Annotated in this window: 108 protein-coding genes, 11 tRNA genes and 1 riboswitch (1 of these 120 only partly in view); of the genes, 41 read left to right on the top strand and 78 right to left on the bottom strand. The window is 67.2% G+C overall.

The genetic code is table 11. The annotated features are described in order from the left end of the window. Positions 1–395, bottom strand: the 5' end (the start) of a protein-coding gene (gene ispG, locus AC5P9I_RS14970; protein ID WP_049468766.1) for a flavodoxin-dependent (E)-4-hydroxy-3-methylbut-2-enyl-diphosphate synthase. Its footprint begins 871 nt before the window's first position; the window shows 395 of its 1266 coding nt (coding positions 1–395); the start codon lies at positions 393–395; its stop codon lies off the left edge, out of view. Positions 396–509: 114 nt separating this feature from the next. Between ispG and AC5P9I_RS14965 the strand changes: the two genes are divergently transcribed. Continuing rightward, positions 510–1736: an ATP-binding protein gene (locus AC5P9I_RS14965; protein ID WP_064238171.1), complete on the top strand. Its 1227-nt coding sequence runs from the start codon at positions 510–512 to the stop codon at positions 1734–1736. Next, positions 1733–2302, top strand: coding sequence for a response regulator transcription factor (locus AC5P9I_RS14960; RefSeq protein WP_049468770.1), 570 nt, complete (start codon positions 1733–1735; stop codon positions 2300–2302). The genes AC5P9I_RS14965 and AC5P9I_RS14960 overlap by 4 nt, the downstream gene beginning before the upstream one ends. Positions 2303–2862: 560 nt before the next feature. Here the strand turns inward: AC5P9I_RS14960 and AC5P9I_RS14955 are convergent. The 8 genes from AC5P9I_RS14955 to pcnB all read right to left on the bottom strand — a co-directional run bounded on the left by AC5P9I_RS14955 (position 2863) and on the right by pcnB (position 9130). After that, positions 2863–2991, bottom strand: coding sequence for a hypothetical protein (locus tag AC5P9I_RS14955; RefSeq protein ID WP_262409009.1), 129 nt, complete (start codon positions 2989–2991; stop codon positions 2863–2865). Positions 2992–3029: 38 nt separating this feature from the next. Further along, the gene (pgi, locus tag AC5P9I_RS14950; RefSeq protein ID WP_049466329.1) at positions 3030–4544 is read right to left on the bottom strand and encodes a glucose-6-phosphate isomerase; all 1515 of its coding nucleotides are present in this window, start codon (positions 4542–4544) and stop codon (positions 3030–3032) included. Next, complete coding sequence (gene panD / locus AC5P9I_RS14945; RefSeq protein WP_005409061.1) at positions 4541–4921, bottom strand: aspartate 1-decarboxylase; 381 nt, start codon at positions 4919–4921, stop codon at positions 4541–4543. The genes pgi and panD overlap by 4 nt, the downstream gene beginning before the upstream one ends. Before the next feature lie 87 nt (positions 4922–5008). After that, complete coding sequence (locus AC5P9I_RS14940) at positions 5009–5506, bottom strand: hypothetical protein (RefSeq protein ID WP_049466330.1); 498 nt, start codon at positions 5504–5506, stop codon at positions 5009–5011. Positions 5507–5572: 66 nt separating this feature from the next. After that, positions 5573–6412, bottom strand: coding sequence for a pantoate--beta-alanine ligase (gene panC, locus AC5P9I_RS14935; protein ID WP_049466333.1), 840 nt, complete (start codon positions 6410–6412; stop codon positions 5573–5575). Beyond that, on the bottom strand, positions 6409–7224 hold the full coding sequence (panB, locus tag AC5P9I_RS14930) for a 3-methyl-2-oxobutanoate hydroxymethyltransferase (RefSeq protein ID WP_005416119.1): 816 nt from the start codon (positions 7222–7224) through the stop codon (positions 6409–6411). Before panB ends, panC begins: the two co-directional genes overlap by 4 nt. Before the next feature lie 34 nt (positions 7225–7258). Next, positions 7259–7744, bottom strand: coding sequence for a 2-amino-4-hydroxy-6-hydroxymethyldihydropteridine diphosphokinase (gene folK / locus AC5P9I_RS14925; RefSeq protein ID WP_049466335.1), 486 nt, complete (start codon positions 7742–7744; stop codon positions 7259–7261). Between the two features lie 6 nt (positions 7745–7750). Further along, the gene (gene pcnB / locus AC5P9I_RS14920) at positions 7751–9130 is read right to left on the bottom strand and encodes a polynucleotide adenylyltransferase PcnB (RefSeq protein WP_049466337.1); all 1380 of its coding nucleotides are present in this window, start codon (positions 9128–9130) and stop codon (positions 7751–7753) included. A gap of 52 nt (positions 9131–9182) precedes the next feature. Between pcnB and AC5P9I_RS14915 the strand changes: the two genes are divergently transcribed. Further along, positions 9183–9257: transfer RNA gene (locus AC5P9I_RS14915), tRNA-Glu, on the top strand. 228 nt (positions 9258–9485) lie between these two features. On the opposite strand, the gene AC5P9I_RS14910 is transcribed toward AC5P9I_RS14915, so the two are convergent. Then, positions 9486–10910, bottom strand: coding sequence for a sugar porter family MFS transporter (locus AC5P9I_RS14910; RefSeq protein ID WP_049466339.1), 1425 nt, complete (start codon positions 10908–10910; stop codon positions 9486–9488). A 189-nt stretch (positions 10911–11099) separates the two neighbouring features. Between AC5P9I_RS14910 and fdxA the strand changes: the two genes are divergently transcribed. Next, the gene (fdxA, locus tag AC5P9I_RS14905; RefSeq protein ID WP_049411316.1) at positions 11100–11423 is read left to right on the top strand and encodes a ferredoxin FdxA; all 324 of its coding nucleotides are present in this window, start codon (positions 11100–11102) and stop codon (positions 11421–11423) included. A 175-nt stretch (positions 11424–11598) separates the two neighbouring features. Here the strand turns inward: fdxA and AC5P9I_RS14900 are convergent, their stop codons facing one another. Both AC5P9I_RS14900 and dapA read right to left on the bottom strand, forming a co-directional pair. Further along, positions 11599–12114 (bottom strand): hypothetical protein, encoded by a 516-nt coding sequence (locus tag AC5P9I_RS14900; protein WP_049466341.1) that lies wholly within the window; start codon positions 12112–12114, stop codon positions 11599–11601. Positions 12115–12146: 32 nt separating this feature from the next. Beyond that, positions 12147–13040, bottom strand: coding sequence for a 4-hydroxy-tetrahydrodipicolinate synthase (gene dapA / locus AC5P9I_RS14895; protein ID WP_187756626.1), 894 nt, complete (start codon positions 13038–13040; stop codon positions 12147–12149). 164 nt (positions 13041–13204) lie between these two features. On the opposite strand from dapA, the gene AC5P9I_RS14890 reads away from it, so the two are divergent. The 10 genes from AC5P9I_RS14890 (at position 13205) to AC5P9I_RS14845 (ending at position 19170) form a co-directional block, all read left to right on the top strand. Then, entirely contained in the window at positions 13205–13765 is a 561-nt protein-coding gene (locus tag AC5P9I_RS14890; RefSeq protein ID WP_005409051.1) for a glycine cleavage system transcriptional repressor, read from the top strand. Positions 13766–13856: 91 nt separating this feature from the next. Further along, positions 13857–14336, top strand: coding sequence for a peroxiredoxin (locus tag AC5P9I_RS14885; RefSeq protein ID WP_049466345.1), 480 nt, complete (start codon positions 13857–13859; stop codon positions 14334–14336). Positions 14337–14420: 84 nt separating this feature from the next. Further along, positions 14421–15821 carry a PhoH family protein gene (locus tag AC5P9I_RS14880; RefSeq protein ID WP_049466347.1) on the top strand — a complete coding sequence of 467 codons (1401 nt, stop codon included), beginning with the start codon at positions 14421–14423 and terminating at the stop codon, positions 15819–15821. Then, the gene (locus tag AC5P9I_RS14875; RefSeq protein WP_049466349.1) at positions 15818–16324 is read left to right on the top strand and encodes a hypothetical protein; all 507 of its coding nucleotides are present in this window, start codon (positions 15818–15820) and stop codon (positions 16322–16324) included. The genes AC5P9I_RS14880 and AC5P9I_RS14875 overlap by 4 nt, the downstream gene beginning before the upstream one ends. Positions 16325–16336: 12 nt before the next feature. Beyond that, a complete protein-coding gene (locus AC5P9I_RS14870) occupies positions 16337–17005 on the top strand; it encodes a YoaK family protein (protein ID WP_064238151.1) in 669 nt (222 codons plus the stop codon). 121 nt (positions 17006–17126) lie between these two features. After that, positions 17127–17936 carry a bifunctional hydroxymethylpyrimidine kinase/phosphomethylpyrimidine kinase gene (gene thiD / locus AC5P9I_RS14865; RefSeq protein WP_049466353.1) on the top strand — a complete coding sequence of 270 codons (810 nt, stop codon included), beginning with the start codon at positions 17127–17129 and terminating at the stop codon, positions 17934–17936. Then, positions 17933–18859, top strand: coding sequence for an alpha/beta hydrolase family protein (locus AC5P9I_RS14860; protein WP_049466355.1), 927 nt, complete (start codon positions 17933–17935; stop codon positions 18857–18859). The genes thiD and AC5P9I_RS14860 overlap by 4 nt, the downstream gene beginning before the upstream one ends. Beyond that, positions 18850–18926: transfer RNA gene (locus tag AC5P9I_RS14855), tRNA-Arg, on the top strand. The genes AC5P9I_RS14860 and AC5P9I_RS14855 overlap by 10 nt, the downstream gene beginning before the upstream one ends. 58 nt (positions 18927–18984) lie before the next feature. Then, a tRNA-Arg gene (locus AC5P9I_RS14850) sits at positions 18985–19061 on the top strand. A gap of 32 nt (positions 19062–19093) precedes the next feature. Then, positions 19094–19170: transfer RNA gene (locus AC5P9I_RS14845), tRNA-Arg, on the top strand. A 744-nt stretch (positions 19171–19914) separates the two neighbouring features. On the opposite strand, the gene AC5P9I_RS14840 is transcribed toward AC5P9I_RS14845, so the two are convergent. Then, complete coding sequence (locus tag AC5P9I_RS14840; protein ID WP_049464789.1) at positions 19915–20835, bottom strand: LysR family transcriptional regulator; 921 nt, start codon at positions 20833–20835, stop codon at positions 19915–19917. Between the two features lie 140 nt (positions 20836–20975). Here AC5P9I_RS14840 and AC5P9I_RS14835 point away from each other — a divergent pair, with 140 nt between their 5' ends. Then, complete coding sequence (locus AC5P9I_RS14835) at positions 20976–21677, top strand: pirin family protein (protein WP_049464791.1); 702 nt, start codon at positions 20976–20978, stop codon at positions 21675–21677. Positions 21678–21759: 82 nt separating this feature from the next. On the opposite strand, the gene AC5P9I_RS14830 is transcribed toward AC5P9I_RS14835, so the two are convergent. Next, positions 21760–22455 carry an alpha/beta hydrolase gene (locus tag AC5P9I_RS14830; protein ID WP_049464793.1) on the bottom strand — a complete coding sequence of 232 codons (696 nt, stop codon included), beginning with the start codon at positions 22453–22455 and terminating at the stop codon, positions 21760–21762. 184 nt (positions 22456–22639) lie between these two features. On the opposite strand from AC5P9I_RS14830, the gene AC5P9I_RS14825 reads away from it, so the two are divergent. Continuing rightward, positions 22640–23779, top strand: coding sequence for an MFS transporter (locus AC5P9I_RS14825; RefSeq protein ID WP_049464794.1), 1140 nt, complete (start codon positions 22640–22642; stop codon positions 23777–23779). Positions 23780–23860: 81 nt separating this feature from the next. Here AC5P9I_RS14825 and AC5P9I_RS14820 read toward each other — a convergent pair whose 3' ends face one another. After that, positions 23861–24979 carry an alpha/beta hydrolase gene (locus tag AC5P9I_RS14820; RefSeq protein ID WP_049464797.1) on the bottom strand — a complete coding sequence of 373 codons (1119 nt, stop codon included), beginning with the start codon at positions 24977–24979 and terminating at the stop codon, positions 23861–23863. Positions 24980–25164: 185 nt separating this feature from the next. Here AC5P9I_RS14820 and AC5P9I_RS14815 point away from each other — a divergent pair, with 185 nt between their 5' ends. The 4 genes from AC5P9I_RS14815 (at position 25165) to AC5P9I_RS14800 (ending at position 32045) form a co-directional block, all read left to right on the top strand. Continuing rightward, entirely contained in the window at positions 25165–26511 is a 1347-nt protein-coding gene (locus AC5P9I_RS14815) for a c-type cytochrome (RefSeq protein ID WP_049464799.1), read from the top strand. Beyond that, the gene (locus AC5P9I_RS14810) at positions 26508–27434 is read left to right on the top strand and encodes a c-type cytochrome (RefSeq protein WP_049464801.1); all 927 of its coding nucleotides are present in this window, start codon (positions 26508–26510) and stop codon (positions 27432–27434) included. The genes AC5P9I_RS14815 and AC5P9I_RS14810 overlap by 4 nt, the downstream gene beginning before the upstream one ends. 115 nt (positions 27435–27549) lie before the next feature. Continuing rightward, entirely contained in the window at positions 27550–29928 is a 2379-nt protein-coding gene (locus AC5P9I_RS14805) for a TonB-dependent receptor domain-containing protein (protein WP_049464803.1), read from the top strand. Positions 29929–29936: 8 nt separating this feature from the next. Next, positions 29937–32045, top strand: a complete 2109-nt coding sequence (locus AC5P9I_RS14800; RefSeq protein WP_088475992.1) for a phosphocholine-specific phospholipase C — start codon at positions 29937–29939, stop codon at positions 32043–32045. Between the two features lie 109 nt (positions 32046–32154). Here the strand turns inward: AC5P9I_RS14800 and AC5P9I_RS14795 are convergent, their stop codons facing one another. From AC5P9I_RS14795 to AC5P9I_RS14780, 4 genes are all read right to left on the bottom strand, one after another. Next, positions 32155–33750, bottom strand: coding sequence for an alkaline phosphatase D family protein (locus AC5P9I_RS14795; RefSeq protein WP_049469040.1), 1596 nt, complete (start codon positions 33748–33750; stop codon positions 32155–32157). Between the two features lie 10 nt (positions 33751–33760). Beyond that, entirely contained in the window at positions 33761–36694 is a 2934-nt protein-coding gene (locus tag AC5P9I_RS14790; RefSeq protein WP_049469039.1) for a TonB-dependent receptor, read from the bottom strand. Positions 36695–36834: 140 nt separating this feature from the next. Beyond that, positions 36835–37848: a FecR family protein gene (locus tag AC5P9I_RS14785; protein WP_049469038.1), complete on the bottom strand. Its 1014-nt coding sequence runs from the start codon at positions 37846–37848 to the stop codon at positions 36835–36837. Beyond that, on the bottom strand, positions 37845–38360 hold the full coding sequence (locus AC5P9I_RS14780; RefSeq protein ID WP_049469036.1) for an RNA polymerase sigma factor: 516 nt from the start codon (positions 38358–38360) through the stop codon (positions 37845–37847). The genes AC5P9I_RS14785 and AC5P9I_RS14780 overlap by 4 nt, the downstream gene beginning before the upstream one ends. Before the next feature lie 135 nt (positions 38361–38495). Between AC5P9I_RS14780 and AC5P9I_RS14775 the strand changes: the two genes are divergently transcribed. Together AC5P9I_RS14775 and aceE are read left to right on the top strand one after the other, a co-directional pair. Beyond that, positions 38496–38795 carry a hypothetical protein gene (locus AC5P9I_RS14775; RefSeq protein ID WP_049469034.1) on the top strand — a complete coding sequence of 100 codons (300 nt, stop codon included), beginning with the start codon at positions 38496–38498 and terminating at the stop codon, positions 38793–38795. A 243-nt stretch (positions 38796–39038) separates the two neighbouring features. Then, complete coding sequence (gene aceE / locus AC5P9I_RS14770) at positions 39039–41711, top strand: pyruvate dehydrogenase (acetyl-transferring), homodimeric type (protein WP_130768184.1); 2673 nt, start codon at positions 39039–39041, stop codon at positions 41709–41711. A gap of 49 nt (positions 41712–41760) precedes the next feature. On the opposite strand, the gene AC5P9I_RS14765 is transcribed toward aceE, so the two are convergent. Continuing rightward, positions 41761–42243 (bottom strand): hypothetical protein, encoded by a 483-nt coding sequence (locus AC5P9I_RS14765; protein WP_049469030.1) that lies wholly within the window; start codon positions 42241–42243, stop codon positions 41761–41763. Between the two features lie 176 nt (positions 42244–42419). On the opposite strand from AC5P9I_RS14765, the gene AC5P9I_RS14760 reads away from it, so the two are divergent. Then, complete coding sequence (locus AC5P9I_RS14760; RefSeq protein ID WP_187756678.1) at positions 42420–44750, top strand: TonB-dependent receptor; 2331 nt, start codon at positions 42420–42422, stop codon at positions 44748–44750. Between the two features lie 59 nt (positions 44751–44809). Here AC5P9I_RS14760 and AC5P9I_RS14755 read toward each other — a convergent pair. From AC5P9I_RS14755 to rlmE, 16 genes are all read right to left on the bottom strand, one after another. Then, positions 44810–44902: transfer RNA gene (locus AC5P9I_RS14755), tRNA-Ser, on the bottom strand. A gap of 78 nt (positions 44903–44980) precedes the next feature. Next, positions 44981–45184 carry a carbon storage regulator CsrA gene (gene csrA / locus AC5P9I_RS14750; RefSeq protein ID WP_004152909.1) on the bottom strand — a complete coding sequence of 68 codons (204 nt, stop codon included), beginning with the start codon at positions 45182–45184 and terminating at the stop codon, positions 44981–44983. 147 nt (positions 45185–45331) lie between these two features. After that, complete coding sequence (alaS, locus tag AC5P9I_RS14745; protein WP_049469026.1) at positions 45332–47980, bottom strand: alanine--tRNA ligase; 2649 nt, start codon at positions 47978–47980, stop codon at positions 45332–45334. Positions 47981–48089: 109 nt separating this feature from the next. Beyond that, a complete protein-coding gene (gene recX, locus AC5P9I_RS14740; protein WP_049469023.1) occupies positions 48090–48581 on the bottom strand; it encodes a recombination regulator RecX in 492 nt (163 codons plus the stop codon). Between the two features lie 110 nt (positions 48582–48691). After that, complete coding sequence (gene recA, locus AC5P9I_RS14735) at positions 48692–49729, bottom strand: recombinase RecA (RefSeq protein ID WP_049420399.1); 1038 nt, start codon at positions 49727–49729, stop codon at positions 48692–48694. Between the two features lie 203 nt (positions 49730–49932). Continuing rightward, positions 49933–50568 (bottom strand): transcriptional repressor LexA, encoded by a 636-nt coding sequence (lexA, locus tag AC5P9I_RS14730; RefSeq protein ID WP_046429914.1) that lies wholly within the window; start codon positions 50566–50568, stop codon positions 49933–49935. Between the two features lie 167 nt (positions 50569–50735). Then, positions 50736–52418, bottom strand: coding sequence for a 2-polyprenylphenol 6-hydroxylase (gene ubiB, locus AC5P9I_RS14725; RefSeq protein WP_049469049.1), 1683 nt, complete (start codon positions 52416–52418; stop codon positions 50736–50738). A 34-nt stretch (positions 52419–52452) separates the two neighbouring features. Further along, a complete protein-coding gene (locus tag AC5P9I_RS14720; protein ID WP_049469047.1) occupies positions 52453–52947 on the bottom strand; it encodes a CinA family protein in 495 nt (164 codons plus the stop codon). Positions 52948–53066: 119 nt separating this feature from the next. Further along, positions 53067–54377 carry a ribosome rescue GTPase HflX gene (gene hflX, locus AC5P9I_RS14715; protein ID WP_049469021.1) on the bottom strand — a complete coding sequence of 437 codons (1311 nt, stop codon included), beginning with the start codon at positions 54375–54377 and terminating at the stop codon, positions 53067–53069. Between the two features lie 14 nt (positions 54378–54391). Further along, a complete protein-coding gene (gene hfq / locus AC5P9I_RS14710; RefSeq protein WP_004152891.1) occupies positions 54392–54667 on the bottom strand; it encodes an RNA chaperone Hfq in 276 nt (91 codons plus the stop codon). A 96-nt stretch (positions 54668–54763) separates the two neighbouring features. Then, on the bottom strand, positions 54764–55717 hold the full coding sequence (gene miaA / locus AC5P9I_RS14705; RefSeq protein ID WP_235645269.1) for a tRNA (adenosine(37)-N6)-dimethylallyltransferase MiaA: 954 nt from the start codon (positions 55715–55717) through the stop codon (positions 54764–54766). Then, on the bottom strand, positions 55717–56613 hold the full coding sequence (gene folP, locus AC5P9I_RS14700; RefSeq protein WP_049469017.1) for a dihydropteroate synthase: 897 nt from the start codon (positions 56611–56613) through the stop codon (positions 55717–55719). Before folP ends, miaA begins: the two co-directional genes overlap by 1 nt. Positions 56614–56803: 190 nt before the next feature. Next, complete coding sequence (locus AC5P9I_RS14695) at positions 56804–57307, bottom strand: hypothetical protein (protein ID WP_053091676.1); 504 nt, start codon at positions 57305–57307, stop codon at positions 56804–56806. Positions 57308–57501: 194 nt separating this feature from the next. Continuing rightward, positions 57502–57687, bottom strand: coding sequence for a hypothetical protein (locus AC5P9I_RS14690; protein ID WP_049469015.1), 186 nt, complete (start codon positions 57685–57687; stop codon positions 57502–57504). Between the two features lie 99 nt (positions 57688–57786). Then, positions 57787–59721 carry an ATP-dependent zinc metalloprotease FtsH gene (ftsH, locus tag AC5P9I_RS14685; RefSeq protein ID WP_049469014.1) on the bottom strand — a complete coding sequence of 645 codons (1935 nt, stop codon included), beginning with the start codon at positions 59719–59721 and terminating at the stop codon, positions 57787–57789. Positions 59722–59790: 69 nt separating this feature from the next. Next, positions 59791–60423, bottom strand: a complete 633-nt coding sequence (gene rlmE, locus AC5P9I_RS14680) for a 23S rRNA (uridine(2552)-2'-O)-methyltransferase RlmE (protein ID WP_005409014.1) — start codon at positions 60421–60423, stop codon at positions 59791–59793. 65 nt (positions 60424–60488) lie between these two features. On the opposite strand from rlmE, the gene yhbY reads away from it, so the two are divergent. Next, positions 60489–60794 (top strand): ribosome assembly RNA-binding protein YhbY, encoded by a 306-nt coding sequence (gene yhbY / locus AC5P9I_RS14675; RefSeq protein ID WP_049469012.1) that lies wholly within the window; start codon positions 60489–60491, stop codon positions 60792–60794. Positions 60795–60807: 13 nt separating this feature from the next. Then, the gene (locus AC5P9I_RS14670; protein ID WP_187756681.1) at positions 60808–61182 is read left to right on the top strand and encodes an Mth938-like domain-containing protein; all 375 of its coding nucleotides are present in this window, start codon (positions 60808–60810) and stop codon (positions 61180–61182) included. A 27-nt stretch (positions 61183–61209) separates the two neighbouring features. Here the strand turns inward: AC5P9I_RS14670 and AC5P9I_RS14665 are convergent, their stop codons facing one another. The 5 genes from AC5P9I_RS14665 to surE form a co-directional block, all read right to left on the bottom strand. After that, complete coding sequence (locus AC5P9I_RS14665; RefSeq protein WP_130768200.1) at positions 61210–61698, bottom strand: hypothetical protein; 489 nt, start codon at positions 61696–61698, stop codon at positions 61210–61212. 597 nt (positions 61699–62295) lie between these two features. Then, the gene (locus AC5P9I_RS14660; protein WP_049464679.1) at positions 62296–63081 is read right to left on the bottom strand and encodes a peptidoglycan DD-metalloendopeptidase family protein; all 786 of its coding nucleotides are present in this window, start codon (positions 63079–63081) and stop codon (positions 62296–62298) included. Beyond that, entirely contained in the window at positions 63078–63692 is a 615-nt protein-coding gene (locus tag AC5P9I_RS14655) for a YqaA family protein (RefSeq protein ID WP_014036746.1), read from the bottom strand. The genes AC5P9I_RS14660 and AC5P9I_RS14655 overlap by 4 nt, the downstream gene beginning before the upstream one ends. A gap of 18 nt (positions 63693–63710) precedes the next feature. Then, positions 63711–64388, bottom strand: coding sequence for a protein-L-isoaspartate(D-aspartate) O-methyltransferase (locus AC5P9I_RS14650; protein ID WP_049464681.1), 678 nt, complete (start codon positions 64386–64388; stop codon positions 63711–63713). Continuing rightward, complete coding sequence (gene surE / locus AC5P9I_RS14645; protein ID WP_049464682.1) at positions 64385–65164, bottom strand: 5'/3'-nucleotidase SurE; 780 nt, start codon at positions 65162–65164, stop codon at positions 64385–64387. The genes AC5P9I_RS14650 and surE overlap by 4 nt, the downstream gene beginning before the upstream one ends. A gap of 209 nt (positions 65165–65373) precedes the next feature. Here surE and AC5P9I_RS14640 point away from each other — a divergent pair, with 209 nt between their 5' ends. Next, positions 65374–65913 carry a Smr/MutS family protein gene (locus AC5P9I_RS14640; protein ID WP_049464684.1) on the top strand — a complete coding sequence of 180 codons (540 nt, stop codon included), beginning with the start codon at positions 65374–65376 and terminating at the stop codon, positions 65911–65913. A gap of 123 nt (positions 65914–66036) precedes the next feature. On the opposite strand, the gene truD is transcribed toward AC5P9I_RS14640, so the two are convergent. From truD to AC5P9I_RS14595, 9 genes are all read right to left on the bottom strand, one after another. Further along, positions 66037–67068: a tRNA pseudouridine(13) synthase TruD gene (gene truD / locus AC5P9I_RS14635; protein ID WP_049464685.1), complete on the bottom strand. Its 1032-nt coding sequence runs from the start codon at positions 67066–67068 to the stop codon at positions 66037–66039. Beyond that, the gene (gene ispF / locus AC5P9I_RS14630) at positions 67065–67562 is read right to left on the bottom strand and encodes a 2-C-methyl-D-erythritol 2,4-cyclodiphosphate synthase (RefSeq protein ID WP_049464687.1); all 498 of its coding nucleotides are present in this window, start codon (positions 67560–67562) and stop codon (positions 67065–67067) included. Before ispF ends, truD begins: the two co-directional genes overlap by 4 nt. Positions 67563–67596: 34 nt before the next feature. Continuing rightward, positions 67597–68295 (bottom strand): 2-C-methyl-D-erythritol 4-phosphate cytidylyltransferase, encoded by a 699-nt coding sequence (gene ispD, locus AC5P9I_RS14625; protein WP_049464689.1) that lies wholly within the window; start codon positions 68293–68295, stop codon positions 67597–67599. Continuing rightward, positions 68292–68645 (bottom strand): cell division protein FtsB, encoded by a 354-nt coding sequence (gene ftsB / locus AC5P9I_RS14620; protein ID WP_049464692.1) that lies wholly within the window; start codon positions 68643–68645, stop codon positions 68292–68294. The genes ispD and ftsB overlap by 4 nt, the downstream gene beginning before the upstream one ends. Positions 68646–68649: 4 nt before the next feature. Beyond that, positions 68650–69942: a phosphopyruvate hydratase gene (gene eno / locus AC5P9I_RS14615; protein WP_049464694.1), complete on the bottom strand. Its 1293-nt coding sequence runs from the start codon at positions 69940–69942 to the stop codon at positions 68650–68652. 181 nt (positions 69943–70123) lie between these two features. Continuing rightward, complete coding sequence (locus AC5P9I_RS14610; RefSeq protein ID WP_049464696.1) at positions 70124–70471, bottom strand: hypothetical protein; 348 nt, start codon at positions 70469–70471, stop codon at positions 70124–70126. Beyond that, positions 70468–71298, bottom strand: a complete 831-nt coding sequence (gene kdsA, locus AC5P9I_RS14605; protein WP_049464698.1) for a 3-deoxy-8-phosphooctulonate synthase — start codon at positions 71296–71298, stop codon at positions 70468–70470. The genes AC5P9I_RS14610 and kdsA overlap by 4 nt, the downstream gene beginning before the upstream one ends. Positions 71299–71387: 89 nt before the next feature. Continuing rightward, a complete protein-coding gene (gene pyrG / locus AC5P9I_RS14600; RefSeq protein WP_053506902.1) occupies positions 71388–73052 on the bottom strand; it encodes a CTP synthase in 1665 nt (554 codons plus the stop codon). Between the two features lie 397 nt (positions 73053–73449). After that, positions 73450–73683, bottom strand: coding sequence for a hypothetical protein (locus AC5P9I_RS14595; protein ID WP_005416022.1), 234 nt, complete (start codon positions 73681–73683; stop codon positions 73450–73452). 160 nt (positions 73684–73843) lie between these two features. On the opposite strand from AC5P9I_RS14595, the gene parE reads away from it, so the two are divergent. The 3 genes from parE (at position 73844) to AC5P9I_RS14580 (ending at position 78112) form a co-directional block, all read left to right on the top strand. Beyond that, positions 73844–75733: a DNA topoisomerase IV subunit B gene (gene parE, locus AC5P9I_RS14590; protein ID WP_049464702.1), complete on the top strand. Its 1890-nt coding sequence runs from the start codon at positions 73844–73846 to the stop codon at positions 75731–75733. Positions 75734–75926: 193 nt separating this feature from the next. Continuing rightward, positions 75927–76505, top strand: a complete 579-nt coding sequence (locus tag AC5P9I_RS14585; RefSeq protein ID WP_049464706.1) for a GNAT family N-acetyltransferase — start codon at positions 75927–75929, stop codon at positions 76503–76505. Positions 76506–76615: 110 nt separating this feature from the next. Continuing rightward, a complete protein-coding gene (locus AC5P9I_RS14580; RefSeq protein WP_049464704.1) occupies positions 76616–78112 on the top strand; it encodes a S10 family peptidase in 1497 nt (498 codons plus the stop codon). Positions 78113–78462: 350 nt separating this feature from the next. Here the strand turns inward: AC5P9I_RS14580 and AC5P9I_RS14575 are convergent, their stop codons facing one another. Beyond that, positions 78463–79584, bottom strand: coding sequence for an inorganic phosphate transporter (locus AC5P9I_RS14575; RefSeq protein WP_049464772.1), 1122 nt, complete (start codon positions 79582–79584; stop codon positions 78463–78465). Between the two features lie 13 nt (positions 79585–79597). Continuing rightward, entirely contained in the window at positions 79598–80224 is a 627-nt protein-coding gene (locus tag AC5P9I_RS14570; protein WP_004152833.1) for a DUF47 domain-containing protein, read from the bottom strand. A gap of 292 nt (positions 80225–80516) precedes the next feature. Between AC5P9I_RS14570 and AC5P9I_RS14565 the strand changes: the two genes are divergently transcribed. Then, a complete protein-coding gene (locus tag AC5P9I_RS14565) occupies positions 80517–81821 on the top strand; it encodes a hemolysin family protein (protein WP_032959200.1) in 1305 nt (434 codons plus the stop codon). Further along, the gene (locus AC5P9I_RS14560) at positions 81805–82464 is read left to right on the top strand and encodes an exopolysaccharide biosynthesis protein (RefSeq protein ID WP_049464770.1); all 660 of its coding nucleotides are present in this window, start codon (positions 81805–81807) and stop codon (positions 82462–82464) included. Before AC5P9I_RS14565 ends, AC5P9I_RS14560 begins: the two co-directional genes overlap by 17 nt. 92 nt (positions 82465–82556) lie before the next feature. Here AC5P9I_RS14560 and AC5P9I_RS14555 read toward each other — a convergent pair whose 3' ends face one another. From AC5P9I_RS14555 to AC5P9I_RS14540, 4 genes are all read right to left on the bottom strand, one after another. Then, positions 82557–83054, bottom strand: a complete 498-nt coding sequence (locus tag AC5P9I_RS14555) for a pyridoxamine 5'-phosphate oxidase family protein (RefSeq protein ID WP_014646688.1) — start codon at positions 83052–83054, stop codon at positions 82557–82559. A gap of 67 nt (positions 83055–83121) precedes the next feature. Then, positions 83122–84117, bottom strand: coding sequence for an LLM class flavin-dependent oxidoreductase (locus AC5P9I_RS14550; protein WP_049464766.1), 996 nt, complete (start codon positions 84115–84117; stop codon positions 83122–83124). Positions 84118–84338: 221 nt separating this feature from the next. Then, a complete protein-coding gene (locus tag AC5P9I_RS14545) occupies positions 84339–85106 on the bottom strand; it encodes a sulfurtransferase (protein ID WP_049464764.1) in 768 nt (255 codons plus the stop codon). 354 nt (positions 85107–85460) lie between these two features. After that, positions 85461–85826, bottom strand: coding sequence for a DUF6164 family protein (locus tag AC5P9I_RS14540; protein WP_049468563.1), 366 nt, complete (start codon positions 85824–85826; stop codon positions 85461–85463). Positions 85827–85895: 69 nt separating this feature from the next. On the opposite strand from AC5P9I_RS14540, the gene AC5P9I_RS14535 reads away from it, so the two are divergent. Further along, positions 85896–86330: an FKBP-type peptidyl-prolyl cis-trans isomerase gene (locus tag AC5P9I_RS14535; RefSeq protein WP_049468561.1), complete on the top strand. Its 435-nt coding sequence runs from the start codon at positions 85896–85898 to the stop codon at positions 86328–86330. Further along, entirely contained in the window at positions 86317–87564 is a 1248-nt protein-coding gene (locus tag AC5P9I_RS14530) for a TIGR03862 family flavoprotein (RefSeq protein WP_049468559.1), read from the top strand. The genes AC5P9I_RS14535 and AC5P9I_RS14530 overlap by 14 nt, the downstream gene beginning before the upstream one ends. A 37-nt stretch (positions 87565–87601) precedes the next feature. Here the strand turns inward: AC5P9I_RS14530 and AC5P9I_RS14525 are convergent, their stop codons facing one another. The 4 genes from AC5P9I_RS14525 to AC5P9I_RS14510 form a co-directional block, all read right to left on the bottom strand. Continuing rightward, on the bottom strand, positions 87602–88063 hold the full coding sequence (locus tag AC5P9I_RS14525; RefSeq protein WP_049468557.1) for a GNAT family N-acetyltransferase: 462 nt from the start codon (positions 88061–88063) through the stop codon (positions 87602–87604). Between the two features lie 84 nt (positions 88064–88147). Continuing rightward, a complete protein-coding gene (locus AC5P9I_RS14520) occupies positions 88148–89770 on the bottom strand; it encodes an FMN-binding glutamate synthase family protein (protein ID WP_049468556.1) in 1623 nt (540 codons plus the stop codon). 55 nt (positions 89771–89825) lie between these two features. Then, the gene (locus tag AC5P9I_RS14515) at positions 89826–91112 is read right to left on the bottom strand and encodes a nucleotide sugar dehydrogenase (protein WP_049468554.1); all 1287 of its coding nucleotides are present in this window, start codon (positions 91110–91112) and stop codon (positions 89826–89828) included. Positions 91113–91255: 143 nt separating this feature from the next. Beyond that, positions 91256–91690 carry a BLUF domain-containing protein gene (locus tag AC5P9I_RS14510; protein WP_049468552.1) on the bottom strand — a complete coding sequence of 145 codons (435 nt, stop codon included), beginning with the start codon at positions 91688–91690 and terminating at the stop codon, positions 91256–91258. A 131-nt stretch (positions 91691–91821) separates the two neighbouring features. Between AC5P9I_RS14510 and AC5P9I_RS14505 the strand changes: the two genes are divergently transcribed. Then, positions 91822–91908 (top strand) — tRNA-Leu (locus tag AC5P9I_RS14505). A 21-nt stretch (positions 91909–91929) separates the two neighbouring features. On the opposite strand, the gene hemN is transcribed toward AC5P9I_RS14505, so the two are convergent. Both hemN and AC5P9I_RS14495 read right to left on the bottom strand, forming a co-directional pair. Beyond that, positions 91930–93339, bottom strand: coding sequence for an oxygen-independent coproporphyrinogen III oxidase (gene hemN / locus AC5P9I_RS14500; RefSeq protein ID WP_049468565.1), 1410 nt, complete (start codon positions 93337–93339; stop codon positions 91930–91932). Between the two features lie 44 nt (positions 93340–93383). Continuing rightward, positions 93384–93824 carry a group III truncated hemoglobin gene (locus AC5P9I_RS14495; protein WP_049468550.1) on the bottom strand — a complete coding sequence of 147 codons (441 nt, stop codon included), beginning with the start codon at positions 93822–93824 and terminating at the stop codon, positions 93384–93386. A 179-nt stretch (positions 93825–94003) separates the two neighbouring features. Between AC5P9I_RS14495 and AC5P9I_RS14490 the strand changes: the two genes are divergently transcribed. Then, positions 94004–94291, top strand: coding sequence for a hypothetical protein (locus tag AC5P9I_RS14490; RefSeq protein WP_049468548.1), 288 nt, complete (start codon positions 94004–94006; stop codon positions 94289–94291). Beyond that, complete coding sequence (locus AC5P9I_RS14485; protein ID WP_049468545.1) at positions 94288–95328, top strand: 4Fe-4S dicluster domain-containing protein; 1041 nt, start codon at positions 94288–94290, stop codon at positions 95326–95328. Before AC5P9I_RS14490 ends, AC5P9I_RS14485 begins: the two co-directional genes overlap by 4 nt. 9 nt (positions 95329–95337) lie before the next feature. Here the strand turns inward: AC5P9I_RS14485 and AC5P9I_RS14480 are convergent, their stop codons facing one another. Then, positions 95338–95574, bottom strand: a complete 237-nt coding sequence (locus AC5P9I_RS14480; RefSeq protein ID WP_049468543.1) for a hypothetical protein — start codon at positions 95572–95574, stop codon at positions 95338–95340. Positions 95575–95926: 352 nt separating this feature from the next. Further along, on the bottom strand, positions 95927–96136 hold the full coding sequence (locus tag AC5P9I_RS14475) for a helix-turn-helix domain-containing protein (RefSeq protein WP_080355561.1): 210 nt from the start codon (positions 96134–96136) through the stop codon (positions 95927–95929). A 111-nt stretch (positions 96137–96247) separates the two neighbouring features. On the opposite strand from AC5P9I_RS14475, the gene AC5P9I_RS14470 reads away from it, so the two are divergent. Both AC5P9I_RS14470 and crcB read left to right on the top strand, forming a co-directional pair. Then, positions 96248–96649, top strand: a complete 402-nt coding sequence (locus tag AC5P9I_RS14470) for a hypothetical protein (protein WP_049468541.1) — start codon at positions 96248–96250, stop codon at positions 96647–96649. Between the two features lie 22 nt (positions 96650–96671). Then, positions 96672–96734, top strand: a riboswitch (Fluoride riboswitch). An 81-nt stretch (positions 96735–96815) separates the two neighbouring features. Further along, a complete protein-coding gene (gene crcB / locus AC5P9I_RS14465; protein ID WP_049468539.1) occupies positions 96816–97208 on the top strand; it encodes a fluoride efflux transporter CrcB in 393 nt (130 codons plus the stop codon). 3 nt (positions 97209–97211) lie between these two features. Here crcB and AC5P9I_RS14460 read toward each other — a convergent pair whose 3' ends face one another. Next, complete coding sequence (locus AC5P9I_RS14460; RefSeq protein ID WP_049468537.1) at positions 97212–98045, bottom strand: AraC family transcriptional regulator; 834 nt, start codon at positions 98043–98045, stop codon at positions 97212–97214. A gap of 95 nt (positions 98046–98140) precedes the next feature. After that, entirely contained in the window at positions 98141–98659 is a 519-nt protein-coding gene (locus tag AC5P9I_RS14455; RefSeq protein WP_049468535.1) for a P-loop nucleotide/nucleoside kinase family protein, read from the bottom strand. A 260-nt stretch (positions 98660–98919) separates the two neighbouring features. Here AC5P9I_RS14455 and AC5P9I_RS14450 point away from each other — a divergent pair, with 260 nt between their 5' ends. Beyond that, positions 98920–99993: an alpha/beta hydrolase family protein gene (locus AC5P9I_RS14450; protein WP_049468533.1), complete on the top strand. Its 1074-nt coding sequence runs from the start codon at positions 98920–98922 to the stop codon at positions 99991–99993. A 179-nt stretch (positions 99994–100172) separates the two neighbouring features. Here the strand turns inward: AC5P9I_RS14450 and AC5P9I_RS14445 are convergent, their stop codons facing one another. The 5 genes from AC5P9I_RS14445 to AC5P9I_RS14425 form a co-directional block, all read right to left on the bottom strand. Beyond that, entirely contained in the window at positions 100173–100442 is a 270-nt protein-coding gene (locus tag AC5P9I_RS14445) for a hypothetical protein (RefSeq protein ID WP_005415995.1), read from the bottom strand. A 217-nt stretch (positions 100443–100659) separates the two neighbouring features. Further along, on the bottom strand, positions 100660–101574 hold the full coding sequence (locus AC5P9I_RS14440) for an ADP-ribosylglycohydrolase family protein (protein ID WP_049468530.1): 915 nt from the start codon (positions 101572–101574) through the stop codon (positions 100660–100662). Between the two features lie 121 nt (positions 101575–101695). After that, positions 101696–101769 (bottom strand) — tRNA-Cys (locus AC5P9I_RS14435). 66 nt (positions 101770–101835) lie between these two features. Then, positions 101836–101911, bottom strand: a tRNA-Gly gene (locus tag AC5P9I_RS14430). Positions 101912–102053: 142 nt separating this feature from the next. Then, a tRNA-Gly gene (locus AC5P9I_RS14425) sits at positions 102054–102129 on the bottom strand. A 128-nt stretch (positions 102130–102257) separates the two neighbouring features. On the opposite strand from AC5P9I_RS14425, the gene AC5P9I_RS14420 reads away from it, so the two are divergent. Both AC5P9I_RS14420 and AC5P9I_RS14415 read left to right on the top strand, forming a co-directional pair. Continuing rightward, a complete protein-coding gene (locus tag AC5P9I_RS14420; RefSeq protein ID WP_049470103.1) occupies positions 102258–102659 on the top strand; it encodes a hypothetical protein in 402 nt (133 codons plus the stop codon). Next, a complete protein-coding gene (locus tag AC5P9I_RS14415; RefSeq protein ID WP_049470100.1) occupies positions 102652–103080 on the top strand; it encodes a hypothetical protein in 429 nt (142 codons plus the stop codon). The genes AC5P9I_RS14420 and AC5P9I_RS14415 overlap by 8 nt, the downstream gene beginning before the upstream one ends. Positions 103081–103082: 2 nt before the next feature. Here the strand turns inward: AC5P9I_RS14415 and AC5P9I_RS14410 are convergent, their stop codons facing one another. The 7 genes from AC5P9I_RS14410 to AC5P9I_RS14380 form a co-directional block, all read right to left on the bottom strand. Then, positions 103083–104003, bottom strand: a complete 921-nt coding sequence (locus tag AC5P9I_RS14410) for an HlyD family secretion protein (RefSeq protein WP_049470096.1) — start codon at positions 104001–104003, stop codon at positions 103083–103085. Then, entirely contained in the window at positions 104000–104728 is a 729-nt protein-coding gene (locus tag AC5P9I_RS14405; protein WP_049470093.1) for an ABC transporter ATP-binding protein, read from the bottom strand. Before AC5P9I_RS14405 ends, AC5P9I_RS14410 begins: the two co-directional genes overlap by 4 nt. Before the next feature lie 10 nt (positions 104729–104738). Then, a complete protein-coding gene (locus AC5P9I_RS14400) occupies positions 104739–105878 on the bottom strand; it encodes an ABC transporter permease (RefSeq protein ID WP_049470092.1) in 1140 nt (379 codons plus the stop codon). Further along, positions 105875–107338 carry an efflux transporter outer membrane subunit gene (locus AC5P9I_RS14395; RefSeq protein WP_049470087.1) on the bottom strand — a complete coding sequence of 488 codons (1464 nt, stop codon included), beginning with the start codon at positions 107336–107338 and terminating at the stop codon, positions 105875–105877. The genes AC5P9I_RS14400 and AC5P9I_RS14395 overlap by 4 nt, the downstream gene beginning before the upstream one ends. A gap of 367 nt (positions 107339–107705) precedes the next feature. Continuing rightward, positions 107706–107781, bottom strand: a tRNA-Gly gene (locus AC5P9I_RS14390). 113 nt (positions 107782–107894) lie between these two features. Then, on the bottom strand, positions 107895–109001 hold the full coding sequence (locus AC5P9I_RS14385) for an NAD(P)/FAD-dependent oxidoreductase (protein WP_049466910.1): 1107 nt from the start codon (positions 108999–109001) through the stop codon (positions 107895–107897). Between the two features lie 138 nt (positions 109002–109139). Then, positions 109140–109215: transfer RNA gene (locus AC5P9I_RS14380), tRNA-Gly, on the bottom strand. Positions 109216–109482 lie beyond the last annotated feature (267 nt).

The raw sequence follows: 109482 nt of genomic DNA, 5'->3' as shown, positions 1-109482 counted from the left end.
AAGCCGACGTTGCCCGGGTTGATGCGGTACTTGGCCAGCGCTTCGGCACACGCCGGTTCGGCGGTCAGCAGCTGGTGGCCGTTGTAATGGAAGTCACCGATCAGCGGCACATCGATGCCCATCATCGCCAGCTTGTCGACGATGCGCGGGATCGCCGCAGCCGCTTCCACGGTATTGACGGTCAACCGCACCATCTCCGAGCCGGCACGCCACAACTCGGCCACCTGCTTCACGCTGGAGGCCACGTCGGAGGTATCGGTGTTGGTCATCGACTGCACCACCACCGGCTTGCCTCCGCCTACAGTGACCCCGCCGATCTGGACGGCGTGGGTCTGGCGACGGGGCCAGGCGGTGGCATCGGAAGGGGGAGTCGGGCGGGTGACGGCGTCGTGCATGCGGGCATTCTAGCGCCCGGCCCTGCATTCCGGGTGACTCGCATTCAGCCGGCGGCACGGCTGCGGCCGATTGTCGCAGGCACGTGCACGCCTGAACGCATACGATGGGCATGCATGACCGGTCCCGACGCCCCGTTTCTCCGCACCCTGTGCAGCCTGCGCTGGCTTGCCGTAGGTGGCCAGGCCGCCACCATCCTGGTCGCCACCTGGGTGCTGGGCCTGCCGTTGCCGCAGCAGCCGTTGTGGGCGGGTGTGGCCGTGCTTGCCCTGTTCAACATCTACACCCAGCTGCGCCCGGAAGCGGCCGACACCGCGCCGCTGACCGCATTCGGCCACATCCTGGTGGACGTGATCATCCTGACCTGGATGGTGGGCTGGAGTGGCGGCATGGCCAACCCGTTCAGTTCGCTGTTCCTGATCCTGATCGCGCTGGCGGCGTTCGCCCTGCCCCTGCGCTGGGCACTGGCGGTCGCCCTGGCCTGCCTGCTCGGTTACGCCGCCAGCGGCATCTTCGGCCAGCCGCTGCCGGATGGCTATTTCCGTGCGCAGGACCTCAACCGCTGGGGCGTGGTCGCCAACTTCCTGATCTCCGCTGCGGTGGTGCTGACCTTCTCCACCCGGCTGGCGCTGGCGCTGCGCCAGCGCGAACTGGAACTGTCGGCGCTGCGCGAGCGTTTCGCCCGCAACGAGGGCATCGTCGCCCTGGCCACCCATGCCGCCTCGGTGGCACATGAACTGAACACGCCACTGGCGACCATGACCCTGCTCGCCGATGACGTCGCCGAGCGCAGCGAAGAGCCGGAAGTGCGCGAGGACATGGAAACCCTGCGCGAGCTGCTGGTGCAGTGCCGCGAGCGCGTGCTGGCACTGGCTGCCCCGGCGTCGGCCGATGCACCGGGTCGCAGCCACTCCAGCGCCCAGCAGGTGCTGGAGCAATGGCGCCTGGTGCGGCCCACCATCGACCTGCATCGCAACGACGATGCGCCGCTGCGGCTGCCACTCGACCCGGGCGTGGGCCACCTGCTGATGGTCCTGCTCAACAATGCCGCCGATGCCGGCGAACAGGCCGGCCGGCCACGCGTGGACCTGGACCTGCGCATCGAAGGCGACGACCTGATCGGCGAAGTACGCGATTACGGCCATGGCTTCGACGCCCGTGCCGCCGTGCTGCCGGGCCGGCTGTTCGGCAGCAGCAAGAGTGAGGGCATGGGCGTCGGCCTGGCCCTGTCCCATGCCACCATCGAACGCCTCGACGGCGAGATGTGGATGCGCCCGGCCCAGGGGGCCGGCAGCCGCGTCGGCTTCCGCCTGCCGCTGGCCCCACGCGAGGACACCCCATGAGCCTTCATCCCTCCCCCCAGGGCCTGCTGGTCGACGACGACGAGCTGTACCTGCGCACCCTGCAACGCAGCCTGGCCCGCAAGGGGCTTGAAACGCAGACCGCACAGGATGCGGCCAGCGCGCTGGCGCTCGCGCGCCAGCATCCGCCGGCGTTCGCGCTGATCGACCTGAAACTGGGCAGCGACTCGGGCCTGGCGCTGATCCAGCCGCTGCGCGCCCTGCGAGCCGACATGCGCATCCTGCTGGTGACCGGTTATGCCAGCATCGCCACCGCGGTGGAGGCGATCAAGCTGGGTGCGGATGATTACCTGCCGAAACCGGCCACGGTGCCGATGATCCTGCGCGCGCTGGGCGAAGAGGACGACGGCCCGGCCGACGATGGCGAAATGGAAGTGCCGGACGCGATGACGCCGATCAGCCGCCTGCAGTGGGAACACATCCAGCAGGCGATGCACGAAACCGGCGGCAATGTCTCGGCCGCCGCGCGCCTGCTCGGCATGCACCGGCGTTCGCTGCAGCGCAAGCTGGCCAAGCGGCCCAGTCCGGAACGCGACCCGAGCAGGTGAGGCGGTAGTGCCGGCCGCTGGCCGGCAGCCTCATGAACCATTGAAGCATCACCTGGATGCCGGCCAGCGGCCGGCACTACCAGGGCATCAGCGCTTCAGCTGCGCCAGGATCTCGCGGGTCAGCGCACCCAGCGCCTGCGCGGCAGCGCGTCGAGTGACGCGGTAGTGCCGGCCGCTGGCCGGCAGCCTCATGAACGATTGAAGCATCACCTGGATGCCGGCCAGCGGCCGGCACTACCAGGGCATCAGCGCTTCAGCTGCGCCAGGATCCCGCGGGTCAGCGCACCCAGCGCCTGCGCGGCAGCGCGTCGAGTGACGCGGTAGTGCCGGCCGCTGGCCGGCAACCTCATGAACGATTGAAGCATCACCTGATGCCGGCCAGCGGCCGGCACTACCAGAGCATCACCGCTTCAGCTGCGCCAGGATCTCGCGGGTCAGCGCACCCAGCGCCTGCGCGGCAGCGCGTCGAGTGACGCGGTAGTGCCGGCCGCTGGCCGGCAACCTCATGAACCATTGAAGCATCACCTGGATGCCGGCCAGCGGCCGGCACTACCAGAGCATCACCGCTTCAGCTGCGCCAGGATCTCGCGGGTCAGCGCACCCAGCGCACCCAGCGCCTGCGCGGCAGCGCGTCGAGTGACGCGGTAGTGCCGGCCGCTGGCCGGCAACCTCATGAACGATTGAAGCATCACCTGGATGCCGGCCAGCGGCCGGCACTACCAGGGCATCAGCGCTTCAGCTGCGCCAGGATCTCGCGGGTCATCGGATCGGCAATTGCCACCTCCTCGCCCTGCAGCGCCGGCAGCAGGCCACTGGCCAGCTGCTTGCCCAGCTCGACACCGAACTGGTCGAAGGCGTTGATGTTCCAGATCACCGACTGCACGTACACGGCGTGTTCGTACATGGCGATCAGCGCGCCCAGCGCCTGCGGGGTCAGCGCGTCGAGCAGGATCAACGTGCTCGGGCGGCCGCCCGGGTAATCCCGGTGCGGATCTTCGCTGCCCTGGCCATTGGCCAGCGCCTCGGTCTGCGCCAGCAGGTTGGCCAGCAGGGCCTGGTGATTGACCGTGTACGGATCATCGTTGTGCACGCAGCCGATGAAATCGGCCGGCACGATGCTGGTGCCCTGGTGCAGCGCCTGGAAGAAGCTGTGCTGCACATCGGTACCCGCCCCGCCCCACCACACCGGCACGGTGTCGGTGGTGACCGGCTGGCCGTCACGCTGCACGCGCTTGCCCAGGCTTTCCATCACCAGCTGCTGCAGGTAGGCCGGCAGCAGCGCCAGGCGCTGGTCGTAGGTCATCACCGCATGCGTGGCATGGCCCAGCAGGTTGCGGTTCCAGATGTCGGTCAGACCGTGCAACACCGGCAGGTTGCGCTCCAGCGGCGCATCCAGCGCGTGCGCATCCATCTGCGCCGCGCCTTCCAGCAGCTGTTCGAAACGCTCGAAGCCGATCGCCAGCGCGATCGGGAAACCGACCGCCGACCACAGCGAATAACGGCCACCGACCCAGTCCCACATCGGCAGCACGCGATCGGCGGCGATCGCGAAGGCCTTGGCGGCGCGTTCCGGGTTGGCGCTGACCGCATACAGGCGCTCGCTGCCGCCCAGCCAGTCGTGCAGGATCTGGCCGTTGAGCAGGGTTTCCTGCGTACCGAAGGTCTTGGAAATCAGGATGCCGGCGGTCTTGGCCGGATCCAGCGTGGCCAGCGTGCGCTGCATGGCGGCGCCGTCCACGTTCGAGACGAAATGCACGCGCAGGCGCGCGCCGGTGACCGGGCGCAGCGCGTCGGCGACCAGGCGCGGGCCAAGGTCGGAACCACCGATGCCGACACTGACCACATCGGTCACGCCACTGTCTTCCAGCGCGCGCACCAGCACGCCCATGCGCTGGCGGATCGCGCGCGCGGTGGCATAGGCCTCGGCCGCCACCGGCGCATCGACCACGTCGCCGCGCAGCGCGGTGTGCAGCGCCGCGCGACCTTCGGTCAGGTTGACCTGCTCGCCGCGGAACAGGCGGGTGATGGCACCGCCGACGTCACGGTCGGCCGCCAGCGCCAGCAACGCCTGCAGCGCCGCGGCATCGTATTTCTGCCGGGCAAAGTTGACGTACAACGGACCGACCCGCAGCGCCAGGTCCTGTACGCGGCCGGGTTCGGCGGCGAGCAGGCTGGGAATGCTTGCGCCCTTCAGGCGCTGGGCGTGGGAATGCAGCGAGTCGAATCCGTTGTTCGTTGTCATGCGGCCTGGGTCGGGATCGTGTCGTTGGTGTGGGTGATCTGGTTCTTGCCATCAACGTACACCAGCTTCGGCTTGAAGCTGTCGGCTTCCTGCTCGGTCATGCTGGCGAACGCGGCAATGATGATGATGTCACCGACCTGCACGTGGCGCGCGGCGCCACCGTTGAGCGAGACAACGCCGCTGCCGGCTTCGGCGCGGATGGCATAGGTCGAGAAACGCGCACCGTTGGTCACGTCCCAGATGTGCACCTGCTCGAACTCGCGGATGCCGGTGGCCGCCAGCAGGTTGTCGTCGATGGCGATCGAGCCTTCGTAGTTCAGCTCGGAATGGGTGACGGTGGCGCGGTGGATCTTGGTCTTGAGCAGGGACAGGTGCATGGGGGCGCTGCAACGGCAAAGGAAAGAGCGGATTCTAGCACCCGCTTGGCCGTCGTCAGGGGGCTGCCGCAGGACGCTGAAGGCCGTTCAGGCGCCTTCGCCCCGCGGCGCTGGCGCGGCAGGGACGGCACCGCCCTGCAGTGACAGCCGGAATACCGCATGGAAGGCCAGCCCGGCGGCCAGGCCCAGCCCCCCGGCCAACGACACCGTCAGCCCATAGCTGATCACATCGAAGGTATCCACATAGCGCAGGCGCTGCAGCAGCGGCCCCTGGACCGCACCCGGCCATTCATGGACCGCCATGGCCAGCGCGCCCAGCGCAGCCCCCACAAACGCGAAGCTGATCCGGCGCAAGGGCCGCCGGGACTGCAGGATCAGCGCCATCGGCAGGAACACCGCGATGGCGCTGCAGACGCCCAGCCCGAACATCAGCCCACCGCCGGTGAGCGCGGGCATCGGCGTGCGCCTGAATTCGAGCGCGAACAAGAGGCCGCCAAACAGCTGCGCCGGCAGCATGCCGGCCGCCAGCACGGCTAGGATCGTCGCCCGGGCAAGGCGGCCGGCGTCAGTGGCAGGGGTCTTCATATCCAGTCTCCCGTCCGTGGGATGGTGAGAGGCGCCCGTTGCGGGCGCCCCGGAGCCACGTGCGGCTCAGAACTCCAGGTTGTCGATCAACCGGGTGGTGCCCAGGCGCGCGGCAATCAGCGCCACGCGGCCACCGCCGTCGAAGGTCGGCTCGGCCAGTTCCGGGGTGCGCAGCACCGCGTAGTCGACCTGGAAACCGGCCGCCTGCAGCGCGGCGGTGGCATCCGCCTCGATGCGTTCGCGCGGGTGACCGGCTACGTAGCCCTCGCGCATGCCCAGCAGGGTGCGGTGGATGGTGGTCGCGACGGGGCGCTGTTCGTCGCTCAGGTACTGGTTGCGCGAACTCTTGGCCAGGCCATCCTCGTCGCGCACGATCTCAGCACCGACGATCTGGATCGGGAACGACAGCTCGGTCACCATCTGCCTGATGACCGCCAACTGCTGGTAATCCTTGCGGCCGAACACGGCCACGTCCGGCTGGACCTGCAGGAACAGGCGCGCCACCACGGTGCAGACGCCATCGAAGTGGCCCGGCCGGCTGGCGCCTTCCAGCACTTCACTGACACCCGGCGCATGCATCTGCGTGGTCTTGTCCACGCCCAGCGGGTACATCACCTCGACGCTGGGCAGCCACACCGCGTCGCAGCCGGCCTGCTCCAGCCCGGCCACGTCGGCCTCGGGCGTGCGCGGGTAGCGATTGAAATCCTCGTTGGGGCCGAACTGGGTCGGATTGACGAAAATGCTCGCCACCACCTTGTCGGCGTACTGGCGGGCCAGCGCCACCAGCGAATGGTGGCCGCCATGCAGGTTGCCCATGGTCGGCACCAGCGCTACGCGCAGGCCGTCCTGCTTCCACTGGGCGATCTGCGCGCGCAGTGCGCCGAGTTCGTTGAAGGTCTGGATCATTGGGCGTAGGCGTGCTGTTCGTCGGGGAAGCTGCCGTCGCGCACGGCGTCGGCGTAGGCGCGGGTAGCACCGGCCACCGAACCGCCTTCGGCAAGGAAGTCCTTGACGAACTTGGGACGGCGATGGCCGCTGTCCAGGCCCAGGAAGTCGTGCAGCACCAGCACCTGGCCGTCGCACTGCGGGCCGGCACCGATGCCGATGGTCGGCACATCCACCGCGGCGGTCACTTCTGCGGCGACCGGGGTCGGCACGCATTCGAGCACCATGATGCTGGCACCGGCCGCGGCCACGGCCTTGGCATCCTCGACCAGCTGGCGGGCGGCATCGCCGCGGCCCTGGATCTTGAAGCCGCCCAGGCGCAGCACCGATTGCGGGGTCAGGCCCAGGTGCGCGCAGACCGGAATCTCGCGCTCGACCAGGTAGCGGATGATGTCGACCTTGAAGCCGGCCCCTTCGATCTTGACCATCTCGGCACCGGCCTGCAGCAGCTGCAGCGAAGCATCCAGCGCGCGCTCCGGGGTGGCATCGGCGCCGAACGGCAGGTCGGCCACCAGCAGCGCACGCTGCAGCACGCGGGCCACGGCGCGGGTGTGGTAGACCATGTCGGCCACGGTCACCGGCAGGGTCGAATCATGGCCCTGCACGACCATGCCCAGCGAATCGCCGATCAGGATCAGGTCAACGCCATTTGCGTCGAAGGTGCGGGCGAAGCCGGCGTCGTAGGCGGTCAACATGACCAGCTTCTGGCCATTGCGCTTGGCCTCGGCCAGGGCGGGAACGGTCCAGGGCTTGCTGTCTGCGTGGGTGCTCATGTGCTGATAACCGGGGGAGATAACCCGGGCATTATCACCCTATCGGCGCGATCCCGCAGGCATCCACCCGCATCACTGCATCCCGCACGCGGCCATGGCCGGGAATGGCCAGATCCGGTGCGATTTCGGCCAGCGGCACCAGCACGAAGGCACGCGCGTGCAGGTAAGGGTGTGGCACCTGCAGGCCCGGCTGATCGAGCACCTGCGCGCCGTACAGCAGCAGGTCCAGGTCCAGCGCACGCGGCCCCCAGTGCACCGCCGGATCGCGCACGCGGCCGAAGCGCTGCTCCAGCGCCAGCATCGCCTGCAACAACTCATCGGCCGGCAACGTGGTTTCGACCGAGGCCACCGCATTGACGAACGGCGGCTGGTCTTCCTTGCCCCAGGCCGGCGTCGCGTAAAGCCGCGAGGCCTGGCGCAGGCGGGTCCCAGGCAGGCCGTCCAGCGCGGCGATCGCCGCGCCCACGGTGGCGGCCGCGTCGCCAAGGTTGGCGCCGAGGCCGATCCAGGCAAGGGTCATTGCTGCTTACTCGCCCGCTGCACCGGCCGTGGCGCCCGGACGACGCCGACGACGGCGGCGCTTGCGCGGCGCCCCACTCTCGTCCTCGGTCTCTTCGCTGTGCATCGCATCCAGCGACGATTCCAGCTCGCGTCCGGACTGCGCCTGCGCGTCGCGCCAGAACTCGACATCGGCAGCATGCTCGGACGATGCCACCTGGCGCAGGCTGAGGAAGTCGAACGCCGCACGGAAACGCGGGTGGGTCAGGGTGCGGAACACGCGCTTGCGCTGGCGCGAACCGAAGCGCGACTGCAGCAGCCAGATCTCCTGCATCGGCAGCGAAAAACGCCGCGGCAGCGCAATGGTGCTCAGCTGCTGCACGGTGACGCGGTCGGCGGCACGGCGCTGTGCCTCTTCCGGTGCCACGCCCTGCTTGAGCAGGGTCGCCTGCGCGCGGCAGAACGCCGGCCACAGCAGCAGTGCGAACAGGAACGCCGGCGAGACCGGCTCGTCGTTGGCCACGCGCGCATCGGTGTTGGCCAGGCCCTCGACCAGCATGCGGCGCAGCGCGCCGGTGCGGTTGGACTTCAACGCTTTGGCGCTTTCCGGGAACAGCACGTCGAGCAGGCCGTAACGCTCCAGGCCTTCGAAGCTGGCCACGCCGTGCCCGGACAGGAACAGCTTGAGCACTTCCTCGAACAGGCGCGCCGGTGCGGCTTCGTTGAGCAGGCCGGCCAGCTGCGGGATCGGCGCGGCGGTGCCCTCTTCGATCTGGAAGCCGAGCTTGGCCGCCAGGCGCACCGCACGCAGCATGCGCACCGGGTCTTCCTGGTAGCGCTGCACCGGATCGCCGATCAGCTTCATCAGACGTGCCTGCACGTCCTCGAAACCACCGGTGTAGTCACGCACCGAGAAGTCCTCGATGGCGTAGTACAGCGCGTTGCAGGTGAAGTCGCGGCGGACGGCGTCGTCTTCGATGGTGCCGTACACGTTGTCGCGCACGAGCATGCCGTTTTCCATCTCGCGGTCGCCGCTGCCGTCATCGCTGTTGGCACGGAAGGTGGCGACTTCGATGATCTCGCGGCCGAACACAACGTGGGCGAGGCGGAACCGGCGGCCGATCAGGCGGCAGTTGCGGAACAGCTGTTTGACCTGTTCGGGCGTGGCGTCGGTGGCCACGTCGAAATCCTTGGGTTGGCCATTGACCAGCAGATCGCGCACCGCGCCGCCGACAAGGTAGGCGCCGAAGCCGGCATCGCGCAGGCGGTAAAGCACGCGCAGGGCGTTCGGGCTGATGTCCTTGCGGGAGATCGTGTGCTGGTCGCGCGGGATGACGCGCAGGCTGAACGGTGATGTAGCAGGGGAAATGATGTTGGCGCTTCCGGTTGAAGTTTCGGGATTGCCCAATGGCATCGAGGTGCATATACTAGCGCTCCTGCCTCGGCAGCGACACAGTTACGCTCCCTTCGTCTAGTGGTTAGGACGTGGCCCTCTCAAGGCTAAAACAGGGGTTCGAGTCCCCTAGGGAGCGCCAGTCGCCGCAGCAGGAACCGAAAAAGCCCGCCTCGTGCGGGCTTTTCTGTTTTCCGGGGTACGCATTGGCATCGGTCGGTCTGGTCGCTTTGGCGCCTGCCGGCGATCGGCTTGAGCCGGTGGGGTCCCCCAGGGCAGGACACGCCGTGCGTGTCCTGGAGAGGGCGGTCTGCCCCCTCACACTCTGGACAGGCAGGCGCCAACGGAACGCAACCGAAGCCAGTCGCCGTCAGCCATCCATCTGCTCCAGCTCCTTGCCCTTGGTCTCGCGCACGTAGCGGACCACAAAGAAGATCGAAAGGATCGCCGCGACCGCGTAGATGCCATAGGCCCCGGCCAGGCCGATGCCGGCCAGCAGCATCGGGAAGGTCACGGTGATCGCGAAGTTCGAGGTCCATTGCGCGGCCCCCGCCACCGCCAGCGCCGGGCCACGGATCTGGTTGGGGAACATTTCGCCCAGCATCACCCACATCACCGGGCCCCAGGACATGTTGAAGAACACCACGTAGACATTGGCTGCGACCAGCGCCAGCCGGCCCATGCCATCGGACAGCTGCAGGCGCCCGCCGGCCAGGCTGCCGCTGGCAAAGGCCACCACCATCAGCACCAGTGCCACCGACATGCCGACCGAGCCGACCCACAGCAGCGGCTTGCGCCCGATGCGGTCGATCAGCAGCACGGTGAGCAGGCAGGCGCCGATGCTCAGCGCGCCGGACAGCACATTGATCAGCAGTGCGTCGCTTTCAGAGAAGCCCACCGCCTGCCACAGCACCGCGCCGTAGTAGAACACCACGTTGATGCCGACCAGCTGCTGGAACATGGCCAGGCCGATGCCCACCCAGAGGATCGGGCGCAGCCTGCCGGTAGCCCTGCTGCGCAGGTCGCCGAAGCGCGGCTTGTGCTGGTCCTGTGCCAGGCTGGCCTCGATCTCGGCCTGCTTGGCCCGGGCAGCGGCCTCGCCGTACAGTCGCGACAACACCGCCCTCGCCTGCCCCTGGCGGCCCTTCAGCACCAGGAAGCGCGGGCTTTCCGGAATCACCAGCAGCAGCACCAGGAACAGCGCGGAGGGCAGCGCCTGCATCCAGAACATCCAGCGCCACGCCTCATGGCCCAGCCACAGCGGCTCGGTCGAGGCGCCGGCAGCGCGGGCCAGCAGATAATTGCTGAGGAACGCCGCAAACAATCCGCAGATGATGGCCATCTGCTGCACCGTGGCCAGTCGGCCGCGATACCGCGCCGAAGCGACCTCGGCGATGTAGGCCGGCGACATCACGCTGGCCGCGCCCACCGCGAAACCGCCCAGCACGCGGGCCGCGACAAACAGCCAGGACGCATGGGCCGCGCCGGCGCCCAGCGCCGAAACCAGGAACATCAGCGCCGACACGATCAGGACGCCGCGGCGCCCCAGCCGATCGCCCAGCCAGCCGGCCAGGAAGGCCCCGATCGCGCAGCCCAGCAACATCGAGGCGACCTCGAAGCCCAGCGCGGCCTCGCTGGAATTGAAGGCCTGCCGCAGGCCATCGACCGTGCCATTGATGACACCACTGTCGAAGCCGAACAGGAACCCACCGAGGGTGGCCACGCAGCTGATCAGGACGATGAAGGCCGTGTTTTCACCGCCGTGGGAGGCGACGCCGGGCTGGGCGTGAGACATGGAAGATCCTGTTGGAAAGGGAGCCCGGCCACCACGGCCGGTTGCCGCGCAGCGTCGCACAGGCCCTGCCATGCCGCCAACGGCGGCCACGGCCGCGCCTGCCAGACGCCCGTTTTCGGCTCCGCGCCGACACCGGGGGCCAACCTGTTCTAGAATTGGCGGGTTCAGGAATCGATCCACCCCCAGCCCATGCCCTTTGTCGTCACCGAAAACTGCATCAAGTGCAAACACACCGATTGCGTGGAAGTGTGCCCCGTGGATTGCTTCCACGAAGGCCCGAACTTTCTGGTGATCGACCCGGATGAGTGCATCGACTGCACCCTCTGCGAGCCGGAGTGCCCGGTCAACGCGATCTTCCCGGAGGACGATGTCCCCGCCGGCCAGGAGGGCTTTGTCGCCCTCAATGCCGAGCTGGCGAAGGCGTGGCCGGTGCTGACCGTGCGCAAGGATCCGCCTGCCGACGCCGGCGAGTGGGATGGCAAGCCGGACAAGCTGAAACTGCTGGAGCGCTGAGAAGCGCCCGTTGCAGCAACGAAAAGGGCGCCCTTGGGCGCCCTTTTGCGTTTTCCGGCATACGCCAACCGCAGGATCCGGTAGGTGCCAACCTTGGTTGGCACAGAAGCGCCGACCCAGGTCGGCCTCTACCCGGGCAGCTGCGGACCTGGGCCCGCCCCCGCTCGACCGGCCCTTACGGCGCCAGCTTCGCCTTCAGCGCAGCGATCAGCTTCACCGGTGCTGCGGCCGTGGCCGGCAGGCCACGCGGATCGACCGCGGAGATGTAGGCGCCAGCATCGACGGCGACCACGCGGACCAGGAAGTTGCTGCCTTCATAGGCCACGTCGTACGAACCCAGCAGCTGCGCGCGGCTGGCGATGGTCACGCCCTCCACGCCTTCCAGCGCCGTGCCGACCTTGGCGAAGGCTTCTTCCTTGCCGCCGGCAATGGTGAAGCCCGTGGTGCCCACGGCCGGGGCAGCCGCGGCAGGTGCCGCCGGCTTGGTCGCCGAGGCCAGCGTCGGCACCTTGTTGTCACCGGTGGTGGCCGGCAGGTTCAGGTCCGGCGGCACTTCCAGCGGACGCATTTCCGGGGCCAGGGCGTAGTCGCCCTTGACGCCGCGCTTGAAGCAGCCGGTGGTGCCGGCAGCGACCGCCACAGCAAGCAGGGCATAGGACAGCACGCGGACGGTGGAAACGGATTGACGCATATGAATCTCCTGGGTCAGACCAAGACGGGAGGTCAGTGGCTGGAAAGGGCTTCGAGGGCGGCGATGTCGCCCGCAAGATGATCGGCGGCCGGGTGATGCGCTGCCGACAGCGGCAGCAGTGGCAGGCGCAGGTCGTGGCCGATGCCGATGCGGCGCAGCAGCGCCTTGACCGGGATCGGGTTCGGTTCGACGCCACAGAAATCATGGAACGGCTGCAGGCGCGCATCCCACGACTCGGTGGCTTCATGGTCGTGCGCGGCGGCCAGCTCGCACATCCGGCGGTAGGCGCCGGGAAGCACGTTGGAACCCACCGAGATCAGGCCATCGATACCGACCCGGATGGAACGGGCCGCGGTGCCATCGTCACCACTGAGCACCGCGAACTGCGGGCTGCGCAGTGCCAGCAGCGCGTGTACCCGGCCGGTGTCACCGACCGCTTCCTTGATGCCGACGATGTTGGGGTGGCTGGCCAGCTCGGCGACGGTCTCCGGCTGCATGTCGCAGCCGGTGCGGCCAGGCACGTTGTACAGGACGACGGGCAGCCCGCCCTGGTCGGCAACCGCGCGGTAGTGCGCGATCAGGCCGGCCTGGGTCGGCCGCACGTAGGGCGGAGTGACCACCAGCGCATGGCTGGCGCCCAGTGCGGCGGCACGACGGGTCTGTTCGATGGTCTTGGCGGTGCCGGACAAGCCGGTGCCGGCCATGACGGGAATGCGGCCGCCGATGCGTTCCACCGCACTGGCCAGCAGCTGGTCGTACTCGGCGTCGGTCAGGGTGGCCGCCTCGCCGGTCGAGCCGGCCACGACAACGCCATGGACGCCACCCTCCAGTTGCAGGTGCAGCAGGCGCTGCCAACCATCGGGATCGAGGGCACCGTCGGCCCGGAACGGGGTCGCCAGCGCGGTGATGAGGCCGGAAAGGGACAAGGACGTGCTGCTCTTGGCTGGGAAGGGAAAACGCCCGCCACGACAGGCCGGGGGCGACCTGAATGTTACTTGCGGCGCGAAAGCACGGGCAAGTATGCTGGACACCGGTGGATCCCCGCCTCTGGCGGGCATTCAGACTCACGCATGCATTACCCGGAATCGCCTTGACCGACACCACCCCGCGCCCCGCGCCGAGCGAAAACCACCTCCTGATCAACGCCTATACGACGCATCCGGAGTCCCCCCTGCTGTCCGTCACCCGCCGCATTGCCGACAGCGGCTGCAATCTGGTGGACGCACGCCTGGCCACGGTCGGCCGCGATGTCTCGGTCACCGCCCTGGCCACCGGCTCCTGGGACTCGGTGGCCAAGCTCGAGGCGATGCTGACCCGGCTCGAGCGCGAGGAAGGCCTGAAGCTGGTCTGGTACCGCACCGCCGCCAAGCAGGCGCAGTCCAACCTGCTGCCTTACATCGTCGAAGTGATCGCCGCCGACAAGCCGGGCATCCTGTTCCAGCTGGCCGACTTCTTCGACCGCCAGGGCATCACCATCGAGAACCTGCAGAGCACGCGCTACCGCGCCATGCAGACCGGTGCGGAGATGTTCAGCGCGCAGGTCACCATCGGCGTGCCGGCCAACATGCACATCGCCGCGCTGCGCGACGATTTCCTCGAGTTCTGCGACCACCTGAACCTGGACGCGATCATGGACCCGATGAAGTTCTGAATGAATTCCTGATTTTTCGCGCATCCCTCACGGGCGCGTGGCGTTTCATGCAATTGTCGTAGAAAGAACCCAGGCTCGACAGAAGGACCTCATGAACAACGGCGACACCCTGGACCGCACCACCCTCTCCCTGCCACTGGCGTTGTCCGGTGGCGCCCAGGCCACCCTCGGCGACTACGCCGGCCACTGGCTGGTGCTGTACTTCTATCCCAAGGACAGCACCCCGGGCTGTACCACCGAAGGCCTCGACTTCAACGCGCTGCTGCCGGAATTCAAGAAGGCCGGCGCGGTCGTGCTGGGCGTCTCGCGTGATTCGGTGAAGTCCCACGACAATTTCTGCACCAGGCAGGGCTTCGGCTTCCCGCTGGTCAGCGATGGCGACGAAGCGCTGTGCAACGCCTTCGACGTGATCAAGATGAAGAACATGTACGGCAAGCAGGTACGTGGCATCGAACGCAGCACCTTCCTGATTTCCCCCGACAGCCGCATCGTGCAGTCCTGGCGCAAGGTCAAGGTTGCCGGCCATGCCGATGCGGTTCTCGCCGAACTGAAGGCCTCCCAGTCCAAGTGAGTCCCACTGCCTACTGTGTCTGCCATCACCCTGCCCCGCAGCAGGCCGTGGTGGTTTTTCCCTGTCCGTAACCAGGAATCGACGATGACCCGAGGCAAGCGCATCTACGTGCTGGATACCAACGTGCTGATGCACGATCCCACCGCGCTGTTCAAATTCGAGGAGCACGACGTCTACCTGCCCATGCAGGTGATCGAAGAGCTGGACAACGGCAAGAAGGGCACCTCCGAGGCGAGCCGCAACGCCCGCCAGGTGAGCCGCTTCCTCAACGAGCTGGTGCAGGAATCGGGCCTGGACAACCTGGCCGACGGCATTCCGCTGCAGCGCCCCAACGGCCTGCAGCTGCGCGGCAAGCAGAGCGCCGGCAAGCTGCGCTTCCAGACCAGCCATTTCGATGCGGGCAAGAGCTTCGGCCAGGTCATTCCGGACAACGCCATCCTTGGCGCGATCCTGGCCCTGAAGGAAGAAACCCCGGACCTGCCGGTGGTGTTCGTCTCCAAGGACATCAACCTGCGGATCAAGGCCGCCATCGCCGGCATCGTGTCCGAGGACTACGAGAACGACCGCGCGCTGGACGATTTCAGCCTGCTCTACACCGGCGCCACCGAACTGCCGGAAGACTTCTGGAAGCGCCACGGCGACGACCTGCGCAGCTGGAGCGACAAGGGCCGTACCCATTACGAAATCCAGGCGCAGGACGGCGAGGAGTGGTATCCGAACCAGTATGTCTACCTGCCGGGCGAGGATGAAGTCGAGCTGCGCGTCAGCCGCGTGGTCGGCGACGGCAAGGTGGTGCTGTCGCTGGTCGATGATTTCCGCCACGGCAGCCACGCCGTGTGGGGCATCAGCGCACGCAACCGCGAGCAGAACTTCGCCCTCAACGCACTGATGGACCCGGAGATCGACTTCGTCACGCTGCTGGGTACCGCCGGCACCGGCAAGACCCTGCTGGCACTGGCCGCCGGCCTGGCGCAGACGATGGACCAGCAGCGCTATCGCGAGATCATCATGACCCGCGCCACGGTCAGCGTGGGCGAGGACATCGGCTTCCTGCCCGGCACCGAGGAAGAGAAGATGACGCCGTGGATGGGCGCGTTGACCGACAACCTGGAAGTGCTCACGCACAACCAGGAAGGCGGCACCTGGGGCCGCCAGGCCACCAACGACCTGCTGGCCAGCCGCATCAAGATCCGCTCGATGAACTTCATGCGCGGCCGCACCTTCCTGTCACGCTACCTGATCCTGGACGAGGCGCAGAACCTCACCCCGAAGCAGATGAAGACGCTGATCACCCGCGCCGGCCCCGGTACCAAGATCGTCTGCCTGGGCAACGTCGAGCAGATCGACACGCCGTACCTGACCGAAACCACCTCGGGCCTGACCTACGCGGTGGATCGCTTCAAGAACTGGCCGCACAGCGCGCACATCACGCTGCGCCGTGGCGAGCGTTCGCGCCTGGCCGATTACGCTTCGGAGGTGTTGTGAACCGCTGCACCCGCCTGCTGCTGCCCACGGCGGCGATCGCCCTCGCCGCCGTCCTGGGTGCCTGCACCACCACGCGCGGCCCGGCCAGCGTGCCGACTGCCGCGCGCACCGGCCAGTCCTGGGTGGTCACTCGCCCGATCATCGCCGCGCAGGTGCTCGATACCTGCTCGCGGCCCAGCCCGGGCCGCGAGCCCGGGCGGGTCAGCGGCTACTGGGCACCCAGCCGCCAGCAGGTCGACCAGCTGGAAGCGAAGCTGTCGTCGCTGGAGGCCCAGGTGCCGAAGGTGCTGGACTTCGACCGCCAGTACGTCGGCATCGAAAGCGCTGGCAAGCGGTTGATCTACATCAACGCCTTCCATCTGCCCGACGACAGCGGCATCAACCCGGCGCGGGAAGCGATCCGCGTCTGCGACGGCGGCGCGCAGTTCTGGGGCGCGGTGTTCGACCCGGCCAGCAACACCTTCAGCGAGCTGCAGTTCAACGGCGGCCTCGGCGGGCCCTGAGGGGCCCCGCCGATGGGAATCCGCCTGCCCACCTGGGTCTGGATCGGCGCGGTCGCGCTCTCGTGCGTGGCCGGCATGGTCAACGTGGTCGGCTTCCTCGGCTTCGAGCACCAGGCGGTCAGCCACATGACCGGCAGCACCAGCCAGCTCGGCATGGCGCTGGCGCAGGGCGACTGGCGCGCGGTCGGCCATCTGTGGGGGCTGCTGATCGCGTTCTCGCTGGGCGCGATGCTCAGCGGCCTGCTGATCCAGGACAGTACCCTGCAACTGGGCCGACGCTACGGCGTGGCGCTGGCGCTGGAGTCAGCGCTGCTGCTGGTGGCCATTCCGCTGTTCGAACGCCACCAGATCTGGGGCGCACTGGCCGCCGCGATGGCCTGCGGCCTGCAGAACGCGATGGCCACGACCTTCAGCGGCGCGGTGGTGCGCACCACCCATCTCAGCGGCATGTTCACCGACCTCGGCATCGGCCTGGGCCACCTGCTGCGTGGCCTGCCGCTGCAGGTGCGGCGACTGACCCTCAGCGGCCTGATCATCAGCGGTTTCCTCGGCGGCGGCATCCTCGGCGCCTGGCTGTTCATGCGCTGGCAGTACCACGCCCTGCTCGCCCCCGCCCTGCTGACCGGCCTGACCGGGCTGGGTTATGTGCTGTACCAGCAGTGGGCGCGTTGGCGGCACTGAGGGCCGCGCTCTGGGGGTCAGGTCCCTTTTCCTGCGAAAAAGGGGTCTGACCCCTTCTACCAAGGCATCCACGCATGGCGCGGATCTACTTTCCCCAGCTGGACCACGGCACAATCGCTGGATGAGCCCGACCACGCCCGTTTCCGCCCTGACCATCGCCGGTTCCGACTCCGGCGGCGGCGCGGGCATCCAGGCCGACCTGAAGACCTTCGCTGCCCATCGCGTGCACGGTCTTTCCGCGATCGCCGCGCTGACCGCGCAGAACACCCGCGGCGTCATCGCCGTGCATGTGCCACCGGTCGGTTTCCTGCGCGCGCAGCTGGAGGCCTGCTTCGACGACTTCGACATCCACGCGGTGAAGCTGGGCATGCTGGCCAACGCCGAAGTGATCCACACCGTCGCCGATGCACTGGAGCAGCATCGGCCGCCGCACGTGGTGCTGGACCCGGTGATGGTCGCCACCAGCGGCGCACGCCTGCTGGAAGACAATGCCCTGCAGGCGATGCGCGAACGCCTGATTCCCTTGGCCACGCTGGTGACCCCGAACACACCGGAGGCGGAACTGCTGGTGGGCCGGAAGATCAGCAACGGCGATGATGCCGAACGGGCGGCCTCCGACCTGCTCGACCTCGGTGCCGGTGCCGTACTGCTCAAGGGCGGACACCTGCTGGAAGGCCATCGTGTGATCGACCGTTACTTCGACGGCGTCAGCAGCGAAGAATTCATCCACGCCCGCCTGCCGCTGGATGCACATGGCACCGGCTGCACACTGGCCTCGGCCATCGCCGCGCAGCTGTGCAACGGCCTGAGCCTGGCCAACGCCTGCGAAGCCGGCATCGACTACGTTGCGCGCGGCCTGCAGCAGGGCCATGCCCCCGGCCGCAGCGAGGTCCTGGTCCTCGATCACTTCGGCGCGGCGCCGCACGCATGAACCTGGCGCCGCGCAACCTCGCCGTGCAGTGCGACGACGGCCACCGCTACGAGGTGATTGCCTGCGTGCCTGCGCAGCCGCTCGCGCGCCTGCTGTGGCTGCCGGCGCTGGGCGTGGCTGCACGCCATTACCTGCCGCTGGCATTGGCGCTGGCAGCCAGGGGCGTGGCGGTATACCTGCATGAGTGGCGCGGCAATGGCAGCAGTTCGCTGCGCCCATCGCGCACGCAGGACTGGGGATACCGCGAAGTACTTGAACAGGATCTGCCGGGCAGCCAGGCGATCCTGGCCGCCGCCGATCACGAGGGCGGCGCCCTGCCCTGGATCATCGGCGGCCACAGCCTCGGCGGTCAGCTGGCCTGCGTGCACGCCGGGCGCAATCCGAAGCACTTCCACCGGCTGTGGCTGGCGGCCAGCGGCTCGCCGTTCTGGCGCGGTTTTCCGCCACCACGCGGCTGGCTGCTGCCGCTGGTCTACCGCTTCCTGCCGTGGATCGCACAGCGCCAGGGCGTGCTGCACGGGCGCCGACTTGGCTTTGGTGGCACCGAAGCACGCGGACTGATCGCCGACTGGGCGCGCGTGGGCCTGAACAACCATTACGCCGCGGTCGGCATGGATGAGGATCTCGATGCGCAGATGGCGCGCGTGCACGGCAGCGCGCAGGCGGTGTTGATGGAACACGACTGGCTGGCGCCGACCGGATCGATGCAGGCGTTGCTGGCGAAACTGCCGAACGTGGACGCACAACTGTGCGTGCTGTCGGCGCAGGAGCTGGGCACGCGCGCCGATCATTTCGCGTGGCTGAAAGCCCCGGACGCTGTGGCTGACCGCTTTTTCATTCAGTTGGATGAAAATTTTCACAAAACTGTTGACGGTCCGCGCCGACATCCGCATAATTCCGCTCCTGTCGCAGGGCGCCCGTAGCTCAGTTGGATAGAGTACCTGGCTACGAACCAGGCGGTCGGGAGTTCGAATCTCTCCGGGCGCACCACTCGACAGGTTTTCAGCATCCGCCGCTGGAAATGCTTTAAAATTTGATTGTGTACCGCGCGCCCGTAGCTCAGTTGGATAGAGTACCTGGCTACGAACCAGGCGGTCGGGAGTTCGAATCTCTCCGGGCGCACCATACACAGTCAACACAACAAGTTTATGTAATTGGCGCCCGTAGCTCAGTTGGATAGAGTACCTGGCTACGAACCAGGCGGTCGGGAGTTCGAATCTCTCCGGGCGCACCATTACACCGAAACAGCAGGCCTCGGCCTGCTGTTTTTTTATGTGTGTTCTTCGGCAGGGCTGCGCCCTGCACCCCTGGTAGTGCCGGCCGCTGGCCGGCAACCTCAACAGCAAAAGCTGGCATTCCGTGGGTTGGCAGGGCGGCATGGACAGGCAGGACACGCCGTAAACCCATCCATGGGGGCTCGATGGCGGCATCCATGCCGCCCCACCTCTGACAGATTTCCGCGATCTGATGGATCCACGCCATGCGTGGATGAATCTCCATCGGAATCGAATATTTCGAATCGAGATCGAAGAGCATCCACGCATGGCGTGGATCTACCGTGCCGACCAAGGTCGACACCTACCAGAGCAGTACGCCGTTCCGACAGATCGCGGAAAACTGTCGAAGGCGGGGTGGGTCCGGTTGCGGGAGTGTCCGCGGCATGGGCCCGAGACATGCCTCGGGCGGGTTGGGCAGGACGCCCAACCCCGGTCTTGCCGTGTGCGCAGGAAAGCGCACACGAGCAAGCCGCGGCCAAGCCCCCAGGGGTGAGGGCGCTTTGCTTGCGAAGCACTGCTTCGCAAGCGCCCGAACGCACAGCCGCCAGCGGCTGGGCCGGTCTGGGGGTTTACGGCGTCTCCCGCACCCGGCCCCACCCCGCCATCCCTCAGGAAACCACTTCTGCTGTTGCTGTTGCTTCGAATGTTGCCGGCCAGCGGCCGGCACTACGGCGGGTGCAGGGCGCAGCCCTGCCAAACCCCTACCCCCTGGCCATCGCCTGCCACCACTCCGACAGCAGCGCCGGCCTGCGCAGGCGCTCCCGCCACCAGCGCAGGGCAGCGCCCTCCTCACCGGTGCGCCAGGCCAGCCAGAACGTCTCCTCCGGCTTGTGTTCCTCCACCTCACGGATCACCAGCTGGCCGCGCGCCACTGCGGCGCGTGCACAGGGCTCGGGCAGGAAACCGAAGCCCACGCCTTCGCACTGCAGCTTCAGCTTGCTGGCCATGTCCGGCACCGTCAGCATCTCCTGCCCCATCAACAGTCCAACGGTGCGCGGCAGCAACCTGCGCGCGGAATCGGAAACGGCGATCGCACAGTGCTCAGCCAGCTGTTCGCGACCGAGCACGCCGGGCACCGCGGCCAAGGGATGCTCGGGTGCGACGGCGAACACGAACGCCACCGTGCCCAGGGGCTCCACCACGTAACCGCCGCCACTGGGTCCCTCGCCCGGCGCACCGACCAGCAGGTCGGCACGCCGGTCCAGCAGGGCCTCCCAGGTGCCGGACAGCGCCTCGCCGATCAGTCGCAACCGGGTCGGCGCCTCGGCCTTTCGAAATGCGGCGATATCCGGGCCGAGCAGCCAGGTCGGGAACACCGAATCCACCGCCAGGGTCAGCTCAGTCTCCCAGCCCGACGCGACCCGGCGCACCCGCAGCTCCAGCTCGCGGGCCGCACGCAGCAGGTGCCGGCCTTCATCCAGCAGCGCGCGGCCGGCCTCGGTCGGCTCGGCGCGCGGGCCAACGCGGTCGAACAGCTGGACACCCAGGTCTTCCTCCAGCTTGGCCACGGTATAGGAGATGGTCGAAGGCACCTTGTGCAACGCCTTGCCGGCACCGGCAAACGATCCGCGGCGGTCGATGGCATCCAGTATCTGCAGGGCATCGAGGCTGAGCTTGAGCATTCGAATTTTTCGATGATGGCTGTCAAAACTATCCGTTTTTCAAACCCGGGGCGCAAGCGGATACTTCTCTCCAACGGGGAAACACGCAGGCTTCCGGCCCACCCCGCCCCATCGAAACCATCGAACAAGGAGATTCCATCATGCTGCAGATCCGCAAGAGCGCTACCCGTGGCCTGGCCGAGCATGGCTGGCTGTCGTCGCGCCATACCTTCTCCTTCGCGAACTACTACGACCCCCGCTACGTCAGCTTCGGCCCGCTGCGTGTCATCAACGAAGACAAGGTGATCGGCGGCCAGGGCTTCGGTACCCACGGTCACAGCAACATGGAGATCATTTCCTACGTGCTGGGCGGTGCGCTGGAACACAAGGACTCGATGGGCACCGGCTCGGTGCTGCGCTACGGCGACGTGCAGCGCATGAGCGCCGGCAGCGGCGTCACCCACAGCGAGTTCAACCACTCGGCCGACGAGACGGTGCACTTCCTGCAGATCTGGATCTTCCCGGACAGCGAGAACATCACCCCGTCGTACGAGGAGACCCACTTCCCGCCGGACAGCAAGCGTGGACAACTGCGACTGATCGCTTCGCCGGACGGTGCCGACGGTTCGCTGCGCATCCACCAGGACGCCCGCATCTTCGCCACCATCCTCGATGGCGGCCAGAAGCTGCACCATGCGCTCGGCAACGGGCGTGGCGCCTATGTGCAGGTGGCGCGTGGCCAGCTGCAGGTCAACGGCATCACCCTGGAAGCCGGTGATGCGCTGCAGGTCAGCGACGAAGCCCAGCTGACCCTGGAAAACGGCAACGACGCCGAAGTGCTGGTGTTCGACCTGCCGCTGTAACCACAACGCCCGCGGTGCCTCCGTGCATCGCGGGCGCTTACGTGCTGCACCGGCGCTCGCTCGGCGCTGTGCAGAAGCAGCCTCAGCCAGCGATGGCAGCGCTGGCTTCCAGGATCAGCGCGGTCACTTCCTTCGGCTGCGAGGCCAGCGAGGCATGGCTGGCATCCAGCTCGAGCAGGCGCCTGGGCTGCATCCGCGCGGCCATCGCCTTCTGGTTCTGCGGTGCGATCATGCGGTCCTGGCGGGACAGCTGGTACCAGCTGGGCTTGTGCTTCCAGGCCGGATTGCTGACCGCATCGCCGAACGTGCTGGCCAGCGGCGCCTTCTGGGTCACCGCCATCACCCGGCCTTCGTCGTCACTCAGGTCCTGGCAGAAGCTCTCGTGGAACCTGTCTGCACGCAGCCACAGATAGCCATCGCTGTCCGGCGCCAGGTTCTGTGCCGCCTCCGGCAGGTGCTGCTGGGTGATGCCACCCGGGCTCTCGCCGGCATCAGGCGCGAAGGCCGCGATGTAGACCAATCCCTTGACGTTGTCCTCGTTGCCGGCCTGGCTGATCACCGCGCCACCATAGGAGTGGCCGACCAGCAGCACCGGTCCATCGACCTGCCGGATCATCTTCTGCGTGCGCCCCGCGTCGTCGGCCAGCGAAGTAAGCGGCAGTTCCACCGCCTGCACGCGGTCGTGGCCGTTGCGATGCAGTTCCAGGATCACTTTGGCCCAGTGTGCCGCCCCGCCCCAGAATCCATGGGCGAGGAGGATGGTCGGTGTCGTGCTCATGTACAGGTCTCCGGCAGCGGCCGGCGGGATGCCGGCCGTGCGGCCACTGTGCGTGCGCGAGGTTAATCACCAGTGACGCTGCGGGCCCACTGCAATCGTATGCGTCGCCGGATGTCACCCATGGCACTTGCCGAGGCTATCTGAAAACGTTTTCATTAAGGCTCCCTGGTGCTTCGCACCGCGCATGACGCCTTCATCCCCACGTGCCCAGCAGCACGCCACCCGCGCCGCCTTCTTCATTCCCGGATTCGCCACCGCTGCCTGGGCGCCGATGGTGCCCTATGCCAAGGCCAAGGCCGGGCTGAGCGATGCCAGCCTGGGCGCGGTGCTGCTCTGCCTCGGTCTGGGCTCGTTGCTGGCAATGCCGCTGGCCGGTGCGCTGACCGGGCGACTGGGCTGCCGGCGCCTGCTGGTGGCCAGCTGCGCAGCGGTGCTGCTGGCACTGCCATTGCTGGCACTGGCGCCCTCGCCGCTTGCGCTGGGCGCAGCCCTGTTCCTGTTCGGCGCCGGTGTGGGCGCGATGGACTGCACGGTGAACATGCAGGCCGTGGCGGTCGAGCGCGATGCAGCGCGCGCGATGATGTCCGGTTTCCACGCCTTCTACAGCATCGGCGGATTCGTCGGCGCCGGGTGCATGACCGGCCTGCTGATCCTGGGCACGCCGCTGTGGCTGGCCGCGCTGCTTTCGGTGGCGGCGCTGTTGCTGGTCGCGGTGCTGTCGGCGCCGCACTGGCGTCCGCAACGCATCCTGCACGAGGGACCTCTGCTGGCGCTGCCGCACGGCGTGGTGTTGTTCATCGGCGTGCTGGCCTTCGTGGTGTTCCTTGCCGAGGGCTCGATGCTGGACTGGAGCGCGGTGTTCCTGGCCGAGGTACGCCAGGTGCCGCGCGATCAGGCCGGCGCTGGCTTCGCACTGTTCACCCTGGCGATGACGGCGATGCGCCTGTTCGGCGATGGCATCGTCGAACGCCTTGGCCGGACCCGCACGATGGTCTTCGGCGGCATCACGGCGGCGGCGGGGTTCACGCTGGCGACGCTGGTCCCGTCGTACGCGGTGGCGCTGGGGGGCTACGTGCTGGTCGGCCTGGGCTGTGCCAACATCGTGCCGGCCCTGTTCTCGATGGCGGGCCAGCAGCGGGTGATGCCGGAGAGCATTGCCATCACCGCAGTCACCACACTGGGTTACGCCGGCATCCTCGCCGGCCCGGCCGCAATCGGTGCCCTGGCACATGCGACCAGCCTGGGCTTCGCCTTCCTGTGCGTAGCAGCACTCCTGCTCGGCGTAGCCGCCTCCGCGCGTTCCCTGGCACACCGACTGCCCTGACAGAAAAAGGGGACGGAGGGGATTAAGTCGTTTGCAGCACACCTGTGGCAGATGCGACTTAATCCCCTCCGTCCCCTTTTTTCAGCTTCGCGTCAGCCACTCGCCCTGGGCCGGCAGTTGTGGGGCCGGGCAGGCACTGTGCGGAGGGTGCGCGTCGCGCGCCATCCAGTCATCCACCACTCCGGCCAGCAGGTCCAGCCGCAGCGGCAGGGTGATGTGGTCCTCGCCGCGCATCTCGATGTAGTGCGCGCGCGGGTTGGCCTGGGCGAGCGCGCGGCCCTGGCTGACCGGAATGTGCTGGTCGCCCTGTCCATGCAGCAGCAGCACGCAGGCGCGGGTATCGGCCAGCGCACGCGCGACGTCCACGCGGTCCAGATCGACGTCGATGCGGCGGCTGGCCGCAGCAATCACCTGGTTGATGTCCTGACCGCCATAGCGCCAGCGCGCGTACGACGCCATCGCCTGCGCTTTCAGTCCGTCCGGCTGCAACCCCATCAGGTGCGGGATCATCGTGCGGATCGCCACGCCGGCATTGGCGAATGACTCCATCGCCACCACGCCGGCCACCTGGTCGCCGAGCTTGTCGGCGGTGAACACGGCCGTGGCGGCGCCGTAGGACACGCCGAACAGGTACAGCGGCCCGGTCACTTCGCCGCGCCTACGCAGCGCGCCGATCACATCGACGACGTCATCCGATTCGTAGGTGCCATAGCCGGACGGTCCCGCACCGGACTGGCCGTGGTTGCGCAGGTCGAGGGTGACCACGCGATAGCCGGATTCCGCCAGCTGCAGCGACCATGGGAGCATCGAATCGCCGTTCATCATCCACCCGTGCAGCAGCACTACGGTGCCACGCGGCGCCTGCGCGCGGAAGGGCTTCGGCACGGCCAGGCTCAGCCCGGTATCCAATGGCAGGCCGTTCTCGTGGCGCTGCGGCAGGTAGTGGTAGCGCGCGCCGTAATCGCCGGGATCGAACACGCGCCAGAAGATCGGCACGCCATCACGGCCCGCTGCGAATCCGTGGCGGTTGGGCAATGCGGCGATGGCCGCAGCGATGCGCGGGCGATCAAGCAGGGTCGAGACACCACCTGGCGCAATCAGCCGATCGGCGAGCGAGGTGGACGAGGCATTGATCGAGGAGGAGCATGCAGCCAGCCACAGGCCGGCGCACGCCAGCAACAGCAGCAGCAGGCGCTTCATGGCACGTCATAGGGGGGAATCCGACAGACTCGGACAGTAACGCCCCAATACGCCCCCGATCTATCGCACGCGGATGACGGCTTGATGACAGCGCAGCAATGATTCAGCTTCGCGCGCAAGCTGTACACGTTCAGTCATTGATCGGAATCAATGAGCGCGCGCACGTGCTTGCCCAGAGTGCACCCATGCGCACCTCGATCAAGCTTGCCCTCGCTCTGGCCGCGACGTTGGCCGCCGCCTATGGCATCGCCCGCAGCATGCCGCACTGGTTCGCACCGCGGCAGACCGCGCAGGTCGACATCCACGATCCGGCGCTGATCGCGCAGGGGCGGTATCTGTCGCGCGCCGCCGACTGCGCGGCGTGCCACACCGCGCCGGGGGGCAGGCCGTTCGCCGGTGGCCTCGGCATGCAGACGCCGATGGGCACGATCTACTCGACCAACATCACCCCCGATCCGGATACCGGCATCGGTGCCTACGACTACGCCGACTTCGAACGTGCGGTTCGCCGCGGCATCCGCCACGACGGCCAGCCCCTGTATCCGGCGATGCCGTACGCCTCATACGTGATCGCCCGCGATACCGAAATCGAGGCGCTCTATGCCTATTTCATGGCCGAGGTGCAGCCCGTGAGGCAGGACAACGCCGCCAGCACGATTCCGTGGCCGGCCAACATGCGCTGGCCGCTGGCCTGGTGGCAGCTGTTGTTCGCACGCCCGCGCAGCTTCAGCCCGGATCCGGCGCTGGATGCCGGCCAGCAGCGTGGTGCCGAACTGGTGGAAGGCCTGGCCCATTGCGGCGCCTGCCACACGCCACGCGGTCTGGCCTTCCAGGAAAAGGCAATGGCCGATGATGGCAGCCGCCAGTTCCTGTCCGGTTCGGTGCTGGAAGGCTGGTACGCGAAGAACCTGCGTAACGAATCGACCGGCCTGGCCAGCTGGAGCGAGGGCGAGATCGTCGAGTTCCTGCGCACCGGCCGCACTGATCGCGCTGCGGCTTTCGGTGGCATGGCCGACGTAGTCGAGCACAGCACGCAGTACCTGTCCGATGCCGACCTGCTGGCGATGGCGCGCTACCTCAAGCAGCTGCCGGCGCGTGAGGGACGCAGTGCGCAGTGGTCGCCCGGTACCGACACCACCACCGCCGCGCTGCGCAGTGGCGACTACCGTACTGCCGGTTCGCTGGCCTACGCCGAGCACTGCCAGGCCTGCCACCGCGCCGATGGTCGCGGCATGCCCCGCGTCTATCCGGCGCTGGCTGGCAACTCGATCGTGTTCGCCGATGATCCCAGCTCGCTGGTGCAGGTGACCCTGACCGGCGGACGCACGCCGCACACCCCGCACGATCGCATGGCCTTCAGCATGCCGGGCTTCGAGCACCTGCCGAACGCGCAGCTGGCGCAGATCCTGACCTTCATCCGCAGCAGCTGGGGCAACCACGCCAGCGCGGTGAGCGAGGTCGACGTGGCGCGCATGCGCCGGGTGGTGCGCGACAAGCCGGTGCACTACGTTCCGCAGGAGGCCGCACAATGAAGCGTTCGCGCACGCGTTCCCGCCTGCTGGCCGGCATTGCGATCACCCTGGTGATGCTGGCCGGCGCCGGTACCCTCGCCTACCGTCATCTGTATCCGGACCTGGATGCTGCCGTGGCCGCCACGATCGATATCCTCGATGCGCAAGGCAGATGGGTCGGCCACTACGCCGCGCCCAGCGCCGACGAGATTGCCGGCCTGGACAATGCCGGATCGGTGATGCTCGGCCGGCGCATCCTCAACGAGACCGCGCGGCTGCTGCCGGACAACGTCGGCAACGATCTGAACTGCAACTCATGCCATATGGCCGAGGGCAAGCGGCCTTTCGGCAATCACTACTTCAATACCGGCGGCGGCGCCTATCCGCGCTACATGCCGCGTCCGGGCAAGGTGATCGGGCTGGCCGAGCGCATCAACGGCTGCCTGCAGCGTTCGATGAACGGCAAGCCGCTGCCGGAGGACGCGCCGCAGATGCGCGCGATGCTCGACTACATGGCGTGGTTGAGCAGTCCGGTGCCAGAAGGTGCAACGGTGGCCGCGCCCAGTGAGGGGCCCATCGACAGCACGCTGACCCCGGACCCGATCCGTGGCCAGGCGCTGTACGCCGTGCAGTGCGCTGCCTGCCACGGCGACAACGGCGAAGGACGGCGCGACGCCAGCGGGGACATCGCCTTCCCGCCGCTGTGGGGCGACCACAGCTTCAACATCGGCGCCGGCATGGCGCGCCTGTACAAGGCCGCCGGCTTCATCAAGCACAATATGCCACCGGCGGTGACCCGCGAGCCGCCACTGGGCCAGCAGGTGATGCCCGACCAGGATGCGGTGGACATCGCCGGCTATTTCATCAACCAGCCGCGGCCGGACTTCGCCAACAAGGGCAAGGATTGGCCACGCGACCCGAAACCCAAGGACGCGCGGTACTGAAGCAGGCCGCAGGTGCCGGCCGTCGCACAACACGATTCCTGCATCGTCACGTCATGCCGATGTCATTGGCGCTGCCGACACTCCGGGGCTTCCCTCCCCTGAAGGTCCGGTCTCGATGCGAACGTCTGCGCGCTTTCCCCGTGTCTCGCTGCTTGCCCTGCTGATCGCCCCCGCACTGGACGCCCTGGCCGAAGCACCGCAGGGCGATGCCGCTGACGCGCGCAGCAGTGAGGCCCGCACCCTCGACCAGGTGCAGGTGATCGGCCAGGCCACCAGCTACGCCAAGACTTCGGTACGTGCAGAAACGCTGAACCGGCAGACCGTGATGAGCAGCGTCAACGACGCGCTCAATGAAGTCCCCGGCGTGGTGGTCAGCGAAGCCGACGCCACCGGCTCGTCGGTGTGGGGCACGCAGATCAGCATGCGTGGCTTCGTCACCAACCGCGACACCCAGCAGATCGGCACCACCATCGACGGCCTGCCCAACGGCGGCTCGGGCTATGGCGGCGGCTCGCTGGCCAACCGCTACATCGACACCCTCGACCTGGAAACGGTGGAGGTCAGCCAGGGCACCGCCGATATCTCCTCGCGCTCGAACGAGGCCCTCGGCGGCACGCTCAACTTCCTCACCAGCGACCCGCTGCAGGACAGCCGCCTGCGCTTCGTGGTCGGTGCCGGTGACAACGAGGCGCGCAAGTACTACGTGCGCTACGACACCGGCCTGCTCGGCGGCCACACCCGCGCCTGGGTCAGCGCCTCGTCGGCGCGCGTGCAGGACTGGATCGACGGCAGCGGCAAGGCCAGCAACGACCACATTGCCGGCAAGTTCATCACCGAACTCGATCGTTGGACGCTGACCGGCTACCTGTCCTACAACGACGCCGACGAGCCGGAATACACCAGTGTGTCGCCGAACGGCTTCGCCACCAATCCCGATCGCGACAACCTGGTCGGCACCCTCACCGGCATTCCCTACCTGGACCAGAACTACCGCTCCGGCTCGCGCGCCCTGCGCGAGAACACCTTCGGCTACCTGCGCGCGGCCTTCGATGCCGGCAACGGCTTCAAGGCTTCGGTGGCGGCTTACGGACACCGCATGCAAGGTCGTGGCGACTGGCTGCCACCGTACCTGGCGCAGGTCAGCGATGACGGTGCGGGCCGTCCCGAGTCAGAGTACCTCGGTGGCAAGACCGTGTACGGCGGCAGCAACCGTGGCCAGATCTTCTTCGTCAATCCCGACGGCAGCGCCGCGCAGCGCCTGGCCAACTGCACGCCGCGGCTGGGCTTCACCGCCGAATACGATCCGGACTGCTATGCCGGCAACGTGCTGGGCGCGCAGTCCTACCGCCACACCCACTACGACAATGACCGCATGGGCGTGACCGCCGACGTCGAGTGGCGGCAGACCTTCGGTGCGATCGACAACACCCTCCGCGGTGGCCTGTGGGTGGAGAAGCTGGATCGCTCGGCACGCCGCGACTGGCACCGCCTGCTCAACGTCGGCCAGGACATCGCCTTCGACCACCAGCCGTACTGGGTGCAGTTCGAAGACAAGTACAAGGTCGACGAGCAGATGTACTACGTCGAGGACGTCGCCCGCTTCGGGCCGTTCAGCGCGCGCCTGGGCGTGAAGCAGTTCTTCGTCGACCAGTCGCGCCGCCGGGTGATCGGCGCCAGCGAACACGTGACGTCCGATTCCAGGTCCGATCCGCTGCTCTCCACCGGCTTCACCTGGGCGCCGGGCGTGGAAGGCATGGAGCTGTTCGCGGGCTTCTCGCAGAACTTCGCCGCCATTCCCTCCGGCGTGCTCGGCGAGACCGACCCGCAGCGCTTCCGCAACGTCGAGCCGGAGACCGCCGACAACATCGAAGTGGGCATGCGCATCAGCCGCTGGCCGCTGACCGCCTCGGTCACGCTGTACAACATCAAGTTCGACAACCGCATCGTCTACCTGCCGGCCGGCTTCGTCAGCGGCATCGACTACCTGGGCGAGACCGACGGCGTCTACGAGAACTTCGGCGGCGTGGAAAGCAACGGCCTGGAAGCGGCGTTCGGCTATGGCTGGGACAACGGCTGGCGCCTCAACGCCGCCTATACCTACAACCGCTCCAAGTACCTGGGCAGTGGCGATGCCGCGCGTGATACCCAGTTGGGCATCGTCGACGGCGCCAAGGTGATCGGCCAGCCCGAACAGACCCTCGTCCTGTCGGCGGACTGGCAGGGCGAGAACTGGAACTTCGGCCTGTCCGGCCGTTACCTGGGCAAGCGCTATCTCGACGCCGCCAACGTCAACACGCTGCCCTCGGCCACCGTGTTCAACGCCAACATCGGCTTCGACCTGCAGGGCCTGTCGCCGCGGCTGAAGGGCATGGGAGCCAACCTGGTGGTGAGCAATCTGACCGACAAGCGGTATCTTGCTGGGGTGGACGGCCGCGACAACGCCTTCATCGGCGCCCCGCGCACCGTCGGCATCTCCTTCCGTGTGGACCTGTGAGTGAGCCCGTGACCGATATCGGCCGACGCCGGTTGTTGCAGGCCGGCGTTGCCGCCGGCCTTTCCCCGCTGCTGCCCAGTATCGCCCGGGCCGCAGCGATCGCGCCTGCGGCGCGGACCCGCAGTCTGGAAGACCTGCAGCACATCGTGGTGTTCATGCAGGAGAACCGTTCGTTCGACCACTACTTCGGCACGCTGCCGGGGGTACGTGGTTTCGGCGATCGCTTCGTGGCCCCGGCGCCGGCACTGCAGGCCGGCGGTCGCACCCGCAGCCTGTGGCTGCAGCCCGACGCGAGCGGCACGCGCGCGATCGCACCCTTCCCGCTGGATACCGCCGCGCACTTCGGCTACATGCGGGTGGAAGGCACGCCGCACACCTGGCCCGACGCGCAGCGTGCCTGGGACCACGGCCGCATGGGGCAATGGCCGAAGGCCAAGCAGAACCACGCGATGGGCTACTTCCAGCGCGGCGACCTGCCGTTCCAGTTCGCGCTGGCCGATGCCTTCACGATCTGCGACGCCTACCACTGCGCGATGCAGGCCGGGACCAACCCGAACCGGGTGTTCCTGTGGACTGGCCACAATGACGCGCACGCGCGTGCTGGTGGCCCGGTGATCGCCAACTCGCACGACAACTTTCCCGAACAGGGTGGGCACCCGGCGTCATACCGCTGGACCAGCTATGTCGAGCGTCTGCAGAACGCCGGCGTGTCCTGGCAGATCTACCAGGACATGGCCGACAACTTCACCGACAACCCGCTGGCCGGCTTCGAGGCGTTCCGCCAGGCCCACCGCGCTGCGCCGGGGCATGACCCGCAGCTGCGCGCACGCGGGGTCAGCACGCGTGGCCTGGCGCAGCTGCGCCAGGATGTCATCGACGGGCGCCTGCCGCAGGTCAGCTTCATCATCGCCGACGCGGCCGGCAGCGAGCATCCCGGCCCCTCCAGCCCCGCCCAGGGTGCGGCCTATACCGCGCGGGTGCTGGATGCGCTGACCGCCGATCCGCAGGTGTGGAGCCGCACCGCCCTGCTGCTGATGTTCGACGAGAACGACGGCTTCTTCGACCACATGCCGCCGCCAGCCCCGCCTTCGCCGGTGGACGGTGGCTGGGCGGGTACGTCTACGGTCAGCACCGAGGGCGAGTACCACCGCCATCCGGCACCGGGAGACGAGAAGTACGATGCCGCCGAGCTGCGCGGCCGCCCGTATGGGCTGGGTCCGCGCGTGCCGCTGTACGTGATCTCGCCCTGGAGCCGCGGCGGCTGGGTCGATTCGCAGGTCTACGACCACACCTCGGTCATTCGACTGATCGAACGCCGCTTTGGTGTGGCGGCACCGGATATCTCGCCGTGGCGCCGCGCCGTCTGCGGCGACCTCAGCAACGCCTTCGACTTTGCCCAGCGCGATACCCGCCCGTTCGTCCGCGGCCTGCCGGACGTCAGCGCAGTGGCCGCGCGTGCCGCTGCTTTGCCGGGGCGTACCGTGCCCTCACTGCCGGAGGGGTTGGTGGCGGCGAAACAGGAAAGCGGTGTACGCCCGGCGCGTGCCCTGCCCTATCGCCCACAGGCGTCGTTGGCGGCGGTCGACGCCTCGGGCGTGGATCTGGCGCTGTCCTGCGATGGTGCGGCGGCCGTACTGCATGTCTACGACCGGCTGCGGCTGGAGGCGGTGCCCCGCCGCTACACGCTGGTCCCGGGCGTGCCGCTGCGCGAGCGCTGGCCGCTGGACGCCCAGGGTCGCTATGACCTGTGGCTGCTTGGGCCGAACGGCTTCCATCGTCACTTCCAGGGTGGGGCAAGGACGCCTGCCGTGCAGGCTTCGATTGATCACGCGGATGGCCAACTGCGACTGCACCTGCGCAACCTGGAGGACAGCGCACAGCCGCTGCGCGTGCGGGCTGGCGCCTATGCCGGGCACATGCCGGAGCAGATGCTGGCGCTGCCGGCGCGCGCGGAAACGACGGTGGCCTGGGACGCGGCACCCACGGCAGGCTGGTACGACCTGCGCGTCAGCGCGGGTGAGAGTGCGCTGCGTCTGGCGGGCCGCGCCGAGGATGGTCGCCCCGGCACCAGTGACCCGGCGATGGGCACCGAGCCGCTGCGGTTCGAGCACGATTGAGGAATCCCCTGTAGAGCCGAGCCCACGCTCGGCTGCTTCTCGCCCCGGTCGCATTGCCCCGAAAAAGCAGCCGAGCGTGGGCTCGGCTCTACAGCACAGACCGGTAGATTCAAGCCTCCTGCAGCCCCGGCCGGCCGTGCTCCACCGCGTAGCGCTTCCAGCTCTGCACGGTACCGTTCGGGCGCATCACCGTATCCAGGGTCTTCATGTCGCCGATCCACGCATCACGGGTGACATCGCACAGCACATAGCCACGCTTGTCGGTGGTCGCCTTCAGATTTGGGCTGTGCGCAAGCTGGTTGCGGGCGTAAGCGTCCACGCCCTGGCCATCGGCCCCCGACGTGATCGAAGTGGCAAGGAACTCGCTGGAGACCACGCCCGAATCACGATGGTCCTGCACCAGGTCGCTGGCGTAATGCCGGTGCGCGTCGCCACAGGCGGTCACCACGTTGCCGAAGCCGACCTTCTGGATGTGGTCGAGCAGGCGCCGGCGGCTGTCCAGGTAGCCCGACCACTGGTCATCGGACGACTGCACCACCCCGTCCTTCTCGCGCATGTAGTTGCCCAGCGCCACCTGGTGGGCGATGGTGTGCCAGCGCGGCGCGGCATCGGCCAGCCCATCGAACAGCCAGCGCTCCTGCTTCGCACCGACGATGCTGCGCTCCGGTGATTCCACGTCCTCACGCAGCGCCATGTTCACCTGCTTGCTGCGGTACTGGCGGGTGTCGAGCAGGTGCAGGTCCATCAGCGTGCCGTAGCGTGCGCGCCGGTACAGCTGCATGTGGCCGTCGCGCGGGAAGGCCGAACGGCGCAGCGGCATGTTCTCGTAGTACGCCTGGAACGCCTGCGCACGGCGCAGCAGGAACACCTCGCTGGGCGTGTCGTCCTGGTCCTCGGCGCCGGCCCAGTTGTTGTCCACTTCATGGTCATCGAAGGTGACGAACCAGGGGGCCGACGCGTGCGCGGCCTGCAGGTCGCCGTCGCTCTTGTACTGGGCGTAGCGTCGACGGTAATCGTCGAGCGTGTAGGTCTGCGGCCCGACATGATTGCGCAGGTTGGTGAACGGCTGGCCGTTCATCTTCCGCAGGCCTGGCTGGCTTTCGCCCTCGTAGATGTAATCACCGTAGTGGAAGACGAAGTCCAGCGGTTCCTCGGCGATGCGCCGCCACGCGGTGTAGTGGCCCTCTTCGTAGTGCTGGCAGCCGGCCACCACAAAGCGCACGCGATCCACCACCGCCGTGGCCGCAGGCAGCGTGCGGGTACAACCGACTGCACTGGCGTGGCCTCCAGCGGTGAAGCGGTACCAGTAGGGCCGTCCGGGCGCCAACCCGTGCAGTTCCACGTGCACCGCGTGGCCGAGTTCGGGATGCGCGAGCGCCGAACCCTGGCGTACCACCTTGCGCATGCCTTCATCCGCTGCCAGTTGCCATTCGACCACCATCGGCCGGGCCGGCATGCCACCGCCGAACACCAGCGGCTCGGTCGCCAGCCGCGTCCACAGCACCATGCCATCGGCGGACGGATCACCCGAGGCCACGCCCAGGGTGAACGGTGTGCTGGCAAAGCGTGGCGAAGCCAGCAGGTTGCGCGGGTTCAGCGCGGTGGCATCAACCTGCGCGGCCAGCGCGCGTGCGGTGCCCATCCAGGCGCCGGCGGCGGACAGGCCGGCCAGGGCCAGGAATCGCCTGCGATTGATCGTGTCCACGGCTGCGCCCTCAGTTGTAGATGATGTGGAAGTAGAAGAAGCGGCCGTAGTCGTCGATCTCGGTGCGGAAGCGCCCGTTCGGACCGGTGCTGTAGGTCGGCTGGGTGTTGAACAGGTTCTTGGCTTCGTACTTCAGCGTCACGTGCCTGCTGACCTTGTGGCTGAAGGCCATGTTGAAGGTCATGTACGGGTCGTAGTACGAGTCCAGCCACTGGGTATCGCCGAAATCGACCAGCATCCGGCTGCGATAGGTTCCGGACAGGCGCAGTTGCGAGCTCTTCCACGGCATGCGCCAGATCACCGAGCCATTGAGCGACCAGTCCGGCTGGTACAGCAGGCGGTCCAGGCGCCGCTCGGTGCCATCGGTGATGCGGTAGTTGGTGCGGCCTTCCAGCCGCGTGGCGTTGAAATACATGTCGAAGCGCTGGCGGCCCCACCGCAGGTTGCGGTTGGCCACCGCGAACTCGACGCCATGCAGCGTGGACTCATCGGTGTTCATCGGCTGGGTCACCCGGTAACGGGTGTCTCCCACGTTCTCGAAGGTGGTCAGGGTGTAGATGTCGTCCTTGATCACCTTGTCGAACAGCGCCACCGAAACCAGGCCGTTGTTGCCGTTGAAGTACAGATCCCAGGCCAGGTCGAGGTTGGTGGAACGGCGCGGCTGCAGGTCCGCATTGCCCTGCTTGATGGTGCAGAAGCCCCTGCCTTCCTCGTCGTCGCCACAACTGGTGCTGGTGGCCTGGGCGATGTTGCTCGGCGTCGGCCGGCCCAGCGTGCGGCTTGCAGAGAAGCGCAGGCGCTGGTCCTCGCTCAGCTTGAAGGTCGCGTTCAACGAAGGAAGCAGGTTGTTGTAGCCGCCACTGGTCGTGCGGAACGCCGGACTGTAGGTGGTGCCACCGTCATCGCTGAACGGGCTGTACGCATCGAAGCGGGTGTGGTCGTAGCGCAGGCCGCCGATCAGCAGCAGCCGGTCCCACGCGTAGTGCGCGGACACATAGGCGTTGGTGATGTCCTCCACGTACTTGTAGTCGCTGGTGAAGTTGGCATTGGGATACGCCGCATTGTTGTTGCCCAGTTTCGGCAGCAGTTGCTCGTTCCACTTGCGGTTGTCGATCAGCGGGAAGCCCGGCACGCTGCCCAGCAGCGTCGAACCCGGATACAGGTAATCGTTGAGCGTGGCACTGCTCTTGAAGTAGTCGAAGTCGATGTCCTGCCAGATCTTCAGATGGCGGTATTCGGCGCCGGCGGCCAAGCCGAAGCCCCGCGCATCGGCGTCGATGTTGTAGCTGACGTCGGCGCGCAGGTTGTCGATGCTCTCCCTGGCGTTGCGGGGGGAGACGTAGGCCTGCGCAGGATTGAGCTTGAACGCGGAGCTGGTCAGCAGGCTGGAATCGGATACCGCCACCGCGTTGGGGAACCCGTGGCTGTCGTTCTCGTAGTCGACGAACAGATTGCTGGGGTAGGCGCGCACGCCCCAGTAGACCTGGTTGTTGTGGAAGGTCTCTTCGGTATGGCCGCCACGCAGGGTCAGCCGCGAACGCTCGCCGATGTCCCAGTTGAAGCTGGCGATCGCGCCCCGGTTGCTGCGGTCCCAACGGTCGTGGCGGTTTTTGATGTAAATGCTGTTGATCTGGGTGGTGCCGCTGTCCTCGGTCTGGTTGCGGATCGGGAACTTGGCATTGCCATACAGATCGGTCTTGTTCATCGTCGAGTTCTCGTAGAACCGGTACGAGTACAGCAGCAGCGATGCGTAGAACGGGTCATCCGAGGGCTTCCACTCAAGCTTGGCGGAGCCGCCGAAATTGGTGATGAAGTTGGTATAGGTGCCGGTGCTGAAGTTGCCAGGCGCGCGCAGCCCGTTCCAGCCCTTGGCTTCGTCCGGCCCGGTGGTGCCGTCGGTGAGGTACTTGCCAGCGTCGTTGTAGTAGTAGTTCGACTCCACCCAGCGCTTGACGCTGTTGCGCGAGCGTTGCTCGTAGCGGGCCACCGCAACGATGCCGAATTCCTGGTCGGCGCCGAACGGGCTGGAGAACACCATCTTGGCGCTCTTGCCGAAGTGACCGAGGGTCTCGTGGTTGCCGCCAGCGCTGCGCTCGACGTTGGTCTCGGCGGTCGAATAGATGCCTGCCACATCGGCAAACACGTACTTGCCGGACCGGTCGAAGGCACTGCGGCTGATGATGTCGATCACACCGCCGATCGCGTCCGGTGCCTGCTCCGCACTGAAGCTCTTGTAGATGTCGGTGCGGGTACCGATGTCGCTGGGAATCAGCTGCAGGTTGTTCATGCGCTCACCCGACCCGCTGCCCCCCACGCTCGCAATGGCGATGCCATCGATGGTGGTGTAGTTGAGATTGGCCTGCACGCCGCGCACGGTCACGTAGCGTGGCTCGCCGGCATCTTCCACCGCACTCAGGCCGGGCGCGGCCATCAGGCTTTCGGCCAGGGTTTCGTCGCCGTAGCTGTCCATTTCATCGTAGACCACCGAATCCTTGATCACCGGTGAGGTCTTCTTCTGGTCGATCACCTCATGCGCGGCAATCACCTTCACCGTGTCCAGCGTCGGCGCCACCACCGCCTCGGCCTCGCGCGGCTTCGGTGCGGCGGGCTTGGGCGCGTCGTGCACGGGGGCCGGGTCGATGGCGATGACATTGCCATCCACCACGGTGTAGCCCAGGCCGGTACCGGCCAGCAGTGCATCCAGCGCCTGCCTGACGGTGGCACCGCGCGGCACCGCACCGGCGATGCGGGCATCGCCACCGGCCGAGTACAGGAACTGGACGCCGGAACTGCGCGACAGCTGCTCCAGCGCGCGCGCCAGCGGCTGTGCCGCGATCGGCGTGGACACGCGCGCCTGCAGGCCATCGGGCGCGGCAGCGAAGGCCGGTGCCACGCTACAGGGAGACAGGGCTAGGATGATCGACAGGTAGAGCGTGTTGCGCATCACGGGTCCTTGCAGGAGAGAAGACAGCAGGCGCCGCTGCGTGACTCGGCAGCGGCTTCTCCCATGTAAGAGCCCGCATCCGCCGAAGTGGAGAACGCGGATTCGATGAATTTTTTCTGACAGCCCGCGCCCACACGGGTTCAGCGGCTGCCGACCCGCACCGTATCGCCCTCGCGCCGCACCACGAAACGCGGGTCGCGTTCGAGGAAGGCCTGCAGCGCACCGATGCGATGCGCATCGAGACTGCCGGACAACCGCGCCGATGCCGCGCCTTCATCCAGCACGCGTACCTGCACCTGGTTGTGCCGATTGAAGGCAGCAGCCACTTCGTCCAGGCGCTCGTCAAGGAAGGACACTTTGCGCTGCTGCCAGTCCAGCAGCATCGACAGTGGCATGTCCAATGACTCCACCGCATGGCTGCGCGCGTCGACCTGCACCACCCGGCCCTGCCCCAACTGGGCCAGGCGGCGGGCGCCCGCGCCCTGGCTCCAGACCTCGACCTCGCCGGAAACCACACCGATGCGCGTGCTCTGCAGCCGTCGCGACACGTCGAAGACGGTGCCGATGTCTCGGATCTCCAGGCCGTTCACTTCCACCTCGAACGGACGGCGGTCGCGGGCGATGTCGAACGTGGCCTCACCCTGCAGCAGCTCCACCTGGCGACCGAACCAGCCCATGCGCACCCGCAGGCGACTGTCCGCGTTCAGTCGCACCTGGGTCTGGTCAGGCAGCATCAGGTCGCGCAGTTCGGCGTGACCGGTGCCATGGATCTGCTCGCTCGGCATCATCCAGGGCAGCAGGCCTGCGGCCAGAACGCCGATGCAGGCCGCCGCCATCCTCCAGCGCGCGCGGCCGTAGCGTGGCGTGGCGCCCGTCGGCGCTGGTGCAGTGCCGAACAAGGGCACGACCTTCGCCGACACCGGCGATGCCACCGGCAACGCTCCGGGCACCTGCGACTGCAGCGCCTCGCCCACCTGCCGGTGCAACGCGAGAGCACGCAGGTAGGCGCGCACATGCTCGGGCGAGCGCTTCATCCATTCCAGCAACGCAGCGCGTCCCGCTGCATCCAGCGTTCCCTCGCGATTGCACAGGAACCAGTGCGCCGCCTCACGGGCGACCTCGTCGTCCAGCCACCGCGATGGATCCCGGTTCATGCGCGCTCCCTGGCGCGCAGCGCCTTCCTGCAGGCTTCCAGCCCCTTGCCGATGTGCTTGCGCACCATGTGCACCGACACCTGCAGCTGCTGGCTGATTCCGGGGCAGTCCAGTCCGTCGCGGTAGTGCAGTTCCATCACCCGCCGGGTGGTCGCCGGCAGCTGCTCGATGGTGCTGCGGATGTCGTTCCAGCGCTGTGCGCGTTCGAACTCGCCTTCGATGTCTTCTTCGCTCTTCAATACTTCGGCCAGCAGATCGACGTCTTCCAGTGGCGGCAGCGACGAGCGTGCGCGTGCATGCTCGCGCGCCAGGTTGGCGGCCACGGTGAACAGGTAGGCTTCCGGATTCTCGACCGCATCGGCGTGCTCGCCGGTGCTGCGCAGCAGGCGCAGGTAGACCTCCTGTGCCAGGTCTTCGGCATCCTCGCGGGCCGAGCCGCGGCGCAGGAAGAAGCCACGCAGCAGCCGGCGCCGCAGTTCGTAGCGCTGCTCCCAGATCCTCACGCTGTTCACGGCCGGCCAACCCTCCGCAGGCTGGAAAGCCCCGCAGGGTGACGGTCGTCGATGACAGGGGCGTTTCAGCGAGCGGCGGGCAACCGCTAGACTGCCGCCCCCGCCACCGCGGCGACCCGCACAAGGAGTGCTCCAATGAACGCACGCACCGCCATCAATACCCTCAGCAGCCTGCTGTTCCTGCTGCTGGTTGCGCACACCACGGCCTACCAGCAGCAGATGTGGCCGCCCAGCCGGGTCGTCCACGTGCATCCGGTCGTCGTCGCCCTCGCCTACGCGCTTGGGCTGCTGACGCTGCTGCTGTGGATCGCCGGCCCGCGTGCGCCGGAGACCGCCCAGCGGCTGGCGCGCTGGCTGCCCATCGTTGCCTGGTGCCTGCTGGCCATCGGCGTGGCGATCATTCCGGTGTTCTTTCCCGGCCTGCTCCCGGGCTGACCGGTTGGCACGACCGGCGCACTGCCGATGATACGGCGCGCGGCGCCAACCCCGGCTTTGCAGAGACCCAAGCCCGCGCCGCCTATCGACGCCGGCCGCGCGGGCCTAGGCTGGCGCTCTCGGTGACCGCCACGGTCGCCCTTCGCGTCACGGCCCCGCCGTTGCGACCCCACTCCAGTGCTGTGCGCCCTGCCGGTGTTGTCGCCCCGGTGGATGTCCGACCGGCGCCCTCTGGAGACAGCCATGAACCCAACCCCGATCCCCTTCGATACCGACCCGCTGGAAACACGCGAGTGGCGTGAATCGCTGGAGGCGGTGATGCAGGCCGGCGGGCGACCGCGCGCGCACTACCTCATCGACCAGCTGAGCGAGCTGGACGCCCAGCAGCACGGCGACCTGCATACCCGTGCCTGGACCGCCTACGTCAACACCATCCCGCCCGAGCGCCAGCCGGCCTACCCCGGTGACCTGGCCATCGAGCGCCGCCTGAACGCGATGATCCGCTGGAACGCGATGGTAATGGTGCTGCGTGCCGGCAAGCACTCGAACGTCGGCGGCCACATCGCCACCTACCAGTCGGCAGCGGTGCTGTACGACGTGGGCTTCGACCACTTCTTCCGTGGCCGCACCGATACCTTCGACGGCGACCTGATCTACATCCAGGGCCATTCGGCACCCGGCATCTATGGCCGCGCCTACGTGGAAGGCCGCATCGACGCGGCAACGATGGACAATTTCCGCCGCGAAGCCGGTCGCGAGGGCCTGTCTTCATACCCACATCCGCGCCTGATGCCGGAGTTCTGGCAGTTCCCCACCGTATCGATGGGACTGGGCCCACTCACCGCCGCCTACCAGGCGCGCTACATGCGTTACCTGGAATACCGCGGCCTGAAAGAACAGCAGGGGCGCAAGGTCTGGGCCTTCCTCGGCGACGGCGAGATGGACCAGCCCGAGTCGCTTGCGGCGATCTCGCTGGCCGGCCGCGAGCGGCTGGACAACATCGTGTTCGTGGTCAACTGCAACCTGCAGCGCCTGGACGGGCCGGTACGCGGCAATGCCAAGGTCATCCAGGAACTGGAAGGCACCTTCCGCGCGGCCGGCTGGAACGTGATCAAACTGATCTGGGGCAGTGGCTGGGACGACCTGCTGGCCCGGGACCACGACGGCCTGCTGCGCCGGCGCATGATGGAATGCGTGGACGGCGACTACCAGACCTTCAAGTCGCAGAATGGCGCCTACGTGCGCGAGCATTTCTTCGGCCGCTATCCCGAGCTGCTGGAGCGGGTCGCACACATGAGCGACGACGACATCTGGGCGCTGGCACGTGGCGGCCACGATCCGCAGAAGGTGTTCGCCGCCTACCAGCAGGCAGTGGACACCCGTGGCCGCCCGACCGTGATCCTGGCCAAGACGGTCAAGGGTTTCGGCATGGGTGAAGCCGGCGAAGGCCAGAACATCAACCACCAGCTGAAGAAGATGAGCGCCGACGCGGTGCGCGCCTTCCGCGACCGCTTCAACCTGCCGGTCAGCGACGACCAGCTGGAGGAAATGCCGTACCTGCGCCCGGAGCCGGGCAGCGCCGAGGCCGCCTACTTCGCCGGGCGCCGCCGCATCCAGGGCGGCCAGCTGCCGGCGCGCCTGGCCAAGGTCGATCCGCTGCCGCTGCCGCCGCTGTCGATCTTCAACACCCAGCTGCAGGGCAGCGGCGATCGCGGCCAGTCCACCACCATGGGCTTCGTGCGCATCCTTACCAGCCTGCTGAAGGACCCGGAACTGGGCAAGCGGGTGATTCCGATCGTGCCCGATGAATCGCGCACCTTCGGCATGGAAGGCCTGTTCCGCCAGATCGGCATCCACTCCTACCTGGGCCAGCTGTACACGCCGCAGGATGCCGGCCAGCTGAGCTATTACAGGGAAGCCAAGGACGGCCAGATCCTGCAGGAAGGCATCAACGAATCCGGAGCGATCTGCTCGTGGATTGCCGCCGGCACCGCCTACAGCAACCATGGCCTGGCCACGATCCCGTTCTACATCTTCTATTCGATGTTCGGCCTGCAGCGCGTCGGCGACCTGGCCTGGGCCGCTGCCGACGCGCGTACGCGTGGCTTCCTGCTCGGCGCCACCTCGGGCCGTACCACGCTGATGGGCGAAGGCCTGCAGCACGACGACGGCCACAGCCACGTGCTGTCGTCGGTGATCCCCAGCTGCGTGTCCTACGACCCGACCTACAACTACGAGCTGGCGGTGATCATCCACGACGGCCTGCGCCGCATGTATGTCGAGCAGGAAGACATCTACTACTACATCACCGTGCTCAACGAGAACTACCCGCAGCCGGCACTGCCCGAAGGCGCCGAGGCCGGCATCCTGAAGGGCCTGTACCTGCTGCATCCGGCAGCCGCCGACAACGCTTCGCAGCCGCGCGTGCAGCTGATGGGCAGCGGCGCGATCCTGCGCGAGGTGGAAGCGGCGGCCGACCTGCTGCAGCAGGACTTCGGCATCGCCAGCGATGTGTGGAGCGCGACCAGCCTGACCGAACTGCGCCGCGACGGGCTGGCCGCTGAGCGCTGGAACCTGCTGCATCCGGCCGAAGAACCGCGCGTACCCTACGTGCAGCAGTGCCTGCAGGGCCATGAGGGCCCGGTGGTGGTGGCCACCGACTACATGAAGATCGTCGTCGACCAGATCCGCCCCTTCATCAACGACCGGCGCTTCATCGCGCTGGGTACCGATGGCTTCGGCCGCTCGGATACACGGGAAGCGCTGCGCACGTTCTTCGAAGTGGATCGCCACTTCATCGTGCTGGCCGCCCTGAAGGCCCTGGCCGACGAAGGCCGCATCGAGCGCTCGCGGATGCAGGACGCCATCGACAGGTACCGCATCGACACCGGCAAGCGCGACCCGGCCGCAGTGTAAGACAGCCGTGTTCACCACGCCCGTCGCGGGCGTGGTGAACACCGCAACGCTACGGCATGCGCTTGAACAGGTTGGTCTGCAGGATCGGTGTACCGTCGTGGGCGTAGAACGCCTTGGTCTCGGTCATCGTCGCGTGGTCATCGGCCACCGTGTAGATGCGGGTGGAGGCCGGCGTGCCGTGGTCCACCAGCTGCATCACCAGCGTATTCGGCGCCGGCAGTTTCAGGTTGGCCCTGTCCGCGCCGTAGGTGCCGGACAAGGCACCCGGCGTGCCATCCAGCGCCAACGTGCCGTCGGACTTCATGGTCTTGCCGTCGTGCAGGACGATGTCCACGTGCGAGCTCCAGCGGCCACCCCCGGCATCCCTGAACTCCAGCACCACCCGCTTCGGGCGCTGCGCTTCGGGTAATGCCGAGGTCGCTGTATCCAGCGACCAGCGCCCCAGCAGTGGCGAGGGGGATGCCTCCCCGGCCAGTGCCGACGCGATCGGCAGCGAGCACGCACACAACAACACCGCGGACAACAGCTTCATACGTTGCTCCGTTCCAGTGGAGAAGGCACTGCATTGACGGGTGGCGGGGGCACCGCCTGGGATCGTGCACGGCATCGGCGGGCCGCGCAAGGCGCGGGCGACACGCGCCGCCCCCTCTTCTTGTCCACCCAAATAGTTACGTTATAACATTTCATTTTATCTTCACGGATCGCATCATGCGTCGCCACCTGCTTGCCTCAGCCATTCTGTTCGCCGTCCACACCGCCCACGCTGCGGACGCGCCCACCCTCCCCACCCTCCAGGTCCAGGCCGCCCCGCCCTCGCGCATCGACAGCCGGGTCACGGTCGACAATCCGCAGGCCCAGAACCGCACGCTCGGCGGCCTGCTCGAACACGTCTCCGGCGTGCAGAACAGTGCCTTCGGGCCGAACGCGGGCGCCCCGGTCATCCGCAGCCTCAGCGGCAATCGCGTGCAGATCCTGCAGGACGGCCAGTCCATCCTCGGCATGAACGCGATCAGCGGCGACATCAACATTCCATTCGATCCCCTGTTCGTGCGCAGCGTCACCGTCAACAAATCCTCGGACACCGTGCGCTATGGCGGCAATGCGATCGGCGGCAGCGTGGACATCGATTCGGGCCTGATCCCGCGCAGCATGGAAGACAAGGACCAGTCGATGGAACTGGTTTTGCGCAAGGGCTTCAATGCCGCCGACGCGCAGGGCTTCCGCATGAACTTCAACAACCAGCGCAACCTCTCGACCAACCTGCAGGTCTCGCGCCAGCGCATCTCGCACTACGACATCCCCGGCAACAGCAAGGCCGCCGTCTGCAACACCCGCCTGTTCCCGCCGACCGGCGGCGTCAACTCGGCGCTGGCCGACAGCTGCCAGAAGGAGGCACGCGTCCAGCAGATCTACAACAAGGCCTCGCAGCCCTACATCGACCAGTTCATGACCGAAAACCCGGACTGGGCCGATGGTGATTTCTCGTTCTACACCAACAGCCCGACCTCGGTCTGGCAGCGCCGCACCTATATCAACCCGGTCAACCCGGCCTATGTCGCCGGCACGCCGTCATACGTACAGAAGCAGATCAACAATGACGTGACCCCCGACTATCACCGCCGGTTGGGCAACAGCTATGCGCGCAACTCGCAGGTGGCCTTCGGCTCGACCCTGTTCTTCGATCGCGGCTACGTCGGTGTCAGCATCGATGCCAAGGACAGCGAGTATGGCGTGCCGGGCTTTTCGATGCAGAACCTGTCATTCGGTTCGAACTACGCCGACGGCCTGCCGGTGGGCGTGGTGATCAGGCAGGAGCGCTACGCGCTGGAAGCCCTGCTGCGCGATCCGCTGCCGTGGTTCGAGCGTGCGGAACTCCGGGTTTCCAGGCTGGACAACACCTCGGGCGAGCGGCTGGGCGCCACCAGGGCCAACGACTACGATTTCGAGAGCACCCAGGCCGAAATGCTGCTCAGCCATCAACGCATCGGCCCGCTCAGCGGCCTGCTCGGCTTCAGCCACCAGTCGCGTGACGTCACCGGCAGCGGCTCGCAGCGCTACCTGCCTGACGTCGACACCCGCAGCAATGCGGTGTTCATGAAGGAAACGCTGGACTTCGGCTGGGTCGCGTTCGATGCCGGCGTACGCCATGAGCGGACCGATCACACGCTTCAGCCCAGCCGCTTCAGGACCGCGCGCAATGCCGCCAACACGAAACTGCAGGATCGCGCCTACCGGCTCAACAGCTACAGCCTGGGTTCCTATGTGGAGCTTGGCCCCTTGTTCGCCGCCAAGCTGCGCTACGCGTCCTCGCAGCGCGCACCGGAGATCAACGAACTGTATGCCAGCAACGCGCACTATTCGGTGATGACCCAGGAAGAAGGCAACCAGAACCTGGAGCCGGAACGCGCGAAGAACCTCGAACTGACCGGCCTGTTCCACATTGGAGGTTTCGAGCTGTCGGCCACCGCCTACCGGATGAAGTACGAGAACTATCTCTACCTTGGCTACTCCGGCCTGCAGACCGCCAACCGCCTTCCGTTGAAGTACTGGAAGCAGACCGACACCACGGTGAAGGGGTTCGAGATCGACGCATCGCAGGCACTGGATCTGGGTCGATACGGCACATTGAACGTCTCCGCCTTCGCCGACCTGGTGAAGAACAAGGCCGATCACCCTGATTCGCTGCGCGCCCACAACGATGGCGAGTACCTGCCGAACATGCCGACCAACCGCTACGGTGCCAGCCTGCAGTGGCAGCGCCAGGGCTGGAGGGCGCAGCTGTCCAGCACGTACTACGGCACGCAGAAATACCTCGGCCGCAACGTCAGCGAAGAAGTGCCGCTGGATGCATTCAACCTGGTCGACCTGCAGGTCAGCCGTGAACTTCCGGTGCGCAACAGTTACGTCGCCGGCATGGAGGTGTTCGTCAACGGCAGCAACCTGCTCAATGAGGAAGCGCGTCCACACAACTCGCCGCTGAAATACATCGCGCCGTTGCCGGGGCGTGGTTTCCAGGTCGGTGTGACGGTACGGCTCTGAAGACCGGCCATAAAGAAAAACGCCTGCAGATCGAGGATCTGCAGGCGCTTCTTTGTATCTGGCGGAGTGAGAGGGATTCGAACCCTCGATAGAGCTTTTGACCCTATACTCCCTTAGCAGGGGAGCCCCTTCGGCCACTCGGGCATCACTCCGGGGTTTTCTCCGCGTCTGGTGCGGTGCACCTCAGCGGGGCGTGAATCATAACGTTAATCGAGTGCGAAGGTAAAGCGTTATTCGGCAGAATTTTCGCTGCCGGTGCCACCGGCTTCGTCACCGCGCTGGATGCGCTGATAGATCTCTTCGCGGTGCACAGCGACGTCCTTCGGTGCAGTGATGCCGATACGCACCTGGTTACCCTTGACGCCAAGCACGGTGACGCTCACCGAGTCACCGATCATCAGGGTTTCGCCGACGCGGCGAGTCAGGATCAACATTTTTGTAAGTCTCCATGGAACCGTGTGGAAGGGTATCCCCCACCGGCTTGACGCTCCGTCAAGAAGCGCTACCACGACAAAGGGAAAAGATTCGCAATGGTACCGTCAGCCGTCCCGCTCCTACAAGGAGGGGGACGGCCGGGTTCATCACAGGCGGGGGCTGACCCATTCGACGACTGCAGCCAGCGCAGTGGCAAGGGCGGGCCCGTCCTCACCACCACCCTGGGCGAGGTCCGGGCGTCCGCCGCCCTTGCCCCCGATCTGACTGGCAATGTGGGACAACAGTTCCCCGGCCTTGACCTTGCCCATTGCGCTGCCGTTCACGCCGGCCACCAGGGCCGCCTTGCCGTCCTGGGCGCCGGCCAGCACGATCACCGCGTCGCCCAGCTGCTGCTTCAGGCGGTCCATGGCATCGCGCAGGGCCTTGGCGTCAAAGCCTTCCAGGCGGGCGGCCAGCACCTTCACACCGGCAACCTCGACCGCCTGGCCGGACAGGTCGGCGGTAGCGCCGGCGGCGACCTTGGCCTTCACCGCCTCCAGTTCGCGCTCCAACTGCTTCTGGCGCTGGCCGAGGGCACGGATCTTCTCGACCACGTCGGCGGCGCTGCCACCGAGCAGTTCGGCGGCTTCGGCCAGGCGGGCCTCCTCGGCGTCCACGTAATCCAGGGCGCCCTGGCCGGTGACCGCCTCGATACGGCGCACGCCGGCCGAGACACCGCCCTCGGAGGTGATCTTGAACAGGCCGATGTCGCCGGTACGGTTGACGTGGGTACCACCGCACAGCTCGGTGGAGTAGTCACCCATCTTCAGCACGCGCACGTGCTCGCCATACTTCTCGCCGAACAGGGCCATCGCGCCGAAGTCCAGCGCTTCCTGCATGCCCATGGTGTGGACTTCGGCCGCGTTGTTGGCGCGTACCTGCTGGTTGACCTTGCGCTCGATCAGTGCCAGTTCTTCCGCGCTGATCGGCTGGAAGTGCGAGAAGTCGAAACGCAGGCGGTCCGGAGCGACCAGCGAGCCCTTCTGCTGCACGTGCGTGCCCAGCACTTCGCGCAGGGCGGCATGCAGCAGGTGCGTTGCCGAGTGGTTGAGGATGGTGGCGCCGCGGCGCTCGCCATCGACCTGGCCGGCGAGCACGTCGCCGACCTTCAGGCCGCCTTCGGACAGGGTGCCGACATGGCCATGGAACTGGCCGGCGAATTTCTGGGTGTCTTCCACTGCCAGGCGCACGCCGTTGCCAGCAAGCACGCCCGTGTCGCCGACCTGGCCGCCGGACTCGGCATAGAACGGCGTCTGGTCGGTGATCACGATGACCGCGTCCCCGGCTGCGGCCGACTGCACCGGACGGCCGTCCTTGAGCAGGGCCAGTACGGTCAGGCCATCGGCCTGCAGGCGGTCATAGCCGAGGAAGCGGGTCGGGCTGAGCGTCGCCACCAGCTCGGCAGGCAGGGTCACGCCGCCGCCGAACTTGCCGGCCGCACGGGCGGTTTCGCGCTGCTGCTCCATCGCGGCATCGAAGCCGGCGATGTCGACGGTCAGGTCGCGCTCGCGGGCGATGTCCTGGGTCAGGTCGAGCGGGAAACCGTAGGTGTCGTACAGGCGGAAGGCGTCAACGCCCGGGATCACGCCGTTGCTGGCCTTGCCGGCCACGTCCTCGAAGATCTTCATGCCGGCATCGAGGGTTTCGGCAAAACGTTCTTCCTCGGCCTGCAGCGCACGGGTGACGGTGTCCACCGCCGCCGGCAGTTCCGGATAGGCCTCGCCCATCTGCTCGACCAGGGTCGGCACCAGCTTGCTGAAGAACGGCTGGCGCACGCCCAGCATCCAGCCGTGACGCAGGGCGCGGCGGATGATACGGCGCAGCACGTAGCCACGGCCGTCGTTGGACGGCAGCACGCCGTCGACGATCAGGAACGAGCAGGCGCGGATGTGATCGGCGATCACGCGCAGCGACTTGTTCTCCAGGTCGGCGGTGCCGGTCAGCTCGGCGGCCTTGCGGATCAGCGCCTGGAACAGGTCGATCTCGTAGTTGGTGTGCACGTGCTGCAGGATCGCCGCCAGGCGCTCCAGGCCCATGCCGGTGTCCACGCACGGCGCCGGCAGCGGCACCAGGGAGCCGTCCGGCTGGCGGTCGAACTGCATGAACACGAGGTTCCAGATCTCGATGAAGCGATCGCCGTCTTCATCCGGGGAGCCCGGAGGACCGCCGGCGATGTGGTCGCCGTGGTCGTAGAAGATCTCGGTGCACGGGCCGCACGGGCCGGTGTCGGCCATCTGCCAGAAGTTGTCCGAGGCGAACGGTGCGCCCTTGTTGTCGCCGATGCGCACGATGCGCTCTTCCGGCACACCGACCATGTCGCGCCACAGCGCGTAGGCTTCGTCGTCGGTCTGGTACACGGTGACCAGCAGGCGCTCGGCCGGCAGCTTCCAGACCTGGGTCAGCAGCTCCCAGGCCCAGGCGATCGCGTCCTTCTTGAAGTAGTCGCCGAACGACCAGTTGCCCAGCATCTCGAAGAAGGTGTGGTGGCGGGCGGTGTAGCCGACCTGGTCGAGGTCGTTGTGCTTACCGCCCGCGCGCAGGCAGCGCTGGACGTCGGCCGCACGCACGTAGCTGCGCTTTTCCGCGCCCAGGAACACGTCCTTGAACTGCACCATGCCGGAGTTGGTGAACAGCAGGGTCGGATCGTTGCCCGGCACCAGCGGCGCCGACGGCACGATGGTGTGGCCTTTGCCCTTGAAGAATTCAAGGAAGTCGCTGCGGATCTGGGAGGTCGTGAATTTGGCGGATGCGTTCATTGGGGGCTGGCAGTCTGCGGGCCGGCGGGCCCGGACCACCGGCCGCGTTGGCCAGGGTCGCGAGGGACCGCCGAAAACCTAAAGGGTATCAGGCCCGGCGCCGCCAGTCTCAGTCATCCGGGTCATAGCGGGTCGCGCGGCGGATGCTGTCGCCGTCGAAGCCCCGCCGGGCCAGCAGATCAGCGGCCTTGCGCCGCTGCGCCAGGTCCTGCGGACCCGCCTCGCCGAAGCGCCGACGCACCAGGTCGCGGGCGTTTTCCTGCCAGTCGCCCTCATAGCTGTCCATCGCTGCGGCAATCGCGCCACTGTCCAGGCCGTGGGTGCCCAGCTCGGCACGGATATGGATCGGCCCATAACCGGTGTTGGCGCGCATCCTCACCAGGTTCTCGGCGAAACGGGTGTCGTCCTGCCAACCGGCTTCGGTCAGTTTGGCGACAGCGGCCTGCGCGGCTTCGTCTTCAATGCCGCGGGCGGTCAGCTTGCGGGTGAGTTCCTTGCGCGAATGCTCGCGGCGGACCAGCAGGCCCAGCGCGCGTTGCACGGGCGTCTGCTCGCGCGGCCGGCGCTTGCGGCCGGTGGGAATGTCATCGGCGTCGGACATCGGTACTCCAAGGGTGGCGCCGTCCGTGGCGCCCTGCCCGTCCCTGGGCGATTCGAACCTGCGGGACAGGGCGACGTCACTGACGGCGCCGCCCTGCCCCACAGCAAGCCTTACTCGTCGTCGCCTTCGTCGTCGCCTTCCTCGCGGGCCGCTTCGGCCGGCTGGAACTTCTCGCGAAGCTCGGCCTCGAGCTTTGCAGCAACGGTCGGGTTGTCGCGCAGGTAGCCACGGGCATTATCCTTGCCCTGGCCGATGCGCTCTTCACCGTAGCTGTACCAGGCACCGGCCTTCTCGACCAGCTTGGCATCCACGCCCATGTCGATCAGCTCGCCTTCGCGGCTGATGCCTTCGCCATACAGGATCTCGGTGATGACCTGCTTGAACGGGGGCGCCAGCTTGTTCTTGACGACCTTGATCTTGGTCTGGTTGCCGATGATCTCGTCACCCTTCTTGATCGCGCCGATGCGGCGGATGTCCAGGCGGACCGAGGCGTAGAACTTCAGCGCGTTGCCGCCGGTGGTGGTTTCCGGGCTCTGGCCCGGCATCATCACACCGATCTTCATGCGCAACTGGTTGATGAAGATCACCAGCGTGTTGGAGCGCTTGATGTTGCCGGTCAGCTTGCGCAGCGCCTGGCTCATCAGACGGGCCTGAAGGCCCGGCAGCTGGTCGCCCATCTCGCCTTCGATTTCGGCCTTCGGCGTCAGCGCGGCAACCGAGTCGATCACCAGGATGTCGACCGAACCCGAACGCACCAGCATGTCAGCGATTTCCAGCGCCTGCTCACCGGTATCCGGCTGCGACAGCAGCAGGTCGTCCACGTTCACGCCCAGCTTGGCGGCGTAGATCGGGTCCAGCGCGTGCTCGGCATCGATGAAGGCCGCAGTGCCGCCCATCTTCTGGCATTCGGCGATGGCCTGCAGGGTCAGGGTGGTCTTGCCCGAGGATTCCGGCCCGTAGATTTCGACGACACGGCCCTTCGGCAGACCGCCAATGCCCAGTGCGATGTCGAGCATCAGCGAACCGGTCGGGATGGCCTCGACGGGCTCGACCACGCGGTCGCCCATGCGCATCACCGAGCCTTTGCCGAACTGCTTCTCGATCTGGCCCAGAGCAGCAGCCAAGGCGCGCTTCTTGTTCTCGTCCATCGTATTGGTCCTTGCAGAGGTCATGTCGTTGGGGGTGCTGTCTTTTGGGGTCTTCTTTGCCATGGGTTCACTTTAAGTCGGACGTATCGCACAGGCTGAGATTCTGCCCGGCGCTCTGAAAAGAATTATCGGACATCCGTACCAACCTCAGTGGAACCAGAGAATCGCCACAAAAGACCGCGGGTAATGCGCTATGGAACAGGTCAACGGTTGGGCCGAAGCAGGCCGCAATAGAGGCCCTCGATTGCGAAGTCCTGGTCGGGCAGCACCTCGATCGGCTTGTAGTCGGGGTTGCGCGGCAGCAGGCGGATGCGGTCCTTGGCGATCTTCAGCAGCTTGACGGTGATCTCGTCATCGATGCGGGCCACCACGATCTGCCCGGAATGGGCGTCGCGGGTGCGGTGCACGCCGATCAGGTCGCCGTCGAAGATGCCCTCGTCGATCATCGAATCGCCCTGCACCTTCAGCAGGTAGTCCGGCGCCGGCGAGAAGAACACCCGGTCCAGCACCACGAAATCGTCCGAACCGATATCCGCGCCGATCGGCAGGCCGGCCGCGACCCGGCCCAGCACCGGCAGGCGCAGCACACTGTCGGGCAGGCCCGGCTCGGCCAGCGTCTCCACCGGCGGTGCCTGCACCAGGCGGATGCCGCGGGCCTGGCCGGGGATGCGACGGATCGCACCGGCCTGCTCCAGGGCTTCCAGGTGGTACTGGGCCGCGCGCACGCCCTTGAAGCCGAACGCACGTGCGATTTCAGTCTGCGACGGCGGTGCGCCATCGCTCTCGATACGCTCGGCGATCAACTGCAGGATCGCCTGCTGGGTGTCGGTCAGGTCCATGGTTAGTAGTATTACTACTAACGTTCGGATCTGCAAGTGCCGGGGCATGCCCGGCGAGCGCGCGAACGCCCGGCCGGGCGGCAAAAGCAAAAGCAAAAGCAAAGGCAAAGGCAGCCGACCAGCGGTCGGCTCTACGGGAATCGCTGCGCGATTCCGCGGCAAGCACGCTAGCCGTGCTTGCCGCTTCTCCAGATCGAGAACAGGATCCATACGCCGCAGAAGCCGGCGCCGATGAATCCGCATACGCCCAGCGCCAGCAGCCAGCGGCTGGAAACCCCGCCGACGCTGTGCATCACGATCGACGAGCCGATGATCAGCGCGGCCGTGATCACGCCCACCACCAGCCGGTTCGCGGCTCGGTTCACCTGCTCGCCGAAGCCCTGCAGCGCGGTGGTCTCCACCTTCAGCTGGAGGCGACCACGGCGCGCCGCCTGGACCAGCTTGCGCAGGTCACGCGGCAGTTCACCGGCGAAGTCGACCAGTCCCAACAGGCTGCGGCGGCCGCGCTTGAGCAGCGCCCTGGGGGCATAACGCTGCAGCACGACCCGCTCCAGGAACGGACGCGCGGCGCTGGCCATGTCGAAATCCGGATCCAGCTGCCGGCCCATGCCTTCCAGGGTCAGGAAGGCCTTGATCATCAGGGCCAGGTCCGCCGGCAGGGTCAGGCTGTAGCTGCGCAGCAACTGGGTGATGTCGCCCAGCATCAGGCCGATGCGCAGGTCCTTCAGCGGCACGCCCCGGTACTGGTCGACGAACTGGCTGATGTCATGCTGCAGGCGGTTCTCGTCCACTTCCACGCCGCCGGCCCAGTCCAGCAGTACGTCCGCCACGCCCTGCGGGTCCTGCTCGACCAGACCGTGCAGCAGTTGCGCGACCTGGAAGCGGCGCACTTCGGACAGCGCGCCGACCATGCCGAAGTCGATCACGCCGATGCGGCCGTCCCGCAGGTAGATGATGTTGCCGGGGTGCGGATCGGCGTGGAAGCTGCCGTCCTCCAGCACCATCTTCAGCACGATGCCGGCGCCACGCCGGGCCAGTTCGCGCCGGTCCAGGCCCGCCGCATCGACGCCGGCCAGATCGCGGCCGGGAATGCCCTCGACGAAGTCCTGCACGTTCAGGCTCTCGCAGGTCCACTGCCAGTGCACCTTCGGAATCAGTATGTCGTCACGGCCGCTGAAGTTGCGCGCGATGCGTTCGGCATTGCGGCATTCAGCAGCGAAATCCAGCTCGCGGCGCAGCGATACGGTGAACTGCTGCACGACCTCGGCCGGGCGATAGCGACGCAGGTCCGGCAACCGGGCCTCGACGATCTCGGCCAGCCGCGCCAGCAGCCGCAGGTCGGCCTCGACCACGTCGCGGATGCCGGGACGCCGCACCTTCAGCACCACCTCGCGACCATCATGCAGCCGGGCGCGATGGGCCTGCGCCAGCGAGGCGGCGGCCATCGGGGTTTCATCAAGGAAGGCGAATACCTCCGCCGGCGACGCGCCCAGGTCGGCTTCGAGCTGCCCGCGGATCTCGGCGTACGGCAGGGCCGGCACCGCGTTCTGCAGTTCGGACAGCTCGGCGATCCACTCCGGCGGCAACAGGTCGACGCGCGTTGCCAGCACCTGGCCAAGCTTGACGAAGGTCGGGCCAAGATCCTGCATCGCGCTGCGCACGCGCACCGGTGCGGTCATCCGCAGCAGTTCCTGGCGGTCCTCGTTCCAGTGCAGCAGGCGCCCTGCCCGCTCCAGCGTGGTGGCCAGGCCGATGCGCCGCACCACGTCGCCGAAGCCGTAGCGGATCAGGACAACGGCGATTTCCTGCAGTCGGCCCAGGTCACGGACCGTGCCCAGCGTTTCCCACATCATGCGTGCTCCGGACGGTTACCGGGGCAGCATGTCACAGCTGGGCGTCGATACCGCGCAATGCCGCCGCTACGGTTTGCCGGCGGACGGCTTCGCGGTCGCCGTCGAACTGGAACAACTCGGCGCGGGCGTCGCCGCCCCGGCGCTTCCAGCCGATCCAGACGCTGCCGACCGGCTTGTCCGGGCTGCCACCGCCAGGGCCGGCGATGCCGGTCACCGCGACGGCGATGCCGGCGCCGGAGTTGACCAGTGCGCCGGACACCATCTCCAGCACGGCTTCGCGACTGACCGCGCCGAACTGCTCCAGCGTCTGCGCGCGCACGCCCAGCAGGCGCTGCTTGGCCTCGTAGCTGTAGACCACCATGCCGCAGTCGAAGAACGCCGAAGAACCGGCGATGTCGGTCATGCACTTGGCGATCCAGCCGCCACTGCAGCTCTCGGCGGTCACCAGCTGCAGCGAAGCCTGCTGCAGGCGCTGCCCGAGCGCGGCGGACTGGGCATTGAGATCGGCGTCGGTGGGGATGGACATCGGCATGACGGTGGGGTGAAGAACCCCCTTGTACCGCAGATGACAGGCGGATGTCGCGCCCCTCCGGCACGGCTGCGTTGCCGGCCAGCGGCCGGCACTCCCCGGCATCGGCCGCTACCTCACCACTCCGGCAGTTTTTCCGGCAGCAGCGCCCGGATCGGGCCGCCATCGGCACTGGCGGCCAGCTTTTCGGCTTCGGCGACCGGCAGGTCAACCTGCAGCAGCCAGCCGTCCTCGTCGGCCTGCTCGCTGCGGATCACTTCCAGCTGATGCAGGCGCGCACGCAGGCGGCCGGCATCCGGCGGCAGGCGTAGTTCGCCGGTGACATGCTGCAGGCCCAGCCGCTTGCCCAGCACCGCCTGCAGCAGCTCCAGGCCCTGCCCGTCACGCGCGGAGATCCACACCCGTTCACGGCGCGACTCGTCCGGAATTCCGTCCTGGCCATCGTGGCGGACATCGGCGCCCTCGATGCGGTCGATCTTGTTGAACACCAGCAGCTGCGGCAGATCGCCGGCACCGACCGCGGTCAGCACCTCGTCCACCTGGGCGATGCGCTCCTCGCGGTGCGGATCGGCGGCGTCGACCACGTGCAGCAGGAAATCGGCCTCGCGTGCCTCGGACAGCGTCGAGCGGAACGCGGCGACCAGATCATGCGGCAGGTCGCGGACGAAGCCGACGGTATCGGCCAGCACTACGTTGCCGCCCGGCACCGCGATGCGGCGCACGGTCGGATCCAGCGTGGCGAACAGCTGGTCGGCCGCATAGGCCTCGGCGCCGGTCATGGCGTTGAACAGGGTCGACTTGCCGGCGTTGGTGTAGCCCACCAGGGCCACGCGCGGCAGCTCGCTGCGCACACGCGCACGGCGCATCTGGGTACGCTGCACTTCGACCTTTTCCAGGCGCTTCTGCAGCTGCTCGACCCGCTTCTGCAGCAGGCGGCGGTCGGTTTCCAGCTGGGTTTCACCCGGGCCGCGCAGGCCGATCGAACCGCCGCGCTGGCGCTCCAGGTGCGTCCAGCCGCGCACCAGCCGCGTGGCCAGGTGGCGCAGCTGCGCCAACTCGACCTGCAGCTTGCCTTCGTGGCTGTGCGCACGCTGGGCGAAAATGTCCAGGATCAGGCCGGTACGGTCGATCACCCGGCGCTCGAGGAAGCGCTCAAGGTTGCGCTCCTGGCCCGGGCTCAACGCGTGGTTGACCAGGATCAGGTCGGCACCGCTGGCATCGGCCGCGGCCTTGATCTCGTCCAGCTTGCCGCTGCCGATCAGGGTTGACGGATTCGGACGGTCCAGGCGCGCAGTGATCGTCGCGGCGATGCTGGCCCCAGCGGAGCGGGCCAGATCACCGAATTCTTCCAGCACATCGTCTTCCAGCTTGCCGAAATGGGGCTGGATCAACAGGGCGTGCTCGCCCTTTTTCGAGCGGTCAAACATTCACCGCTCCGGTATTACTCGTCTGCTTCATCACCTGCCTGACCACCTTCACCGGACTGCACGTAACCACCACCCGGGCCGACCTTCACATTGCGTGCCGGGACCACCGTGGAAATGGCGTGCTTGTAGACCATCTGACTGACCGTGTTGCGCAGCAGGACCACGAACTGGTCGAACGACTCGATCGTGCCCTGCAGCTTGATGCCGTTCACCAGGTACACCGAAACCGGCACGCGTTCGCGCCGCAGTGCGTTCAAGAAAGGATCCTGCAGCGATTGCCCCTTGGACATTGCACACTCCTGATTATTGTTCTTATTGGGTTGCCGACGGTTGCCACGGCCCCCGAGCCGCCCGCCGACCGACGATGTTACACGGCTGGCGTCGGTTCAGCGTGCGACGAAGGTCGACACCGCGCCAGCCAGGCGCTCGTGTTCGATATGGGGGTCGAACCAGCGTGCATCAAGCTCCCCGCGCAGCCAGGTCAGCTGGCGCTTGGCCAGCTGGCGGGTGGCGAAGATCGCTTTGTCACGGAAACGGGCGGCATCGCCCTCCCCGTCCAGGTACTCCCACGCCTGGCGATAGCCGACCGCGCGCACGGCCGGCAGGTCCAGCGGCGCCTCCACTGCAGCCATTTCCGGCATCGCGCGCAACGCCCGCACCTCGTCGAGAAAGCCCTGCGCCAGCATGGCGTCGAAGCGCGCCTCGATGCGCTGGTGCAGCACCGCGCGGTCACGCGGGGCCAGGATCAGCTTGAGGGTGCGCACCGGCAGCGGCGCCACGCCAGGCCGGCGCTGCCATTCAGTGATGGGGACGCCGGTCAGGCGAAAGACCTCCAGCGCGCGCTGGATGCGTTGCGGGTCGGTGGCATGGATGCGCGCGGCCGCGGCGGGATCGACCCTGGCCAGCTCTGCATGCAGTGCCGCCCAGCCGCGCTCGGCGGCTTCGGCGGCCAGCGCCGCTCGCACCCCCGGATCGGCCTCCGGCATCGGTGACAGGCCCTGCAGCAGTGCACGGAAGTACAGCCCGGTGCCACCGGCCAGGATCGGCAGCTTGCCGCGCGCCACGATGTCGGCCACGGCCCGGCCGGCATCGGCGGCGAATTCGGCCGCCGAATACGCCTGCCAGGGGTCGCGCACGTCCAGCAGATGGTGCGGCGCCTGCGCGCGCTCGGCCGCACCGGGCTTGGCCGAGCCGATGTCCAGGTGGCGGTACACCAGCGCCGAATCGACGCTCACGATCTCGCCATCCAGCTGCTGCGCCAGGGCGATCGCCGTGGCGGTCTTGCCGCTGGCGGTGGGGCCCATGACGGCGATCGCCAACGGACGCCGGTCGATGGCCATCAGTCTTCGTCCGGCCAGCGGATCGTCGGCGCGGCATCGGCACGCGGCGTCGGCACGGCCTCGACCGCCTGCCAGATCTTCAGCGCGTCGACGGTGGCCGCCACGTCATGCACGCGCACGATGCGCGCGCCGCGCTGGACCGCGATCAGGTGCGCGGCCACCGACGCCGCCACCCGCTCGGAGGGCATGTCGCGACCAGTGAGTTCGCCCAGGCTGCGTTTGCGCGACAGGCCGGCCAGCACCGGCACGCCCAGTTCCAGGAAGCGCTCCGAGCGCGCCAGCAGGGTCATGTTGTGGGCGGTGGTCTTGCCGAAGCCGAAACCGAGGTCGATCAGCAGGTTGTTCTTCGCGATGCCAGCCATTTCCGCGGCGAACAGGCGCTGCACCAGGAAACCGTGCACCTCGGCGACCACGTCGTGGTAGTGCGGATCGGCCTGCATGTGGCCAGGCTCGCCTTGCATGTGCATCAGCACCACCGGCACACCGGCTTCGGCGGCCGCCTCCAGCGCGCCGTCCTGGCGCAGGGCGAAGATGTCGTTGATCATGCCGGCGCCAGCGGCCACGGCCGCGCGCATCACCTCCGGCTTGAAGGTGTCGATGCTGATCGGCACCCGCGTGCGCGCAGCCAACTGCTCGATCACCGGAATCACCCGACGCAGCTCTTCCTCGATCGAGACCGGCGCGGCGCCCGGGCGGGTGGATTCGCCGCCGATATCAAGCAGGTCCGCACCCTCCTCGACCAGCTTCAGTCCATGCGCGACCGCAGCCTCGGTGGTGTCGTGCGCGCCACCATCGGAGAACGAATCGGGGGTGACGTTGACGATGCCCATGACCCGGGCACGGTCCAGGCGCAGGATGCGGCCGGCGCAATCGAGCTGGGGCGAAATATCGAACATGGGCAATCCTGCTGGGGCAACGAGGCGTAGTTTAAGCCGCGGCCCGGACCCTCGCATGCGCGCCGTTGTTCCCGCCCCGCATCGCCGCTTGGCCGCAGGCGCTGCGGCACGCCCGTCCGGGCAATGACACACGGTGGGGATGTCCGCGCCACCGAAGCGGGCACGGACATCCGAGGTAACGACAGCGCCCTCAGAAATCGCCGAGGCGCGCGTTGTCCGTCGGCGCCGCCAACCAGCCCGCAAGGTCTTCGCCAATGGCGCTGACGGTGCGATCGAGCACGGCACAGGACCCCTTGAAACCGCCGAACGCCCCGCCGCGGGACACGCGGCGTGCGGTCACCGTCGCGACCTGGTGGCCATCCTCGAACAGCACGCCACGCACGGCGGCGGACTTGAAGTGGCCGACGAAGGCGTTGCCTGCGCTCTGCGCTTCAACCAGCTCAAGCTTCAGTGAACGTCCGTTGCCGCTCTCGGCACCCACCGGGCCGGGCACGACGGTATTGCCGTGACGGGTGGCATGGGTGGACAGCGACTGCGCCAGCGTGGTGCCGATGCTGCACTCGTTCCTGATGGCGTCGGCGATGATCGCCGAGTCCGCGAAAGGAACCGGCTGTGCGGTGCGGATGTCTGCGGCAGCGGCGGGTACGGCGATGGTTGCCAGCCCTGCGAGGGCCAGCGGAAGCAGCAGTTTCATGGTGTTCCCCTGTAATCCCGGCCTCCCCCTATGGCGGCCGTGGCCGCGCATCGTGCCGCGCGAACGGGCTGTCGTGCAAGGCCCAACCCGTGCAGGGGGCGGTCGTGCTGCGCAGCGGAGATCATGCGCACGCGGCGGGAATCACCGCCCACCGCGCTACGGTGCTGACGGGAACGCGCCCTGCCGCGGCGCCGTCAACGCCGCCGGCGCCTGCGATCCACGTACAGGGTCCTGGCGATGCTCAGCACGACGCCGACGGCGATGCCCACCACGCAGCCCAGCAGCAGGTTGTCGGCGCCCAGCCCTACGCCCACGCCGACCACGGTGGCGATGATCATTTCGGCGGTGTGGGAAATCGGTTCGGGCTTCGGGGCGGACATGCAGGCTCCAGCATCAGTTCGGTTCGGGACGGGCCGAAGGCCCGGAAACGACAAGGCCGGGTTGCCCCGGCCTCGTCTGGTGTTACGTGCAACGGGCCGTCAATGCGATTCGGCCGGGCCTGCGATCGGCGGCAGCGGGCGGGCGTCGCCGCCCTTGTCGTTGCCACCGTCCTTGTTCGACTTGCTCCAGCCCGCCGGCGGCGGCGGATCGCGGCCTTCCATGATGGCGTCGATCTGCGGCGCGTCGATGGTCTCGTACTGCAGCAGCAGCTGCGACATCGCATGCAGCTTGTCGATGTTCTCGGTCAGCAGCTGGGTGGTGCGGGCATAGGCCTTGTCGAGGATGTTGCGCACTTCCTCGTCGATCCGGCGCGCCGTGTCGTTGGACACGCTCTTGTGCTGGGTGACCGAACGGCCCAGGAACACCTCGTCATCCTCTTCGCCATAGGCGATCGGGCCGAGCTGCTCCGACAGGCCCCACTTGGTGACCATGTTGCGGGCCATCTTGGTGGCGCGCTCGATGTCGTTGGAGGCACCGGTGGTGACCTTGTCCTCGCCGAAGATCAGCTCTTCGGCGACACGGCCGCCGTACAGGGAGCACAGCTGCGACTGGATCGCCACGCGGTTCATCGAGTACTTGTCGCCTTCCGGCAGGTACATCGTCACGCCCAGCGCACGGCCGCGCGGAATGATGGTGACCTTGTAGACCGGATCGTGCTCGGGCACCAGGCGGCCGACGATGGCGTGACCCGCTTCGTGGTACGCGGTCAGGGTCTTCTCGTCCTCGCTCATGGCCATCGAGCGGCGCTCGGCACCCATCAGGATCTTGTCGCGGGCACGGTCGAAGTGGTCCATGCGGACTTCCTTCTCGTTGCCGCGCGCGGCGAACAGGGCCGCCTCGTTGCAGAGGTTGGCCAGGTCGGCGCCGGAGAAGCCCGGAGTACCCCGCGCGATCACCATCGGCTCGACGTCGTCGGCCAGCGGCAGCTTGCGCATGTGGACCTTCAGGATGTGCTCGCGGCCCTTCACGTCCGGCAGGCCGACCACGACCTGGCGGTCGAAACGGCCCGGGCGCAGCAGCGCCGGGTCCAGCACGTCCGGACGGTTGGTCGCGGCAATCACGATCACGCCTTCACCGCCCTCGAAACCGTCCATTTCGACCAGCAGCTGGTTCAGGGTCTGCTCGCGCTCGTCATGGCCACCGCCCAGGCCGGCGCCACGATGGCGACCGACGGCGTCGATTTCGTCGATGAAGATGATGCACGGGGCATGCTTCTTGGCCTGCTCGAACATGTCGCGCACGCGGCTGGCGCCGACGCCGACGAACATTTCCACGAAGTCCGAACCGGAGATCGAGAAGAACGGCACCTTGGCTTCGCCGGCAATGGCCTTGGCCAGCAGCGTCTTGCCGGTACCCGGCGGCCCGACCATCAGCACGCCGCGCGGAATCTTGCCGCCCAGCTTGGTGAACTTCGACGGGTCGCGCAGGAAGTCGACCAGCTCGCCCACTTCTTCCTTGGCCTCGTCGCAGCCGGCGACGTCGGCGAAGGTGACCTTGATCTGGTCCTCGCCCTGCAGCTTGGCGCGCGACTTGCCGAAGGACATCGCGCCCTTGGCACCGCCACCGCCGCCCTGCATCTGGCGCATGATGAACAACCAGAAGCCGATGATCAGGATGACCGGCAGGAAATTCATCAGGATCGCGCCGAGGGAAATGCCGCTGGACGGCTCCTCCTGCACGATTTCCACGTTCTTGGTACGCAGCACGTTGATCAGGTCCCGATCGAACGGCGCGGTGATGGTGGACGACTGCCCACCACGGGTGGTGTAGGTCAGCTGGCTGGTGCCGCCACGCATGTCGCCGCCGAAGGCGACCTTCTGCACGTTGCCACTGTCCACCTGGTCCAGGAACTGCGAGTAGGACGCACCCTGCGCGCCCGCCCCCGAGGTCTTGGGCGAGAAGCTCTGGAAGACCACCATCAGCACGACGGCGACGACCACCCATAGCAGGAGGTTCTTGGTCAAGTCGTTCATCCTCATTGGCTCCGGTGTTCCTCTCAGTGCTGGCGTTGCGTGGGGGTCGAACTTGCGTACAGTGCGAGCTTACTTCATGTGGGCGCGTTTTCCCTGACCCAAGGCATACACCTCGGGGGAGCGCTTGCGCGAGGCTTCCGGCTTGCGGATGGAGACCTTGTCGTACCGGCGGCGCATGTCGCGCACGTAGTCGTCAAAGCCCTCACCCTGGAACAGCTTGATCAGGAATGCCCCACCGGTCTTGAGGTGGTTGTCGGCAAAATCCAGGGCCAGCTCCGCCAGGTGCATCATCCGCGGCTGGTCGACCGCGCCCACACCACTCTTATTGGGGGCCATGTCCGACAGCACAAGGTCTACCGGCTGGTCCCCGAGCATGGCTTCAAACTGTGATAGGACGGCTTCTTCCCTGAAGTCACCATGAAGGAACTCCACGCCGGCCAGCGGCGGCATGTCCAGGATGTCCAGTGCCAGCACGCGACCGGTGTCGCCGATCTGTCTCCGAACCTGCTGAGACCAGCCACCGGGGGCCGCGCCAAGGTCGACCACCACCATGTGCGGCTTCAGCAGGCGGTCACGTTCGAGCAGCTCCTCGAGCTTGTAGGCGGCGCGCGAGCGCATGCCCTCGGCCTGCGCCTTCTTCACGAAGGGGTCGGAGAAGTGTTCCTTGAGCCAGCGCTGGCTGCTTTTGCTGCGGGTAGCCATTGAAAATAGGGGCTGATGGGGTCCTCATGATACCCTGATCGCCCCATTCAACCGTGTTTTCCTGCATGTCCATCGCCCTGACCGCCTCCCAGACCCGTTTCCTGCGCGGCCAAGCCCACGACCTGAAGGCCCTGCTGCAGACCGGCGGCAAGGGTGTGACCCCGGCCTTCATCGCGGAGCTGAACGAAGTGCTGGAGCGCCACGAACTGGTCAAGGTGAAGGTCGCCGCAGAGGATCGCGACGCCCGTGACGCGATGATCGGCGAGATCGTCGAAGCTACCGGGAGTGCACTGGTGCAGCGCATCGGCCACGTCGCGGTGCTGTACCGCCCGAGCAAGGAACAGCGTCAGATCGTGCTGCCGCGCGGCTGATCGTCCCACCGTCATGCAGCTGAACCACGAACCGCCGGATTACGCCTACAGCCTGCGCGCCGCCGATGGCCGCTCGGCCAAGGTGAATGACCAGGTGCTGGGCGGCAGTTTCTTCCTCACCCCGGACCAACTGGTCACGCACTGGCCGGTGGCAAGTGCCGCCGCGCTGCAGCTGGCGGACCTGGAGCCGATCCTGGCGCTGAACCCGGCGCTGATCGTGCTGGGCACGGGTGACCGTCAGGTGTTCCCGCCTGCGGTGGCGATGGCCGCCTGCCTGTCGCGTGGCATCGGCCTGGAGGTGATGAACAATCCGGCCGCCGCGCGCACCTTCAACATCCTGGCCGGCGAAGGCCGCAAGGTCGCCGCCGCCTTCATCCTGGAAGGCTGAATTCGAGGCGCCGGGTGCCGCCCGGCGCTAGCTGCGCGAAGGCGTGCAGCGGAACGCGGAGAACGCCTGCAGCCGACCGATCAGGTTGCCGCCCTGCCCCCAGCGGATTTCCATGACCTGCCAGTCCTGGCCCTGCCGCTGCAGCAGGATCCGGTCGGTCCAGCGATAGTCACCCACCGCCAGATCGACCGGGACCCACGTGGCGTTGCCGGTGGATCCGGGCATTCCCACGCTCACCGTCTGCGGTCGATCCGGCGCCATCAGGTAGGGACTCTGGTCGAGCATGTGCGGCTTCTCGTCAGGCGCAGCCAGTGTGGTACATGCCCGCTCGTAAGCGCGCTGCGCCTCGACCGCTGAGCGCAGGGCATCGCCCAGCAGCGGCGCAATGGCCGCGTCGTCCGACGCCGGCGCCTGGACGACAGCGTACAGGCGGGTAACCACCTCGCGCGGATCGGTGCTGGCGGCGGCCAGCGGCGCGACGATGAGCAGCGGCAGGAAGACGGCGAAGCGGCTCATACGGCACCGGGTTGGCTGGGTGCGCAGCAGCATGCCGCGTTCCGCGCCCGTCGGGAAGGTTGAGATACGTCTCTCAAACGCGCGCCTCGCCCGGCCCGACGCCACCAGGCGAGGACGCCGGGCGCGGCTCGGCGCTTGCGCATCCGGCGATCAACGCGCCGGGAGGTATTGCTGCGGGTCGACCGGCTTGCCGTTCAAGCGGGTGAGCTGACGGCGCTTGCGGCCCATGGGCCGTGCCGTCGGTGAACGCCCGGCGCGCTGCGCCGGGCCGGGGATCCGCCCAGATGGCGAACCCGCGATCAACGCGCCGGGAGGTATTGCTGCGGGTCGACCGGCTTGCCGTTGTAGCGGGTGAGCTGACGGCGCTTGCGGCCCATGGGCCGTGCCGTCGGTGAACGCCCGGCGCGCTGCGCCGGGCCGGGGATCCGCCCAGATGGCGAACCTGCGATCAACGCGCCGGCAGGTATTGCTGCGGGTCGACCGGCTTGCCGTTGTAGCGGGTGAGCTGACGGCGCTTGCGGCCCATGGGCCGTGCCGTCAGTGAACGCCCGGCGCGCTGCGCCGGGCCGGGGATCCGCCCAGATGGCGAACCCGCAATCAACGCGCCGGGAGGTACTGCTGCGGGTCGACCGGCTTGCCGTTGTAGCGGATCTCGAAGTGGACCATGTCGCGGTTCGCACCGGTGCGGCCCATCTCGGCGATCTGCTCGCCTGCCTTCACGCTCTGCCCTTCGTTCACCAGGCGCTTGCGGTTGTGGCCATAGGCCGACAGCCACTGGTCGCTGTGCTTGATGATGATCAGCTCACCGTAGCCGACCAGGCCGGCGCCGGAGTACACCACCACACCGTTGGCGGCGGCCTTGACCGGCTGGCCGCTGGTACCGGCGATGTCCACGCCCTGCTTGGTCGCATCGCCGGCAACGTAGCGGCCGACGATGGCGCCATCGGCCGGCCAGCGCCAGGCGATATTGCTCTTCACCGGACCGGCCGGTGCCGGGGTCGGCGCAGTACTGCCAGCGCTGCTGCCACCCGGGCGCGGCGCAGTGACCACCGTGGTCGGCGCACGACCACCGCCCGCACCCGGCGGATACAGGCGGATCACCTGGCCCGGGTAGATGGTCGAAGGATTGTCCAGGCTGTTCCACGCGATCAGGTCGGCCGGCGTGATGTCATGGATGCGGGCCAGCGCATAGATGGTGTCGCCTTTGCGCACCACCACGGTCTGCCCGGGCTTGGGCACCGAGGTCTTCGGCGTGGTCACCGCACCACCGGCACTGCCGCCGCCCGGGCGGACCACGGTGGCGGTGCCGCAGGCGGCCAGGGTGGAAACCAGCAACGCCAGCGCGCCGATGCGCACTCCCTTGCTCAGACGATCAGGACTCATGCGAACTTCGACCTCCATACAAGCCAGGCGATCAGCACCACCACCAGCGCGGTGGCGATCCAGCCCAGCGGTTCAATCCAGCGACGCAATGCCGCTTCGGCACGCGCACCACCGATACGGATCACCGCAGCCAGCACGAACACGCGCTTGCCGCGACCGATCAGCATGCTCAACAGATACTGCGGCATCGGTACGCCGACGATACCCGATGCCCACGTGAAGACCTTCATCGGGATCGGCATGAAGCCGCCCAGCACCAGGAAGGTGAACACCGCCCACGGCGATTCGGCCATCTTCGCCTGCACGGTGGTAATGCCCTGTTCGATCGCAGGCAACATGCCCAGCGCTTCGAACAGTGGCTTGATCGCCTCGAAGGCGTAATGCCCCAGCGCGTAGCCGACCAGTGCGCCGACCATAGAGCCCGCCAGGCTGAGGGTGGCGAACCACCAGCCCCGCTTGGGCTGGGCCACGCACATCGGCGCCAGCATCACCTCCGGCATCACCGGGAAGATGATGGCTTCGAAGAAGCTCAACACCGTCAGGTAGGTCGGCGCGCGTTCGTGCGCCGCCCACTTCATCGCCCGCTCGTACAGCGGCCCGAAAATCTTCATGCAACCCTGCTCCGTGGATTAGTCGAGCATGCCAGACAGCAGCGGCACGAACGTGACCGGCGCCAGCACGCGTTGTTCGATGCTGCCATCGGGTCTGCGGTCCAGCTGCACCAGCGACTGCCCGCCCGGGCCACCGACCGGTGCGACCAGACGCCCGCCTTCGGCCAGCTGCCCGACCAGTTCGTCGACCAGCGCCGGCGCCGCGGCAGTGACCACGATGGCATCGAACGGACCGTGCTCGGCCCAGCCAGCGCGGCCGTCGTCATGCTTGGTGCGGATGTTCATGCCCAACGCACGGAAGCGCTTGCGCGCCTGGCGCAGCAGGTCGCCGATCCGTTCCACGGTGTAGACCTCCAGGCCCAGCGCGCCGAGGATGGCGGCCTGGTAGCCGGAACCGGTGCCGACTTCCAGCACCCGCTTCGGCGCGACCTGGAGGACCGCCTCGGTCATCCGCGCAACCACCCAGGGCTGCGAGATCGTCTGCCCGTGGCCGATCGGCAGCGCGGTGTCCTCATAGGCACGCGACGCCAGCGCTTCATCAATGAACAGATGGCGCGGCACCACGCGGATCGCATTCAAGGTGGACTCGTCGGCGATGCCGGCCTCGCGCAGGCGGTCGACCAGGCGGTCACGCACGCGCTGCGAGGTCATGCCGATACCCACGGCCTCCGGCTGCAGTCGCAGGCGCGGACTCATGCCGGCTGGTCCAGCGCGGCGCTGAGGCCGCCGACCCAGCTGGCCACCTTTTCCAGGGCCTGGTAGCGGGTCAGGTCCACCTGGATCGGCGTGATCGAGATATGGCCGGTGCGCACGGCGTGGAAGTCGGTACCGGGGCCGGAGTCCTGCTCGCGGCCGGCCGGGCCGATCCAGTACACCTCGTTGCCGCGCGGATCCTTCTGCGCGATGCAGCCCTCGGCGCGGTGCCGGTTGCCGAGACGGGTGACCTCGAAGCCCTTGACCTCGCTCCACGGCAGGTCCGGCACGTTGACATTGAGGATGGTGTCGGCCGGCAGCGGATCGGCCTTGAGCCGGGTGACGATCTCCACCGCCGCGCGCGCCGCGGTTTCGTAGTGCTTCGGATCGTGGTTGCGGCTGACCAGCGACACCGCCACGGCGGGCAGTCCAAGGAAGCGACCTTCCATCGCTGCCGAGACGGTGCCGGAATAGATCACGTCGTCGCCGAGATTGGCGACATTGTTGATGCCGGACACGACAATGTCGGGCTCGAACTCAAGCAGGCCGGTCAACGCCAGATGCACGCAGTCGGTGGGTGTACCTGCCACCGAAACGGTGTAATGGTCGATGCGCTTGAGCCGGATCGGCAGGTCCAGGGTCAGCGAATTGCTGGCACCGGAGCGGTCGCGGTCGGGCGCGACCACCGTGACTTCGTGTCCAGCCTCGCGCAGCACCGAGGCAAGCATCCGGATGCCTGCGGCGTCGACGCCATCGTCATTGCTGACCAGGATTCGCATCTTCGATTTAACCGCTTGATTTTCCAAGAATTCGATTCCGTCACCGTGCAGTGTGGGCGGGACCGTCGCGCTCCCCTGCGGAAGCCGTCGACCCTGCAAGGGCATCGTCTATTGTGCCGCATGCGGGCCGCCGGTCCTACCCTGCCGGCGGTCACGACCGACATCGAACCGTCATAGGCAGACCTGCGCCGGCGGTTTACCCTGTGCGCATGTCGCACCCTGAAGACGAAGATCCCGCCGCGCTGTTCCGTGCGGCCATCGGCGCAGTGACGCCGCTGCGCAAGGATGCCGAGCCGGCGCCTGCCGCGCCCCGGCCGAAACCACGCGCGCGGATGGCCGAACGTGACGAGGCCGAGGCAGCCGGCGAGTTCGCCCGGCTGCTGCGCGACAGTACTCCGCTGGAAGCTGGCGACGTGGCCAGCTATCGCCGCGACAACCTGCCGCCGCGCCTGTTCCAGCGCCTCAAGCGCGGCCAGTACTCGGTGCAGGACGAGCTGGACCTGCACGGTGCCACCGCCGCGCAGGCCGAAGCCCTGCTGCGCCAGTTCCTGCTCGAAGCGCATGCCCATGAGTATGGCTGCGTGCGCATCATCCATGGGAAGGGACTGCAGTCCGACGGCGGCGCGCCGGTGCTGAAGAACCTGGTTGACCGCCTGCTGCGGCTGCGCAATGACGTGCTGGCGTTCCATTCGGCGCCGACCGGCCAAGGCGGGACCGGCGCGGTACTGGTGCTGCTGGCACGGCGCTGAAAAAAGGGGACGCCGTGTGTCCAGGTAGAGTCAACTGTCAGTCGACTGCTCTTCCAGCGGCAAGCGAATACCCCGCGCTGCGCGCGCAAGTCGACTGACAGTCGACTCTACCGCGCGCCCTGCTCAGGCCTGCGAGGCGTCTTCGACGGGGCCGAGTTCGTGCAGTACGGCAGTGGCGTAGCAGCCCGGCGGCAGCGCGAACGAGAGTTCCAGTACATCACTGGCCAGCCACTGATGCTGCAGCAATGCCGGGCGCAGGCGCAGCGCGCGCCGTTCCTGCTTCAACCGCGCCTCTTCCAGGCCGGCCCGCAGCGCCTTCGATTCGTCGTCGTCCAGCGCGGCCAGCTCCAGCGCGCGTGCGGCATCGGCGCTGCGCAGCTCGCCTTCGCCCCACAACGGCGCGCTGGGATGGATGTCGAAACGCGCCAGGCGCTCGGCCAGCACGTCGGTGTACGGCTCGGGACCGAACACGCTGCGGCTACCGTCGAGCATCCACACTTCACCCTGCAGCGGCTGATCCCAGTTGCCCTGTTCCACGCGCGCGGCGAGCACGCGGTTGAACAGCGCCGAACGGGCAGCCGACAGCAACAGCGAACGCTGGTCCTTGCGCATGCGGCGACCACCGAACATCGCCAGTGCCGCTGGCACGTTGCCGCCATCGCGCCCGAAGCGCTGTTCGCCGAACCAGTTCGGCAGGCCGCGTTCGGCAATCTGCTGCAGGCGTTCGCTGATTGCGGCGGCATCACCCCGCACTTCGCGCAGCACCAGCCTGAAGCGGTTGCCGGCCAGTGCGCCGCGCTGCAGCTTGCGGTTGTGCCAGGTCGCGTCGAGCACCTCGATCTCGTCGCTGGCCAAACCGGCCAGGTCCGGTGCGATGCGCTTGGGCAGGTGCACGCTGAAGCGCTGGGTGGTGACCGCGTTGCGATCCTTCATGCCGGCATAGCTCACTGCCATCTCCGGCAGGCCCGCCCACGTGGCCAGCCGCTTGGCCACATGCACGGTGTTGGCACCGCGCTTGCGGATGTGCAGCAGCAGGTGTTCGCCTTCGCCGGTAGCCTCGAACGCCGGCAACTCGTCCACCTGGAAATCCTCCGGCGTGGTGCGGATGCGAGCCGACAGCAACGGCGCACCAAATGCCAACGGCAGCGGGATCATGCCGCCACCAGCAACACGACCGCCTGTGCGGCGATGCCTTCGCCACGGCCGGTGAAACCGAGCTTCTCCGACGTGGTGGCCTTGACGCTGACCGCATCCAGCGGCAGCTGCAGCAGGCCGCCGATGCGCTCGCGCATGGCCAGCGCATGCGGGCCGACCTTCGGACGCTCGCAGATCACCGTGATGTCGGTGTTGCCGACGCGCCAGCCCCGCTCGCGCAGCAGGCCGTCGCAGTGGCGCACGAAGTCACTGCTGTCGGCACCCTTCCAGCGGTCGTCACTCGGCGGGAAGTGCTGGCCGATGTCACCCAGCGCCAGCGCACCGAGCATCGCGTCGCACAGGGCATGCAGGATCACGTCGCCGTCGCTATGCGCGAGCACGCCGCAGCTGTGCGGCACGTTCACCCCGCCGAGCATGATGTGATCGCCCTCACCGAAGGCATGGACGTCGTAGCCCTGGCCGATGCGGACGGGCGGGAACGGTGCGGTGCTCATGGATGCAACCCTTGCAGCAGGGCCGCGCGGGCAGTCAGCCGGCGCGGCGGGAAAGTACGAATTCGAACCGGTCGAGATCGGCCGGAGTGGTGACCTTGAAGTTGTCCTCGCTGCCTTCCACCAGCAGCGGGCGCTGGCCCTGGCGCTCCATGGCCATGGCCTCGTCGGTGACTTCGACACCGGCGGCAGCGGCTTCGGACAGCGCGCGGCTGAGCTGGTGGCGGCGGAACAGCTGCGGCGTCAATGCACGCCACAGGCGCTCGCGCGGCTCGGTGCCATCGATGCCACCGTCGTCGCCGGCGCGCTTGAGCGTGTCGCGCACCGGTGCGGCCAGGATCGCCCCGACCGGGTCGGCACGACCGACTTCAAGCAGGCGGCCAAGGTCGGCCAGCGACAGGTTGGGCCGGGCCGCATCGTGGACCAGCACGAACTCATCGGCGCGCACCGAATCCGGCAGCGCCTGCAGCCCGGCCAGCACCGAGGCGGCACGGGTTGCGCCACCGATGCAGGTCCGTACCGGCTTGCCGGCCCAGTCATTCCAGCCGGGCCAGTCCGCATCGTCCTGGCCGATCACCACCATCGCCCCGGCCACGGCCGGGTGCGCCAGCAGGGCGTCCAGAGTATGGGCAAGCAGGATCTGCCCGCCCGCCTGCAGGTACTGCTTGGGCAGCGGCGCGCCGAAGCGGGTGCCGCGGCCTGCGGCCGGAACCACCACCCAGATCGCCGCGCTCATGGCACATCCGCCGGGTGTTCGCCCGCCGGCGCGTTGGCCCCTGCAGCAGGCTGCACCGGAGCTACCGGCGCATCCTCGACCACGCGGTAGAACTTCTCGCCGGGCTTGATCATGCCCAGCTCGCTGCGCGCGCGCTCCTCGATGGCGGACTGGCCTTCCTTGAGGTCCTTCACTTCGGCAGCCAGCGCGTCGTTGCGCTGCTGCAGGCCCTCATTGTCCCGCTCCTGGTTGGCGACCTGGGCTTCGAGCATCATCACTTCGCCCGAATTGCCCGGACCGAACCAGAAGCGGTACTGCAGCCAGCCCAGCAACAGGGCCAGCACCAGCAGCATCCAGCGCCAGTCGCGCATCGGCTCAGCGCTTCAGCGAAACGAACGCGTCACGACCGGCGTAACGCGCGCCGGCGCCGAGGGCTTCCTCGATGCGCAGCAGCTGGTTGTACTTGGCCACGCGATCGCTGCGGCACAGCGAACCGGTCTTGATCTGGGTGGCGGTGGTGGCCACGGCGATGTCGGCGATGGTGGTGTCTTCGGTTTCGCCCGAGCGGTGCGAGACCACGGCGGCATAGCCGGCGCGGTCGGCCATGGCGATCGCTTCCAGGGTTTCGCTGAGCGTGCCGATCTGGTTGACCTTGATCAGGATCGCGTTGGCGGTGCCCGAATCGATGCCTTCCTGGAAGATCTTCGGGTTGGTCACGAACAGGTCGTCACCGACCAGCTGCACCTTCTTGCCGATGCGGTCGGTCAGCAGCTTCCAGCCGGCCCAGTCATTCTCGGCCAGGCCATCTTCGATCGTGATGATCGGGTACTGCGCGGCCCAGTCGGCGAGGAAGTCGACGAACTGTTCGGAGGTCAGGCGCTTGTTCTCGCCGACCAGGTTGTACTTGCCGTTCTCGAAGAACTCGCTGGAGGCCACGTCCAGGCCCAGCAGCACGTCTTCACCGGCGGTGTAGCCGGCCTTGCCGATCGCTTCGAGGATGGTGTCGAGTGCTTCGACGTTGCTGCGGAAGTCCGGCGCGAAACCGCCCTCGTCGCCCACCGCCGTGCTCAGGCCGTGGCCCTTCAGCACCGACTTCAGCGAATGGAAGATTTCGGTACCGGCACGCAGCGCTTCGGAGAACGAGGTGAAGCCGACCGGCAGCACCATGAACTCCTGGAAGTCGACGTTGTTGTCGGCATGCGCGCCGCCGTTGATGATGTTCATCATCGGCACCGGCAGCGACGGGGCCACCCCGGTCTTGGCCGCCAGGTACTGCCACAGCGCCTGCTTGTTCGACGCGGCAGCAGCGTGCGCGGCGGCCATCGAAACACCCAGCAGTGCGTTGGCGCCCAGCCGACCTTTGTTCTCGGTGCCGTCCAGATCGATCAGGCGACGGTCGAGGCCGGCCTGGTCGGTGGCTTCGAAGCCCTTCAGCGCGGCGGCAATCGTGGTGTTGACGTTGTCGACGGCCTTGCGCACGCCCTTGCCCAGGTAACGGGTCTTGTCGCCGTCACGCAGCTCGACCGCTTCCTTGGTGCCGGTCGAGGCGCCGGAGGGAACCGCGGCGCGACCGAACGAACCGTCCTCCAGGATGACTTCGGCTTCCAGCGTGGGGTTGCCACGGCTGTCGAGGATTTCACGGGCGTGGATGCTGCGGATCGTACTCATGGTCGGGCCGGTTACCTGTCTGGAGAGGGGGCGACAAAACGAATGCCGCGTGATTATCCCCGGCTGCCCGCCACTTGCCAAATGGCGCGGGCGCCGTCAGGCCAGACTGGCCCAGCAACGCGCCGCCAGCGCCAGCGCGATCAGACCCCGGGCCGATCACGCCTTGCCCGGGTCTCATTCATCAGAGCAGCCCGTAGAACAGGGCGCCGAGCCACAGCGAGAGCAGGATGATCGCCAGGCCGGCCGCCACCTTGCCACGGTTCAGGCGCCACGCCAGTCCGGCGGCAGCGATGCAGCCCACGGCCGCCACCAACTCCCCGATCAGCAGCGCGATGAAGCAGGCGCGCAGGTTGAAGCCGCTGCCACCATCACCCGGCGGGCGCACGGACGCGGCGCCGATCAGCACCAGCCCGAACATGCCCGCGGTGAACAGCACGGCCAGGCCCAGCGCGATCAGGCCCCATGGCCACTGCCTCCAGTGCCGGCGCTGACGCTGGCTTTCCAGCGCCAGCCACAGTTCACGGCTCACGCAAAGCGCGAGAAGCCGTGCTTCTTGGTGACCGCGTCGAGCTCCATCAGGGTCTCGAGCAGTGCTTCCATCTGGTCCAGCGGCCACGCATTGGGGCCATCGGACAGGGCCTTGGACGGATCCGGATGGGTCTCGGCGAACAGGCCGGAGATGCCCACTGCCACTGCAGCGCGCGCCAGCACCGGCACGTGCTCGCGCTGGCCACCGGAACTGGTGCCCTGCCCGCCCGGCAGCTGCACCGAATGGGTGGCATCGAACACCACCGGGCAACCGGTATCGCGCATCACCGCCAGCGAGCGCATGTCGCTGACCAGGTTGTTGTAGCCGAAGCTGGCACCGCGCTCGCAGACCATGATCTGCTCGTTGCCGGTGGCCTTGGCCTTCTCCACGACCGGCTTCATGTCCCACGGCGCCAGGAACTGGCCCTTCTTGATGTTGACCGGCTTGCCGGCCGAGCACACCTTGCGGATGAAGTCGGTCTGGCGGACCAGGAACGCCGGGGTCTGCAGCACATCCACCACCGAGGCCACTTCGTCCATCGGGGTGTATTCGTGGACGTCGGTCAGCACCGGCACGCCGATCTGCTTCCTGACCTCGCCCAGGACCTTCAGGCCCTGTTCCATGCCCGGGCCGCGGAACGCGGTGCCCGAAGTGCGGTTGGCCTTGTCGAAGCTGGACTTGAAGATGAAGTTGACGCCGAGCTTGTCGGTGATTTCCTTCAGCTTGCCGGCGGTATCGAGCTGCAGCTGCATCGACTCGATCACGCAGGGTCCGGCGATCAGGAACAGGGGCTGGTCCAGCCCGACCTCGAATCCACACAGTTTCATGGCGTTTCCTTGTTGTCCGCGGCACCGGACAGGCCGGTGCGCTGGGGGTTTAAGCATGCAGGATGGGGGCCGAAGCCCCCATTCACAAGTCAGGCGCGCGCTTCGGAAAGCAGCTTGCCGCCCGCCTTGCGCTCGCGCGCGGCACGGATGAAACCGATGAACAGCGGATGGCCGTCACGCGGCGTGGACAGGAATTCCGGGTGCGCCTGGCAGGCCAGGAACCACGGATGGGTATCGCGCGGCAATTCGACCACTTCCACCAGCGTGTCATCCATCGACTTGCCAGCGATCACCAGCCCCGCATCTTCCAGCTGGGTGCGGTAGCGGTTGTTGAACTCGTAGCGGTGGCGATGGCGCTCGGCGACCACGTCCTTGCCGTACAGCTCGCGGGCCAAAGTGCCCGGCTTCAGGCGCTGCTCCTGCAGGCCGAGGCGCATGGTGCCGCCGAGATCGCTCTTGTCGTCACGCTTTTCGACATCGCCGCTGGCGGTGCGCCATTCGGTGATCAGGCCGATCACCGGGTTCGGCGACTGGCGGTCGTTCTCGGTGCTGTTGGCGCCTTCCAGGCCAACCACGTTGCGGGCGTAGTCGACCACGGCCGCCTGCATGCCGTAGCAGATGCCGAAGTACGGCACGTGCTGCTCGCGGGCGAACTTGGAGGTCAGCACCTTGCCTTCGAAACCACGGTCACCGAAGCCACCCGGCACCAGGATGCCGTCGACATCGGCCAGTGCGGCCATGTCGGTGCCCTCCAGGTCCTGCGCTTCCAGCCACTTCAGGTTGACCTTGGTGCGCTGGCGCAGGCCACCGTGCTTCAGCGCCTCGCCCACCGACTTGTAGGCATCCTGGTGATCGACGTACTTGCCGACCACGGCGATGGTCACTTCATCCAGCGGATGCAGGGTCGCATCGACTGCGTCCTCCCACATCGACAGATCGACCGGACCGGCCTTGTCAGCCAGCTTCAGCTGGTTGACCACGATCTCGTCCAGGCCCTGCGCGTGCAGGCCCGACGGAATGCGGTACAGCACGTCGACGTCCGGCACGCTGATCACCGCGCGCTCGGAGACGTTGGTGAACTGGGCGATCTTGCGGCGCTCCGAGTCCGGCACGGTCTGTTCGGAGCGGCACAGCAGCACGTCCGGCTGGATGCCGATCGAGCGCAGTTCCTTCACCGAATGCTGGGTCGGCTTGGTCTTCAGCTCTCCCGCGGCGCCGATGTACGGCACCAGGGTGAGGTGCATGAACAGCGCCTTCTCCGGCCCGCGCTCGGTGCGCACCTGGCGGATCGCTTCCAGGAACGGCAGCGACTCGATGTCGCCGACGGTACCGCCGATCTCGACCAGCGCGACGTCGTAGCCCTCGGTGGCCTCGTCGATGCAGCGGCGGATCTCGTCGGTGATGTGCGGAATGACCTGCACGGTCGCGCCGAGGTAATCACCACGACGCTCCTTGCGGATCACGTTCTCGTAGATGCGACCGGTGGTGACCGAGTTCTTGCGGCTCAGGCGGGTACGCACGAAGCGCTCGTAGTGGCCCAGGTCAAGGTCGGTCTCGGCACCGTCGTCGGTGACATAGACCTCGCCATGCTGGAACGGACTCATCGTGCCCGGGTCCACGTTGATGTACGGGTCGAGCTTCATCATCGTGACCTTCAGGCCACGGGCTTCGAGAATGGCGGCCAGCGACGCGGCGGCAATGCCTTTGCCGAGCGAGGACACCACGCCGCCGGTTACGAAAATCAAGGGAGTCATGGCTGCAAGCATCCTGTCTGGAAATGGAAAACGGCAGCGCCACGCGCACCCGGAGGGCGGGCATGGTGCTCAGAGGGGGTTTTCCGGTTCGCTGGAACAGCGAGGGAGGTGCGGATCCGCGCGGCAGGCGCCGGACGGGGACCACCGTGCGAGGTCGGGGCGGCCGTGCCGGCCACATCGACCGTCACCTGCGACCCGCATTGCTGGCGGCCACGCTTGGCCGTGCCAGCCCATTCGCAAAGGGTGGACACGCACTTACTCCCGGAAAGCCATAGTTTACAGATTGATGGCCGCCAACCCAAGGGGCAGACGCCACGTTCCTCAAAAGAAACGCCCCGCTGGGCGGGGCGTTCCGGAGCGCAGCCCTTGTCGCAAGGGCGTCTGGCAGGCTGCGGGATCAGCGCTTCTTGCGCGCTTCCTCTTCCTCTTCCTGCTGCGGGGCCGGCTGGCCCTGCGCCTTCATTTCGGCATTGGCCTGGGCACGGCGCTTGGCCTTGGCGTCGGCCTCGGCCTGCGCCTTGTCGGCCTGGTCACCCTGCTGGGGGGCCGGCTGGCCGGCGTTCTGCGCCACCACCAGCGGCACTGCAACGGCGGCAGCGGCCAGGATCGCAATGGTCAGCAACTTCTTCATGGAGTCCTCCTCGCGGTATGGCTGGGATGTGCGGGCGCCGGCGTTCAGAATCCAGCGGCTGTCATTTTACCCCCTCCCCGCCATCGAGGCTGAACCGCAGGCGTGCAAAATCGCCGTCCAGACCGCACACTTGCGCGTCGCTCCGCGCTTTAGAACATAGATGAACGCCCGCTATAACGCCGCCGATATTGAAGTCCTGTCCGGCCTTGACCCGGTCAAGCGCCGTCCCGGCATGTACACCGACACCGCGCGCCCGAACCACCTGGCGCAGGAAGTGATCGACAACTCGGTGGACGAGGCCCTCGCCGGCCACGCCCGCTCGATCGAGATCACCCTGTACAAGGACGGCAGCGTGGAGGTCAGCGATGACGGCCGCGGCATGCCGGTGGACATCCATCCGGAAGAGAAGATCCCCGGCGTCGAGCTGATCCTCACCCGCCTGCATGCCGGCGGCAAGTTCAGCAACAACAACTACACCTTCTCCGGCGGCCTGCACGGCGTCGGCGTCAGCGTGGTCAACGCGCTGTCGACCCTGGTGGAGGTGCACATCAAGCGCGAAGGCGCCGAGCACCGCATCACCTTCCGCAACGGCGACCGCGCCACGCCGCTGGAAGTGGTCGGCAGCGTCGGCAAGAAGAACACCGGTACCCGCGTGCGCTTCTGGCCGGACCCGAAGTACTTCGATACGCCGAAGTTCGCGGTGCGCGCGCTGAAGCACCTGCTGCGCGCCAAAGCCGTGCTGTGCCCGGGCCTGACCGTGAAGCTGACCGACGAAGCCACCGGTGAAGTCGATACCTGGTACTACGAGGACGGCCTGCGCGATTACCTGAAGCTGGAACTGGGCGAGCGCGAATCGCTGCCGGCCGACCTGTTTGTCGGCAACCTCAAGAAGGACACCGAGGTGGTGGACTGGGCCGTGGCGTGGCTGCCGGAAGGCGAGCTGGTGCAGGAAAGCTACGTCAACCTGATCCCCACCGCCCAGCACGGCACCCATGTCAACGGCCTGCGTACCGGCCTGACCGAGGCGCTGCGCGAGTTCTGCGACTTCCGCAACCTGCTGCCGCGCGGCGTCAAGCTGGCCCCGGAGGACGTGTGGGACCGCGTGTCGTTCGTGCTGTCGCTGAAGATGACCGACCCGCAGTTCAGCGGCCAGACCAAGGAACGCCTGTCCTCGCGCCAGGCGGCCGGCTTTGTCGAGGGCGCCGCCCACGACGCCTTCAGCCTGCTGCTGAACCAGAACGTGGAACTGGGCGAGAAGATCGCGCAGATCGCCATCGAGCGCGCCAGTGCACGCCTGAAGACCGAGAAGCTGGTCGTCCGCAAGAAGGTCACCCAGGGCCCGGCCCTGCCCGGCAAGCTGGCTGACTGCATCAGCCAGGACCTGTCCCGCACCGAGCTGTTCCTGGTCGAGGGTGACTCGGCAGGTGGCAGTGCCAAGCAGGCGCGCGACAAGGACTTCCAGGCGATCCTGCCGCTGCGCGGCAAGATCCTCAATACCTGGGAAGTCTCGTCCAACAGCGTGCTGGCCTCGGAGGAAGTGCACAACCTGGCCGTGGCCATCGGCTGCGACCCGGGCAAGGACGACATCACCGGCCTGCGCTACGGCAAGGTGGTGATCCTGGCCGACGCGGACTCCGACGGCCTGCACATCGCAACCCTGCTGACCGCGCTGTTCCTGAAGCACTTCCCGGCGCTGGTCGATGCCGGCCACGTGTTCGTGGCGATGCCGCCGCTGTTCCGCATCGATGTGGGCAAGCAGGTGTTCTACGCCCTGGACGAAGAAGAAAAGCGTTCGATGCTGGACAAGATCGAGCGCGAGAAGATCAAGGGCGCGGTCAACGTCACCCGCTTCAAGGGCCTGGGCGAGATGAACCCGAACCAGCTGCGCGAGTCGACCATCCACCCGGATACGCGCCGCCTGGTGCAGCTGACCGTGGACGATGGCGAACAGACCCGCTCGCTGATGGACATGCTGCTGGCCAAGAAGCGCGCCTCCGACCGCAAGGGCTGGCTGGAGTCGAAGGGCGACCTCGCCTCCCTGGAAGTCTGATACCGGCGCGGGGTCGGAGCCCTTTGCCTGGCAAAGGGCTCTGACCCGGTTGCCCGGTAGTGCCGGGCGCTGGCCGGCAACCTCGACTGCCGGCCAGCGGCCGGCACTACCGGTTCATGCGCCCTTGGCATTACGCCCCCATCGGCAAACCCGGCAGCGCCATAATGCGCGTCCACCCGTGTGGACCATCGTATTGGCCAGCCACTCGCTGCTGTTCCCCGGCCTGCCGCTGCACAGTGCACGGCTGGTCCTGAGCCCGATCCGCCGTGACGACGCCGCCGCGCTGTTCACGCTGCAGTCCAACCCCGATGTGATGCGCTGGTGGAACCATCCGGCCTGGACACGCCAGGCCGAAGCACGCGCGCAGATCGACGATGATCTGGCCGCCCAAGCCATCGGCAGCCAGCTGAAGCTGGCGGTGCGTGAATCGCTGGAGGGCCCGCTGCTGGGCATCTGCGTGGTGTTCGCGGTGGACCGCGATGCAGCGCGCGCCGAGATCGGCTACCTGCTGTCGCCTGATCGGCAGGGACAGGGCTACATGCACGAGGCCCTGCAACAGGTACTGGCCTACCTGTTCCGCACCCTGCACCTGCATCGGGTGGAAGCCGAGATCGATCCGCGCAATGCGCCATCCGCGCACGTGCTCGAACGCCTCGGCTTCCATCGCGAAGGCGTGCTGCGCCAGCGCTGGCGGATCCAAGGGGAACTGGCCGACTCGGCCGTCTATGGCCTGCTGGCCGATGACGAAGCGGCCGCCACCCTGCCGGCTTGACCCAATCTGGCCAGTCGTGGCCACAACGCCACGCCATGCCTTTGGACACATACGGCATGGGCTGCCACCGGCCTAGCATCGGAATCCCCTTCCGCTGCCGATCCGGTGCCATGAAGTCCCTGCTGCACACTGCCGCGCTCTGCGTCGGCCTGCTCGTCGCTCCTGCCAGCGTGCTGGCGGCGCCCGACGCCGACCCCAAGCCCGACCCGAAAGACGACAAGACCGAAGCGCCTGCGCTGCCCGCCGATGCCTCGGCGCGCCAGAGCATTCGCCTGGCAGGTCGCACGCTCGACTACACCGCCACCGTCGGCACCCTGCCGGTGCGCGACGCCAAGGGCAAGGTGATCGCCGATGTGGTGTTCACCGCCTATACGATGCCGGGCAAGGACCGGCCGGTGACCTTCGCGCTCAACGGCGGTCCCGGCGCGTCGTCGGTGTACCTCAACATGGGCGCGATCGGACCCAAGGTGGTGACCTTCGGCTCCGAGGGCGACAGCGCGTCGGCGCCGGCGACCCTGCACGACAACCCGGGTACCTGGCTGGACTTCACCGACCTGGTGTTCATCGATCCGGTCGGCACCGGCTTCAGCCGCGCGCGCATTGGCGACGAGGAAGCGAAAAAGCAGCTGTACAACCCTGCCGCCGACATCGAATACCTGTCGCGCTCGATCTACGACTGGCTGCTGCGCAACCAGCGCATGGCATCGCGCAAGTACCTGACCGGCGAGAGCTACGGTGGCTACCGTGGCCCGCGCATCACCCACTTCCTGCAGACCCGGCTGGGCGTGGCGATGAACGGCCTGGTGCTGGTTTCGCCCTACCTGAGCCCGACCCTGGAAGACAACGCCGACGTCTCGCCGATGGCGTGGATGCAGACGCTGCCGTCGATCGCTGCCGCGCACCTGGAGCGCCAGGGCAGGTTGACCGATGCGGCGATGCGTGAGGTGGTGGAGTACACCCGTGGCGACTACGCCACCGCATTGATGAAGGGCCGCAGCGATCCGCAGGCGACCGAGGCGATGCTGCGCCGGGTGACCGAGCTGACCGGACTGGACCCGCAGTTCGTGCGCCGTGCCGGTGGCCGCCTGGAAACCCAGGCCTACCTGCGCGAAGTGTTCCGCGACAAGGGCACGCTGGGCAGCCGCTACGACTCCAACGTGACCGCGTTCGACCCATTCCCGAATGATCCGGAACAGCGCGCCAACGATCCGCTACTGGACAGCATCATCGCGCCGACCACCACGGCGATGGTCGACTTCGTGACACGCGTGGTCGGCTGGAAAGTAGATGCGCGCTACCAGGCGCTGAACTACGACGTGAACCGGCTGTGGGACCGCAATGGCGAACTGCGCCAGGGCGCGGTGACCCAGCTGCGCCAGGCAGTGGCGATCGACCCGCACCTGCAGGTGCTGATCGTGCATGGCTGGAACGACCTGTCGTGCCCGTTCATGGGATCGATCCTGACCGTGGACCAGATGCCGACGATGGGCAGCAATCCGGACCGGGTGCAGGTGCGCAGCTATCCGGGCGGGCACATGTTCTACAGCCGTGCCGACAGCCAGGCGGCGTTCCGCAAGGATGTGCAGGCCCTGTTCCAACGGAATTGAGGGGTTCGGCCGGGCCTGCGGCCCGGCACCCGCTGACAGCAACGGCAAGATCAACGGCAAAGCTGGCTTCGTGAGGGCTTGCGAGGCGGGGTGGATAGGCAGGGCACGCCGTAAACCCATCCATGGGGGCTCGATGGCGCCATCCATGGCGCCAACGGTCCTGCCTATCCACCCCACCCCGCCGCTGACAGGTTCCTGCTGCTGTTGGTGCCGACCGTTGGTCGGCACGCTGGATACCGAGGAATGATCGACCATGAAAAAAGCCCGCCGGAATCCGGCGGGCTTTTTTCGATTGTCGGGGTCAGATCCCTTTCCTCAGGGGAAGGGCTCTGACCCCAGGGCTGCGGGCATCAGGTCCAGCCGAACAGCTCGAACAGCTTCAGGATCAGGTAGGCGCACCCGCCGGCCGCCGGGATGGTCAGGATCCAGGCCCAGACGATGCGCTCGATCACGCCGAACTTCAGCGAACGCGGGTTCTTGGCGAAACCGACGCCCATGATCGCGGTGGAGATGCTGTGCGTGGTCGAGACCGGCATGCCGAAGTGGGCCGCCAGGGTCAGGATGGTGGCCGAGCTGGTCTCCGCGGCGAAACCGTGGATCGGGTGCAGCTTGACCATCTTGTGGCCCAGGGTCTTGATGATCTTCCAGCCGCCCGAAGCGGTACCGGCCGCCATCACCACCGCACAGGTCAGCACGATCCACATCGCGATGCCGTCACCGGCATGCGCATCCGGGTGCATGAAGGCCAGCCAGGACGGCAGGTCATCCAGTGCGCCGGTGGCTTCGGCACCGATCAGGGTCATGGCGATGATGCCCATCGTCTTCTGGGCGTCATTGTGGCCGTGGGCAAAGCCCATGTAGGCCGCCGACGCGATCTGCGCCTTGCCGAAGAACGCGTTGACGATGCGCGGACGGGCCAGGCGACCGATGGCGCCACCGACCTTGGCCAGGCCGGCAATCAGCGCCCACAGCAGCACCATCACCACGATGCCAAGCAGGAAACCGGCGATCGGCGAGGTGATCATCGGCACGAACACCTTCCACAGCAGGCCCTTGTTCTGCGCCCAGCTGCCCAGGCGCTCGGACCAGATCAGCGCGTCCCAGTTGTTGTGGGCCGCGGCCAGGCCGGCGCCGCAGAGGCCACCGATCAGCGCGTGCGAGGACGAGGACGGCAGGCCCTTCCACCAGGTGATCAGGTTCCAGATGATGCCGCCCAGCAGGGCGCATAGGATCACCTGCGGGGTGACCTCGACCACGTTGGTGTTGAGCAGGCCCGAGGCGATGGTCAGCGCCACCGCGGTGCCGGTCAGCGCACCGATGAGGTTCATGAAGGCGGCCAGCATCACCGCCCAGCCGGGCGAGAGCACCTTGGTCGCCACCACCGTGGCAATGGAGTTGGCAGTGTCGTGGAAGCCGTTGATGAACTCGAAGACGAGCGCGGCCAGGATCACCACCAGGACAAGGGTCAACATGCGGCGGCGTCCGTCAGCTGTTCTTCAACACGATCTGGTACGCCACCACGCCGGCCTCGCGGCAGCGGTCGATGGCCTTTTCCAGGATCTCGAAGAATTCCTTCAGCAGGAACATCTGCAGGTTGTCCAGGCGGCCCGAATAGATGTCGCGGTACAGCTCGAGCATCAGGCGGTCGGCCTCGTTCTCCAGCGAGCGCAGCTTCTCGTTGAGCGCGGTCATCCGGTCCAGGTTCATGTGGCGCAGGTCGGCCACCATCTCCACCACCACGCCGGCGGCCTGTTCCAGCATCGCCGCGCGCGGCGCGAAGTCGATGTGCTCCAGGTGCGTCGTGGCCAGCGAATAGCGATCGGCGAACTTCTCGATCTGCTTCGGAATCTTGTACAGCGCCGAGCCCAGCGCTTCGATGTCTTCGCGCTCGATCGGGGTCATGAAGCTGTCCACCAGCGCCTGGCTGATCTTGTCCGAGGCGGCGCGTTCGCGCAGGCGGGCCAGCTTGAAGGCGTCCAGCGCGGGCTGGCGATCGGCCTCGCGCAGCATGGAATGCAGTGCCTTGGCGGCGTCGGACGCCGCGACGGCAGCCTCATCGAGCAGGGTGTAGAACTGTTTGCCGGAACCGAAAATGGTCTGCAGAGAGAACATTGAGAAACCTGTCAGCCGTCGCGGGAAGGACGGCACCAGACGGAATTATGACGGCTAGATGACCATCACGGGTATCCCCGCCGCCTTTCGGGGCGCCGGAACCCCCAACCTGAACAGGCGGTTGCCACCCTGCCACGCCCCTTTGCTAAGATGCCAGCGCGCCTTCGGGCGCACCTTATGGACGACGACCCTTATCCCCCTGCGCCGCGCCGGACCCCGTTCCTGAGCGCCTGCCGCCATCGCAAGCACCCGCCCTCCCTGCCACCAACCGGGGACGACGCCCGTGTTTGAAATGATCCTGATTGTCTTCGCGCTTGTTCTGCTGAACGGCTTCTTCGCCATGTCCGAGATGTCGGTCATGACCTCGCGCAAGAGTCGCCTGAAGCAGATGGCTGCCACCTCCAAGCGCGCGGCCAAGGCGCTGGAGCTGTCGGAGAAGCCGGAGAGCTTCCTGTCCACCGTGCAGATCGGCATCACCGTGATCGGCGTGCTGACCGGCTACCTCGGCGGTGAGGCGCTGGGCGAGGCCTTCGCCGGCTGGATCCAGGGGCTGATGCCGGGGTTTGCGTACGCGGGCAACATCGGTACCGCACTGGCCGTCAGCCTGATCACCTTCATCACGCTGATCTTCGGCGAACTGGTGCCCAAGCGCCTGGCGCTGACCCGCTCAGAGGCGATTGCCGGCCTGGTCGCGATGCCGATGAGCTGGTTGGCCAAGCTGGCCCTGCCCTTCGTCTGGCTGCTGTCCAAGACCACCCAGCTGGTGCTGCGCCTGTTCGGCCTGGGCAAGGATGAAGTCGCCTCGGTGACTGAAGAAGAGATCCGCATGCTCGTGGCCGAGAGCCATGAAGCCGGCGTGATCGACGCCCACGAGCGCGACATGATGAACCGTGTGATGCGCCTGGGTGACCGCACCGCCGACAGCCTGATGACCCCGCGCAACCGCATCGCCTGGCTGGATACCCAGGCCGGGCTGGAGCGCAACCTGGAAATCATGGCCGAGCACGAGTTCTCGCGGTACCCGGTGTACCGCGACAACGACATGGACGTGGTCGGCGTGCTTGAACTGAAGTCGCTGGCCACGCGCATGGCGCGCGGCGACAACGCGCTGTTCCAGACCCTGCGCGAACCGCTGTACGTCTCCGAATCGACCCATGCGATGAAGCTGCTGGAGATCTTCCGCGAGGAACAGCAGTCGATGGCGCTGGTGGTGGACGAGTACGGCGAGATCCAGGGCCTGGTGACCATCAGCGACCTGATGGGCGCCGTCGTCGGCCGCCTGCAGGCGGTGGAGAATGCCGATGAAGACGCGCTGGTGGTGACCCGCGAGGACGGTTCGCTGCTGGTGGATGGCTCGCTGCCGATCGAAGACCTGCGCGAGCTGATCGGCAGCAACGAGCTGCCCGATGCCGAGGACGGCGATTACTACACCCTGGCCGGCATGTGCATCCACTACTTCGGCCGCATCCCGCACGCAGGCGAGTACTTCGACTGGGCCGGCTGGCGCTTCGAAGTGGTCGACCTGGACGGTGCGCGGGTGGACAAGCTGCTGCTGCGCACGCTGTCCGACGAGCAGGCCGATGAGCTCACCGCCTGAGGCCGGCCAGGGTCCAGGCGGCGAGCGCCCGGCCTACCGCAACGAGGGCATCCGCACCCTGCTGGAGATGTTTGCCTCCGGCGACCCGGCCGAGCACATGCCGCTGGGCCAGATTCTCGGCAACCTGCAGCAGAGCGCGTTCGGCGTGTTCCTGTTCGTGGCGATCCTGCCGTCCTTCATCCCGATCCCGGGCATGGGCGGCGCGGTCAGTGGCCCGCTGGTGATCCTGATCGGCCTGCAGATGCTGTTCTGCCTGCGACGGCCCTGGCTGCCCGGTTTCGTCGCCCGCCGCGGGCCCAAGCGCGGCACCATGCACCGTTTCCTGGACCGCATCGACCGGCCGCTGCGGCGCCTGGACAGGATGCTGAGGCCACGCCTGCCGCAGCTGCTGACGCCTCTCCCCACCCACGCCTTCAGCGGCCTGCTGCTGGTGCTGCTGGGCCTGCTGCTGTCGTTGCCGATTCCCTTCACCAACTTCCTGTTCGGCTTCCAGCTGCTGCTGTTTTCGCTGGCGCTGCTGGAACGCGATGGCGCGCTGATGCTGTTCAACTGGATCGCCGCGTTGGCGGCGATCGCCTTCTTCGGTTTCAGTTCGGGGCAGCTGGTGGGCTACACGGTGGACCTGTTCCAGCGTTGGTTCTGAGCCGGAACCCGGTAGAGCCGGCCGCTGGCCGGCTGCCACGTTTCCAGGTCTGCCGGCCAGCGACCGGCACTACCCGTACCGGACGTCGGTCGTCACCGAAGATCGATGAAGCCGTTGTCGGCCAGTTGCGCCGGCTCGTCCTGCACCGCCGACAGCACGAAATTCAACGCCTTGCCCAGCAGCGTGCCCGGACCATCCCAATACTCGGCCGAATCGGCCCGCACGTGGATCAGGCGCAGGTTCGGGTCGTCTTTGCCGCCGGGGAAGAACAGCTTCATCGCCGGCGACCACAGTTCCTCGATCTTCGCCCGGTCGTCAACGATGCGCGCGCGCCCTGCCACCGAGACGTAGGTGTTCTTCGAAGGCGAGGCATAGGCCACGTTGACGTGCGGATCAAGCGCGATCTCGGCAACCTTCGGGCTGTCGGCGGTGATGACGAACCAAAGGTCACCGTCGAAGGTGACCTGCTGGGTGGCCAGCGGCCGGCTGTAGAGCCGCCCGTCGACGCCGGTGGTGGTGAACATCGCCACCTCCACGTCCTTGATCAGTTCGGCCAGCTGGGCGATGTGTTCGGCGCGGGTATCCGCCATGGGAGGCTCCAATGGGTAGAGCCCCCATCAGACCCGTCGCGGCTGCAACGGGCCGTGACGCCATTGTTCAGCCCGCGTGGCGGGCGTGCCAGGCCTGCATCGCCAGTTCGAACGAACGCAGGCGCGCGCGGTGGTCGTACAGGTTGGCGGTGAGCATCAGCTCGTCCGGCGAGTGCCGCTCAACGAACGCGGCGATGCCATCGGCCACCTGCTGCGGATCGCCGAGCACGGTGCAGGCCAGGGCCCGCTCCACGCCGAGCTTTTCGTGCGGCTCCCAGAACGCTTCGATGTCGTCGATCGGCGCCGGAATCTTGCCCGGCCGGCCGCGGCGCAGGTTGACGAAACTCTGCTGCTGGCTGGTGAACAGGCGGCGCGATTCAGCCTCGCTGTCACTGGCGACGACATTCAGGGCCAGCATCGCGTGCGGCTGCTTCCACGTGGCCGAGGGGCGGAACTCGCGGCGGTACACCGCCAGCGCCTCGTCCATGGCGTCGGGCGCGAAGTGCGAAGCGAACGCATAGGGCAGGCCCATCGCGGCGGCCATGCGCGCGCCGAACAGGCTGGACCCCAGGATCCAGGTCGGCACCCACAGGCCACCGCCCGGAACCGCCTGCACTGCCTGCCCGGGCTGTACCGGCTCGAAGTAGTGCAGCAGCTCGCGCACGTCCTGCGGGAACTGGTCGGCGCTGTCAAAGTAGCGGCGCAGTGCACGCGCAGTCGGCTGATCGGTGCCTGGCGCACGGCCGAGGCCGAGATCGATGCGGTCCGGATACAGCGACGCCAGCGTGCCGAACTGCTCGGCCACCTGCAGCGGCGCATGGTTGGGCAGCATGATGCCGCCGGCACCGACGCGGATGCGCCGGGTGCCGCCCGCGACGTGGCCGATCAGCACGGCCGTGGCCGCGCTGGCGATGCCCGGCATGTTGTGGTGTTCGGCCAGCCAGTAGCGGCGGTAGCCCAGCGCATCGGCATGCTGGGCCAGTTCCAGCATGTTGGCGAAGGCGGCGGTGGTGTCACTGCCCTCGCAGACCGGGGCCAGGTCAAGGATCGACAACGGGATCATCAGCGGTTTTCCGTCACAGGATCCCCCCTGCATGGGGTCGGCCGGGCGCAGCGGCCAGTGCCGGTGGCAGGATGCTGATTCCCGCGGCGCGGGTTCGGCGCTGACCGGGCCGATCCGGGTGCCCTGATCCGCGCCAAGCGCGATTGGTAGTGCCGGCCGCTGGCCGGCATTCAGGTAGAGGGCTTCGCGGCCGGCCAGCGGCCGGCTCTACCGGAGCGCGGTCAGAACGCGCTCGGGCGCGGCTCCGGCAACGGCTGGTCGACCATCGGCTTCAGTTCCGCATCCAGCGCAATGCGCTCGTCGAACACGAAGCAGCGGCCTTCGTAACCCTCGCCGCCCACCTCCTCGAAGTACCCCAGGATGCCGCCGTCGAGCTGCAGGACGTTGTCCATGCCGTCGTTGACCATCCACAGCGCTGCTTTCTCGCAGCGGATGCCACCGGTGCAGAAGCTGACCACCGTGCTGTCCTTCAACGCTTCGCGGTGCGGCGCCAGCGCCTCGGGCAGCTCGGTGAACTTGTGGATGGGCAGCACCAGCGCATCCTTGAACGTGCCGTACTCCACTTCCTGCAGGTTGCGGGTATCGAGCATCACCACCGGCTTGCCGGCGTCGTCATGCCCCTGCCGCAGCCAGCGCTGCACGGTGGCCGGGTCGACCGCCGGTGCGCGCGGATAGTCCAGCGGTTGGCCGTCATCGCGACGGAAGCTGATGATCTCGTCCTTCACCTTGGCCTTCAGCCTTGCGAACGGCTGGTGCTCACTCAGGCTGGTCTTGACCCGCATAGAGGCGAAACGCACATCGGCGCGCAGCGCCGCGTAGAAGTCCTCGACCGCGTCCGCTGCACCGGCCAGGAACAGGTTCAGTCCCTCGCCCGCCACCAGGATCGTGCCCCGCAACCCGCCCGCCTGGGCACGCGCCAGCAGCTGGTCGCACAGGGCCTGGGGGTGTTCGATGACGGCGAAATGGTAGGCAGCGGTGTTGGCGATCATCCCGCCATTTTAGCGCCTCCCGCCCGCACAGACAGATTCAGGGGTCAGAGCCCTCTGCACGGCAGAGGGATCCGGCCCCGGCAGGCACCCGAAACCTGTCAGGGGCAGGGCGGTGTGGGCAGGCGGGACCGTTGGCGCCATGGATGGCGCCATCGAGCCCCCAAGGGTGAGGGCGCTTTGCTTGCGAAGCACTGCTTCGCAAGCGCCCGAACGCACAGTCGCCAGCGGCTGGGCCGGACCGCGGAGCGGGGTTTACGGCGTGTCCCGCCTGCCCACACCGCCCTGCCCGCCACGGATTGCCTGCTGCTGTTGCCGTTGCATCGGCGGGTGCCGGGTGCAACCCGGCCGAACGCTCTACCCCCGCAACAGCACGAACGGCAGCAGCACCAGCGCCGCCGCAGCCACCATCCCCAGCAGTACCAGCACCACGTAGACCGGCCGCCGCCGGAACAGGCTGCCGAAGGTCTCCGCCGTGCCATCCCGCAACGCCTGCTCGCGCTCGGCGCGCACGCGCACGCCGCGCGCCGCCTGGTACTCGGCCATCAGCGCCTTCGCGCGCGGATGATCGGCGTCCTCGCGCAGCCACAGGCCACCGTTGGAAATGCCCCAGGGGCTGGGTTCGGTGCGATACCAGGCGATGCCGTGCTGGTCGAGCAGCGTGCAGACATCGGCATATTCGTCGTCACCGACATTGCGCAGATTGAGCAGGAGTTTTGCCATGCCGCCATGATACCCGGCGCCGATGCGCTACCCTTGCCGCCCTCGACCTGCGCCTACCGGAGACGCCCGATGCGCCGCCTGCTGCTTCCCCTGCTGCTGTCCCTCGCCGCCGCTGGCTGCTCGACCGAACCGTCCGGCCCGCCGCCGGGGGGCACCCTGACCACCTTCGAGCGCATCGATACCGTCGCTGGCACCGGCACCGAAGCCGTTCCCGGCAGCAAGGTCACCGTGCACTACACCGGCTGGATCTACGACAACCGCACCGAGACCAAGCACGGCAAGACCTTCGACAGTTCCTTCAAGCACGGCCAGCCGTTCACCTTCGCGCTCGGCGCCGGCCAGGTCATCCGCGGCTGGGATGAGGGCGTGGCCGGCATGAAGGTCGGCGGCAAGCGCACGCTGATGATCCCGCCGGACTACGGTTACGGCGACCGCGGGGTCGGCCCGATTCCGGCCGGTTCGTCGCTGGTGTTCGACGTCGAGCTGCTTGATGTCAAACCGTAATTCCGCCGATGCGCGTCGGGTTGCCGTGATCGGTGGTGGCCCGGCCGGCCTGTTCGCTGCCGAGCGCCTGCGCGCCGCCGGGCTGGACGTCGACCTGTACGAGGCGAAGGGGTCGCCTGGCCGCAAGTTCCTGATCGCCGGCAAGGGCGGGCTCAACCTCACCCACTCCGATCCGCGTCCGCTGTTCGACCGCCGTTACCGCGAACAGGCCGCTGCCGTGGGCCGCTGGCTGGACGGCTTCGACGCGCAGGCACTGCGCGACTGGGCCGCCGGCCTGGGCGTGGAGACCTATGTGGGCAGCTCGGGCCGCGTGTTCCCGGTCGACCGCAAGGCCGCGCCGCTGCTGCGCGGCTGGGTGCGCCGCCTGAAGGAACAGGGCGTGCGCCTGCATGCCAACCATCGCTGGATCGGCTGGAGTGACGACGGCGCGCTTCGCTTCGCCACTGAAGCGGGCGAAATCGAGGTTCACGCCGATGCCACCGTGCTGGCCATGGGGGGCGGCAGCTGGCCACAGCTGGGCAGTGATGGCGCCTGGGTCGCTGCCCTGCAGGCGCGTGGCGTCGATGTCGCGCCGCTGCAGTCGGCCAATTGCGGTTTCGACGTGGACTGGACGCCGTTCTTCGCCCAGCGCAACGCCGGCGCGCCGTTGAAGCCGGTAGTCGCGCACTGGATCGACCCGGACGGACAACCACAGTCGCTGCAGGGCGAATGCGTGGTCAGCGGATACGGCATCGAAGGCAGCCTGGTGTACGCACTGGCGGCGGATCTGCGCGAGACCGTCAACCGTGATGGCCACGCCATGCTGTGGTTGGACCTGGTGCCGGGCCGCGACGAGGCGCGCCTGCAGGCCGAACTGTCGCGCCCGCGCAAGGGCCGCAGCTTCGGTGAGCACCTGCGCCGCCAGGCCGGCCTGGACGCGGTGAAGGCCGCGCTGGTGTTCGAGTTGCTCGGCAAGGACGCGGGCAACGACCTAGCGTCGGTCGCTGCCACGCTCAAGCGCCTGCCGCTGCGGCTGCTGCGGCCGCGACCCATGGCCGAAGTGATCAGCACTGCCGGCGGCGTGCGCCTGGATGCGATGGACGACGGCCTGATGCTGCGGGCAGTGCCCGGCGTGTTCTGCGCCGGCGAGATGCTGGACTGGGAAGCGCCGACGGGTGGCTACCTGCTGACTGCGTGTTACGCCAGTGGCCTGCGCGCGGCCGAGGGCGTGATCGCGTGGTTGGCCGGGCGGTGATGCCTGCGTTGTAGCGTCGAGCAAGCTCGACGCTACATCACCACGGCCGGCGCATGCTCACCGAGGCCAGCGCCACGCCGCTGGGATGCGGGTAAGTCTCTTCGCGCACGCTGAAAAAGCCCTGACGTTGATAGAACGGCACGGCATTGAGCGAGGCCGACAGCACCACCTCACGCCCGCGGTCTGCCATCGCCAGCAACCGCTGCATCAGGGCCTGGCCGATGCCCTGCCCACCGCGGTCCGGATCAACGAACAATGCATCGACTTCGTTGGCGTCGATATCGAACACGCCGAAGCCGAGCAGGCCGCCCTGCCCGTCCTCGGCCACCACGCAACCGCCCTGCCCCAGCAACCGCGCGTACTGCGAAGGTGGCGGCGATGCCGACCACGGTGCAATGACCTCGGGAGGGTAGTGACTGCTGCAGGTTTCACGTACACAACGCGTGCGCAGCGCCCACAGCGTGGCGACATCATCGATGGTGCCGGTCCTGAACTGCATCACGTCTCCTTGTAGCGTCGAGCCCTGCTCGACTGTTCTTCGTTCCAGACAAGCAGTCGAGCATGGCTCGACGCTACAGGGACATTAGCGCGACTTGCTGGCGCGCAGCGCCTGGATCTTCGGCGGCGGCTGGAACGAGTCGCTGCGCGCATCGGCCCAGAACGCATGGAACACCGCATGGTCGGGCACCTTGTGCAGCAGCTCACCGGGTTCCAGATAGCGGTACAGCGACGCCAGCGAGCGGATCTCCACGGGCGAAACACGACGCAGGATGTGCTCCGGCCCCAGCTCGGCCGGATCGTTCAGGCCCGCGGCACACAACAACTCCTTCAACGCATGCAGCGTGTGCTCGTGATAGCTGTACACCCGGGTGGCCTTGTCCGGTGCATCCAGGTGCTTCCAGCGCGCCGGGTCCTGGGTGGCGATGCCGGTCGGGCACTTGTCGGTGTGGCAGCTCAGCGACTGGATGCATCCCAGTGCGAACATGAAGCCACGACCGGCGTTGCACCAGTCGGCACCGAGGGCGATGGTGCGCGCGATGTCGAATGCACTGGTGATCTTGCCGGCCGCGCCGATGCGGATGCGCTCGCGCAGGTCCAGGCCGACCAGGGTGTTGTGCACCAGCAGCAGTGCTTCGTGCATCGGTACGCCGACATGGTCGACAAATTCGGCCGGTGCCGCGCCGGTGCCGCCCTCGGCACCATCGACGACGATGAAGTCCGGCAGCAGCCCGGTTTCCTGCATCGCCTTGGCGATGCCGAACCATTCCCACGGGTGGCCGATGGCCAGCTTGAAACCAACCGGCTTGCCACCGGACAGCTCGCGCAGCCGGGCCACGAACTGCAGCAGCTCGACCGGCGTGGAGAAGGCCGAGTGACGCGACGGCGAGACGCAGTCCACGCCCATTGGCACGCCACGGGTGGCCGAGATCTCGGCGGTCACCTTCGGTGCCGGCAGCACGCCGCCGTGGCCGGGCTTGGCGCCCTGCGACAGCTTGATCTCGATCATCCTGACCTGGTCGTGGGTGGCATTGGCGATGAAGCGCTCTTCGCTGAAGCCGCCCTTCTCGTCACGGCAACCGAAATAGCCCGAGCCGATCTCCCACACCAGGTCGCCGCCCATCTCGCGGTGGTACGGCGAAATCGAACCTTCGCCGGTGTCGTGGTAGAAACCACCGCGCCGCGCGCCTTCGTTCAATGCGCGGATCGCATTGGCCGACAGGGAACCAAAGCTCATCGCCGAAATATTGAACACGCTCGCCGAATACGGCTTTGCACAGTTGGCACCGATCAGCACGCGGAAATCGTGCTTGGCGATGGCGGTCGGCGCCAGCGAGTGGTTGATCCACTCATAATCCACCGCATAGGTGCTGCGCAGGGTGCCGAACGGCACCGTGTCCATCTCGTTCTTGGCGCGCTGGTAGATCAGCGCACGCTGCTGGCGCGAGAACGGCACGTCCTCCAGGTCGCTCTGCACGAAGTACTGGCGGATCTCCGGGCCGATCGATTCCAGGCCGTAGCGGAAATGCGCCATCACCGGATAGTTGCGGCGCAGCGTGCTGCGCTTCTGCAGCAGGTCCCAGGTCCCCAGCGCCACCATCGCGGCAGTCAGGCCGACGCCCCAGTACCAGGCTGGCCAGATCGTGGCCAGCCACAGGCAGATGGGAAACATCAGGATGGCGAGCAGGTAGACGATATACCGGTGCATGGCGTTCCTTGGTTGCAACTGCCTGCGAGTCTACCGCGCCGGCCAGCACCGGCGTTTACAGGCGAGCGTCAACCACATTGCGCGGCCAGGCCGATTTCACGTCGTAGACCAGGCCATCAGGTGCCAGCAACGCCTGGATCTGCGCCTCGTCCATCGCCTTGAAACGGGCGTGGGCCACCGCCAGCACCACCGCGTCGTAACGCCCCGCCTGCGGCTCGGGCCGCCAGTCCAGGCCCGCATCGGCCAATGCCGCCGGGCCGACCCACGGGTCGCTGACCTCGACCTCGGCGCCGGCATCACGCAGGCGCTGCGCCAGCTCGAGCGCGCGGCTGTTGCGCAGGTCCGGGCAATCCTCCTTGAAGGTCACGCCCAGCACCAGGATGCGCGACTGTGCGGGTGCGCGGCCGCGTTCGGCCAGCATCGCCAGCACCCGCGACGCCACATGTTCACCGACGCGGTTGTTGACCTGCCGCGCGGTGTGGATCAGGTCGGGGTGGTAGCCCACGCTCTCGGACTTGTGCAGCAGGTAGTACGGGTCCACGCCGATGCAGTGGCCGCCGACAAGCCCCGGCCGGAAAGGCAGGAAGTTCCATTTGCTGCCGGCGGCATCGAGTACATCCTGGGTATCGATGCCGAGCCGGTCAAAGATCAGCGCCAGCTCATTGACCAGCGCGATGTTGACGTCACGCTGGATGTTCTCGACCACCTTGGCCGCTTCGGCCACGCGCATCGATGGCGCCGGGAAGGTCCCGGCGGCGATGATGCGCTGGTACAGGCCATCGATCACCGCCGCCACTTCCGGCGTCGAGCCGGAAGTGATCTTGCGGATGTCGGCCAGGCGCCGATGGCGGTCGCCGGGACTGACCCGTTCCGGGCTGTAACCGCAGTAGAAGTCCACGTTGAAGCGCAGCCCGGAGACCTGCTCCAGCAGCGGCACGCAGACTTCTTCGGTGGTGCCGGGATACACCGTGGATTCGTAGATCACCAGGTCGCCCGCGCGAAGATGGCTGGCGATCAGGCGCGTGGCCGAACGCAGCGGCTCCAGGTCGGGCTGCTCGTACGCATCGATCGGCGTCGGCACGGTGACGATGTAGACGTTGCAGGCATCCAGCAGGTCCGGCTCGCTGCCGTACTGCAGCAGTTGCGCACTGGCCAGCTCGTCGGCCTCCATTTCCAGCGTATGGTCCCGGCCATCGCGCAGCTCGGCGATGCGATCGGCATCGATGTCAAAGCCGAGGGTCGGCCAGTGCCGGCCGAAGGCCACGGCCAGCGGCAACCCCACGTAGCCCAGCCCGATCACCGCGAAACGCGGCGACTCCGCCGCCGACAGCGGCGCGCTCACTGGCGCATCCCGCGCAACCGATGAAATCGCATGCGCGCTGGCATGGCTTCGGCCGACCTGCTCATTCGCTGTACCACCCCGGGATGATTCACACCAGAAAGGCCCCAGCGTAACGGTCCGCGGGCCTCGCCGCCAAGGCGGGTTCAGGACCCCAGCGCGACCGCCGCCGGTTCCAGTTCACCGTCGGCGCCGGTCCAGGCCTGCAGCAGCCGTTCGAAACCCCCGCTGCCGAGCAGGAAGCCCGGCCACGCGGCGTCGACGATCTGTGCCAGCAGCTCCGCCTCGATGCGGCGGGTGCCCATCGACCAGCGCGGAAACGCCCGCTGCGCCACCGGTGCCCGGCACAGCACCTTCAGCTGGCCATGGCTGCGCGCGTTGACGATGCGCTGGTACACCGAATCGATGCCATCCTCCGGCCCTTCCAGGTACTGCAGGAAACGGCTGCCATCGAACATCAGCACACCGGTGACACCGGCTACCCGGTTGAATGCCGTGGCGTCGGCCAGCACGCGGTCAAGATCGGTTGTCCGCAGATCGGCGCGGGCCTCACTGGCATAGGCAATCGCGTGCAGCGACATCGGGCAGCTCCCCCCCTGGGAACAATGGCTTGGACTATGACATGAACGGGAGCGACAGTTAAGCATGCCGCCGCCGTTCCGCAATCCGGCCGGAAATGCGCAGCTGGGCTACAATCGGCGCCGCGCTGCAGGCCCGGATGGCGAAACTGGTAGACGCATCGGACTTAAAATCCGCCGGGGGCAACCCCATGCCGGTTCGATTCCGGCTCCGGGCACCACGCCTTTCGCACCCCGCAGCGTCAGATCGCACGCGAGTAGCGCGGCTGCTCATGCGCCGCACGCAGGTACGGATCGAAGCACATCGCCAGCAGCCGCAGCAGCGGCCGCCCCGGCTCGCTGGCGCGCACCACACCGTCGCGGTATTCGGCCAGCCCGTCTTCCTGCAGCCGCTGCACCGAACGCAGGTCTTCGGCGAAGTACTGCTCGAATGCGATGCCATGGCGCTGCCCCAGCATGGCGCCGTCCACCTCGCCCTGGCACATCAGCTGCTGGATCAGTTCGGCGCGCAGCTGGTCGTCGGCACTCAACGCTACGCCACGCCAGACCGGCAACTGGCCCTGGTCCACCGCGTCCTCCCACGACGGCAGGTCGCGCGGATTCTGGCTGTAGGTGGCACCAATGTGGCTGATCGCACTCACGCCCAGGCCCAGCAGATCGGTGTCGGCATGGGTGGTATAGCCCATGAAGTTGCGATGCAGCTGGCCGGCACGCTGCGCGCGAGAGAGATCTTCTTCCGGCAGCGCAAAATGATCCATGCCGATGTACTGGTAGCCTGCGGCAGAGAGCTTCTCCACCGCCAAGCCCAGCAGCGCCAGCTTGTCTTCCGGTGAAGGCAACCGGCGTTCATCGATCTGCTTCTGCGCGCGGAACAGATGCGGCAGATGCGCGTAGCCATACACCGCCAGGCGATCCGGGCGCAGCGCCAGCACCTGTTCGAGGGTGCGGCCGAATCCCTGCAGGCTCTGCCCCGGCAACCCATAGATCAGGTCGACGTTGACCGAACGCATACCGCTGTCACGGCACGCACGCAGGATGTCCAGCGTCTGCTGCACGCCCTGCATGCGGTTGATCGATTCCTGCACCTGCGGATCGAAATCCTGCACGCCCAGGCTGGCCCGGTTGAAGCCCAGCCGTGCCAGCATCGCCACGTCATGGGTATCGATGAAGCGCGGATCGAGTTCGATCGAAAAATCGCGCTGCGGCGAATCGCTGAAGTCGAAGCGCCGGCGCAGGCCTTCCACCAGCGTGGTCATCGCCCCGGCATCGAGGAAGTTCGGCGTACCGCCGCCCAGATGCAGCTGGATGACCTCACGGCCATCCTCGAACTGCGGTGCCAGCAGATCGGCCTCGGCCAGCACGCGCGATACATAGCTGTGGCCACGACCGCGGTCGCGGGTGATCACCCGGTTGCAGCCGCAGTAGAAGCAGGGACTGGAACAGAACGGCACGTGCACGTACAGCGACAACGCGCGGGCCAGCCGGTTGCTGTCGGCGATTGCCTGGCGCAGCGCCGGTGCGTCGAAGCCATCGTGGAAGTGCGGTGCGGTCGGATACGAGGTGTAGCGCGGCCCTGGCCGGTCGTGCCGGCGCAGCAGGTCGGGGTCGAAGGTCCAGGCCAGGCCACCGGCGGCGGGAGAGAACGTGTCCATGCGGCCAGCATCGCGCGGCCTGGCCGCAACCGCCTTGACCCAGATCAATCCCGGGCGGGGATCCCCAGCACCGGCAGGCCAACCTGTGGCCAGCGCAGCATCTGGTAGCGCTTCCAGAAGGTGTCACCGATGCGCGCGGCCACGTCGTTGGCCAGTTCCTGCATCGGCGCATTGCCGCACTCGGCAGTGGTGATGCGGAACAGCGCCAGCCAGCGATCAAACAGATCCTTGTCCAGCTCGATGGCCATGTGCTTGGACATCGGCGAGCCCTTGAAACGGCGCGTACCGCGCAGCATCGCAGACCAGAAATCGACCAGCTGCGCCAGGTGTTCCGGCCAGTCGCGCACATGCGCGTCGAACACCGGCCCCAACCGTTCTTCCCCGCGCACGCGCGCATAGAAATCGTGGACCAGGCGGGTCACTTCCTGCTCGCTGCAAAGCTCGGCCGAAGCGACGGGAAGGACAGGCGGCGGTGTTGCGTTCATCGGGGCACCCAGGGCTTGCCGGCAGTGTGCCGCGACAGGCCGGCACCACCGTTGATCCAGATCAATGTCGGCGCGGTCCACTGCACCTAGGCTGGCACGCCTGCAGGAAACATGCCCTGCGGATGCTGCGCCGGCCTCGGCGGAGTATACGCGCCGCCCTCATTCCGATCCGGGAAAGCATGAACAGACCCTCTCCCAGCCGTCGCCAGCAGCTGATCCAGCACTGGGGTGCCATTCTCTGGCCAAGCTTCATCGCGGCCGGCGTGGCCAGCGTGGTGTTCTTCGCCTTCGTCGACCCGCTCCGGCTGCAGGCGATCAGCTTTCCGGCTACGCCGATCAGCCGCGAACTGGGCTACACGGCAGGCTTCTTCATGTTCTGGACGGTGACGGCACTGTCCAGCGCGGTCACCTGGTACCTGCAACGGCCCATGCCCGGCGACGACGACGACGAGCTGCCACTGGGATGACCACGAAGCCCACCCGCCCCTGGCGTTGGCGCGGCATGCTCAGCGTGCTCGTGCTGGCCCTGTTCTATGCGCTGCCGTGGCTGCGTTGGGAGGGCCACCAGGCCGTGCTGCTGGACATCAACGCACGGCGCTTCGACCTGCTTGGCTGGACGCTGTGGCCAGGCGACGTCGGCGTGCTGATCGGGATGCTGGCCGTGATGGCGGTGGGGCTTGCACTGCTGACCCACCTGGCCGGACGCGTCTGGTGTGGCCATGCCTGCCCGCAGACGCTGTGGCGCCGTGCCTTCGACGGGATCGCACGCGGCATGGCCCGGGTGCTGCCGGTGCCGGCCGTAGGCCCCGCCACCCAGGTAGCCTGGGCGGTGCTCTCGCTGTGGACCGGCATCACCTTCGTCGGCCTGTTCAGCCCGATCAGCGAGCTGGTGGCAGCGGCACCGCGCATCGGCTGGAGCGGCTGGGAAACGTTCTGGGTGCTGTTCTATGCCGCAGCCACCTGGGGCAATGCCGGCGTGCTGCGCGAACAGGTCTGCCGATCGCTGTGCCCGTTTGCACGCATGCAGCCGTTGCTCACCGATCCGCATACACCGCGGATGCTGTACGACGCACGCCGGGGCGAACCGCGCGGCGCACGCCCGTCCGGCCTCGGCGGCGTGCTGGGCCGCGGCCGCGGCCTGCTCGACCCGGTGACCGCCCAGGACTACGTGTTCCGCGCGGCACATCCGCTGCTGGCCGGACCCATGCCGACCTTCAGCGCAGACCGCCTGGGCGATTGCACCGATTGTGCCGCCTGTGTCCGCGCCTGCCCGATGCAGCTGGACATCCGCCAGGGACCGCAGGCCGATTGCCTGGCCTGCGGCGCCTGCCTGGACGCCTGTGCGCAGGAACAGCACCAGGCCGGTTTCGGGCCGGGCCTGGTGCGCTACTGCAGTCCGCAGGCAATGGCCGGGCAACCGCGGCAGTGGTGGCGAGCGCGGACCCTGGCACTGCTGTCGACGCTGCTGGCGCTGCTGGCCTGCGGCGCCTGGCGCCTGCTGTGAATCAACCGGTCAACGCGGCCCGCTGGCGTGCGGCGGAACCAGCTGCGCACGCCGTACGATGCCGAGCTGCTCGATGATGAGCGCCATTTCATTGGTGAATTCGGTGCGCTCGGTCCCCTGCGGAACCAGGCGGTCAAGCACCTGCTGGTAGGTATCCCAGAACGCCGGACCGCATCCGTGTTTGTGATAACTGGCTTCCAGTTCGCGGCGTACCCGTTCAGCCAAGCCATGCATGCCGTATTCCATACGACCTCCGTTGGACTTGTTCTGCATCGTTGACGGTCTACCGACTCACTTGCGAGCTACTGAAAGACTCCCGGGCTTCACGTCCGGTTGATCCCAATTAGTCACAGATTTCACGACAGGTCAATTACATACGGCGACTTTTGTGATTTAAATTATTAATCGTTCACGAAAGTACATACGGGGAGGCAGGTTCCCCGGATGGGCTGGACCCGACACAGCCTTCCATCCTCCATCCGCCGCTCCGTTAGGCATCGTCGATGGTCAATCCCGTGCCCATCGAACTTTCCTATGTTGCTAAGCGTACTTTGCAAATGGCCCATGCGGTGTTGCATGCGACAAAAGGCGGCGTAACTCACGCCTGTTCGGACTGTGTTGCCTGAGTTGCCGGGAACAGGTTGGGGTATCGCTGATGCAGGATGTATTGACGTAGCGCAGGAATCGGGAAATCCCGAGGCCATTGCGACACTGCGGATCGGCTTATGCCAAAGAAGCGCGCCAGTTCGGCGTCGGTCCGGAAACCCAGCCGGGTGCGCACCTGCCGCTTGCTCCAGAAATCGGTCACGGTCGGTCCTTCTGTTAACCAGACTTATTCTTGGAACAAGGGTTCTTTGCGATCCACGCGTTAAGCTGGCTTGCATAGATGAATACTCTCGGCCAACGACTCGCCATTGCCATGAAGAAAGCCGGCCACCCGCGCCCGGCCGATCTGGCCCGCGCCGCCGCTTCGACGACGGCAACCATCAGCAACTGGCTCAACGACCATGTCAGCCCCGCCCACGTGAAGGCCGAACAGCTGTTCCGCATCGCCGATGCTGCCAAGCTGGACGCGCGCGAACTGCTGTACGGCGTGGGCGGGCTTGGCGTCGGTGAGCGGGGCAACACCTATATCCCCAGCCAGGCCCACCTGGATGTCTGGCAGGACGCCTACGAACTGGTCAGCCACCTAGTGGAGGAGAAAGGGCTGGAGATCGACCATCGCCGCCACGCGGCCCTGGACCTGCTGGCCTTCGAGCTGCTGATGGACGGCTTCAGCCGCAGCAAGGTCATCCGGGTGCTGACGACCTCCATGACGTGAATGCACCGACGCTGGTAGCATGGTCGGCGATGGGGATGGGGCTCCCCCGATAACCGCCTGAACGGCTGATGGCTCCTGCCAGGACGAACCGGCGTTCGTCGACGGCAGGCGGTGCCTGCCCTCGGCGTTCGCCATCGAATCAGCGAACCCGCACCCGAGGCACGTGATGCACGCTCTGAACAACTACCTCCTGGTTTTCATCGGCGGCGGGCTCGGCGCCTGCGTTCGCCACGCCTGCAACCTGATGGGTGCGCGGGTGGCCGCTGGCAGTCCGTGGCCCTGGTCGACCTTCCTGATCAACATCAGCGGTGCGCTGCTGATGGGCGTGCTGGTCGAGGCCTTCGCCCTGCGCAACGGCGCGTCACCGCAGCTGCGCCTGCTGTTGGCCACCGGCATCCTCGGCGGCTACACCACGTTCTCCACCTACGCGCTGGAAATCGGCGTGCTGCTGCAGCGCGGGCAGCTCGGCCTGGCCGCGCTGTATGCCGGCGGCTCGGTGGCACTGGGCCTGGTCGGCCTGTTCGCTGGCATGAAGCTGGCCCGGCTGGTGCTGGGCTGAGGCTCAGGCCGCGCCCGCGCGCGCCTGCCCCCGCCACTCCCGCGGCGACTGCCCGGTGTGCGCCTTGAACGCGCGCGACAGTGCCGCCTCGCTGCCATAGCCCACCTCGTCGGCAATCCGCTTCAACGGACGCCCCTGACGCAGTGCCTGCTGCGCCAGGCCCACCCGCCAGCCCTGCAGGTACTGGCCCGGCGTGGTGCCCATGGCTTCGCGGAAGCTGGAGGCGAACACGCTGCGTGACATGCCGGCGACCTCGGCCAGGTCTTCCAGGGTCCACGACTGCGCCGGCGCCTCATGCATTGCCACCAATGCCAGCCGCAGCCGCGGATGACCCAGCCCGGCGAACAGGCCACCTCGCATCTCGCCCCCTTCCATCAGCTGGCGCAGCACCTGGATCATCACCACCTCGAACAACCGGTTGACCATCGCCGCACGCCCACAGCGCTGCTCGAAGGCTTCTTCGAACAGCAGCTCCAGCGCGGCATTGCCGCCATGCAGATCCGTCAGGGGCATGCAGATGAAATCGGGCAACGCCGCGCTGATCGGGTTGAGCCGGCCGCCCTCGAAATGCAGGCTTGCGCAGGCCATGTCGGCGCCGTGCTGCGGATCGGTAACGAAGCGGTGCGGCAGCGGCCGCGGATACAGCAGCAGGCTCGGCACCTCGACCTGCACGGTGTGCGGCCCATGCGTGACCTGGAGCGGGCCTCGCCTTACCAGGTGCAGTTGGCCGGCCTCATCCTCGCCGTCCAGCGTGTTGATGCCGCACAGCGCGCCGGCATGGAACACCGAGGCGGTGACCGCGAAACGTTCCAGCAGAATGGCAAGGCGGTCGACCATGACGGGACTCCGGGTCAAGCGAGGCGAACTCAATGCGAGAGATCGTATCGAAATCGGCGATTGAGTGGGCGGCAGCGGCTGAGTGACCGGCCGCGCTACGCCGGGCCTGCCTCGGTATAGCGCATCACCGCGAAGCCCTCTTCCGCGGCCGGTGCAGCGAAGTGGCGGGTGATCCGTTCGAACTCCTCGTCGCTGGCCTGGAACGGATGCTCGCCGAGAGCATTGCGCGCGCGCAGCCGCGCCTTGCAGACCTCATCGGCAATGTCGAGGAAATGCAATTGATGTGCAGCGCCAACCGGCGAGAACACTTCACGTGCCCACGCGCGGCTGGCTGGCGTATTGAATGGAAAATCGAGCACCACCGAAACACCGGCCTGCAGCAATGCGCGCAGATGATCGGCCAGCACATTGCGCAACGCGGCGGCGCGCTGCAGATAGTCGGCAATGGAATGGATTTCGCCCGGATACAGCGCCGCCAGCCATGCGTCTTCGCTGATCAATACATGGCGCGGCTTCAACGCCAACTGCTGCGACAGGATGGATTTTCCAGCACCGATCTTGCCGCACACCAGGTGCAGGGTCGGCGCAGGGCCGTTCGATGAAAGGTCGTGCATCTGCGTTCTCCTTGGTGGATTCCACTATCCGGGAGAGCGCCGTATGCAACCCGCCTTCCCGGGCGGGTTGCCTGGCCGTGATGACCGCGCGCTACCCCGCCTTCCCGAAAGGAATGCGGATAATCGATGCGATGCTGTGCAGGGCCATGCCGCCAGCATAGAGCGCAGTACGCCCGACCGGCAATGCCTGCGGCAGTGCAGCGCGCGCAAGGTAGTGCGGGGATCTATGCTCGGCGCCATTCCCGCATGGAATGGCCCCGATGCACCCCTTGCTTCGATGTGCTCTTGCCCTCTGCCTGCTGCCTTGGATGACATCGCTGGCTGCACCACCGCCAGCAACACGCACGCTCAGCGGCGAGCTGCAGGGCGCACCGTGGCGGCTGGATGTACCGGCCAATTGGAACGGCGACCTGGTGATGCTGGCCCATGGCTACGAACCGGTCGGCGTGCCGCGCACCGCACCCATGGCGGCCAATGACAGCACCGCGCCACTGTTGGCAGCAGGTTACGCCGTCGCGCAGAGCGCCTATGCCAGCCAGGGCTGGGCAGTGGCCGATGCGATCACCGATACGGAACGCCTGCGCCAGCAGGCAGTGGGTGAACTCAAGCATGTCCGCCACACCTGGATGCTGGGATTCTCGATGGGCGGTGCCGTGACCATCGGCAGCCTCGAGCGCTTCCCACAACACTACGCAGGCGGTGTGTCGCTGTGCGGCGCCAATCTCAGTGGCGAACAGATCGCGACCGATCTGCTGACCACGCTGGTCGCGTTCGACTACTTCTTCCCCAAGGCCGATGGGCTGCCGCCCGCCGGCCTGGCATCGCGCGAAGCCGCCGCGCTGCCACAGGGCGAGTTGTACCGGGGCATCGCCAATGCGCTGCAGCGCGATCCGCCGCACGCCGCAGTACTGGCGCGGCGGCTGCAGGTCTCGCCTGATGCACTGGCCGGCACGGTCAGCCTGCACGCGCTGGTCCTGCACCAACTGGCTACACGGAGCGGCGGCATGCCGATCGGCAACATCGGCATGATCTACAGCGGATTCGGTGATGACGCCGCGTTCAATGCCGGCGTGCAGCGCATCGATCCCGTGCCTGCGGCGCAGGCGCAAGTGCGCAGCACGCTGGCAATGACCGGCGCACTGAAGCGACCGCTGGTGATCCAGTTCAACCACAACGACCCGACCATCGTGCCGCACATGCAGACGGTGTATCCGCAATTGGCCGCACGGGCTGGCGCACGCCCGCGGCCACGCGTGCTGCCGCCGGTGGGCGAAGGTCACTGCGGTTTTTCTGGAGCGCAGGTGGTCGACGCCTTGAAGGCAGTGCAACGCTGAGTACAGCGCGTGCCGCAACGCATCGCATCAAGTACCTGCCGGAAGGGGCTGCTCTGGTGGCAGGGGGCGTTCAGCCGCCGGGGCCTCGGCCTTACCCGCGGGGTGCTGCACGATGCACGCGGCCCGATCGGCGTCCAGGGCCAGGCGCTGACCGCGTGAGCGCAACGTTGACGGCCCAATCAGCCGCCGAGCGTGCCCATCGTGAAGGTGTAGCCCGAGCTCATCAGGAATTCGCGCATGCGCATTTCCGCGCGCCGCGGTGAGGCCAGGTTGGCCGGCGCATACAGGGCATACACCAGGCCCGACCCTTCGATATGCTCGCGGCGCACCCCGCAGCGGGCGGTTTCCGAGGCGATGACCCATCCGTCCTTCAGCCGATCCGGGCCAATGGATTGCCCGTTCTTCAAGCGGAAGGTCAACCAGCGCACATCTGCCGTGACTTTGCTCATTTCCGTATCGCTCCCTGGCTGGAGCGATACCTGGTGCCCTTGCTCGCCATTGCAGCTCCCTGAGACGTGGAACCCGACCATAGCGCCTTCCCATGTCGTGGGCGGCTGAGACTGGCCGCCACGGCGCGGCCAACTGCCGCAGGGGACGCCCGTCGCGTCGGAAAGGGTGGCAGCCAGGAGCGCCGTGCCTGCGCAGTTCGCAGGCACTGGATGGGCCTTATGCGGTGCGGGCGATGCCTTGGTTGAGGGCGTGCAGCGCATCGGCCAGCGCCTGGATTTCGGTGCGCAAGGCCAGCCGCTGCAGCCATCTCTCAGGAATTCCGCGCGCGCCATGGAATGCGCCCGCCAGCTGCCCGGCGATGGCGGCCGTGGTGTCGGCATCCTCGCCAAGGTTGGCCGCCTCGAGTACGACGGCTTCAAAGGTATCGTGGCGATCAAAGCACCAGAGTGCAGCTTCCAGACTGTCGACAACATAGCCATTGCCACGGATCTGCTCACGCGCCGCATCACGATAGCCGCCCGCTGCGATCTGCTGCAGCCGCGCGCTCTCGAGGGGAACATCGCTGAGATCCAGCACTCCGTCGCGGGTGCTCCCCGCCAGCGCACGCTCCAGCGCGACGGCCAGCAGGCGGCACGCCTCCAGGCACTCCTGCGCAGCGTGCGTGGTTCGCGAACTCAACGCGGCCATGGCCTGCAGATCGGGGGTCCCGGCGTAGCGCAACGCGACCGGCGCCAAACGCATGATCGAGCCATTGCCAGCGCTGCGCGGATCGTCACTTCCCGCCAGCGGATGGCCATCCTGCAGGAACCGGTCGATGGCAGCCCGTGTCGCCATGCCGATATCGAAACACTCCCCGGTCGCACTCCAGTAACCATGCCGGTACCAGTTGGCGTAGCGGTTCATCTGATCGCGCGCGTCGAAGGTTTCGCAACGCACCAGGCTCTCGGCCAGGCACATCGCCATGGAGGTATCGTCGGTCCACTGCCCCGGCTGCAGCTGGAACGGCCCGCCACCCACCATGTCGGTGATCGGGGTGAAGCTGCCACGAGGCTTGAACTCCAGCGTGGTACCGACGGCATCGCCGCACGCGAGGCCGAGCAACGCACCCCGGAAGTGATCAATCTGGTTCATCAGGCAAGTGTAGCGCCGCCGTCGCCGCCATGACTGGCCGCCAGGCCGCGCAACGATCGCGCGAGCGGGAAAGCGATCGCAGCCAAGAAAAAAGCCCTGACCGGAGTCAGGGCTTTTCAATTGGAGGCCTCAAGCGGAATCGAACCGCTGTAAACGGATTTGCAATCCGGTGCATAGCCACTCTGCCATGAGGCCAACGTACTGCACGCCAGGAACACCGCCCTGACAAGACAAAACCCCAAGATGGGGCCTGTCGGAACATGGAGCGGGAAACGAGACTCGAACTCGCGACCTCAACCTTGGCAAGGTTGCGCTCTACCAACTGAGCTATTCCCGCGTAAGCCGACATGGTACCGGAAATCCGGGACACACACCAGCGATTTCACCTTTCTGACTGCGCGCAGAGCCTTGTGGCCCAACGTGCCCCGCCTTGCCGTGGCGGGAGAAAAACAAGGCCCCTGTCGGGGCCCTGTAGAATCTGGAGCGGGAAACGAGACTCGAACTCGCGACCTCAACCTTGGCAAGGTTGCGCTCTACCAACTGAGCTATTCCCGCAGATTCTTCGACCTGCGTCGAAGGAGCGCCATTGTGTCCAAATTCCTTCACGCCGTCAACAGTCTTCACATCATGCGGTCACGGGCGTCCGCAGTGGGGTACGCTGCCCCGCCCGGTCCCGTTCGCCCATGCTCCTTCGCGGCACGCCCCTGTTGATCGCCCTGCTGCTGCATCTGCTGGTGGCCCTGCTGTACTGGGCACTGATGCCGATGGGAATGAACTGGTATCGCAACCATTTCGGCTTTGCTTCACATCGTGACATCGGTTTGGGCATCGCCCAGTTCCATCTGTTCTGGATGTTCATTGGCGCCCAGCCGCTGATCGCGGTGCTGCGGCCGCTGTTTGCCAAGCTGCTGGTGCTGGCGATTCCCCTGGGGTTCGCGAGCTGGACACTGATGCACAACCATCCGCTGCGCCTGCTGTACTTCACCCTCGGGCCCGGCCTGCTGGCATTGGCCGCGATTGCCATTTCCGCGTGGTATGCGTCACACAACCGCCTGCCTGCCACCACGGACACCACCAATGCCTAGACGCTACGTCCGCCTGTTCTGGCTGCTGGTTTCATTGACCTGGCTGGCGCTGATCGCGGCCTTGGTCAACGCCGGTTTCACCCCGGACTACTGGCTGCTGCACCACCTGGAAGGTGCCGAGTCGCCCTACCCGACCAGCACTGTCATCGTGTTCGCGTTGCTGGGTACGGTCGAACTGGTGGTGGCCGCCTTGATCGTGCGGCCGTGGAGACTGAAACGCCTGTGGCTGCGCCTGCTGATCGCCTTCGCCCTGCTGCTGCTGTGGTCGGTGCCGTGGATGCTGTCGGCGATGCACCAGCCGCCGGTACAAGGCATGCACCTGCTGTGGCTGCTGCTGTTGGACGTAGGCCTGCTGCTGGCGCTGTGCGGGGTGTCGGCGGTGAGCGCATGGCGGGCGTTCAGGCGTCCGCCACAACGCTAGGCCTACTTCCGGAACTCCACCCGCACATGCTGGCCGAAGCGTGCCTTGGCCTCGCCGTCGAACTCCAGCACGCACTCCACCACCTTGGCCACGCCACGCCCCGCGTCTTCAGGCAGGCGGGCCTGCGCGAACACCGGGCTGATGCGTACCACGCGTGCGGTCGGCAGCGTGCCGGTGTTCTCGGCACCATCGCTGTCCGTTACCACCGTCGCTTTCATGCCTACCTGCACCGCGTCGGCATAGGCGGCACTGAGTTCGGCACGCACCTGCAGCGGGCGTGCCGGCAGCAGCGAGATCGCCGGCTTGCCGCCCTGCACGAAGGCGCCCAGGCCCGGCACCTGGCCGACCACGGTGCCGGCTTCCGGTGCACTCAACGACATCTGCTGCAGTTTCAACCTGGCGTGCTCCAGCTTGTGCTGGGCCATGTCGACCTGCGCACCCGCCACGTCGACGTCGGCGCGAACAACCGCCAGCTGCTGCCTCGCCGCATCGGCCTGCTGGTTGGATGACACCCCTTCGCTGGCGCCGGTGGACAGGCGGGTGGCGTTGCGCTCCAGTTCGCGCAGCTGCGCCTGGCTGCCCTTCAGGCGATCATTGGCCAGGGCCAGATCGGCGGTGGCCATCGCCACTTCCTGCTGCAGCAGCGCGCCATCCAGCGACAGCAGCAGCTGCCCCTTCTTGACCGTGGCGCCCTCCTTCACCGGCGCAGCGGTGATCGAGCCATCCACCGGCGGTGCAAGCGCGATCAGGCCGCCCTCGACATCGATGATGCCGCGCGCGACCGCGACCTTGCCGGCGGCGGCTGCATCGGCCTTGCCCGAAGGCGGCTGTACAGGCGCGGGCGCGTCCCTGGAACAGGCGCCGAGCAGCAGTGCCGCGGAGAGGGCCAGGCTGAGGGGAAGCAGGTGCGGCGTCTTGGTCATGGGGCGGACTCTACGGTTTCGTTCTGGCGGCGGTCATCACGGACCATGCCGTCTTCCATGGCGATCACCCGATCCGCATGCCGGATCAGGCGCGGATCGTGGCTCACGCACAGCACGGTGGCGCCGTGCGCCCGCGCATAGCGATGCAGGATGTCGATCACGCGCTGACCGTTCTCGGCGTCCAGCGCGCTGGTGGGTTCGTCGGCGAAGATCAGCGTTGGCGACTTGGCGAAGGCACGAGCCACCGCCACGCGCTGCTTCTCACCGCCGGACAGCTGCGCCGGGCGCATGTGGCTGCGGTGGCTGAGGCCAACCTCTTCCAGCGCCCTGCGGGCCAGTGGTTCGCTTTCGCGATCGCGCATGCCGCGGTAGCCCAGCGGCAGCTGCACCTGCTCCAGCGCGGTCAGCGCCGGGAACAGGTTGAAGCCCTGGAACACGAAGCCGACATGGTGCAGGCGGAACCGCTCCACCTCGCTGCGGGTCATGTGCCCCACATCCTGGCCCAGCGCGTGCACCCGCCCACCATCGGGCGCGGACAGGCCGGACAGCAGCGACAACAGCGTGCTCTTGCCGCACCCCGAAGGCCCCGAGACCAGGGTCAGCTCGCCGGGGTAGATGTCCAGCGACAGGCCACGCAGCACCGGCACCTGTACATCGCCCGACATGAAGCCTTTTTCCAGTGCGTCGGCCTGCAACGTGGGGGCGATGGCATGTTTGGAGGTCATCGGCCGGTCCTCAACGCAGCAGCAACGATGGATCGGAGCGGACCACACTGCGCACCGCCATGATGCTCGACAGCATGGCCATCACCGCGACCAGCGCCACGCAGCCCAGGATCACCATCGGCGTCAGCTGCACCGGTACGCGCTGGGTCTGCGCGATCAGCAGCACCACGGTGCTGAAGGCCGCTGCCAGCAACATGCCTACGCCGCCGATCAGCAAGGCCTGCTCGAACACCACCCGTGCCAGCGCGTAGCGACCGGCACCGAGCGCATTGAGCGTGGCGTACTCGCGCACCGAACCGGCCACCACCGAGGCGAATGACTGGTTGGTGATCACCGCACCGACGAAGCAGACGATGACCGCCATGAACAGCACCGCGATGCCGGCGCCGGTATCGAACAGCCAATATTGCTGCGAGCGGCTGGCGAACTCCGGCGCGGTCCAGAACTCGACCGGCGTCGCCTGGCCCATCGATGCAGACAGGCGATCGCGCACGTGACCGGCGAGGTCCGGCGAACGCAGGCCCGCCACGAAATAGGTACTGCCCTCGTGCGGATCCGTGCCGGCAATGGCGCGCGCGGTATCCAGCGAGGCCAGCACATTGACGCCGCCAAGGCCCCGCAGCCCCGGTTGCGCGGCGACCACGCGCACGGCCTTGCCGTTGATCCACGCGCGGTTGTTCTGCAAGTCCACGCCCAGCGTATCCAGGTCGGCGCTGTCGACGATCACCGCACCGGGCTCGCGCAGCTGTGCGCGCAGGTCGGCAGGCAGGATGCGCGCGAACATCATTGCGTCGTCGCGGGTGGAGATGCCGGACAGGTACACCGACACGTTGCCGGTGCCCTGCGCGCCGGAACGCCATTCGCCGTCGACCCACTCGTAGGGCTCGACGCGGGTGACATCCGGGTCCATGCGCAGGTGGCTTTCCACGTCGACGCTGATCGCATGGCCGTAGTTGACGCTCTGCGTGCCCGGGAAACCTGCCCAGATATCGGCCGAGGATGCCTTCACGTAGATCGCGGCGGTACCAAAGATGCCCAGCACCAGCGCCGCCTGCACGATCAGCAGCACGCCGGCAAAACACATCGCCAGCACCACCGGCAGGAACCGGCGCCACTCATAGGCCAGGGTCTTGCGGGCCAGCGCGATCATTGTGATGGCTCCCCAGCTCCGGCCGGCAGCGGCGCGCCCCCGAGGGCGCGGTACAGCGAGGCGAACGCCAGCACGCGTGCGCCCTGTGCACCGATGAGATCGGCCTGCGAGGCCAGTGCGGCACGCTGCGTGTCCAGACCCTCGAACTCGCTGGACAGGCCCAGCTGCACCTGCCGCACCTGGCGCTTGACCTGCTGGCGTGCGGCATCATTGGCCGCACGCAGCGACTGGATGCTGCTGTCCTGGCGCGCCAGGCTGCCCAACGCGCCCTCCACCTCGCTCACGCCTTCCAGCACCGCCTTGCGGTAGCCCAGCAAGGCGGCATCCAGTTGCTTCTCATCGGCATGGAAGCGCGCTCGACGCTGCCCCCAGTCCCACAGCGGAATATCGATGTACGGGCCGATCGACGGGCTGGAGTCGGAATTGGAACGGGCGTTCTGGGTGAGGTTGTAGGCGTACAGGATCGAGCCACCCAGGCTGATCCGCGGATACATCGCAGCGCGCGCCGCGCCCTTGCTGGCGGCGGCCTGCATCACTTCCGATTCGGCCAGCAGGATCTGCGGTCGATGTCGCAGCAGGTCAGCCGGGACCTGCTGCAGCGTGAACGCACCCAGCGTCGGCGGGGTGCGGTAGGCGTGCCAGGCCGGATCCGGACGCTCGCGGCCCAGCAGCAATGCCAGCGCACGGGCGGCGTTGTCGGCGTTTTCCCGCGCCTGCGCGATGGCCGCACGGGTGGCCGCCTGCCGCGCGCGCAGCCGTTCCAGCTCGCCCGGCTCATCCAGACGCAGCCGCTGCCGCACCAGCGCCAGCTGTTCGCCGCGGTCGTCCACGGCCTGCTGTCGGGCCAGCAGATCCTGCTGGGCCTGCGCTACGGTCAGGTCGAGATAGCTGCGTACCACATCGGCGATCACCGCCACCTGTGCGGCATTGCGCAGGGCCACGGCGTTGCCGGCCGAGGCCTGAGCGCTCAACTGCGCGCTCTCGGCGGCACCGAACAGGCCCAGGTCCCAGATCGCTTCGATGCCGGCATGGAAGTAGGTGTCGACAGCGGCAGCGTCCTGCACCTGCTTGGCGCTGGCGGTGATTTCCGGCAGGAAGCGCGAATCGGAGGTACCGGCGACGATCCGTACGGCCTGCAGCCGCAACGTCGCCTGCTGCAGGTCCAGATTGCCGGCGATGGCCTGATCGACCAGGCCGTCCAGCGCCGGGTCGGACAACACTTTCCACCACTGCCTGGCGTCCACCGCCACGCCCTGCCCCTGCGGCACCTGGGCCCAGGCGGTGGGTGTGCGGTCAGGCAGGTCCGGAACCGGTACCGACATGCAGCCGGCCAGCGCCAGGCTTGCAAACAATGCGCCGGGCCGCAGCAGCCCCTGCAGGGAGAATGCTCGCCCGGTCCTGGGCACCGCCACTGGAGTGATACGCCTGACCACCAGCCCGCCAACGTGTAGAAGGAGCATGAAGGCTACCGTGCGATTGTGGAGCGAACATGGAGAAATGGTCCGAAAACGGTCACAACACGCGTGCGGTTCAGGCAACGATGGCGCAGGCCTTTCGCCAGCCTTTCACTGCCTGCAGCAGGCGGAACACTGATGCGGATTCCAGGTCATTGCCTCTTGCAGCAGCCCACCTCGCGCCAGGGCTTCCGATCGTCCCCACGATCGCCGCGCCCCCGTCATGCCGATTGCGACGCAAATGTCGGAATCGCCCCCAGAGGCACACTTACCACGCCCACCATGAAAATGTCGTGGCCTGACTGTAGCGACCCGCGTGGCCAACGCCATGACAAACGAAAAACGCCCCCTTGCGGGAGCGTTTTTCTGAATCTGGAGCGGGAAACGAGACTCGAACTCGCGACCTCAACCTTGGCAAGGTTGCGCTCTACCAACTGAGCTATTCCCGCAGATTTCGTTCGACCTGCGTCGAAGGAGCGCTATTGTGTCGGGATTGCTGCACGGCGTCAACCGGAATTTTCACCTGTGCCACGGGGTAGCGTTCAGGCGCTTGGCCTTGGCTTCAGGCACGCAGGCCACGGCGGTGGAAGTAGACCTGCTCGGCAATGCGACGCGTGGCCGTCGTGTGCAGCAGCGCGTTGAGCGGCCAGTCGGCCTGCAGATGGTCCATCGCCCAGCGCAGCAGGCGCTTGCCATGGAAGGCCGGCGCCACCTGCCGCGCCACCCGCTCGGCGTCCGGCCCCTGGCCACGCAGATGCCGGGCAATCGCCTCGCCGACGGCCCAGCCATGCCGCCATGAGGAATGGATGCCCCCGGCCGAGAGCGGAGAGACGATGCCCGCCGCGTCGCCGGTCAGGACCACGCGCTGGCCGGTGATCGGCCCGTCCGGCCGGCCGCAGGGCACCAGCCCTGCGCGGGTGCCCGAGGGACGCGCCGAAGGCGGAATGCCGACCCCATCGCGCACGTGGTCGAGGAAGCCATCGATATCCGGCGGCCGTACCTGTTGCGGGTCATGACGCAGCGCCAATCCGACCTGCAGGCCGGTTGGATTCTGCGCGACCCAACCGATATAACCCCGCGCGTAGCGCTTGCTGACAAAGCAATGCAGCGCATTGCCCTGCGCCACCTGCAGGCCGGCGAACTCGCGCTCGACGCCGTAGAGGGTGTCGCGCACCTGGCCAAGGCCGGTGCGCTGGGCCACGCGTGAGCGTGCGCCATCAGCACCGACCAGATAGGCGCAGCGCCCTGCCCCTTCCACCTGCCAGCCGTCACCACAGCGACGAGCGTCGGTGAAGGACTGCTGCAGGCGCAGGTCGACACCGTTCGCGCGCAGTTCGCTGGCCAGCCAACGCATCACGTTCGGCGTATCGGTAGTGAGGAAGTAATAGCCCGGCGCGGCCAGCAACACGCTGCGCAGGTTCGGCGCATACAGGCGCACGTTGGCAACGCGCTGCACGAGGTGCTCGGGCATGCGCCCCAGCCAGGTCTGCTCCATCGCCTCTTTCACCACGATGCCGGTGGTGTGCAGGCGCTCGCCGGGGTCGGCCTTGCGTTCCAGCACGCAGACGCGCAGACCGTACTGGGCGGCAGCCAGTGCGCAGGCGGCACCGGCGAAACTGGCGCCGACGATGATGACGTCGTGGTCGTAGGCGGAGGGAGTGTGAGGCATTGCGGCATCGCCGTGGAGAATCGGAGATGCAGCTTCGAACTGCCGCGTGGCGAGCCGAAGGAGTGGCGGTGAAGTGGGGATGAAGCGCGGAATACGCAAACGAAAAACGCCCCCTTGCGGGAGCGTTTTTCTTGAATCTGGAGCGGGAAACGAGACTCGAACTCGCGACCTCAACCTTGGCAAGGTTGCGCTCTACCAACTGAGCTATTCCCGCTTGGGAGGCGAAATTCTACCTATTCTGGGAATGGCGTCAAGCGGTTTTTTCGGGGCCTGCGAGGCGCCTTGCACCGCGTATCCACGCATGGCGTGGATCTTATCTCTTGCCGATCTGGCACCTTGGGTGCCGAGAGCCCGGCGTGGGCGACCGTGTGGATCCAGGTCTTGCGACCGAGAAGTAGCTTGGGTCCCCACGCCGGATTCTCCCTGAACCGCCCGAACAGTTGGTTGAGTTGGCGCTCGAACTGATAAGACTGGGCAAGCG

The organism is Stenotrophomonas sp. YJH_SMC_29, from assembly GCF_059371235.1.
The sequence above is the reverse complement of the archived record's forward strand: the minus strand, read 5'-3'. Positions and strand labels throughout refer to the sequence as shown.

What these genes read in the sequence shown, in the direction of transcription:
- AC5P9I_RS14880 (WP_049466347.1), top strand. Translation starts at nt 14,421, where the DNA reads ATGACCCGAGGCAAGCGCATCTACGTGCTGGATACCAACGTGCTGATG.
- AC5P9I_RS14655 (WP_014036746.1), bottom strand. Translation starts at nt 63,692, where the DNA reads ATGAAGATTTTCGGGCCGCTGTACGAGCGGGCGATGAAGTGGGCGGCG.
- AC5P9I_RS14690 (WP_049469015.1), bottom strand. Translation starts at nt 57,687, where the DNA reads ATGTCCGCCCCGAAGCCCGAACCGATTTCCCACACCGCCGAAATGATC.
- AC5P9I_RS14565 (WP_032959200.1), top strand. Translation starts at nt 80,517, where the DNA reads ATGATCCTGATTGTCTTCGCGCTTGTTCTGCTGAACGGCTTCTTCGCC.
- AC5P9I_RS14765 (WP_049469030.1), bottom strand. Translation starts at nt 42,243, where the DNA reads ATGAAGCTGTTGTCCGCGGTGTTGTTGTGTGCGTGCTCGCTGCCGATC.
- AC5P9I_RS14665 (WP_130768200.1), bottom strand. Translation starts at nt 61,698, where the DNA reads ATGAGCCGCTTCGCCGTCTTCCTGCCGCTGCTCATCGTCGCGCCGCTG.
- pgi (WP_049466329.1), bottom strand. Translation starts at nt 4,544, where the DNA reads ATGACAACGAACAACGGATTCGACTCGCTGCATTCCCACGCCCAGCGC.
- AC5P9I_RS14410 (WP_049470096.1), bottom strand. Translation starts at nt 104,003, where the DNA reads ATGACCAAGACGCCGCACCTGCTTCCCCTCAGCCTGGCCCTCTCCGCG.
- AC5P9I_RS14760 (WP_187756678.1), top strand. Translation starts at nt 42,420, where the DNA reads ATGCGTCGCCACCTGCTTGCCTCAGCCATTCTGTTCGCCGTCCACACC.
- AC5P9I_RS14650 (WP_049464681.1), bottom strand. Translation starts at nt 64,388, where the DNA reads ATGAGTCCGCGCCTGCGACTGCAGCCGGAGGCCGTGGGTATCGGCATG.
- AC5P9I_RS14785 (WP_049469038.1), bottom strand. Translation starts at nt 37,848, where the DNA reads ATGAACCGGGATCCATCGCGGTGGCTGGACGACGAGGTCGCCCGTGAG.
- eno (WP_049464694.1), bottom strand. Translation starts at nt 69,942, where the DNA reads ATGAGTACGATCCGCAGCATCCACGCCCGTGAAATCCTCGACAGCCGT.
- ispF (WP_049464687.1), bottom strand. Translation starts at nt 67,562, where the DNA reads ATGAGCACCGCACCGTTCCCGCCCGTCCGCATCGGCCAGGGCTACGAC.
- AC5P9I_RS14775 (WP_049469034.1), top strand. Translation starts at nt 38,496, where the DNA reads ATGAACGCACGCACCGCCATCAATACCCTCAGCAGCCTGCTGTTCCTG.
- pyrG (WP_053506902.1), bottom strand. Translation starts at nt 73,052, where the DNA reads ATGACTCCCTTGATTTTCGTAACCGGCGGCGTGGTGTCCTCGCTCGGC.
- AC5P9I_RS14900 (WP_049466341.1), bottom strand. Translation starts at nt 12,114, where the DNA reads ATGCGTCAATCCGTTTCCACCGTCCGCGTGCTGTCCTATGCCCTGCTT.
- rlmE (WP_005409014.1), bottom strand. Translation starts at nt 60,423, where the DNA reads ATGGCTACCCGCAGCAAAAGCAGCCAGCGCTGGCTCAAGGAACACTTC.
- AC5P9I_RS14485 (WP_049468545.1), top strand. Translation starts at nt 94,288, where the DNA reads ATGACCACGAAGCCCACCCGCCCCTGGCGTTGGCGCGGCATGCTCAGC.
- AC5P9I_RS14440 (WP_049468530.1), bottom strand. Translation starts at nt 101,574, where the DNA reads ATGAACCAGATTGATCACTTCCGGGGTGCGTTGCTCGGCCTCGCGTGC.
- AC5P9I_RS14555 (WP_014646688.1), bottom strand. Translation starts at nt 83,054, where the DNA reads ATGGCGGATACCCGCGCCGAACACATCGCCCAGCTGGCCGAACTGATC.
- AC5P9I_RS14830 (WP_049464793.1), bottom strand. Translation starts at nt 22,455, where the DNA reads ATGAGCACGACACCGACCATCCTCCTCGCCCATGGATTCTGGGGCGGG.
- AC5P9I_RS14455 (WP_049468535.1), bottom strand. Translation starts at nt 98,659, where the DNA reads ATGCACGACCTTTCATCGAACGGCCCTGCGCCGACCCTGCACCTGGTG.
- AC5P9I_RS14470 (WP_049468541.1), top strand. Translation starts at nt 96,248, where the DNA reads ATGAAGAAAGCCGGCCACCCGCGCCCGGCCGATCTGGCCCGCGCCGCC.
- csrA (WP_004152909.1), bottom strand. Translation starts at nt 45,184, where the DNA reads ATGTTGATCCTGACTCGCCGCGTCGGCGAAACCCTGATGATCGGTGAC.
- AC5P9I_RS14520 (WP_049468556.1), bottom strand. Translation starts at nt 89,770, where the DNA reads ATGCACCGGTATATCGTCTACCTGCTCGCCATCCTGATGTTTCCCATC.
- hfq (WP_004152891.1), bottom strand. Translation starts at nt 54,667, where the DNA reads ATGTCCAAGGGGCAATCGCTGCAGGATCCTTTCTTGAACGCACTGCGG.
- folP (WP_049469017.1), bottom strand. Translation starts at nt 56,613, where the DNA reads ATGTTCGATATTTCGCCCCAGCTCGATTGCGCCGGCCGCATCCTGCGC.
- surE (WP_049464682.1), bottom strand. Translation starts at nt 65,164, where the DNA reads ATGCGAATCCTGGTCAGCAATGACGATGGCGTCGACGCCGCAGGCATC.
- AC5P9I_RS14660 (WP_049464679.1), bottom strand. Translation starts at nt 63,081, where the DNA reads ATGAGTCCTGATCGTCTGAGCAAGGGAGTGCGCATCGGCGCGCTGGCG.
- AC5P9I_RS14695 (WP_053091676.1), bottom strand. Translation starts at nt 57,307, where the DNA reads ATGAAACTGCTGCTTCCGCTGGCCCTCGCAGGGCTGGCAACCATCGCC.
- AC5P9I_RS14405 (WP_049470093.1), bottom strand. Translation starts at nt 104,728, where the DNA reads ATGACCTCCAAACATGCCATCGCCCCCACGTTGCAGGCCGACGCACTG.
- AC5P9I_RS14860 (WP_049466355.1), top strand. Translation starts at nt 17,933, where the DNA reads ATGAACCTGGCGCCGCGCAACCTCGCCGTGCAGTGCGACGACGGCCAC.
- panC (WP_049466333.1), bottom strand. Translation starts at nt 6,412, where the DNA reads ATGATCCAGACCTTCAACGAACTCGGCGCACTGCGCGCGCAGATCGCC.
- ispD (WP_049464689.1), bottom strand. Translation starts at nt 68,295, where the DNA reads ATGAGCGCGGCGATCTGGGTGGTGGTTCCGGCCGCAGGCCGCGGCACC.
- kdsA (WP_049464698.1), bottom strand. Translation starts at nt 71,298, where the DNA reads ATGAAACTGTGTGGATTCGAGGTCGGGCTGGACCAGCCCCTGTTCCTG.
- AC5P9I_RS14490 (WP_049468548.1), top strand. Translation starts at nt 94,004, where the DNA reads ATGAACAGACCCTCTCCCAGCCGTCGCCAGCAGCTGATCCAGCACTGG.
- fdxA (WP_049411316.1), top strand. Translation starts at nt 11,100, where the DNA reads ATGCCCTTTGTCGTCACCGAAAACTGCATCAAGTGCAAACACACCGAT.
- AC5P9I_RS14595 (WP_005416022.1), bottom strand. Translation starts at nt 73,683, where the DNA reads ATGAAGAAGTTGCTGACCATTGCGATCCTGGCCGCTGCCGCCGTTGCA.
- AC5P9I_RS14460 (WP_049468537.1), bottom strand. Translation starts at nt 98,045, where the DNA reads ATGGTCGACCGCCTTGCCATTCTGCTGGAACGTTTCGCGGTCACCGCC.
- AC5P9I_RS14805 (WP_049464803.1), top strand. Translation starts at nt 27,550, where the DNA reads ATGCGAACGTCTGCGCGCTTTCCCCGTGTCTCGCTGCTTGCCCTGCTG.
- AC5P9I_RS14940 (WP_049466330.1), bottom strand. Translation starts at nt 5,506, where the DNA reads ATGAAGACCCCTGCCACTGACGCCGGCCGCCTTGCCCGGGCGACGATC.
- AC5P9I_RS14530 (WP_049468559.1), top strand. Translation starts at nt 86,317, where the DNA reads ATGTCAAACCGTAATTCCGCCGATGCGCGTCGGGTTGCCGTGATCGGT.
- AC5P9I_RS14965 (WP_064238171.1), top strand. Translation starts at nt 510, where the DNA reads ATGACCGGTCCCGACGCCCCGTTTCTCCGCACCCTGTGCAGCCTGCGC.
- AC5P9I_RS14575 (WP_049464772.1), bottom strand. Translation starts at nt 79,584, where the DNA reads ATGTTGACCCTTGTCCTGGTGGTGATCCTGGCCGCGCTCGTCTTCGAG.
- AC5P9I_RS14545 (WP_049464764.1), bottom strand. Translation starts at nt 85,106, where the DNA reads ATGATCGCCAACACCGCTGCCTACCATTTCGCCGTCATCGAACACCCC.
- AC5P9I_RS14810 (WP_049464801.1), top strand. Translation starts at nt 26,508, where the DNA reads ATGAAGCGTTCGCGCACGCGTTCCCGCCTGCTGGCCGGCATTGCGATC.
- AC5P9I_RS14495 (WP_049468550.1), bottom strand. Translation starts at nt 93,824, where the DNA reads ATGAACGCAACACCGCCGCCTGTCCTTCCCGTCGCTTCGGCCGAGCTT.
- AC5P9I_RS14540 (WP_049468563.1), bottom strand. Translation starts at nt 85,826, where the DNA reads ATGGCAAAACTCCTGCTCAATCTGCGCAATGTCGGTGACGACGAATAT.
- AC5P9I_RS14420 (WP_049470103.1), top strand. Translation starts at nt 102,258, where the DNA reads ATGCTCCTTCGCGGCACGCCCCTGTTGATCGCCCTGCTGCTGCATCTG.
- AC5P9I_RS14815 (WP_049464799.1), top strand. Translation starts at nt 25,165, where the DNA reads ATGCGCACCTCGATCAAGCTTGCCCTCGCTCTGGCCGCGACGTTGGCC.
- AC5P9I_RS14640 (WP_049464684.1), top strand. Translation starts at nt 65,374, where the DNA reads ATGTCGCACCCTGAAGACGAAGATCCCGCCGCGCTGTTCCGTGCGGCC.
- AC5P9I_RS14835 (WP_049464791.1), top strand. Translation starts at nt 20,976, where the DNA reads ATGCTGCAGATCCGCAAGAGCGCTACCCGTGGCCTGGCCGAGCATGGC.
- thiD (WP_049466353.1), top strand. Translation starts at nt 17,127, where the DNA reads ATGAGCCCGACCACGCCCGTTTCCGCCCTGACCATCGCCGGTTCCGAC.
- AC5P9I_RS14840 (WP_049464789.1), bottom strand. Translation starts at nt 20,835, where the DNA reads ATGCTCAAGCTCAGCCTCGATGCCCTGCAGATACTGGATGCCATCGAC.
- AC5P9I_RS14820 (WP_049464797.1), bottom strand. Translation starts at nt 24,979, where the DNA reads ATGAAGCGCCTGCTGCTGCTGTTGCTGGCGTGCGCCGGCCTGTGGCTG.
- AC5P9I_RS14910 (WP_049466339.1), bottom strand. Translation starts at nt 10,910, where the DNA reads ATGTCTCACGCCCAGCCCGGCGTCGCCTCCCACGGCGGTGAAAACACG.
- AC5P9I_RS14720 (WP_049469047.1), bottom strand. Translation starts at nt 52,947, where the DNA reads ATGTCCATCCCCACCGACGCCGATCTCAATGCCCAGTCCGCCGCGCTC.
- AC5P9I_RS14510 (WP_049468552.1), bottom strand. Translation starts at nt 91,690, where the DNA reads ATGTCGCTGCACGCGATTGCCTATGCCAGTGAGGCCCGCGCCGATCTG.
- ftsB (WP_049464692.1), bottom strand. Translation starts at nt 68,645, where the DNA reads ATGCGCGACTGGCGCTGGATGCTGCTGGTGCTGGCCCTGTTGCTGGGC.
- AC5P9I_RS14570 (WP_004152833.1), bottom strand. Translation starts at nt 80,224, where the DNA reads ATGTTCTCTCTGCAGACCATTTTCGGTTCCGGCAAACAGTTCTACACC.
- truD (WP_049464685.1), bottom strand. Translation starts at nt 67,068, where the DNA reads ATGATCCCGCTGCCGTTGGCATTTGGTGCGCCGTTGCTGTCGGCTCGC.
- panD (WP_005409061.1), bottom strand. Translation starts at nt 4,921, where the DNA reads ATGCACCTGTCCCTGCTCAAGACCAAGATCCACCGCGCCACCGTCACC.
- AC5P9I_RS14400 (WP_049470092.1), bottom strand. Translation starts at nt 105,878, where the DNA reads ATGATCGCGCTGGCCCGCAAGACCCTGGCCTATGAGTGGCGCCGGTTC.
- AC5P9I_RS14535 (WP_049468561.1), top strand. Translation starts at nt 85,896, where the DNA reads ATGCGCCGCCTGCTGCTTCCCCTGCTGCTGTCCCTCGCCGCCGCTGGC.
- alaS (WP_049469026.1), bottom strand. Translation starts at nt 47,980, where the DNA reads ATGAACGCATCCGCCAAATTCACGACCTCCCAGATCCGCAGCGACTTC.
- miaA (WP_235645269.1), bottom strand. Translation starts at nt 55,717, where the DNA reads ATGGCCATCGACCGGCGTCCGTTGGCGATCGCCGTCATGGGCCCCACC.
- AC5P9I_RS14870 (WP_064238151.1), top strand. Translation starts at nt 16,337, where the DNA reads ATGGGAATCCGCCTGCCCACCTGGGTCTGGATCGGCGCGGTCGCGCTC.
- hflX (WP_049469021.1), bottom strand. Translation starts at nt 54,377, where the DNA reads ATGTTTGACCGCTCGAAAAAGGGCGAGCACGCCCTGTTGATCCAGCCC.
- AC5P9I_RS14960 (WP_049468770.1), top strand. Translation starts at nt 1,733, where the DNA reads ATGAGCCTTCATCCCTCCCCCCAGGGCCTGCTGGTCGACGACGACGAG.
- panB (WP_005416119.1), bottom strand. Translation starts at nt 7,224, where the DNA reads ATGAGCACCCACGCAGACAGCAAGCCCTGGACCGTTCCCGCCCTGGCC.
- AC5P9I_RS14560 (WP_049464770.1), top strand. Translation starts at nt 81,805, where the DNA reads ATGAGCTCACCGCCTGAGGCCGGCCAGGGTCCAGGCGGCGAGCGCCCG.
- yhbY (WP_049469012.1), top strand. Translation starts at nt 60,489, where the DNA reads ATGTCCATCGCCCTGACCGCCTCCCAGACCCGTTTCCTGCGCGGCCAA.
- aceE (WP_130768184.1), top strand. Translation starts at nt 39,039, where the DNA reads ATGAACCCAACCCCGATCCCCTTCGATACCGACCCGCTGGAAACACGC.
- AC5P9I_RS14790 (WP_049469039.1), bottom strand. Translation starts at nt 36,694, where the DNA reads ATGCGCAACACGCTCTACCTGTCGATCATCCTAGCCCTGTCTCCCTGT.
- AC5P9I_RS14670 (WP_187756681.1), top strand. Translation starts at nt 60,808, where the DNA reads ATGCAGCTGAACCACGAACCGCCGGATTACGCCTACAGCCTGCGCGCC.
- recX (WP_049469023.1), bottom strand. Translation starts at nt 48,581, where the DNA reads ATGTCCGACGCCGATGACATTCCCACCGGCCGCAAGCGCCGGCCGCGC.
- recA (WP_049420399.1), bottom strand. Translation starts at nt 49,729, where the DNA reads ATGGACGAGAACAAGAAGCGCGCCTTGGCTGCTGCTCTGGGCCAGATC.
- AC5P9I_RS14885 (WP_049466345.1), top strand. Translation starts at nt 13,857, where the DNA reads ATGAACAACGGCGACACCCTGGACCGCACCACCCTCTCCCTGCCACTG.
- crcB (WP_049468539.1), top strand. Translation starts at nt 96,816, where the DNA reads ATGCACGCTCTGAACAACTACCTCCTGGTTTTCATCGGCGGCGGGCTC.
- AC5P9I_RS14480 (WP_049468543.1), bottom strand. Translation starts at nt 95,574, where the DNA reads ATGGAATACGGCATGCATGGCTTGGCTGAACGGGTACGCCGCGAACTG.
- AC5P9I_RS14385 (WP_049466910.1), bottom strand. Translation starts at nt 109,001, where the DNA reads ATGCCTCACACTCCCTCCGCCTACGACCACGACGTCATCATCGTCGGC.
- ftsH (WP_049469014.1), bottom strand. Translation starts at nt 59,721, where the DNA reads ATGAACGACTTGACCAAGAACCTCCTGCTATGGGTGGTCGTCGCCGTC.
- AC5P9I_RS14580 (WP_049464704.1), top strand. Translation starts at nt 76,616, where the DNA reads ATGAAGTCCCTGCTGCACACTGCCGCGCTCTGCGTCGGCCTGCTCGTC.
- parE (WP_049464702.1), top strand. Translation starts at nt 73,844, where the DNA reads ATGAACGCCCGCTATAACGCCGCCGATATTGAAGTCCTGTCCGGCCTT.
- AC5P9I_RS14445 (WP_005415995.1), bottom strand. Translation starts at nt 100,442, where the DNA reads ATGAGCAAAGTCACGGCAGATGTGCGCTGGTTGACCTTCCGCTTGAAG.
- AC5P9I_RS14525 (WP_049468557.1), bottom strand. Translation starts at nt 88,063, where the DNA reads ATGCAGTTCAGGACCGGCACCATCGATGATGTCGCCACGCTGTGGGCG.
- AC5P9I_RS14415 (WP_049470100.1), top strand. Translation starts at nt 102,652, where the DNA reads ATGCCTAGACGCTACGTCCGCCTGTTCTGGCTGCTGGTTTCATTGACC.
- folK (WP_049466335.1), bottom strand. Translation starts at nt 7,744, where the DNA reads ATGACCCTTGCCTGGATCGGCCTCGGCGCCAACCTTGGCGACGCGGCC.
- AC5P9I_RS14550 (WP_049464766.1), bottom strand. Translation starts at nt 84,117, where the DNA reads ATGATCCCGTTGTCGATCCTTGACCTGGCCCCGGTCTGCGAGGGCAGT.
- hemN (WP_049468565.1), bottom strand. Translation starts at nt 93,339, where the DNA reads ATGGACACGTTCTCTCCCGCCGCCGGTGGCCTGGCCTGGACCTTCGAC.
- AC5P9I_RS14450 (WP_049468533.1), top strand. Translation starts at nt 98,920, where the DNA reads ATGCACCCCTTGCTTCGATGTGCTCTTGCCCTCTGCCTGCTGCCTTGG.
- AC5P9I_RS14395 (WP_049470087.1), bottom strand. Translation starts at nt 107,338, where the DNA reads ATGCTCCTTCTACACGTTGGCGGGCTGGTGGTCAGGCGTATCACTCCA.
- ubiB (WP_049469049.1), bottom strand. Translation starts at nt 52,418, where the DNA reads ATGTGGGAAACGCTGGGCACGGTCCGTGACCTGGGCCGACTGCAGGAA.
- AC5P9I_RS14825 (WP_049464794.1), top strand. Translation starts at nt 22,640, where the DNA reads ATGACGCCTTCATCCCCACGTGCCCAGCAGCACGCCACCCGCGCCGCC.
- lexA (WP_046429914.1), bottom strand. Translation starts at nt 50,568, where the DNA reads ATGGACCTGACCGACACCCAGCAGGCGATCCTGCAGTTGATCGCCGAG.
- AC5P9I_RS14955 (WP_262409009.1), bottom strand. Translation starts at nt 2,991, where the DNA reads ATGCTTCAATCGTTCATGAGGTTGCCGGCCAGCGGCCGGCACTACCGC.